Genomic DNA, 111,664 nt, shown 5'->3' with positions numbered 1-111,664 from the left:
CGCCCAGCAGCAGGCCGACGAAAACGGCAATCACCACGGGCTGCAGCAGCATGGCGGAGAAGGTATAGCCTAAACGTAATCGAGCGAACCAGTAATAGAGTCCCATCAGGCTCGCAAAAAGTAATGTGTCCATAGTTTTTACCTGCTTATCAACTGGTTAGAATTTTTTCAGGATGTCGTCCAGTGACTGGGGCTTATCTTCCGGGATCGTCTGGAAGAACACCTGAATTCCGCTATTTTTCAGCTCACCCAGGATGCCGACGTCTTTTTCATCGAGGGTGATGTTCTGAAATACCGCTTTCCGGTTTGGCCCGCCGCCAAGTCCGCCGACCTGAATCGAGGCGACGTCGAAACCCTGCAGCACGGCCTGCTGGATGGCGCTGAGGGAAGGAAACAGCACCAGCACGTTCCCCTCGCCGAGCTGGTTCTCCCGCCAGGCCGCGGTAAAGCTGGCGTTGCTGAAACAGTCGACTTTGATATTCGGCGGCGCCGCCATCAGGTAGATATTTTTCATAAACGGATCGGCGTCGAGCTCGTCGCTGACCACGGCGATACGGTTAGCCTGCGACTGGCCGACCCACTTGGTGACGACCTGGCCGTGAATCAGACGGCTATCGATACGACATAAAACGATTTTTGCCATGATGGGCTCCTTAATGGTTTAACTGGTTCACGTGGGCGACGACGTCGCGACAGCTGCTGCGTCCGGCTTCCACCAGCTCGTTAACGCAGCGGGTCAGCGGCCCCTGTTCGCGTTTATCCAGCGCTTCCAGCAGCAGCGAAGCGTTGAGGCCGCAAATCACGGCGATCGGATAATCGGCGCTCAGGCGGGCGGCGACGTTAGAGGTGGTGCCGCCGATAAAGTCGGTGAGGATCAGCGAGCCTTCCGGCATCGACTTCACCGTCGCCTCAACGCGCTGGTAATACTCGCCGAGGGTATCGACGGGCATCAGGGCGATTTCCGTCACGCCTTCAATTTCGCCCGTGACCATGCGCAGGCTGTTGCAAAGCGGCGTACCCCAGCCGCCGTGCGTCAGCAGCAGAATTTGCGGTAATGGGTGTGCAGGTACAGTAGATGACAAGGTGGCCTCCTGGCGCCGTTTTATAGACGCTATGGATAGAGCAAAGGCCGTGCCAGCATTAGTGTCATCTGCGGGAGATGAGGAGGGCTGGCGGGCCGATGGGCCGCGCCAGCAAAGGGATTAGCTATACAATAATTCGTAGATATAAATATATTCCGCATCCGATAAGCGGATGGCGTAGGCCTCCTCCACCGGGTGGAAGGCGGATTTAATGACACTAAAGGCGTGAGTATCCATATCGGGCTTCATTTCCAGCGCCATCTGTAACGGTTTGCGGTTAATCACGATACGCTCGACCATACAGCAGCAGTGGATCAGGAAGCGTAGTGTCACCTGGCGGCTGGGGGCGATCGCCAGGGTCGCGCGCAGCTGGCTGAGGACGCCCTCCATCTCTTTGAGGATGCGCTGCGGGTTGAGCACCGAAATATGGTTGATGATGCTCTCCATGGTCAGGGCGCTGATAAATCGGGACGCGCTGCGCTCCATCTCCAGCCGCCGCTCGGCGCTGGAGAGATCGGGGGTCAGCAGGCTTAACACCAGCTCCGGGCCCTGCTCGGAAAACAGCTCCTCCAGCGAGATAAACGGAATATCCGGCAGCCCGGGCTGGAAGGTCCCGACAATCCCCGCCAGCCGCTCGTGGGCGCTAATGGCCTGCTGCACGCGCTCCGGGCTGCGCACTTCGTTATAGTCGAGGATCACCATGCGGGTATCCTGCGACATCAGCTCGCCGAAGCTCTCCTCCAGCACCGTTTTGATTTTCTCCGCCGTGCCCATGCCGGTAATGCAGGAGATGACCAGCACCTTGCCGACGTTTTCCTGCTGCGGGGTGCACAGCTGGCTGGGGATGCCTTTTTCCTGCATAAGCGCCGCCAGCCGCGGCAGGTCGCTGGTCTCGTAGCTCAGATCGAGGCCAATCTCCAGCAGGCTGGTCAGGGTGATATCCGGCATCAGCAGGACGTCTATCTGGAATAGCTTGCTGATGGTGCTGCCGAAATGCACCAGCGAGCCGATATCGACGATCAGGATCAGCCGCTGCCAGCGCCGCGCCTGCATCAGTCGGATTAACGCATCCAGGGTGTCGTGCACCGACTGTTCGAACGGCATATCGATGGCGTTGAACAGCTCGCGTTCCAGCACCCGATTGACGTACTGCGCCATGCTGGTGGCGGTGGTGGCGCCGTGGGCGATCAGTATCACCCCGCAGTCGGGGCTGACGCCGATCCGCTGGCGGTAATGGCGGCACTCCTTGAGGAACAGGCACAGCCAGACCACCTCCGTCGCCGGGCACTGGATATTTAGCAGGTCGTTGATTTTCCTGCATAGCTGGGTGGCGTTCTCATACTCATCTTTGCAGCGATCGAGAATCAAACTTGAGGAGTAGAGCTGCGGGATCAGCCCCCGCTGGACGTAGCCGATCAGCGCCAGCAGGTGCTTGCGCAGGGGATTGACCAGATTTTCCGGCAGGGAAAAGCCCAGGATCTGCTCGACATAGCTAATCAGCAGGGCAACGCGCTCTTCAATCTGGTCGCCATAGCGCGGTGAACGCGTGCCGCTGTCGCGGCTGTAGAGACCATATTCGAAAATGGAGCTGAGCTTGTTTTTGAGAATGGCCAGCGTCTCTGCGGGCGGAACGTTACTGTTGCGCAGATTGACGTATTCCCGGGTCAGAAAGCTGTAGAACAGATCGCTCTCTTCGATGCCGCCATCGCCGCCCGCCGGGCTTTTAAGCTGCGGCAGCGTGCGGGCGTCAATACTGAGCAGGGGTTTCCCATTGAACAGCGCGTCGACCAGCATCCGCTGCTCCTGGGTGGGGTTTATGGCGCCGTCCGCCAGCTTGCCATCCAGCAGCAGGACATCGTGCTGCGCCGCCATCCCCGATGCCCAGGCCTGGGCGCATAAAAACTGGATGTCGCTTTTTAGCTGACCGATATTGCCTTCCAGCGGCTTATTCAGCAGCCACAGCAGCAGCGTTTTATCGATGCTTGCCGAGCGCTCGATCTTGCGGCTCTCCCGCTGCAGGAAGCCGATAATCAGTTCGATCTGCTCCTCCAGCGAACGCTGGCGGATGCCGGGAAGATCGATGGCGACCTGAATGCGGCGTTGAAAAGTGCGCAGCAGCGACGAGCTCACCGGTTCGGTGGTGGCGCAGATCAGGCGTACGGTGATGCTTCGCGCCGGGCCGCTGGCGCCCAGCGGGCGATACTCGCCTTTATCCAGCAGCGAGAAGAGCTTCTCCTGGCCTTCATAGGGCAGGCGATGGACTTCGTCGAGCAGCAGGTAGCCGCCGTCGGCCTGTTCAATCAGGCCCGTCTTGCTCTCCGTTGCGCCGGTAAACGCGCCCTGCCGATGGCCAAAGAGATGGGAAGAGAGCAGCTCCGGGTTGTTGGCGTACTCGGCGCAGTTAAAGTACACGAGGGGCGGAGGGCTATCGTCGGTGTGCTCGCAGGCATAGCGGTGCATCAGCTCGGCGAAAAAAGTCTTTCCGACGCCGGAGGGGCCGGTCAGCAGAACGTGCAGCCCCTGCGGATAGAGCACCGCCGCTTTGCCTTTTTCCACCGCATCCCGCAGGCTGCGATCGTGGCCGATTAACAGCGTGAACGGATCGCTGACCGACGGCAGATCTCGGTCGGGCAGCAGGTCGCTAATGGCGCCAATCTCGCGCTCCGACTCAGCCAGCGGCCGATCCAGCAGGGTTTGCGTGGCCTGCAGATGCAGAAAGAATACCGGGCGCCCGCGGGTTTTGATAACCAGCCCGTCGCTCCACAGCTGGTTTAAATCTTTACTAACGGAGTTGCGCGCCAGGCCGAGGTTAAAACCGATTTGCTCCGCGGTGAAGGCGCCGGAGCCAGCGGCCAGGTCGTCCCGGCTGATGGTCTGCGTCAGCCGCTCCAGTTCACGCAGTACTACCTCAATACGTCTCATCTCGTTACCGGATTGCTTAAAGGTGATGCTTGAGAACATACACCATCCTGCCCGATGAGAAAGAGACGGGAAACGAAGTTGCGGGCGACTGACTACAACAAATAGCCGTTTCGGGATAAATCAGCGCATCAGGGACTAAATCAGCCTATTTGAGCGGCGACGCCGGGTTGGCCATACGTCGCCCGCTGCGCTTAATCCACCCGCTGATGGATTGCCAGCCCGCTCTCACCGACCGCCAGCTCCGGGCGCAGCGTCAGGGAGGGGATCAGATAGTCGCCGTGGTTTTGCCGGCGGAAGGGGATTGGCGCGATGCTCGCCAGCGTATCCAGCCGCTGCCCGAGTTCCCGGCACTGCTGCGCAAAGCGCTGCTCGTCCGTTTTCTCGGTGCGGTAGAACACCAGCGGCGGCAGCACCTCGAAGCCGGGATAAAACAGCATCCCGTGCTGGATCGGAAACAGGATATCGTTAATCGGTCCGTTAATGCCGCGCGGGGCGTAGTGCTCCTCCCAGCCGCCGGTGGTGACAATCAGCATCGCCCGTTTGCCCGCCAGGGTGCCTTCGCCGTAGCGGTCGCCCCAGTGGTGGTCGCTGTGCTCCCCGACGCCGTAGGCAAAACCATAGGCGTAAACCCGGTCGATCCAGCCCTTCATAATGGCGGGCATCGAGAACCACCACAGCGGGAACTGGAAAATCACCGTATCCGCCCACCGCAGCTTCTCCTGCTCCGCAACGATATCCGTGCTTTGGGTTCCCTGTTCAAAGGCCTGCTTTGAATCGAGGGTCGAGCGCCAGAACTCGCCGACCGGCGGGGCGCTGCTGTCATCAGCATCAAAGCCCGCTTTCCAGCGCATGGCGTAGAGATCGGAAACCTGCACCTCGTGGCCGGCATCGTGCAGATGCTGGACGGCAAAATCTTTTAGCGTGCCGTTCAGGGAGCGGGGTTCCGGATGGGCGTAAATCAGCAGTACTTTCATGAGAATCACCTCTGAGTCATGGAGAGCTGCAGAGTAGGCGGCTGGCCGCTATAGTAGAAATTAATTACTTAAATCCCAGGTATAGCCGTGATTAATTTACATCGTCTGGATCTCAACCTGCTGCGCACCCTCGACGTGCTGCTGAGCGAGAATAACGTCACCCGAGCGGCGCAGCGGCTGAACCTGTCGCAGCCGTCGGTCAGCATCCAGCTGGCGCGCCTGCGGGAAATTTTTGCCGACCCGCTGCTGCTGCCCGGTCCGCGCGGGATGCTGCCCACCGCCCGCGCCGATGCGCTACGCGGGCCATTGCGTGATGCCCTGCAGGCGCTGGAGCTGGCGGTCGCCCCCGCCGACAGTTTCGACCCGCTGACGGCGGCGCAGACCTGGCGCATAGCGGCGACGGACTATATGGCCTCGGCGATCCTGCTGCCGGCGCTGAATATCCTGCGTCGCGCGTCCCCGTCGAGCCGGCTGGCGGTCTTCGATCTCCAGCCTTCGCGCCTGGTGCAGCAGGCGGAGAGGGACGAGGTCGATCTGTTCTTTCATACCCGCGACGGCGCTCCGCCGGAGCTGCATCAGCGGCTGCTGTTCAGCGAGCGCTACGTGCTGGCGGGCAGAGCGGGGCATCCGGCGCTGCGGGCATCGTTGAGCCTGGCGCAGTTTTGCCAGCTGGATCAGGTTATGGTCTCCCCGGACGGCGGCGGCTTCAGCGCCGCGACCGATATCGCGCTGGCCAACCTTGGGCTTTCTCGGCGGGTTGTCCTCTCGGTGCCACATTTCCTGTTTATGCTGGAAACGCTGCGCAGCAGCGATCTGGTCGCCATGCTGCCGGAGCGGCTGCTGCGCGGGATGAGCGGGCTGACGGTTATCGAGCCGCCGCTGGCGATTGCCGGGTTTGATATGCTGATGCTGTGGCACGAGCGCTGGCACCGCGACCCAGCGCACCGCTGGCTGCGCCAGCAAATTGTGAGTTCACTGGAGGATTGAGCCATGTTAAGCGGATTGAATCACCTGACCCTGGCGGTCAGCAGCCTGGCGCCGAGCGTGGCGTTTTATCAGCAGCTGCTGGGGATGAGGCTGCACGCGCGCTGGGATAGCGGCGCCTATCTCTCCTGCGGCGACCTGTGGCTGTGCCTGTCCCTCGATCCGCAGCGGCGCATTACCCCGCCGGAGGAGAGCGACTACACCCACTACGCGTTTAGCGTCGCCGAAGCCGATTTCGCCGGGTTCAGCGCGCGGCTGGAAACGGCCGGCGTGGCGGTGTGGAAGGTGAACCGCAGCGAAGGGGCGTCATATTATTTCCTCGACCCGGACGGCCACAAGCTGGAGCTGCACGTCGGCAGCCTCGCCCGGCGGCTGGCGGCATGTCGCGAGCAGCCGTATAAGGGGATGGTGTTTTTCGACGAGTGAACAGGGCATAACCTTTACAAATCAGCCCCTGAAAATGTGAGGTTTTTTCCAACATTGATCGTATACTTGCCTGATAATTGTATATACGTTTTTGTATATACAATCGGGATAAATGCTATGCCAATGGAGTTTGAATGGGATGCAAACAAGGCAGCAGGCAATCTAAGAAAACATGGGATTCGGTTCGAGGAGGCGGTACTGGTTTTTGACGATCCGCAGCATCTTTCCCGCCAGGATCGTTATGAAAACGGTGAGCATCGATGGCAAACCATCGGCCTCGTTCATGGAATTATCGTTATTCTTGTGGTGCATTCGGTCCGCTTTGAAAGCGGGGCTGAGGTGATTCGTATCATCAGCGCCCGGAAGGCGGACGGCAAAGAGAGGAGTCGTTATGAGCACAGTTAAATACAAGCGCGACAATCCGGCCGGGCTTAGCGCTCAGCGTGAAGACGAGCTCAGAGCGCTGGCGAACAAAGCGGATGGCGAAATTGATTACAGCGATATCCCCGCTTCAGGTGATGAACGGTGGCCGGACGCAGTGCGCGGTAAATTCTACCGACCGTTGAAAACCCAGGCCTCTGTCCGCATCGACGCTGATGTGATGGAGTGGCTTAAACGCCCTGGAAAAGGCTATCAAACCCGGCTGAACGCGATTTTAAGAGAAGCGATGAACCGCGATCTGGGTGAGAAATAAGCCTCTACCGGCCAGGCCTGTGCGTTCCCGGTGCTTGAGCCTGTCGCGCCTTATCCGGACGAGCAACCCGCGTGCCCCGGTAAGCACGGCGGCGCCGGAGTTAGTTTATGCCCGCAAGGGTAAAATTTTCAGGCATATGCAGCGTTGAGGTATTCAGGCTGGTTCCTGTTTCAAAGGGAACGACCCACAGCCGTAGCGTTTTACTCTCGGAATGGCGGAACTCATACGGATGAATCGGCGGCGCCGTGAAGCCTTTATGGTGCGGGTAGATCAGCAACATATCCCCCTCGCCGCGTAGATGATTTATCCCGTATGCCAGCATCTGGTACAAATCGCTTTGCGCGAGGTTAAGCTTATCTTGCGTGGCATCCACTATTTTCCATTTCATATCGCAAATGACGGCAGAGGCCTCCGGGCCGTTACGCGGGATAAGCCATACATCTGGCCGGAGCTGAAATCTGGGCGTTTCGCCCTGGTGGACAAGATAATGTGACTTTGATTGCGGCTTCACCTGCCAGTGAGCATGGCAACGATAGCGCAGCCAGGCAGTGACAAAGGATTCAAACACTGCCTCCATAGGAAAGAGAAGTGAAATGGCCTGAGCATGCCCCTGCATACAGTGCGGTGAATGACCTTTTAGAATGAGCCTGGCCCACTCCAGCGCCGGAGAATAATGTTGCATGTGGCGATCGAGGTGAATCTGTCGGAAAGCCATATCAATATTGCCGATCCCGGGGATGGGCTCAAATAGCGCTTGTAGACGATTCAATTTCTGCAGCAGCGCGGGGCTACTGGTGTAGCCATACACCTTATCGATCGCGGTTTTTAGCAATCTGTTTTCAAGCCGCTCGACGCGGTATTCATCATATTCGACATAAAAACGATCGCGGCGGACGCTGTTTTTTTTCAGCTGCTCGCTGACCAGGAGTTTTCCCTTCAGCCACGGCAAATTGTTCTGCTGACGAAGATAATCGTGTTTGAGACCTTTGCGGACGATAGCTTCGAGACTGGTCACAAATTGCTGAACGAAGATATCCATTAAGGTCATCTTCGACGTCATGATGCTCGCTGTCGTGGTCTCGATATGACGAAAATTTTGTAATGTCGACAGCATCATCAGCAGTCGAGAACGCGCGTGCGATGCGTTTTCCCGTCTCTTATCCGCCTTTGGCAGAACTTCAATCATTCTCTGCTGGGGGAGTGCGATGACGCCAACATAATTCTTCACCTGGATGACTTTGATGCCGTTCAGGGCGCGTAAGGATAGCAAACGCCGATCCTCACTGTCTTCATCGTTCAGGCAGCGTTGTTCCAACCAATGAAACGCCGATGCGGGTAAAGACACCGAATCGGTTAATTTGCCGCTGTCCTCTTCATTAACCAGGTAGCCGTATTCGAAAATGGAGTACGAAGTGCCCGCCATCAGCGCTGCTCCGCGGCTTTAGCCTGCGGTTGGTAAATCTGCTGGTAAGCCTGCGGGTTATCCCATACCGGGTCATTATCCTTGCATAGCTGATAGCTCACGCCTGCTTCTTCAAGGTCCTCAATTGCCGTCTGGCCAAACAGCGTTGACACGTCGTTCTGATTAGCGACGGAACGGATGAAGCGCAGCGTCTGGTCCGCTTTTTGATTATCGCCAAGGACCAGACGGATTTTCTGCCAGTCGTTGTAGAAATACTCTTCCAGTAACGGGAGAACCTTATTTTTCATTACGCGTTTTAATCTTTTTAGCGCCTCGACGGGATTATCTTTTGCCTGCACCACCGGAATGAAAAAGGCATGCCCTAGCGTATGTTCACTGTCGTAGAGGGCCTGGATACGTGCGTTCAGGGTAATCAGCAGCGCTTTGAGGTCGATACCATGAATATGAGTATCATTCAGCACCGAGGCATCGGGCATCAGCGCTTCAAATTCAAAGCGTCGACGCAGCGCTGTATCCAAAGCGGTTAGAGAACGGTCTGCGGTATTCATGGTGCCAACAATGAAGAGATTGCCAGGAACAGAAAACGGTTTAGCGGAGTAGGGGAGACTTACGCTCAGCGCTTCGGCTTCTCCCGCTCGTTTTGATGTCTCAATCAGCGTAATGAGCTCGCCGAAAATCTTAGAAATATTCCCGCGGTTTATTTCATCAATAATGAGGGCGTAGTTTTGTTTTTTCTTTTCTGTTATTGCCAGCGGCGTGGCGGGAATGTTGAAATGATGAATGAGATAATTAAGAATGCCGCGAACGTAGGAGATGTTGTAAATATTTTCGGTCTCACCATGATATAAGCGACGAATATTCTCGATAGACGCCGGGTAGCCGCTTTCAAGTCGGTCGTTCTTCGATTGTGAAGGAAAGATACGGAAGGTGCTGTTATTGGCGTAGGTCACTTTGAACATACTGCCATTTGTCGTTTTGAGCGTCACGCCATTTTGCTCGGCGCATTGCTCTTTAAGCTTTTCTACGGCTTCGTCCAGCGCGAGCTGCATTCCAGAGTCACCGAAAGAGGCGTCTTCACAGATCTGCTTAAACACGCCCGGTTTAATATCATAGCGTACGCTGCCATCGTCGCTGGTTTCCGCTCTTAATCCTTCAATAAATTCTTCATAACCAAAGCTTTGATGGAATGTGATAAAGCGAATTCGCTTCTCTTCAACCAGCGCGTCGTAGAGTTTTTTGAGCTCTACCCGACGTTCGGTTCTTTCTTTACCATCAAGGCGGGAGAATGCCTGAGGTTCGCAGGCACGTACCGCAATTTCAATGGTCTTGTAGGTTTTACCGGTTCCCGGAGGGCCGTAAAGGATTAAGTTTTTTGGCGGTAAAATATCGATTGGCTCATCATCTTGCTCTGCCGTCGTCGATTCTGTAATACTTGCTTCGATTGCAACATTGCTTTCTTCGGCAATTTCCAGGTTATACAGATGCCAGAGAGACATATTTAACTCAATATCATCCTGCTCATCATGGAGCTGCTGCTGAAGCTCTTTTTTTAGTAACAGGTTTAGCCTGAACCAGGTTGCCGTATCCCAGTTATAGTCTTCCGGGAGTCCGAGACTGAATTTATTGTTGCAGTAATTATAAACCCGGAAGAAAACATCTTCCTTAATGATACTGGTTAGTTGGTCAGGGTAAAATGCGGAAAAGGTGCGGCAAAGAAGCGCACGATAAAACTTCTTCACGATGCCATATTCTTTTAGCTGTTGTAAAAACTGATAGGCACGATCAAAAATTTCCGCTGTACAGCCTGAGGCAATAATTTTTGTTAATTCGCGAAGCTGGTCCTGTGCTTGAGTAAATTCTTCATAAGACATACCACCCTGTTTTAGGCTGGCCACTCTGTTGTCGCGGGTGTACCACAAATCCTGGATGGCCCGGTGGCTAAAATCTGGATTTTCACGCCGCACCCGGGAGGTTATGTCCCGGTATCCAGCCCCCCATTCGGGGTCAAACTCACTATTTTTCTGAGTCAGTGACTTAAAAAATAGTGCCAAAGTCTGCTGATGTGACTCCATTCCGTTCTCCCCGAGTGATATCCGTTTTACAAATGGTTTTTATCATACGAAGCATACCCTTTAGGAAAAAAAGAAAAAGCGCTCGTTGTGTCAGCGGAGGGATATACGAGCTTCAGCCAAAGGAAACCAGGCTTCCCGCTGGCCGCGCTTGTCGCGCCCTATTCGGGCTACCGGCCCGCAGCCCCGGCCAGCGCAGCGCCGACGGGGGACAAGCCAGTTCGCTACGGCGAAGAATTCACTCCATCGCCACCTTCACCGCATCCCCCAGCTTCACCATCACCTCCCGGTGCTTATCGATTGGCGGCAGGGCGCAGTTGATCCTTAAGCAGTTGCGGTATTTCCCTGAGGCTGAAAACAGCGAGCCCGGCGCGACCTGGATTTTCAGCTGGCATAGCTGCTTCGCGACGCAGACCATATCGACGTGCTCGGGGAGCTCGACCCACAGCATATAGCCGCCCTTCGGCCGGGTAACGCAGATGCCGCAGGGGAAGTATTCCCGCAGCCAGCAGGTGTAAATTTCCATATTGCGCTGGTAGATCTGCCTCATCCGCCGCAGGTGGCGGTGGTAGTGGCCTTCGCGAATAAAGTTACAGGCGGCCAGCTGGGTTGAGGGCACGTTGGTCCCACTGGCGGCGTATTTCATCTGCAGCAGGCGATCGTAGTAGCGGCCCGGCGCGATCCAGCCGATGCGCAGGCCCGGCGCGATAGTTTTGGTAAACGAGCTGCAGAGCATCACCCGGCCGTCGATATCCCACGAATGAATGGTGCGCGGGCGCGGGTAGTCGGTGGCCAGCTCGCCGTAAATATCATCTTCGAAAATGACGATATCGTGGCGCTGGGCAAGAGTCAGCACCGCGCGCTTGCGGGCGTCAGGCATGATAAAGCCCTGCGGATTGTTGCAGTTCGGCACCAGGATAACGCCCTTGATCGGCCACTGCTCCAGCGCCAGCTCCAGGGCTTCTACGCTGATCCCGCTGTCCGGATCGGTGGGGATCTCAATGGCCTTGAGCCCCAAACCGCGCAGCAGCTGCATGGTGCCGTAATAGGACGGGGATTCAACGGCGACGATATCGCCGGGCTGGCACACCGAGAGCAGCGCCAGCGATAGCGCGCTGTGGCAGCCGCTGGTGATGATCAGGTCATCGGCGGTAACCACCGAGCCGCCGTCGAGCATCAGGCGGGCGATTTGTTCGCGCAGCTCGCGGCGTCCGGCCAGCTCGTCGTAGTTCAGCACCTCGCTGAGATTATGCTGGATAACCCGGCTCAGCTCGCGCCAGATGGGCTTCAGGCTCGGCTGGGTGACGTCCGGCGAGCCGCCGCCGAAAGGGATAATGCTTTTATCATTGCGCGCGTCGAGCATGGTCAGCACCTGATCCCACTGGGTGATTTCCACCGGGCGCTGGACCGGGCGCGACATCGGCGGTACCGGCGGCTGGGCTTTACGCGGGGCGACAAAGTAGCCGGAGCGCGGCTGGGGGACGATCATCTGCTGCTGTTCAAGCGTCTGATAGGCCTGCTGCACGGTGCTGATGCTCACCCCGTGCTCCTGACTCAGGCTGCGAACCGAAGGCAGCTTCTCCCCGTGGCGATACAGCCCTTGCTCAATACGCTCCGCCAGCAGGCTGGCCAGATGTTGGTAACGCGTCATGCTGTATCCCTTATTGTCGCCATACAGATTGATAAACCAGTACAGATGGGCGGTGAAGATCCCACGCAGATACTGTTTTAGCCAATCTGTATGTTAAAGAAAAGCGTTTTTTGAATCTGTATTGTTTGTCCTCGGATCCGCGAAGATAAAGCCTCTGGCAAGGTGAGGAGGTGGCGTATGGAATTTCATGAAAACCGGGTAAGACAGCCGTTTATTGGGTTTGTCCTGGCGGGCAGAGCGATCAAAAAATGGTGGCTGCGCAGGCAAACGCGGCGGGTTTTGCAGCGAATGAGCGACGAACAGCTGAAAGACGTCGGGCTGCGGCGGGATCAGCTCAATTAAAAAATGCGCTTGTCCCCGGACTGCGGCGCAAACGTGCTGTCCGGGCGACCGGCCTGCTCCCCGCAGGCTGCGAGCCGTATCCGTCCAGTCCAGCAGTCTGCCTGGCCCGGCGTGGGCGAGGAGCTGGCGTCATCCGGGATCGTTACATTCACCGTATTTATCAATTAATGCTTCTTCTCCCCTCGTTTCTTGATACTTACCCTGATAAGTATTATTTTCCTCACAGCGACAAGCCTCGCCACCAGGGCTATTTTGCCTGTCATTTTGAACCAGGGCTGTGCCCGACAAAATACGAAACTATTTTGCACGCCCTTCAGGGCGGCCCGGAGGGTGAGCGCAGGGAGTAACCCCTCACGTACTATCTGTACGTTCCGGTTTCTCCGCGCTGTCCGCGTTCAAACTGCCCGCGCCGATAACGCCTGGTGGGATAGGCGCTAGATGAGGAAAGAAAGATGACCGAAGACGAACTGTTTGCCCGCCGCCCGATGGGGATGCGCATGGCGATGGTGGTCCGCCAGTGGCGCGCGACTATCGATGCCGCTCTCAACGATACCGGTATGACCCAGTCAAGCTGGACGGTGCTGATGCAGCTGTATCAGCTGGGGGACAACGTCTCGGTTAGCGAACTGGCGGAGGTGCAGGGCATTGAACTGCCGCCGCTGATGCGCACCCTCGCACAGCTGGAAAAGCAGGGCTATCTGCTGCGTTCCACATCGCCATATGACAAACGCATACGCCTGCTGACGCTGACGGCGGAAGGCCTGTCGAAACTGGAGGAGCTGAACCGCGTGATTGAAACTTATCAAACCCGCGTCACCCGGACCATCCCGGAAGCAGAGCTCGCCACCTTCAGCGCCACCTTAAATCAAATCGCCTGCAATTTGCGGACAATCCGCGAAGAAGATAACAAGATCTAAAAAACTATGATGACCCCTGAACAAAAATTTGCCCGCTGGGTAAGGGTGAGTATTGCCGCTTTCCTGGCGATCTTCGCCTGGTTTATCGTTGCCGATATCTGGATCCCGCTCACGCCGGACTCCACGGTGATGCGCGTGGTGACGCCGGTATCGCCGCGCGTTTCCGGCTATGTCGCACAGGTCTATGTGCACAACAACAGTCAGGTGAAGAAAGGGGATCTGCTCTACGAGCTGGACCCGACGCCGTTTAGCAATAAAGTGCAGGCGGCGCAAATCGCCTTTGAGCAGGCCAGGCTGAGCAACCAGCAGCTGGACGCGCAGATCGCCGCCGCGCGCGCCAACCTGCGTACCGCGCAGTTCACCGCCCGTAACGACAAAGTTACGCTCGATCGCTATCAGCGCCTGAGCACGATGCAGAACGTCTCGCAGTCGGATCTGGATAAGGTGCGCACCACCTGGCAGACCAGCGAGCAGTCGGTCAGCGCGCTCAACGCCAGCATCCAGAATCTGCTGATCCAGCGCGGCGAACGCGATGATAAGCGCAACGTGACGCTGCAAAAGTACCGCAACGCCCTGGAAGAGGCGCAGCTGAACCTCGCCTGGAGCCGGATCTATGCCGAAACCGACGGCATGGTCAGCAACCTCCAGCTTAGCCCCGGCCTGTATGCCACCGCCGCCACGCCGCTGCTGGCGCTGGTGAGCAACCATACGGATATCGTCGCCGATTTTCGCGAGAAGAGCCTGCGCCATACCGGCGTGAACACCGACGCCGCGGTGGTCTTTGATGCGCTGCCGGGCAAAGTTTACCCGGCGCACGTCACCAGCAGCGACGCCGGGATTTTGGCCGGCCAGGAGCAGGTTAACGGCCAGCTGTCGCAGCCGGAGCAGTCCACGCGCTGGGTGCGTGACGCCCAGCGGATGCGCATTCACGTTGAGCTTGATGAGCCGCTGGATAAACCGCTGCCGACCGGCGCCCGCGCCACGGTACAGCTGTACAACAGCGACGGTCCGTTTGCCCGCACCTTTGCCGGCGTGCAGATCCATCTGGTGAGCCTGCTGCACTATGTCTATTAATACGCTGGCCCGGGTTTTTACGCCGCACGACAATATCGTCTATACGGCGAATGATTTTCGCCAGACGCTGCGCATCGCCGTTGCCGGGACCGTCGCCCTGAGCATTTCGACCTTCTATGACGTGCAGTACGGGGTTTTCTTCGTGGTCTATCCGCTGATGCTGCTGTCGCTGGTGCCGGTGTTTAACCGCCACGTCGCGCGGCAGTTTCTGTTCAGCGCGGCGGTAAACTGCGTGGAAATGGTGCTGATCGTCGGCTATCTGTCGCAGTGGCCGGTGATTATGACGCTGGTGGTCTTCGGCCTCTACGTGATGCGCTTTCGCTTTATGAGTCAGGGGCCGCTGTTTCTGCTGGGCTCGATGGGGGTGGTCTGTCAAAGCACGATGCTCAACTTTATGAGCTATCCCACCAGCAACTGGCATACGCTGATGTTTTCCAATATCGAAGCCTGCGTGATGGCGGTGGCCCTCAGCGCGCTGCTGAACTATCTGATCCCGGACGTTGAGCCGCGCCGGCCGCCGCCGCGGATTGAGAAGGATGCCGCCCGCATTCGCCATGAATCTCTGCTTTCCGGCACCGTCGCGACAATGATTTTCGTAGTTTTCCAGATCTGCGATCTGAGCGATTCCCTGTCAGCGCTGATGGCCGGGATCCTGATCCTCTTCCCGATGCACTACCGCGGCGCGGTGATCAGCTCCATCTGGCGCGTGGTGGGCGTGGTGCTGGCCTGTCTCTACATTCTGGTGGTGCAGCTGCTTATTTATGATTTCAGCAACCATATGGTGCTGATGATGCCGCTGATTGCGCTCGGCCTGGCCTTCAGCGCGCGCCTCCACGTGATGGAGAAAGTGGGGGCCGGCGTGGGCTTCGCCAGCATCACCACCATCGGCATCATGTTTGGTCAGAATCTGCACCCGGATCAGGACCTGATCTTCAGCGATCTGTACCGCATTAGCTCGGTCACTATCTCGCTTATCGTCACCCTGACGCTGGTGTTTCTCGTCCACCGCATTCTGAACTGCTTTGCGCCGACGCGGTTCGTTATTACCGAATAGGATCAGGCCGGGAAGGTGGCGATGCAGCGCCACTCTTCGGCAACGTAGCGATAAATCGCCTCCGTGGCGCCGGGAATAACCCACCGTAGCTCCTCTCCCGGCAGGCAGCTGAGATAGATGCACAGGCCGCAGCCGCCGCGCAGCTGGCGCGGAATATCTTTCACCTGGAAGGCGATCCCCGCCGCCTGCAGGGCCTTGCGGGTACGCACGACGCCCGGCGTCGAGTGAAATAAAAACAGATACTCCGTCATCCGCGACGCCTCTGGCGCAGGCCAATCAGCGCCGCGCCAACCGCGCCGGCAAACTGGGCATCAGGATGGGTGTGTACCGCGATCCCCGCGTGGCCTTCGAGCATGCGCGCAAAGGCCGTGCAGCGGCTGACGCCGCCGGTAAACAGCAGCGGTCCCTGGGCTGAAAGGCGGGCGATAAAGTTGGCGCTGCGACGGGCCATAGCGTTGATCACGCCGGCCAGAATCGCTTCCGGCGCGACGCCCGCCGAGCGCAGGCTAATCACTTCGGATTCGGCAAATACCGTGCACATACTGGTGATCGCATGCGGCTCGACGCCTTCGGTGATGCTATCCAGCTCCCCGACGCTGGCGCCGAGGGTGCGCGAGATAACCTCCAGAAAGCGCCCGGTGCCTGCGGCGCATTTATCGTTCATCAGGAAGTCGGTGAGATTGCCGTCTTCGTCGAGCTGGATGACCTTGCTATCCTGGCCGCCAATATCGATAACCATGCGGGTGGCGGGCGCCAGAAGACGCGCGCCGAGACCGTGGCAGGAGATCTCCGTCACCTGCTTATCGGCAAAATCGACCAGCTGGCGGCCGTAGCCGGTTAAGGTTAAAAATGGCCGCTCGGCAAGGCCGGCGCTGAGGGTTTGCCACGCCTCGTTGATGGCGTCGGCGGGGCGAAAGGGCGTCGGGCAGAGAAAACGTCGCTGGATAACGCCCTCTTTCAGCAGGATGCCTTTCGTGGCGGTGGAGCCGGAATCAATACCTACCGTAAAAGTCACGCGCGCTCCTTACAGCATTTCAATAAAGGCCGCGACGCGGGTGCTGAGCTGGCCGATGTCCGCCGTCGAATAGTCGGTCTCAATCGCGATGTAGGGGAGGTTATGCCGCTGGCGAACGTGGCGCTTGATCGCCATTGATTCAACCGCATAGGTATGACAGGCCTGCAGGATGACATCCACCACGCCGTCGGCCTGATACTCGTCCACCATCTGGCTAAGCAGGGCTAAGCGCTGGTCGTTTGGCGAGATGCACGAGCAGCCGATGGCGAGATACTTATCGGTCAGCGCATCGTAGACGTCGCCCGTCTCCTCCACGCAGCGCTCGGTGGCCTTGGCGCCGGTGCAGTTTTCAAAGCCCACCACCCAGCCGCCGTTCTCTTCAATGGCGCGCACGACTTTTTCCGCCGCGCCGCCAATCGGGCAGCCGGTGATCAGAATGCGCGGACGAGCCGCCAGCCGCTGGCCATCCTGCCACTGCTGGCGCACGCGATCGGCCATCGCGCTGAGCTCGTCGCTTAGCGCGGCTTTATCAAAGCGGAAGGTCGCGCCGTACACCACTTTCAGAATATCGCTGCCGCTAAGGGCGGGAGGATTGAGCTGTCCGACGCGATAGAAGTTGGCCAGCGCCCGCCGCTCGCGGTTCTTGAGGCGAACGGCGTCGCGCAGCGCGGCTTCGCTGATTGTGCGGCCAAAGCGCTCTTCGACCGCCCGCTGCAGGCGCAGGATCTCGGCTTTCCACAGCGCGCGGGAGGCATCGTCGTTGGCGCTGTTCGGCAGCTGCATTACGTGCACCGGCTTGAATTCGGCCATGTACTCATACATTTTCTTTTTGCCGTCGCAGGTGGTTTCACCCACCACCAGGTCGGAAAAATAGAAGTAGGGGCATTTATCCGTTTTGCCAAATCCGTAGCTGCTTTTAATCAGCGGGCAGAGATTACGCGGCAGATCTTTTTCCGCCTCTTCGATGGTTTCATCGGAGGTTGAGCACAGCGAGACGACCACGGCGCCTGCCGCCATCGGGATCTCCTGGGGCATAAAGGTGCAGTAGGTTCCGACCAGGGGGATATTTTGCTCTTTCAGGTCCATCACCGTGAGAAAGCCCTTCTGGCGGGCCTCGGAGAACTGGTCAAAAATGGCGGGTAGATCGGTAATTAGCGACATGGTTTTCCTTCCCCGTACACGGGAGATAATGAAAGAGCCCGCATTATAACCATGTCAATAGTGTGTGTTTATTGATCTCCCGCCGATGCCGACATATTGCGGGGCGCAATCAGAACACTTTCTTCGCGTCCATCTCTTCCTGGATCCGCTCGCTGTAGGCCACGTGGGTGCGAATGGCTTCCTCAATTCCGGCGTTATAAAACAGGGGTCCCAGCTGTTCGGCGATAAAATCCACGAAGAACTCGGCATCAAACTGCTCAAGCTCAAGGTCAAAATTTCTTTCGCAGTAGGTACATAGCTTTTCGCGAAGCTGCTCGCGCTCGCCGGGGCTCAGGTTGATTTCAGCCATTTTTACTCCTTAAAAAGTGCTCTGGATCCGCGGCAAGCTCAGCGGGGGATCCCGCGATCCCACGCCGATAACGGGCCTGGCTCTGCCGCCAGAAAGTCGATAAACGATGCTACCTTAGGATTGCCGTATTTGCCGGGAAAATCGAGCGCATGCGTTTTACTGGCGATTCGTCTCAGGCAGCATTCGCGCTGCCGGCTTTACCCGCATCGGCTAACCGCAGGGCCCCGCCGCAAGCGCGGGGTCGCTTAGCGTAAAAACAGCGACGGGATCTGCGAGAGCAGCCACAGCAGCAGGCCGATGGTACCCCCAACGAGGGTACCGTTAATGCGGATAAACTGCAGATCCTTACCGATATTCAGCTCGATCTGCCGCGACATATCGCGGGAGTCCCAGCTCTTCACCGTATCGCTAATATGACGGGTCAGGAAGGTGGCAAACTCCGGCGCCACCCGGTGCGCCGCCTGCTCCAGATGCTCATTCAGCGACTCGCGAAGGGCGTCATCGTGGAGCAGCGTTTCCCCAAACCACTGCCCGGCCTCGGCGATCCGCTGCTTGATCCGCGAATCGTCGCTATTAACGTCATTTTTAATCCATCCGCGCAGGTCGGCCCACACCTCGCCAAGATAGCGGTTAAACGTCTCGTCGTTTTTCAGATAGGCCTTCATGTTGTCCGCTTTTTCCGCCATCAGCGGATCGGTTTTCAGGCTATCGATCAGCTTCTGCGCCGCGCGATCGAAGGCCTGGCGGATCTGGTGGGTGCGATCCTGGCTCACCTCGTCAAGAAGCGTATTGACCGCATCGGTGACCATTTCGGCGCTGTGCTCGCCCAGCCATTCGGTGGGGAGAATTTTGGCCTTGAGCGGATGCTCGGTCTCCAGCCAGCGGATGATGCCGCGGGCAATAAAGGCGCGGGAACTGTCGCGCCGCAGCAGGGCGATAAGCTGGCTGATAAGAGAATCCAGCAGCTTCTGGTGCCGGTTATCGCGGGTTAATCCTTCGAGCATCATAGCGCTGGTTTGCGTCAGGTCGACCTTGTCGATGGCCTTGTGCACCGCGCGGCGCAGCAGGCGCTGAATGCGCGCATCGTCGGTGAGCTCGAGGAAGCCGCTCATTACCTGCAGCAGATGCTGGCCCACCCGCCGGGCGTTCGCCGGCTGGCTGAACCAGTTGCCGAGCATCAGCGCCGGCTCATAGCGGCGGATCAGCGCCACCAGCGAAGGGGTGTCGAGGAATTTTTCCTGCACGAAATAGCCGAGATTGTCGGCAATTCGGTCCTTATTACGCGGAATAATCGCCGTATGTCGGGAGACAAACGGCAGCGGAATGCGGCGAAACAGCGCCACCACCGCAAACCAGTCCGCCAGCGCGCCGACCATCGCCGCTTCGGAGATAGCCTTCAGCGCGCTGACCCACGGCGTCGGCGGCGGCAGCAGGGTAGCGACAAAAATCGCGGCCGCCACGAGCAGCAGCGACAGGGCCAGCAGTTTGGCCCGTTTTAGTTCAGCAAGTTTTTCCATAGCCTTAAGCATATAACCTGACGGCTAACTCATGCAAAAACTGCCAGATAATCCAGCCGCCAAAGCCCATCAGTACCGCGCCCGCCGCCCGTTCAACCCGCCAGATGACGGCGCCAAGGCGGCGCTGCACCTGCGGCAGGGCGATCAGCGATACCAGCAGTAAATCCCACAGCAGCACGACGCTGGTCATCCACACTCCGCTGGTTATCTGCTGGGCGAGGGTCACCTGCGGGCCAAGCAGGGAGGTCATCAGTGCGAGGTAAAACAGGGCATTTTTGGGGTTAAGCAGCGCCGAGGCCAGCCCCAGCAGCAGCTGTCTGGCAAGCGAAGGGCGGCGGGCTGCCGCCGCTTCCAGGGTGAATGCGCCGGGCCGACTCCGCCACAGCTGGCCGCCGAGCCACAGCAGCCAGGCCGCCCCCAGCAGCGCGATCGCGCTAAACAGCAGCGGGGCGTGGCGCACCATGCTCCAGCCGACGATGGCGACTGCAATATACAGCCCGTTACCCAGCGCGATGCCGATGCACAGGCCGGCGCTACCGCGCAGGCGATAGCAGATGGCGTAGCCCATCAGGAGAAAGAAATCTGGCCCGGGACTGAGCAGGGCAACGAAGTGGGAGAGCGCCAGCGCCGGAAACGCGGCCGGGAAAAGTGAAGTAAGCATGTTCATAGTGACCTCGGAATAAATCTGAGATCACCCTACGCAAGGCTCGGCGCTAATTATTGTCTGATATTGATCGGCCAAGGGCGTACTGGCGCGGCGTGGCGGCGGTGTAGCTGACGAAGGTTTTATGGAAGTGGCTCTGATCGGCAAATCCGGCCTGATAGCCGACGTCGGCTATCTCATCCCCGGCGCGCAGGCGGCGCCTGGCGTACTCGATCCGCGCCATATTGATAAAGCTGGCCGGCGTCAGGCCGGTATCCTGCTTAAAGGTGCGGATCAGGGTCTCTTTGCGCAGCGCAAATTCGTCGGCCAGTGCATCCAGCGAAAGCGGTACCGGCAGGCTTGCGGTCACCCTGTCGAGCAGCCGTTCGCTGCTGTCGTGAAGGCGTTCCGGCGGCATCGGGCATAGCGGCAGCTCCCGCAGCAGCCACGCGATGGCGGCGGGCAGCTCGGCGGTCCGCTGCTGCAGCGTCAGCTGGACGATATGCTGATACTGAAGGAAAAGATCGGCGTCGCGCAGTATCGGCTGCGGCGCGGCAAGCCGCACGGCGCCGGAAAGGGCAGGAAGCTGCGCCCGACACCAGTCAACGTCGAGATAGAGCATGTGGTAGCTGCGCGGCCGTCCGGCAAGGGGATTACAGCTGTGCGGCGCGTCGGGCGGGATCGCTATCAGGTCGCCGGGGCGCAGCAGGTACTCCCGTCCGTTGCAGATGCAGCGCGTTTCGCCCGCAATAATGGCCCCCAGCGAAAGCTGCGGGTGGCTGTGGCGCTTATACGCCCGGCGGCTGTCCCAGGTGCTGCGCAGCTCCAGCCAGGGGAGCGTTGCGTCGCGCCAGAAGGTTTGTGGGATATCGCGCGTGTGGTTCACGAAAGCTCCTGCAGCGAAAGGATTATGGATTTATAGCACGCCCGCTGGCAGCTGTCTCCGGCGGGCGTTTTGCGAGCGGGCAGGCGAAAAAATGTCGTTATTACCGCTGGATAAAAATATCCTCCGTCCCGGCACGCAAAGAGATAAACGGCAGCGTGTAGGCGGGGTGACCGGCAGGTAGAGTCGCTTTAGTACTCCTCCGCGTAGGCCGACTGCAATGGAAAAAAGCCCGACGTCGACGCCGCATGATGCGGTTTTTAAAAAGCTTCTCCGGCATGGGGATACCGCGCGAGATTTTCTGGACATCCACCTGCCGTCCTCGCTACGCCCGCTCTGCGATCTGGAGACGCTGCGGCTGGAATCCGCAAGTTTTATTGAGGAGGACCTGCGTGCCTGCTACTCCGATGTGCTTTGGTCGCTGAAAACCACCGCCGGTGAGGGCTATATTTACGTCGTTATTGAGCACCAAAGTTCGCCGGACGCCCATATGGCCTTCAGGCTGATGCGCTATGCCATTGCGGCGATGCAGCGCCATCTGGATGCCGGCCACAAGCGCCTGCCGCTGGTGGTGCCCATGCTGTTCTATCACGGCATCGCCACGCCTTACCCTTACTCGCTGTGCTGGCTGGATGGCTTTACCCATCCGGCGCATGCCCGCAGGTTATATGCGACCGCTTTTCCGCTGGTGGATATTACGGCGATCCCGGATGACGAAATCGTGCAGCACCGACGCGTAGCGTTGCTGGAGTTCATGCAAAAGCATGTCCGCCAGCGCGATTTGACGAAGCTGGTCGAACAGATAATCGCCATTTTGGTTAAGGAATACACTAATGACAGCCAGCTAAAAACGCTGTTTAATTACCTGGTATATTCCGGCGATGCCCCTCGTTTTGGCAGGTTTATTCGTGAGCTTGCCCGGCGGGCGCCGCAACATCATAAGGAGGAACTGATGACTATTGCGGAAAGACTCCAGGAAGTTGGGCGTAGAAAAGGTAAGATTGAAGGCCGGCTTGCGGGCCAGAGAAGCGAAGGGCTGCGTATTGCCCGTATGATGCTGGCGAACGGCATCGCACTGGAGACGGTGCTGCGCATCACCGGTCTGTCAGAAGAGGAGGTTACCGCCGCGAAGCGTTGATTGTGCCGCGGCATGGCTTTATCAGGCGGCCTGGCCGCGATGATTCATTTCTCTTAATCCCGCTCTGCGCCGGATATCACCTGACGATCTCCGGCCGGAATCCTCCGTAAATACCTAACTTTACCTTTACGGTCAGCTATCTCTACTAACCTTAATGTCCTGAGCAGTATTTATGACTGCATTAATGACGATACTAAGGAGACATACGACATGGCCTATCAGACGGTGAATCCTGCAAATAATCGGCTTATTAAAGAGTACGCCCCGCACAGCGATGCCGACGTGGAGGCGGCGCTGCAGAAAGCGGATGCGCTCTACCACTCCGCATGGTCGAAGGGCGATATTGCCCAGCGCTTACCTATCCTGCACAGGCTGGCGGATCTCATCGATAGCCGGGTTGAGGAGCTGGCGAAAATTGCCAGCCAGGAGATGGGCAAGCTTATCGGCCAAAGCCGCGGTGAGGTGAAGCTCTGCGCGCAGATCGCCCGCTATTACGCCGATAACGCCGAGCGCTTTCTCGCCCCGGTGAAGTATCCCTCTGAGCTCGGCGAGGCGTGGGTTGAACACCATCCGATCGGCGTGCTGATGGCGGTGGAGCCGTGGAACTTCCCCTATTACCAGCTGATGCGCGTGCTGGCGCCGAACCTGGCTGCGGGGAATCCGGTTCTCGCCAAGCACGCCAGCATCGTTCCACACTGCGCGGAAACCTTCGCTCATCTGGTTCGTGAGGCCGGCGCGCCGGAGGGGGCGTGGACTAATCTGTTTATCTCCCAGGATCAGGTGGCGAAGATTATTGCCGACGATCGCGTGCGGGGAGCGGCGCTGACCGGCTCGGAAAAAGCGGGTGGCGTCGTGGCGGCGCAGGCGGCGAAGCACATCAAGAAATCGACCCTCGAGCTGGGCGGTAACGATGTCTTTGTGGTGCTGGATGATGCCAGCCTCGACAAGGCGGTGAAGACTGGCGTACAGGCGCGGCTCAACAATGCCGGTCAGGTTTGTACCGCGGCGAAGCGTTTTATCCTGCATGAAAAAATCGCCGAGCGCTTCCTGAGCCAGTTTACCGAGGCGTTCCGTCAGGTGAAGATCGGCGATCCGCTGGATGAGAGCACCACGCTGGGGCCGCTCTCCTCCAAAGATGCCCTGGAGACGCTGACTAAACAGGTTGATGAGGCGGTGAAGCATGGCGCCAGGCTGCATCTTGGCGGCAAGCCGGCGCAGTGCGAGGGCAACTATTTTGCACCGACCATTCTGACCGGCATCACCCGCGATAATCCGGCGTACTTTGAAGAGTTCTTCGGCCCGGTAGCGCAAATTTATGTGGTGAAGGATGACGATGAGGCGATCCGCCTGGCGAACGATTCGCACTACGGGCTCGGCGGCGCGATATTCAGCCAGGATACCGAGCGGGCGAAGCGAATGGCGTCACGAATTGAGACCGGGATGGTCTATATCAACTGGCTGACCGATACCGCGCCGGAGCTGCCGTTTGGCGGCGTGAAGCGCTCCGGTTTTGGCCGCGAGCTGGCGGATCTGGGGATTCGAGAGTTTGTGAACCAGAAGCTGGTGGTGATCCGCCGGTAAGATTAGGATGCAATAAGAAAAACCTGCCGCCCGGCAGGTTTTTTTGCGCCTGTTGGGAAGATCGGAAGGTAACTCCATCGCCAACACAGGCGCCATCAATCTGTCTCTTTGTTAAGAGTTTTATTGATATTTGATTAATTGATATACATCAACTTAGATCTTATTTAATGCGGGTTGTGTCTTTTTAGAACGATCTATTAAAAGTTATGTGAAACGAAAATTTTTATCCGGAATATAAACGATTAACTGTCAAATTAGTACTGTGTAAATGATGTTTGCAAGTGTGAACTTTTATTGTGTAAGTTGGCGTGATGCAGTTTTGTATCTTAAAAAAGATGCTTGTGGATACATAATAATGGTCGACATCATAATGTGTCATTCTTAAAAAGAATAACTGTGTCTGCTTCAATATATTTTATGGTATGTATCATGATTCAGTTAATATTACAGGTCACTATAGCTGATGAAAGTGGAATGGATGATCTTATGTCATTTGGTCAATGCCAAACTGTGTATGCATTGAAGCGAAAAATGTAACCCTTTAAATAGTCCAGTATTAAATGATGAGTCTGGTGTGGAGGATGATATTTCTATTACTGAGCATGCACGGTAAAAGCAGGCTATCGGGATGGTCAGAACATATTAAAAATATGAGGGAGGTATGATGAAAACCGGAAGTAGTGAAAAAATAGCCGACAGGATTGCGAATATTTTCCTGTCGCCAGATACCATAACGGGACTGATAAATGGCGCTTTAACTGTACCTCTCGATCTTGCATACCTTGCCCGCGGTTTTTTTGATACCGATAATCGATTTGCTTACCAGACACAACGGATCAGAATGGCACAGGCTATTCATAATGACATTCTTAACTATGACCACATAATCAATGCCGTAGAGCTTATCTTCGAAAAATTTAATAAATACCTGACTATTCACCAACAAGATGCCGTGTATCGAGCCGTTGTTTCATCCATTGCAGGCCGATTCCTGGCAGCGAAAATTACCTCTACTATTGCTGGTGCCGTTCTCGCACGCCTTTCATTCGTCAGCGCTAAAAGCGGGACAAGGGCCTCCGGTCAAATAGCTATGCTATTGCTCATTGGTGGGATGAGTGAGCGCTCGATTAGGACTTCTGAAAATCTTGCCAATGAAGCCCCAGAAGTGTACGAGATACTGCGTCCACACGATTACGACCTGATATATTTCCTCATTGAACCTGCCGTCAAACCTTTCGTGGATGCGATTCACATTGCCGTTACCCGCGGACAGCCCGAATTTGAAAAAATAATAAATATGGTTGGAGAGAAACTACATGTCCTTCAATAAGGTATCACGCGGATTGTTAGACATTCTGCTTTTTGCCATCGTAAATACCTGGGACGTTGTCCAGTCAATCATTTTTATCGGTGGCTTTATTGTCTGCATCATGCTGCCTGTGGTGTGGCCGATGAAATTTGTCTATATGGCCGTATGGTTCATTACTGCCTGGGCCATATCAAAGCTCGTCGATCGTTTAGACGAGTATCGTAAAAAAGGTAAAAATATAAATTAAGGATGTCACATGTCAAATCCAGCCTATTTGTGATTTATCGATGAAAATGGCTCTCCAATTGTTGGAGGTTCCATGGTACTCGGGCGTGAAGGTTCAATTGAGATAAAATCGCTCTCTCATCACCTGACTATTCCGACTGACCGCAACACGGGGAAGTTAACCGGTACGCGTATTCACACCCCAATACTGATACAAAAAGAGTTCGACCGCACTACACCTTTGTTGGCTCGGGCTATCTGCAGAGGGATTACGCTCAAGTCGGCCGAGATAAAGATGTATCGTATTAACGAGGCTGGGTTTGAGGTCGAGTATTTCAATATGCTTTTAGAAAATGTAAAGGTAACAGGCTTCACTCCAGGTCTGCATCCGGGAGCTGCATCTGGAACACATCTGGAAAATATTGAAATGCGTTATGAAACCATCCAGTGGCGGTATACGGATGGGAACATCATCTTTAAAGATGGCTGGAACGAGCGAGCCACTGCCTAACGGGATACTGGCTATCATAGACTCGGACTTCCGGGTCTTGTTTGTCTCTTAGAGTTGAACCGGGTATCTCAGTAGGACGCACTTTAGATACAGCATCAACAGCGGGCGGAGCTGGGGATTAGAGTTTGTGAACCAGAAGCTGGTGGTGATCCGCCGGTAAGATTAGGATGCAAAAAGAAAAACCTGCCGCCCGGCAGGTTTTTTTGCGCTTTTATCGGAGTTATTAGAAGGTAACGCCACCGCCAACATAGGCGCCATCAATCAGGGTATGGTTCGGACGGCCGTCTTTACCGTCGACGCTCACGTGGCGGTAGCCCACTTTCAGCGTCACCGGAGTAATCGGGCTCCAGCTCACGCCGCCGTTGGCTTCAACGTAGTTTTTCACGCTGTTGTTCAGTCCTTCCGGTGCGGCATAGCCTTCACCGAATACGTGGATACTGTCGGTCAGCGCAACGTTAACGCCGCCACCGATTGGGAACGCCACGCCGTTATCGCCTTTTTTCGGCCCAAGGTAGATGGCTTTTGCGCCGGCATTGAACATCACCGGACCAACTTCCAGGTTATAACCCGCGCCAACGCCTCCGGTCTGGGTACCGTCGTCGGTATTTTTGAGCCAGTTGCTTTCGGCATAAACACCGGAGGAGGATTTACCCAGTTCCATATTGAGGTTGGTAAAGTTTTTCCCCTGTTCGACGGTAAAGCCCATCGCCATTGCTGAGCCGGAAACGGCGGTCAGAGCAGAAAGGATAAGGATATTGAGCTTTTTCATGGTTTATGCCTCGTCATTAAATTAATCTGAGGACACCCTAACAGGTGATATTTACGACTGCAAATTTGATATGGGTCGAGGCTTTATGCCGGAATTGTTATTAAAACGCTCTTTTGATGTTGTGAATTGGTTACCTTGTCGCAGCGTCAATGATTAACGTTTTGCCGTTTAGGGTAAGTTTAATTTTTTGCCTAAACAGCAATTGAATGGGGCGGGAGATATCGATTGGGGCTGAATTAATTCGCTTTCTAATAATTTCCGAAAATGTTTCTACAGTAACAAGCAAAAACTTAAATTTACATTTTTGTGATTAAAAATGACTCTAATACCTTAAGAGAAACGCTCGAACTGCGCTATGAGGCAATCGTCTGGAAGTACACCGAAGGAAACGTTATCTATCGTGATACATGGAATGAACGATATAGCGCCTGATGCCTTCGCTTTGTCCCTCTTCCACGGGAAGAGGGCTCCTGCGAACCGTTACTTCCGCAATCCGGCAAACGCCGCCCGAATCTCCTCTTCCGGCAGGTTAATGCCGATAAACACCAGCGTGCTGTGCGGCTGGTCGTCGCCCCAGGGTCGGTCCCAGTCGGCGCTGTACAGGCGCTGGACGCCCTGGAACAGCAGGCGGTTAGGCTCGCCGTCAATCCACAGCATCCCCTTGTAGCGCATCAGCTGCTCGGCGAATGAGAGCAGCAGGTTTTCCATCACCCGCGACACCTCGCTGATATCGACCGGGTAGTCCAGCTCCACCACGATCGACGACACGTCGTTTTGCTGGTCGGCAATAAAGTGGAAGCGCGGCTTAGCGCTCACCACCCGCTCCTCCAGCATAAAGCCGCCGGTATTAAACAGCTGGCCCAGATCGATATCGCCGTGGGTGACCGCGTAAATCGGTGCCCGGGCGTTGATGCGCGCCAGCCGTTCGCGCAGCGCCTCGCTGCTGCCCGCGACGTCGGTTTTGGTCAGCAGAATACGGTCGGCGTAGCCCACCTGCGACTGGGCGATGGTGAACTGATTCATCTGCTGGTCGGCGTGGACCGCATCAACCAGCGCAATCACCCCATCCAGCAGGTAGCGTTCACAGAGGATCTCATGGGAGAAAAAGGTCTGAATAATCGGGCCGGGATCGGCCATGCCGGTGCACTCGATCACCAGCCGGTCGAAGGCAATCTCACCGCGATCGCGGCTGTCGAGCAGGTCGAGCAGGGCGTCTTCCAGCTCGTTGGAACGGGTGCAGCAGATGCAGCCGTTGGTCAGGGTTTTGATCTGGGTGGCGCGATCGCCAATCAGCTGGTCATCAACGGAGACTTCACCAAATTCGTTTTCGATCACCGCGATTTTAAAGCCGTGCTGCGCGTTGAGAATATGCCGCAGCAGGGTAGTTTTGCCTGCGCCAAGAAAACCGGTCAGCAGGGTAACTGCAATCGGTGTCATGCGTGCCTCCATTAACAGCAGCGTACGCCGCCTTCGCCGCTCCCGCCGTAGCGCGCTTCCTGGCGCTCGCGGAAGAATTCGTTGTAGGTCATATACGGTTTATCCGGATGGTTGGTCTGCATATGTTCGACGTAATTGTCGTAGTCCGGAATGCCAATCAGCATCTTCGCCGCCTGACCCAGGTACTTTTTAGCCTGACCTAAGTTACCAAACATTGCTCGTTCCAGATATGTGTTGAGCCCGTCGAGCGGGCTATTTTAATGCCGGGTTGCGTCATTTACGGAAAAGCCCCGCCGAAGCGGGGCTGAACGGAGCTGGATTAGTGGTGCGAAGAGGTCTTCACGCCGCCTTCCGGCACCGGCACATACGGGGTCTCTTTGTCGGTACGTACCTTATTGTTACGCACGTTGAGCCACGTTTTGATGCCGTAGAAGATGATGCTGTAGACCACCACCAGGAACAGAATGCTTAAACCGGCGTTGGTGTAGTTGTTCACCACGATATGGTTCATGTTGGCAATCTGCTGCGCGCTAAGCTCGCCGCCGGCGGCAATCTTCTCTTTGTACTGCTGGGCCATAAAGAAGAAGCCTTCCATCTGCGGGTTGGTGCTGAACAGTTTCAGACCCAGCGCCCAGGTGGTGCACAGCAGCAGCCATGCGGCCGGGATCACGGTGACCCAGATGTATTTGGTACGCTGCATTTTGACCAGCACCACGGTGCCAAGAACCAGCGCCACGGCGGCCAGCATCTGGTTAGAGATGCCGAACAGCGGCCACAGGCTCTTCACGCCGCCCAGCGGGTCGACCACGCCCTGATACAGCAGGTAGCCCCACAGGCCTACGCAGCCCGCGGTCCCCACGATACCGGCAACCAGCGAATCGGTTTTCTTCAGGAACGGCACGAAGTTGCCCAGCAGATCCTGGAGCATAAAGCGGCCTGCACGGGTACCGGCATCGAGGGCGGTAAGGATAAACAGCGCCTCAAACAGAATACCGAAGTGGTACCAGAAGCCCATATCCGCCATCGGGATGATTTTGTGGAACACGTGTGCGATACCGACGGCCAGGGTCGGGGCGCCGCCCGCGCGGTTCAGCACCGACGGTTCACCGATATCTTTTGCCGTTTGCAGGATCTGCTCAGGCGAAATCACAAAGCCCCATGAGCTGACGGTAGCCGCCGCATGGACGGTGACTTCTTTCAGCTGCGCGGCAATCATCGCGGCGTTTTCGCCGCCCATCTCATGCAGGTTCGGCATCACGATACCGAGGCCGGCCGGCGGGGTGTTCATCGCAAAATAGAGGCCCGGTTCGATGATAGACGCTGCCACCAGCGCCATGACCGCCACGAAGGACTCCATCAGCATTGCGCCATAGCCGATAAAGCGCGCATCGGTTTCGTTAGCCAGCAGCTTCGGCGTGGTGCCGGAAGCGATCAGCGCATGGAAGCCGGAGACCGCGCCGCAGGCGATGGTGATAAACAGGAACGGGAACAGAGCGCCTTTCCACAGCGGGCCGGTACCGTCGATGTACTGGGTGACCGCCGGCATTTTCAGGTCCGGGTTAAGGATAACGATACCCAGCGCCAGGCCGACGATAACGCCGATTTTCAGGAACGTCGCCAGGTAGTCGCGCGGCGCCAGAATCAGCCATACCGGCAGCAGCGCGGAGATAAACGCGTAGCCGATCAGGGTGAAGGTGATAGTGGTGTCTTTAAAGGTCAGCGCCGGGCCCCAGTACGGGTCGTGGGCAATCACGCCGCCGAAGTAAATAGAAGCCACCAGCAGCACGATACCGATAACCGAAATTTCGCCCACGCGTCCCGGGCGCAGGAAGCGCATGTAGATCCCCATAAACAGCGCGATCGGTACGGTTGAACAGACGGTAAAGACGCCCCACGGGCTTTCCGCCAGCGCCTTCACGACGATCAGCGCCAGCACCGCAAGGATGATTATCATAATCAGGAAGCAGCCGAACAGGGCGATCGACCCCGGAATCGGGCCCATCTCTTCTTTGATCATTTCACCCAGCGATGAACCGTTACGGCGCGAGGAGATAAACAGCACCATAAAGTCCTGCACCGCCCCCGCCAGAACCACGCCGGCCAGCAGCCACAGCGTGCCGGGCAGGTAGCCCATCTGCGCGGCCAGCACCGGGCCGACCAGCGGGCCCGCGCCGGCGATAGCGGCAAAGTGGTGGCCGAACAGCACGTAGCGGTTGGTCGGCACGTAGTTCAGGCCATCGTTGTTAATGACCGCCGGCGTCGCGCGGGTTGGGTCGAGCTTCATCACCTTTTGGGCGATGTACAGGCTGTAGTAGCGGTAGGCCACCAGATAGACCGATACCGATGCGACGACAATCCACAGGGCGCTGACGTGCTCCCCGCGACGCAGGGCGACGACCGAGAGGCAAAATGCCCCGATGATTCCAAGAATCACCCAGGGTATGTGCTTGAATAGTTTTTTAGTATCCATAGTAAAACCTGGCGTTATGAGTTGAATAATTGGCCGAAGCCGTCTGAACGTAATTTTGCGGAGGTATTGAGTCACTATGCTGGGGACGATCTTGCCAGAACTTTGCGCGCGTAAAGTTGGGTAAATCAACGAGTGGTTGTATGGCGGGTTAAGCGGTCACTTGCGGAAGTAAGCGGTTGGGCAGGAAATGAACAGTGGGGTAATATGTGATTGAGATCACAAGAATTTCTCCCCCCTGGCGGCAGGGGGGAGAATGAGCCTGGCTAGACCGCGGCCGCCATCTCCATCATCACCGGATGGAAGCGACGTTTAAAGTAAATCAGCCCGTGGCCTTCCTGGCTGAGGGTGATGTTCTTGATCTCGACCAGATAGACCAGGTGGCTGCCGATGGTCTGCACCTGGCTGATATCGCCTTCGAGACTGGCCAGCGAATCCTTCAGCACCGGCTGCCCCAGCACGCCTTTTTGCCAGCACGAGAGGCTGAAGCGCTCCTCCATCGTCACCCCGGTCATTCCGGCGAAGTGGCGCGCCATCACCTCCTGCTCATGGTTCAGGACGTTAATGCACAGCCTGCCGTTGCCCTGGAATACCGGGTTCATTGCGCTGTTGGCGTTGATACACACCATCACCGACGGCGGGGTATCGGTTACCGAGCACACCGCGGTGGCGGTGATGCCGCAGCGGCCGGCATCGCCTTCGGTGGTGATCACGTTCACCGCAGCCGACAGGCTGGACATGGCATCGCGAAAGCGCAGGCGTTGTTCATCTAATTGCATTGTGACCTCCCGCTGTGAATTACTTCAGCAGCTTATCCAGGATATTGATATCAGAGTTATTGTGCAGATGCGGAACCGTCCAGCCGTGCTGGTCGTACTCAGAAAGGCAGCGATCGACCATCGCCATCATTTTGTCCATGTTGCCGGAGTTCTGCGCCTGGCGCAGACACTGCAGGCGGATTTCATCCTGGCTACCGGAGTAGTTGATTTCATACAGCTCGTGACGGCCGCCGAATTCGCTGCCGATCGCGTCCCACATCAGCTTGAGGATCTTGATGCGTTCGACGTGATCCATGCCGTTCGATCCGCGGACGTATTTCGCCAGATACTGGTCGATCTGCGGATTATTGAGATCGCGCGCGCTGGACGGGAGATAGATCAGGCCGCTGGTGACGTTACGCTCGATGATGTTTTTGATTTTGGCGTAGGCCATCGGCGCCATCACGCGGTAGGTTTGCAGCGCGGCGTGATCCGGCAGGTACGCGCCGTTCACCCACGGCGTCGCCTCGGAGCACATCGAATCGCTCAGCGCCCAGAACATGTTGCGCCAGGCCACTACCTCGCCGAGATCCGCCTGCACGCCGCGGAACTCCAGGGTGCCGGTACACTCCAGCGAGCGCTTGAGCAGGGCGGTGATAAAGTCGAGCTTAACCGCCAGACGCACGCAGGCCTGCAGCGGGTACATGCGGGCGAAGCCGCCCTCCATCGTCCAGCGGCGGCAGCGATCGAAATCGCGATAGATCAGCACGTTTTCCCACGGGATCAGCACTTTATCCATCACCAGGATCGCGTCGTTCTCGTCGAAGCGGCTGGAGAGCGGGTAGTCATACGGCGATCCGGTGGCACCGGCGACCATTTCATAGGAGGCGCGGGAGATAAGCTTCACCCCTTCGGCATCCATCGGGGCCACGAACATCAGCGCGAAGTCCGGGTTTTCCCCCATCACCTGCGCGGAGCCGAAGCCAATCATGTTGTAGTGGGTCAGCGCCGAGTTGGTGGCGACGACTTTCGCCCCGCTGACGATGATCCCGGCGTCGGTCTCTTTTTCCAGCTTGATGTAGACGTCTTTCACCTCATCGGCCGGCTTATGGCGGTCGATCGGCGGGTTGACGATGGCGTGGTTAAAGTACAGGCCGGTTTCCTGAATGCGGGTGTACCAGCTGCGGGCGTTCTGTTCGAACTGGCCGTAAAACGCCGGGTTGGCGCCCAGCGCGCAGCCGAAGGCGGCCTTGTAGTCCGGGGTGCGGCCCATCCAGCCGTAGCTCAGGCGCGACCACTCGGCGATGGCGTCGCGCTGCTGGCGCAGATCGTCGGCACTTTTCGCCACGCGGAAGAACTTATGCGTATAGCCGCCGCTGCCGGTATCGGTATTCCAGCACAGGGAGTCCTGCAGCGCCGGTTTGTGCAGGGCATCGTACAGCTGGCCGACGGAGGCGGCGGCGTTGCGGAACGCCGGGTGGGTGGTGACGTCCTTGACGCGCTCGCCGTAGATATAAATTTCGCGGCCGTCCTGCAGGCTCTTCAGGTACTCTTCCCCGGTTAACGGGCGTTTAGCGTCTGCGCGGAAATCTTCAGGTTTCATCGGGACCTCTTCAGTATTAAGCGGCATATCCCGTCATGCTTCGGGCGGCGCCTTTTCGGCTGCGGCTCGAAGCATTCAGGGTACAAAGGTTAAATTTATGTTTTCTTTTTGTTGTTTAATTGAAGCGGTTTACGTGGGTTCCGTGAAGAGACTTTTAGGTCAACGGCAGGTACTTTTCAGGCGGGATGGCGTTCTGTGATCCGGGTTGGTTTTTTGCTGTTTTGCCGCCGCACGCCGGGGATTGCGGTAGCGGAATCCTCCGGCCGAGCCTCGCCTGCCGGGGCCTGGCGCTTATCGCCCGGGCGCCGCCGGCAGGCAAAGCTCAGGATACCGGTACTTTTTGCGTTCTGAAGGCGCTGGGCGAGCAGCCGACCAGGCGATGAAAAAAACGGGCAAAATAGGCCGGGTCCTTAAACCCCAGCTGCCAGGCGATTTCGTTGACCGCGCTATCGGAGAACAGCAGTAGCCGCTTGGCCTCGCGCAGCTGCCGGTCGAAGATAAGGCGCTTCGGCGGCCGGTTGGCAAAGCGCCGGCAGATGTCGGTCAGTCTTGATTCGGTAATGTGCAGCTCATTGGCGTAATCCGGCACCGTCCAGTGCTGGTGGTAGTGGCCGTCGATGGTCTGGTTAAAGCGCTGGAATAGCTTGAGCTCGCCGCGGATGCCGCTGGCAGCGTGGTCGTCGAGCCTGGCGTTGCGCAACAGCAGGGTGAACACCGCCTGCGCCAGCAGCACCAGCGTATGCTCGCGCCCCGCCAGCTGCGCGGTCGATTCGCGCTCAATCAGCCGCCAGTAGTGGGCCAGCGCCGCGAGCTCGTCCGGCTTATCGGCCAGCGACAGGCACATCCCCGGCAGGCCAAAGGCCTCCCGGGTACCGGGATAGAGCACCTCCAGCAGCGGCCAGATCAGATCCTCCCGCACGGTCAGCACGTGGCCATCGCTCTCGGAGCCGGTGATAAACGCGTGCGGCACCGACGGCGGCGTCAGGACGAACAGCGGCGCCTGCACCGAGTAGCGGTGATCGTCGAGCTGCAGCTCAATCTGGCCGGTATCGAGAAAGTGCATCTGAAAATACTGGTCGTGGCGATGGGCCTGCATGTCGCGGCCAAAAAAGGCCGCCATGCGGGCAAACGACTGGTAGTGCACGTCTTCCGTGCCCAGGCTTTCATCGTACTCTTTATTGATATCGATATTGGCGATCGAACGCTGGGGCATAGCCGCTCCTTAAGGCGTGGCGCGAGGGCGCGAGGCTTTCATCGGAATAGCCCAGATAATCACGGCGCCAATCACCAGCAGGCTGGCGACGAACCACAGGCCGCTGTTAAAGCTGCCGGTCAGATCCTTCAGCCAGCCGATCATAAACGGGCTTAGCGCCGAGCCGATATTGCCGGTGGCGTTGATCACGGCGATCCCGATAGCCCGCGCGCGCAGGCTGATCGACTGGTCCGGCGTGGTCCAGAAAATGGCCATTGCGCTGAACGATCCGGTCGAAGCCATGACGATCCCCAGCATCTGGATCAGGTTGTGATCGGTCGCCGAGGCCAGCAGCCAGCCGGCGGCGGCAAACAGGAACGGCAGGGCGGTATGGTGCCTGCGCTCCTGGCATTTATCCGAGTGTCGGCTCCAGTAAATCATCCCCAGAATGGTGCAGATCTGCGGGATCGCTGCCAGCAGACCGATGGTGATATTGCTGCTTCCCTCGTTAAAGCTTTTGAGGATCTGCGGCGTCCAGATGCTGATCGCGCTGAGCGTATTGGTCAGGCAAAAATAGGCCAGGGTGTACATCAGCACGATCGGCGTGAAGACTTCGCGCCACAGGCTGCGCTGCTGCATCGCGCGGTGGCTGACGGCGCCTTCCGGCTGTACCAGCGTCAGCCGGTCGTTATCCATCATCTCCTGCAGGCACTTTTTGTCCTCCGCGGTCAGCCATTTGGCTTTTGCCGGGGAGTCATCCAGCCAGTACCACACCATGATGCCCAGCAGCACCGACGGGAACCCTTCGAGCAAAAACAGCCACTGCCAGCCGTGGAGATTAAACAGGCCGTCCAGCGACAGAATATAGCCGGATACAATCGAACCGATGGCGGTGGTCACCGGCATGGCAATCATAAACAGGGCGTTGGCGCGGGCGCGGAAAAATGCCGGAAACCAGTAGGTTAAATAGAGCAGGATGCCGGGCAGAAAGCCGGCCTCGGTGATCCCGACCAGCATGCGCAGCACGTACAGGCTATTAGGGCCGGTGGCGAACATCGTGGCGGTGGAGGCGATCCCCCACAGCACCATGATGGTGGCTATCCAGCGGCGGGCGCCGACGATGCTGAGCATGATATTGCTCGGAATACCGAAGATGACGTAGGTGGCGTAGAACAGCGTGGTGGCCAGGCCGAACATGGTGGCGTTGAGCCCCAGATCCTGGCCCATCGTCAGCCCGGCGAAGCCGATATTGATGCGGTCGAGAAATGAAAAGATAAACAGCACGAACAAAAATACGATCAGGCGGCGAAACAGCTTATTGATAACCGACTGCTGCTGCGCCGTCAGCTGCTTGTGCTGATTGGCGGGATCGCGCGTCTCCGGAATGGCTGATGATGTGTCGCTCATGGTCTTTCCTCTAATGGGAATTTTTGTAGGGTCGCGATGTGGCGTTCTTAATAGACGCCGGGCTGGGCTGTCGTTCCGCCGGCGCCAAAGCGCTCGGCTAAGGCTTCGGCGGCGCGGGCGAGCAGGGTGGTGTCGACGCCGACGGCGACAAACAGCGCGCCGAGCTCAAGATAGCGTTTTGCCAGCTGCTCATTGGCCATCAGAATGCCCGGCGCTTTGCCCGCCCGCCGGATTTGCACGATGGCGCTTTCAATTGCCGCCTGCACTTCCGGGTGCTGCGGATTGCCGCCGAAGCCCATATCGGCGCTGAGATCCGCCGGGCCGATAAACACGCCGTCCACCCCCTCAACCTCGAGGATCTGCGGCAGGTTTTTCAGCGCCTCGCGGGTCTCAATCTGCACCAGCACGCACATGGCGTCGTTGGCCTGATGGAGATAATCCGGGATGCGGTTCCAGCGCGAAGCGCGGGCCAGGGCGCTGCCGACGCCGCGAATGCCGGTCGGCGGATAGCGCGTGGCTTTCACCGCCAGCCGCGCTTCGTCGGCGTTTTGCACCATCGGCACCAGCAGGGTTTGCGCCCCGACGTCCAGCAGCTGCTTAATCTGCACCGGGTCGTTCCACGAAGGGCGAACCACCGGCTGGCTGGCGTAGGGCGCCACCGCCTGCAGCTGGGTCAGCACCGTCTGCACGCTGTTCGGCGCGTGTTCGCCGTCAATCAGCAGCCAGTCGAATCCGGCACCGGCCAGCAGCTCGGCGCTGTAGCTGCTGCAGAGTCCCAGCCACAGGCCGATTTGCGGGCGTCCGGCCTGCAGCGCATCTTTAAAGGCATTATTCATCTTCTTCTTTCCCCTAGACAAAGCGGCAGCTAATCGCGCCCATGTTGCCGTAATCGACGTGGAAGGTATCGCCTTTGCGCGCCGCCACCGGACGGGTAAACGAGCCGCTGAGGATAATTTGCCCGGCCTCCAGCTGCACATCGTGCGCCGCCAGCTTGTTCGCCAGCCAGGCAACGCCGTTGGCCGGATGATTCAGCACGCCGGCGGCGACGCCGGTCTCTTCGATGACCCCGTTGCGGTACAGCAGGGCGGAGATCCAGCGCAGATCCAGCTCATCGGGCTTAACCGGCCGGCCTCCGAGGAGCACCCCGGCGTTGGCGGCGTTATCGGAGATAGTGTCGAACACCTTACGCGGGCGCTGGGTTTCGGGATCGACGTTGTGGCAGCGGGCGTCGATCAGCTCCAGCGCCGGGATCACGTAGTCGGTGGCGTTATAGACGTCGAACAGCGTACAGTTCGGGCCGCGTAGCGGTTTGGCCAGCACGAAGGCCAGCTCGACCTCGATGCGTGGAACGATAAAGCGGTCGGTGGGAATATCGCCGCCGTCGTGGAAAAACATATCGTCGAGCAGCGCGCCGTAGTCCGGCTCGCTAATCTGCGAGCTGGCCTGCATCGCCTTCGAGGTCAGGCCGATCTTATGGCCCTTCAGCACCCGGCCTTCGGCAATTTTCAGCTCAACCCACTCGCGCTGGACGGCGTAGGCGTCCTCGATGGTGATCGAGGGATAATCGAGGGAGATGGCGCGGATCTGTTCACGCTGCTTTTCGGCCTGGTTCAGCCGCCGGGCGATCAGGGTGCGGGTCTGTTTATCGAGCATAGGGCTTCCTGTGACATTGCCTGCAAATTTGTACTATCGGGTCTCCCGGACGAGAGCGCCGAGGTCGGGGAGCCCGCGTCCGGATAACGTCAATTATTTAAACAGCGCGTGGACGTTGTTCTGTTTGTAATTCAGGGTTGGGTGCAGCTCCTCAATCTCGAACGACAGCGCCAGGTAGCGGCTCTCCATCAGCGCGGCGAAATGCGCTTTGATCAGGGCAAAGAGCATCTCTCCCGTTTGCTGGCGGCTTTCGAGGCTGCGTCCGCTGCCGATTTTCAGCGTCATATGCACGAAGGCATAATCGTGCCTGCCGTCGGCCATCTGCCAGGTATCCAGCCAGATGGCGCGGCTGCGGATGCCGCCGATCGGGAAAATACCGGTGGCGGCCAGCGCCTGATTAACCTCGGCGAACAGGCCCGGCAGGTCGGCCTGCTCGCGGATGTTGCTGGTACACTCGGCGATAAAATGTGGCATCGCGGACCCCTTACGCCTGAGCCGGCAGCGGGAAGACGGCGTTGACCTGGCCGGTCCCGGAGCTGGCGAACAGGTCGGTGATAAACTCGACCTTGCCGTCATATTTATCCCAGCCGAGGACCCCGAGTAGCATCACCGTATCGTGCATATTGCCTTCGCCGTAGCAGTAGTCGGCGTACTCCGGCAGCATGGTGCAGAACTCTTTGAATTTGCCTTCGCGCCACAGCTTCACCACCCGCTCATCCATCTGATGGTCAAACTCGCGGGTGTAGCTGTTCATCCCCTCTTCGGCGCGCTGGTCGTCGATAAAGCGGTGCGACAGCGATCCGCTGGCGAAGACCGCCACGGTACCGTCATATTTCTCAATCGCCTTAACGATGGCTTCCCCCAGCCTGCGGCTGTCGGCGAAGTCGTGAACGGTGCAAAAAGCGGAGATCGACACCACTTTGAAATGCTTATCGCTGTTCATATAGCGCATCGGCACCAGGGTGCCGTACTCCAGCTTGAGGCTCGGGATGTTGTGCGCCTTGGCGCGCACGCCCAGCTTGACCGCTTCGTCGGCGATCAGTTGGCCCAGCTCCGGGTTGCCGTCGTAGTCGTAGGTCATGTCGCGAATAAAGTGCGGCAGCTCGTTGCTGGTATAGACCCCTTTAAAATGGTCGGCGCAGTTAATGTGGTAGGCGCTGTTCACCAGCCAGTGGGTATCAAAGACGATAATCGTATCGACGCCCATCTCCCGGCACCGTTTACCGATCTCCTTATGACCGTCGATCGCCGACTGGCGGCAGCCGTGGTTTTTCCCCGGCAGCTCGGAGAGATACATTGACGGTACGTGAGTAATCTTGGCGGCTAACGCTAATTTGCCCATCTTGTGCTCCTTATAAACCCCATTTCGGGATCGGATGGTCACCCATGGAAATACAGACGTTTTTCATTTCGGCGAACACTTCGAAGCTGTACTCGCCGCCTTCGCGGCCGGTGCCGGAGGCCTTCACGCCGCCGAACGGCTGGCGCAGGTCGCGGACGTTCTGGGTATTGACGAAGACCATGCCGGCTTCAATACCACGCGCGAGGCGCAGGACCTTGCTGATGTCCTGGGTCCAGATATAGGAGGCGAGGCCGTATTCGATATCGTTGGCGAGGCGCAGACCTTCGGCTTCGTCTTTAAACGGCAGCAGACAGGCCACCGGGCCAAAGATTTCTTCCTGGGCAACCCGCATGCGGTTATCGACGTCCGCCAGCACCGTCGGGCGCAGGAAGTTGCCGCCGCGAAGATGCGCCGGCAGGTCGGTGGGTTTATCCGGGCCGCCGGCCAGCAGCGTGGCGCCTTCTTCGATGCCGAGGCGGATATAGCCGGAGACTTTTTCCCAGTGCTGCTGGCTTATCAGCGCCCCGACCTGGGTGTTGGGATCGGTCGGGTCACCGACGCGCAGGCGGCTGGCGCGTTCGGCGAAGCGCTTGACGAACTCCGGGTAAATGCTCTGCTGAATGAAGATGCGCGAGCCGGCGGTGCAGCGTTCGCCGTTGATGGAGAAGATGGTGAACAGGGCGGCATCCAGCGCGCGCTCGATATCGGCATCTTCAAAAATCAGCACCGGCGATTTGCCGCCCAGCTCCATCGAGTACTTCTTCAGCCCGGCGTTTTTCATGATGTTGCGCCCGGTGGCGGTGCCGCCGGTAAACGAGACCGCGCGCACGTCGTGATGACGCACCAGCGCGTCGCCGGCGTTTGCGCCGTAGCCCTGCACCACGTTCAGCACGCCCGGCGGAATACCGGCTTCCAGCGCCAGCTCGCCGAGGCGGTCGGCGGTGAGTGGCGACAGCTCGGACATCTTCAGCACCGCGGTGTTGCCCAGCGCCAGGCAAGGCGCCACCTTCCAGGTGGCGGTCATAAACGGCACGTTCCACGGCGACACCAGCGCGCAGACGCCGACCGGCTGCACGAGGGTGTAGTTGAGCATCTTGTCATCAACCGGATAGGTCTTGCCGTTCATCTGCTGGCACACTTCGGCGAAGAACTCGAAGTTGTGCGAGGCGCGTGGGATCAGCACGTTTTTGGTCTGGTGGATCGGCAGGCCGGTATCGGCGGTCTCCATCGCCGCGATCTGCGGAACGTTCTGGTCTATCAGATCGCCCAGACGGCGCATCAGGCGCGCGCGCTCCTTCATCGGCAGGTTGGCCCATTTCGGGAACGCCGCTTTGGCCGCCGCGACCGCCTGATTCACCTCGGCTTCACCGCCGGAGGCGACCTCTGCCAGCACTTCGCCGGTGGCCGGGTTGGTGGTGTGAAAATACTCCGCGCTTGCCACGCTTTCGCCGTTGATCCAGTGGTTAATTTTTTTCATGACAGCTTCTCCTCATACGCCTGCTGGCTGATGATACGGTTGACCAGGCGGCCCACGCCCTCGACTTCGACGATCACTTCGTCACCCGGCACCACGTCAGACAGCCCCTTCGGCGTGCCGGTGGCGATCATGTCGCCGGGCTGCAGGGTCATAAACTCGCTCAGGTACGCGATCAGGAACGGGATGCTGAAGATCAGATCGGCGGTGGTGCCCTGCTGGCGCAGCTCGCCGTTGACCCAGGTGCTCAGGGTCAGGTTGTGCGGGTCCGGAACCGTCTCTTTACTGACGATCCACGGGCCGATGGGGGTCAGGGTGTCGCGGCTTTTTACCCGCAGATTCGGCCGGTAGTAGTTCTCGAGATAGTCGCGAATGGCGTAGTCGTTGCAGACGGTATAGCCGGCGACGTAGTCCAGGGCGTCGGCCTCGCTGACCCTGCGCGCGGTTTTGCCAATCACCACCACCAGCTCGGCTTCGTAGTGCATATATTCGACGTTATCCGGACGCACCGACTCCTGGCGGTGGCCGAGGAAGGTGTTCGGTGCTTTGATAAACACCAGCGGCTCTTCCGGCGGCTTGAATTCCAGCTCGCTGGCGTGGTCGGCGTAGTTCAGCCCCAGCGCGAACAGGGTGCCCTCGGCGGGCGGCAGCCAGCGGAATTCACCCTCCTGCAGCCGGGTGCCGTCATCGAGAATGACCTGCTCGCGATCGTCGACCTGCGCGCTGCGTACCTGGCCCTGCCACTCAATACGTGCCTGTTTCATGCCGGCTCTCCTTCTGCGACGACCGGGTTTTCCAGCGCCGGGAAACCCTCGGCGAGAATGCGTACGCGATCGCCGGGGCGCAGCGTGACGCGGGCGTGCGGAGTGCCTATCAGAATGGCATCGCCGGGGTTGAGGGTAGCGAACTCGCTCAGGGCGCTCAGCAGCTCGGCGGCGCCGCGCTGCAGGTCGGCGGTGTTCCAGCTATCCGCTTCGCGGCCGTTGATTTCGGTGATAATGGTCAGGTTATCGACGCTCCGTAGCGGGACGAGGTCGCCCAGCGGGCAGAAACCGTCGCGACATTTCGCCTTGATCGCCGGGCGGTAAAAGCTCTCTTCCGGCAGGCTGACGTCGTTGGCCAGCGCGTAGCCGGCGATGCAGGAGGCGGCCTCTTCGACGGAGACGCCGCGGGCGGTTTTACCGACGATCAGCGCCACGGTGGCGCCGCTGTGCACGGTTTCGCCCTGCGGGTGAGGGATTGCGTCGCCGCTGCCGATAACGGTATTGCGCGGTTTGATAAACCAGACCGCAGTTTGCGGCGGCGTTTTGTACGGGGCCTGTTGGAACGCTTCGCGCCAGGCGTCGAGCTGGCTGCCGTGGTTAAGCGCAACGGCGAAGATGGTACCTTTCATTCACCACTCCTCTGGTACTGATTTCTGAAGCTTAAGGGATTTCATTAATATGTTAATGATTACCTTTTATTCCTTGCGGACGGGTTTGGCAAACAGAAGTGAATGTTTTGTGATCTGATTAACAATAAATTTACACGTATAAATTTTAATTGTTTATAATCATATTATTATCGATATTTTATGAAAGGGCTGGTACTTTTCAGCAGCAGAAACCGGTTGCGCCATCGGCAAATAAGCGCTAATTATTAACTTGTTAATAGATTCTGAAATGTGATGTAGAGGGTATGTGATGCATGATTCGTTAACCATTGCGCTGTTGCAGGCGCGGGAAGCGGCGATGGGCCATTTCCGGCCGATCGTCAAACGCCATAATCTCACCGAGCAGCAGTGGCGTATTGTGCGCATCCTTGCCGAAAGCCCGTCGATGGATTTCCACGATCTCGCCTTCCGCGCCTGCATTCTGCGCCCGAGCCTGACCGGTATTTTGACCCGCATGGAGCGCGACGGCCTGGTGCTGCGCTTAAAGCCGGTCAGCGATCAGCGCAAGCTGTACGTTTCGCTGACGGCGGAAGGGACAAAGCTGTATCAAAGCGCCCAGGCCCAGGTTGAAGAGGCCTATCGGCTGATCGAAGAAGAGTTTACCAGCGAAAAAATGCGCCAGCTGACCGCGCTGCTGGAGGAGTTTATCGCGCTCGGCAACCGTAACGGCGCCGTGCGCGACGATCGGCAGGAGGAGTAGCTCAGCGCTCGCCGCTCTCCTGCGCGAGGGCGATAAGCGTCTCCGCCCGGGCGGGGGAGAGCGGTTCGCGCGGGGCCACCAGCGGCCAGCCGTACAGCCAGCGGGCGGTCGTGGCGCAGGTTTTCCCCTGGCAGGCGCCCATTCCGCAGCGCTGTGCCAGCTTTGCCTGCTGCCAGCCCTCGGCGTTCGCCACCTCGCCGCAGCGGACGTCCTCGCAGCGGCACAGCAGGCTCTCCGGCGTGGCGAGGGTTTTCAGGCTTTCCGGCAGGATAAACGCCCGCCTGACGGCGTCGGCAAAGTCCTGCCAGCGCGCGCGACGGGCAAACAGGGCCTGCGCCCGGTCGCCGGCATCCGCCACCGCAAAGCCGGCAATCTCTCCTTCGGCCAGCGCCAGCTCGCTGCCGCCGAAGCCGGTGCACTCTCCGGCGGCATACACGTCCGCGACGCTGGTTTGCTGCCAGCAATCCACCTTCACCGCCTCGTCCGCCACGGCGCAGCCGAAAAATAGAGCGCTCTCGAGGCTCGGCACCAGTCCGTAGCCAATCGCCAGCCGATCGCACGCCAGGGTGCGTTCAACGCCGCGCCGGCTGAGCGTTACCGCCTCAAGGCGCGTTTTGCCGTGGGCGCGAATAATCCGGCTGTCGCTCAGGTAGCGCCGCGGGGCGAGGCTGGCGAGCTGACGCAGCTTTTCCGGCCAGCGCCACAGCCGGCTGCCAAAGCGCACCAGGGCGGAGAGCGGCGCCTGCTCGACAATCTGCACTATTTCGCCGCCGCTTTTTTTCACCGTGTCGGCCACCGCCAGCAGCAGCGGACCGCTGCCGGCCACCACGACCCGCTCGCCGCCTTTCAGCGCCAGGCCGTGCTTGATTTGCGCCTGCAGGCCGCCCGCCGCCGTTACGCCGGGCAGCGTCCAGCCGGGAAACGGCAGCGAGAGCTCGCGCGCCCCGCAGCACAGAATCAGCTTCTGCCACTCCACGATCCCGCAGGCCTCGGCGGTTTCAAACATCACGCTGCGGGCGGTCGGTCGGGCGATGAGGCGCGCGCCGCTGAGCAGGGTGATGTTTTCAGCCGCGGCGACGGCTTCGCGATAGCGGCGCGCGAGGGGAGGGAGTTCGACCTGCGGTCCATCGCGCCAGATCTGGCCTCCGGGGCGCGGATTATCATCAAGCACGATCGTTCGCTTACCGCAGGAGGCGGCGGCCAGCGCGGCGGCGAGGCCGGCGGGGCCCGCCCCGAGGATCAGTACCTCACAGCGTAGCGTTTGCATGGCGGCTCCTTTCAATGTTCATTCCCGGCAGGCACAGCGTCTGGCAGGCCAGCACCCGACGGCCGTTGGCGGTCACCCGGCACTCCTGGCAGACGCCCATGCCGCAAAATGGCGCGCGCGGATCGCCGCCGACGGCGATCCGCGTCGTGGGGTCGGCGGTGAGCGCCAGCGCGGCGGCGATGCTGATACCCGCCGGCACCTCGAGGCTGGCGCCTTCAATGATTATCTGGATCGTGGGCATCAGGCGATGGCCTCCTGTTTTTGCAGGCGAGCGGGCAGCCAGGCGTCGGGAGCCAGCGGCCCGCGCTCGCCCATCAGCTGGGCGCAGAGGAGCTCCGCGCTGGCGGGGGCGGTGGTCACGCCGAGCCCCTCGTGGCCCAGCGCCAGCCACAGGCCGCGGCGCGAGGGGTGAGGGCCTATCAGCGGATTGCCGTCCTGCGACGCGGCGCGAAATCCGCTCCAGCAGCGGATGATATTCAGCCCGCCGAGGGTCGGTAGAAACTGCCGCGCGCGGTCCAGCATTTGCGCCAGCAGGGGTAAATCCAGCGGGCGATCGATGGTATCAAACTGGCGGGAAGAGCCGATCAGCAGCTGCCCGGTGGGGCGCGGCTGGACGTTAAAGGCCACGGAGGTGCCGCTGCCGTGGGCGCTGGCGCCGTAGCCGAGCTCGACCAGCTGATGCCGGAGCAGGGGGCCGTAGCGATCGGTAATTGCCAGCTGGCCCTTTTTCGCCCGCAGCCAGCTCTCTCCCAGCAGCGTGTTGGCATCAAGGCCGCAGGCGACCACGATGGCCGGCGCCTGCAGCCGCCTGCCGCTGGTCAGGGTCACCGTCGGCTCCTCCAGCGTTTGGGCGGCTTCCCGCAGGTGGGTCAGCCCGGCGCCCGCGTCGGCGATAAACCAGCGGGCGGCGTTAGGGGCGTAGATAATCCCGTCGCCGGGAACCCACAGCCCGCCCGGCAGGCCGGCGCGCAGCAGGGGCTCGCGCTGCGCCAGCTGCTCCGCGCTCTGCATCCGCGTGGTGACCTGATGCTCCGCCATCCGCCGCTGCTTTTCCCGGGCAATCTCCAGCTCCTGGGTCGTTTCCGCCAGCCACAGGGTGCCGCAGCCGCGCCAGGCGCAGCTCTCCGGCATGCGCGGCGTGATTGCGCGCCAGCGTTCGAGCGACCAGGCGGAGAGGGCCAGCTCGGCGGGGTTATCGTCCATGCATACCAGATGGCCCATTCCGGCGGCGGTTGCTCCCGGCTGGCCGTCGTCGATCAGGGTGACCTTTTGCCCGCGCTTTGCCAGCTGCCAGGCGCAGGCGGCGCCGACGATCCCCGCGCCGATGACGATGACGTCGCTGCCGCTCACGGCACGATCCCCCAGCAGAAGGGATCCTCAGGATTGAGGATCAGGCGGCTATCGGCGCATACCCAGGCTTCGCCGCGAATGGTCGGGATAATGCCGGCGGCCTCGCGCGCGTAGCTGGCGGTAAAGCGGCTGCCGATGATGCTGGCCTGCTGCCAGATCTCGCCGGGCCGCAGCTTGCCGTCTTCCGCCAGGCAGGCCAGCTTGGCGCTGGTTCCAGTCCCGCACGGCGAGCGATCCCAGGCCTTGCCGGGGCACAGCACGAAGCTGCGGCTGTCGGCGGTCTCATCGTCGGCAAACAGCTCAACGTGGTCGATCTCGCCGCCGTTATCGCCGCGGATCCCGGCAGCAGCCAGCCCTTCGCGTACCGCCCAGGCGTATTCGGTGAGCTGGGGGATCTGAGCGGGCTCAATGCTGAAGGGGTGATCGCTGATGAGAAAGAACCAGTTGCCGCCCCAGGCGATGTCGCCGGTTACTGTGCCGAAGGCGGTTTCCACGCCGATCCCCTTTTTCCAGCGCCGGGCCGGGACGTTCTCCACCGACACGCTGCCGTCTTCGTACAGCGTCGCGCTCACGTCGCCGACCGGGGTCTCAATCAGATGCCTGCCGGGCTGAATGCGGCCCAGCCACGCCAGCGAGGCGATAAGCCCGATTGTGCCGTGGCCACACATATTGAGGAAGCCGGCGTTGTTGAAGAAGATCACCCCGGCGGTGGCGGCCGGCGAAACCGGCTCGCACAGCAGCGCGCCTACCAGCACGTCGTTGCCGCGCGGCTCGAGGATAATCGCCTGACGCCAGCGGTCGAATTCAGCGGCAAAGCGTTCGCGACGTTCCGCCATGCTGCCCCGGCCGAGATCCGGAAAACCCTCGACGATCAGGCGGGTCGGCTCGCCGCCGGTATGTGAATCAATGGCCCTCAGTTCAGCGGGTTGGCGTGGCGCGGTCATGAATCTCTCCGGAGGTTAATAAGATGTTTCACAATGCTGGCGCAAGACGACGCCTGCGGCTTGAGCGCTTTCGCCAGGCGAAATGACGAAATCAGCACAGTCGGCGGTGAGGTTATTATTTGAAATTCATATTTATTTCTTATTAATCATTCCATTAACGATGTGGTAAACCGAAAGTCGCCATTACGCCAGCCGGCAATTGAGCGGAAAATTTAAACCGCAGCCAGGATCGCAAAACGCGGTGCTGCCGCTTGATGTGTTAATAAAAGGTGAATAAATATCCTCCCGTCACCCGCCATGAGGAAGCGTTATGTTGTGTGTTACTGAGGCAGATCCGGCGCGCGAGCCGGTGGATGAAACGAGCCTGGCCGTGGACGAGCTGAGCCAGATTTGTGAAGGGCTGGCGCGCCAGCGTCCGGAGAATATGCCGGCGCTGCTCAACGCGCTGGCGCTGATTGCCCCCCTGCTGAACGCCATTCCCAACGTCGTCTTTTTTATTAAAGACCACCAGGCGCGCTATCTGCTGGCCAACCTGACGCTGGCTCGCCGCTGCGGGTTTAAAACCGTCTCGATGCTGCTGGGCAAAACCTCGGCCGACGTCTTTCCCTCGGCGCTCGGCCAGGGCTACACCGAGCAGGATCTGCGGGTTCTGCGCGAAGGGGTGATGCTGCGCGACCAGCTGGAGATGCACCTCTACAACGGCCGCGAACGCGGCTGGTGCCTGACGCAGAAGCTGGCACTGCGCGATATCCACGGGCAGGTGATCGGGATGGCCGGGATCTCGCACGATCTGCAGGAGGCCCACGCCCGCCATCCGGCGTGGCAGCGGCTGGCGATCGTCGACGATCATATTCGGCGCCACTATCATCGGCCGATCCCGATGGATGAGCTGACCGGGCTCAGCGGCATGTCGGTGGCGCAGATCGAACGCTACTGTAAGCGGATCTTTCACCTCACGCCGCGGCAGATGATCCATAAGGTCCGGCTCGAAAAAGCCACCGAGCTGCTGGCGGGAGATACGCCGATTACCGATATTGCGCTGCAGTGCGGCTATACCGATCACAGCGCCTTCAGCCGCCAGTTTAAGGCGATGACCGGCTCGACTCCCCGCGATTTCCGCATAACCCTGGCGGGCTAACCGCCGGCTCACGCTTTTGGCGACTGTGCTAATTTCGTCATCGTATTGGCAGAAAACCCACAAGCCGCCGGGACCATGACGCGTCAATCTGTCAGTGAATATTCACCAATCATTCACTTTGACTTAACAAAATGACGACAAGGAACCGAGCATGAGCAAAAAAGCGATTCACTGGAGCGGCGTATTTCCGGCAGTCAGCACGCAGTTTCGTGGTGACTATTCTCTCGATTTAGACGCCACCCACGCGGTGATGAAAAACCTGGTGAAAGATGGCGTTTCCGGGCTGGTGGTGTGCGGCAGCGTCGGGGAAAACACCTCCCTGAGCACCCAGGAAAAGCTGCAAATCATTGAAGTGGCGAAGGATGCGGCGGGGGGCAAAATCCCGGTTATCGCCGGCGTCGCTGAATTCACCACCGCCTTCGCCCAGAAGATGGCGCAAGAGGCGGAGCGCGTGGGCGTCGACGGAATTATGGTCATGCCCGCGCTGGTCTACTCGTCAAAGCCGCATGAAACCGCCGCCCATTTCCGCAGCGTCGCCACCGCCACCGACCTGCCGATAATGGTCTACAACAACCCGCCGATTTACAAAAACGACGTCACGCCGGAGATCCTCGCGACCCTAACCGACTGCGACAACATCGTCTGCTTTAAGGATTCATCGGGCGATACCCGCCGCTTCACCGACCTGCGCAATACCGTGGGCGATCGCTTCGTGCTGTTTGCCGGCCTCGATGACGTGGTGGTTGAGAGCATTGCCGTCGGCGCCGAGGGGTGGATTTCGGGGATGTCGAACGCCTTCCCGCGCGAAGGCGAGACGCTGTTCCGCCTGGCTATCCAGAAACGCTATGACGAAGCGATGGCGCTCTACCGCTGGTTTATGCCGCTGCTGCACCTCGACGCGCGTCCCGATCTGGTGCAGTGCATCAAGCTCTGCGAAGAGCTGCTGGGCCGCGGGAGCGAAGTGACCCGTCCGCCGCGCCTGGCGCTGGAAGGTGAGACCCGCCGGCAGGTGATCGCGATAGTCGAGCAGGCCATGGCGACGCGCCCGGCGCTGCCGGACGTGGGCCTGTAGGCCGGGGAGCGATGATGAGCGAAAAACAGATAACGGCGGGGCAACAGTTTATCGCCGGCCGCCGCGTAGCCAGCGGTGAAGCGACGCTGCTAAGCCTGCGGGCGGCGGATGGCGCGGCCACCGGCCACCGCTTCTACCCGGCCTCCCGCGAGGAGGCGGCGCAGGCGGCGCAGGCGGCACAGCAGGCGTTCAGCGCCTTTTCTCAGACTTCGCCCGAGCTGCGGGCGCGTTTCCTGCGGCGTATTGCCGACGAGCTGGACGCTCTCGGGGAGGATTTTTTTGCGATTGCCCACGAAGAGACGGCGCTGCCGCCGGCGCGCCTGCAGGGCGAGCGGGCGCGCACCAGCGGCCAGCTGCGGATGTTTGCCGACCTGATGGCTCGCGGCGATCTGTTCGGGGCGCGCATCGATACTGCCCTGGCGGAGCGCAAGCCGGCCCCGCGGCCCGACCTGCGCCAGTACCAGACCGCGCTCGGCCCGGTGGCGGTCTTCGGCGCCAGCAACTTCCCGCTGGCGTTTTCCACCGCCGGCGGCGACACCGCCTCGGCGCTGGCGGCCGGCTGTCCGGTGGTGGTCAAAGCGCATCCCGGACATATGGCGACCGCCGAGCAGACGGCGCAGGCGGTGGTCCGCGCGGTAGAAGCGTGCGGCCTGCCCGGCGGCGTGTTTAACCTGATTTTTGGCACCGATATCGGCGCGGAGCTGGTGAGCCATCCGGCGATTCAGGCGGTGGGCTTTACCGGCTCGCTGGAGGGCGGACGCGCGCTCTACCAGCGGGTGCAGCAGCGCCCCCAGCCGATTCCGATGTTTGCCGAAATGTCGGCCATCAATCCGCTGATTATTCTGCCGCAGGCGCTGGCCTCCCGTGCGCCGCTGCTGGCACAGGAGCTGGTGGCATCCTTTACCCTTGGCGGCGGCCAGTTTTGTACCCGTCCCGGCCTGATCCTCGTGCTCAGGAGTGCGGACAGCGAGCGCTTCCGGGCGGCCCTCTGCGAGCAGGTGCGCGCCGCCGCCGCGCAGGTGCTGCTGAATGTGCCGACGCGCGAGCACTATCACGCGGGCGTTGCGGCGCTCGACGCCTGTCCCGGCGTGCAGCGTCTGGCCTCCGGCCAGGCCGCAGAGGGCGCGCAGGCGCAGGCCCTGCTGTATCAGGCGACGGCGGAGCAGGTGATGGCCGCCGACTCTCTGCTCCAGCGCGAAGTCTTTGGCCCGCTGTCGGTGCTGGTGGAAGCGGCCGATGAGGCCCAGCTGCAGGCTCTGCTGCAGGGCCTGCAGGGGCAGCTCACCGCCACGCTGCACGCGGAGGCTGACGATCGTCCGCTGGCGTCGCGCCTGCTGCCGTTGCTTAGCGAAAAGGCGGGACGGGTGCTGTTCAACGGCTATCCCACCGGGGTCGAGGTGTGCGATGCGATGGTCCACGGCGGGCCCTGGCCGGCCACCACCGACGCGCGCGGTACCTCGGTCGGCACCCGGGCGATTGAGCGCTTTCTGCGCCCGATTTGCCTGCAGAACGCGCCCGCCGCGCTGCTGCCGCCGGCCCTGCAGGATGCGAACCCTTTAAACCTGCTGCGCCTGGTGAACGGGCAGTGGACCCGGGAAGCGATTTCCCCACTCTGATTGATGAAAGGGCAACACCATGACCATTCATACTACGCATAGCAGTCAAACCCGCGTTGCTGAGTCGGGTAAGTTTAAAAAGCAGCTGACCTTAACCGACCTGACGTTTATTGGCCTGGGGGCGATTTTTGGCTCCGGCTGGCTGTTCGCCGCCAGCCACGTGGCGTCGATTGCCGGACCGGCGGGGATCGCCTCCTGGGCGATCGGCGGGTTTGCGGTGCTGCTGCTGGGGATAGTCTACTGCGAGCTGGGGGCGGCGCTGCCGCGCGCCGGCGGGATTATCCGCTATCCTGTATTTTCCCACGGCGAGCTGATGGGCTATCTGCTGGGATTTATTACCCTTATCGCCTTTTCCAGCCTGATCTCTATCGAGATTGTCGCCGCGCGCCAGTACGCCGCGGCGTGGTTCCCGATGCTGACCCAGCCGGGCTCCAGCTCGCCGACGCTGCTGGGCTGGGTCGTGCAGTTCCTGCTGCTGTGCTTTTTCTTCGGCCTCAACTACTACAGCGTCAAAACCTTCGCCCGCTCGAATAACGCGATCAGCGTGCTGAAGTTTCTGGTACCGCTGCTGGTGGTCATCACCCTGTTCGCCTTCTTCAAACCGGAAAACCTGCATACTCAGGGATTTGCGCCGTTCGGCATGTCGGGAGTGGAGGCGGCAATCAGCGCCGGCGGCATTATTTTTGCCTATCTCGGGCTGACGCCGATTATCTCGGTGGCCAGCGAGGTGCAAAACCCCCAGCGCACGATCCCGGTGGCGCTGATCCTCTCGGTGGTGCTGTCGACGATTATCTACGTGCTGTTGCAGGTGGCGTTTCTCGGCAGCATCCCGACCGATATGCTGAGCGGCGGCTGGGCCGAGGTCAGCAAGCAGTTCTCGCTGCCGTATCGCGATATCGCCATCACCCTCGGCATGGGCTGGCTGGCGTTTATGGTGATTAGCGATGCGATTGTTTCCCCGAGCGGAACCGGCAATATCTATATGAACGCCACGCCGCGGGTAATTTACGGCTGGGCGAAAAGCGGGACCTTTTTTAAGGCCTTTACCCATATCGATAAAGAGTCCGGCATCCCGCGTCCGGCGCTGTGGCTGACCTTCGGCCTCTCTATTTTCTGGACCCTGCCGTTCCCGTCATGGGAGCAGTTAATTAGCGTGGTGTCGGCGGCGCTGGTGCTGAGCTACGCTATCGCCCCGGTGACCGCCGCCGGCCTGCGCCGCAACGCCCCGGATATGCCGCGTCCGTTCCGCGTGCGCGCGTTCTCTGTTATTGGCCCGGTGTCGTTTATGGTTTCGGCGCTGATCGTCTACTGGTCCGGCTGGACGACCCTCTCCTGGCTGCTGGGGCTGCAAATCGTGATGTTTGCGGTGTACGTGCTGTGCAAAAGCAAGGTGCCGGTTCATGCGGTGAGCTTCGCGCAGCAGGTGAAATCCTCGCTGTGGCTGATTGTCTTCTACGCCCTGATTATGCTCTGCTCGTGGCTGGGGAGCTTTGGCGGCACTAACGCCTTACCTCATCCCTGGGATACGATAATAGTGGCGGCGATGTCGCTGGGTATTTATTACTGGGGCGCGCGCAGCTGCCTTCCTCAGGCTAACTTTAATGGCGATGAAGAAGAGTAGAACAACGGCAAAGGAGAAGAGTATGGAGACGGTAACGCTGACGTTGCCAGAGGCTGAGGCGCTTTCCCGCGAGGTGCTCAGCGATAATGGCTTCAGCGAGAGCCACGCGGCGGCCGTGGCGCGTAACGTGACCGCCGGGGAGCGCGACGGCTGCGCTTCCCACGGCCTGTGGCGACTGCTGGGGATCGTCGACACCCTGCGCAAGGGGAAGGTTTCGCCCGACGCCGAGCCGCAGATTGACGACCGCGCGCCGGCGGTGGTGCGGGCGGACGCCAACGGCGCCTTTTCGCTGCTGGCCTTTGAGCGCGCGCTGCCGCTGCTGTGCGCTAAGGCGCGCCACAGCGGTATTGCCGCGCTGGCGATTAACCGCTGCGTGCACTTCTCGGCCCTGTTTGCCGACGTTGAGCCGCTCACCGAGGCGGGGCTGGTGGGGCTGGCCTGCACGCCGGGCCACGCGTGGGTCGCGCCGGCGGGCGGCAGCCGGCCGCTTTTTGGCACCAACCCTATCGCCTTTGGCTGGCCGCGCGGCGACAGGCCGCCGTTTATTTTTGATATGGCAACCAGCGTGGCGGCGCGCGGTGAGATCCAGCTGCATCAGCGCGCCGGGAAACCTTTACCGGAAGGCTGGGGAATCGACGCCGAAGGAGAACCCACCACCGATGCCGCCGCCGTTCTCGACGGGGCGATGCTGACCTTTGGCGGCCATAAGGGATCGGCGCTGGCGGCGATGGTGGAGCTGATCGCCGGGCCGCTGATCGGCGATATGACCAGCGCGGAGTCGCTGGCGTGGGATAAGGGCGCGGGCGGGCTACCGTACGGCGGCGAGCTGATCCTGGCGCTCGATCCGCAGCGCTTTCTCGGGCCGCAGGCGGACGAGCACCTGGCGCGGGCGGAGACGCTGTTTGACGCCATGCGCTCGCAGGGCGCCCGGCTTCCCGGCGAGCGCCGCTTCGAGCGTCGTCAGGTCAGCGAACGCCAGGGGGTGACGATCGGGCGTTCGCTGTACGAGGAGATTGTCGCCCTGCGGCGTTAGGCGATTTATCCGGCGATCCGGCGCTTAGCTGCGCCGGGCGCGGGCCGTCTCCGGGCTGAATCAGAACAGGGTATCCAGCTCTTCCAGCAGGTTGTAGTCGTCGTCGACCAGCAGCAGCGCCTTCCATTTGTCGAAGGTCAGACACGGATGCGAGGTGCCGAAGACCAGGATATCGCCAACCTGCACGTCGCTGCCCGGCGCCAGGCGCAGCATGCAGTGCTGATCCATGATCCCGACGCTGACGATCTCCTCCGCGCGCAGCGCCAGCGGCTCGCCGTCGCGATAGTGGGCGATAGGCTGCGGCAGTCCGGCATCGAAAGCGCAGTCGCGCTTGCCGAAGTTAACCACCGCGCGATCCGCTTCCGGAACCGACTGCACCATCGCCATCAGCTCGAGGGCTGAGGTCAGATCGCCGGCCAGATCGCAGGCGATCGGATCCCGGGCGATCAGCGCCTGCTGAGCGTCATCGTAGATCCCCCTGTCGTGCGTGATGTAGCAGCCGGGGCGGATCGCAATCCGGCAGCGCGCCGGCTTTTTGGCCGCCAGCCAGATGTTGCACACCACGTCATACCACACGGTGCCCGCGCCGGTGAGGATAAACTCGCCGTTAACAAGCGGCTCCATCCGGCAGGCGAGGTCGGCGGCCTGGCGCAGCAGCGCTTCAACCTGCGGCTGCGGATCGTCCCCGTGCAGCACCCCTTCATACAGCTCCAGCCCGCGCAGCGTCAGGCCCGGCAGCTCCGCCGCGGCCTGCGCCAGCGCCAGCGCGTCCTCTACGCTGCGGCAGCCGCAGCGCCCGCCGGGTACCCCAAGCTCAATCAGCACGTCCAGGGTTTGCCGGCGTTCGGCAAAAAAGGCCGACAGCGCGCGGGCGTTAGCGAGGCTATCGATGCAGCAGATGAAATCGACGCTGCGGTAGTGGGCTTTCAGCTGCGAAACGGCCTGCATGTTGGCCTTGCCGACCAGCTGATTAACCATCAACACGCGCTGAACGCCGCTGGCCATCGCCGCGGCGGCCTGCCAGGCGCTGCCGACCCCGATGCCCCAGGCGCCGGCCCGCTGCTGGGCCTGAAAAATCCACGGCGTCATCGTCGTTTTGCCGTGCGGCGCCAGCGAGACGCCGCGGGCGTCGGCGTAGCGCTGCATCCAGGCGATATTGTTTTCCAGCGCGCTTTTTTTCAGCAGCGCGGCGGGCAGGCAGACCTCTTCCGCCAGCAGGTTTGCCGGCGATGTCATCGGCGCTGATTTATGCGGGACAAGCGTTGTGTGGTGGTATTTCATAACACTATCCTTTCGGGTTTTACGTTCGGATTTGTAATGGGTATCACTTACAACTGTTTGATAAATATTATTTTAATACTTAATCATTATTCGTTGTGAATAAAAGTATCACAAAACGATCTGGGTTTTGCGTAGTTTTCCACTGTTTTTACGCCGTGTAAATGGTTAACTTGTCGGCATAGTCGAAAGGGAGTAATTGCTATGAAGGTTGACTGGCTTTTTAAGAACGTCATGGTCATTGACGGCAGCGGCGGGCCGCAGTATCGCGGCGACGTGGCGGTGAAGGGCGATCGTATTGTGGCTATCGCTCCGGCGCTGCAGGTGGCGGCAGAGCGCGAAATCGAAGGCCAGGGGCGCGTGCTGGCGCCCGGCTTTATCGATGTGCATACCCATGACGATATCAACGTCATCCGGATGCCGGAATATCTGCCCAAGCTCAGCCAGGGCGTGACGACGGTGATCGTCGGCAACTGCGGGATCAGCGCGGCAATGGCGACCATGCGCGGCGCGGTGCCCGATCCGATGAACCTGCTGGGCGAGCAGGAGCACTTTATCTATCCCACCGTGCAGGCCTATGCCCACGCGGTGGAAGCGGCCCGGCCGTCGCTCAACGTCGGCACGCTGATTGGCCATACCGCGCTGCGTAATAACCATATGGACGATCTGTTCCGCCCGGCGACACAGACGGAGATTGCCGGAATGCGCGTCCAGCTGCGCGATGCGCTACGCCAGGGGGCGCTGGGCCTGAGCACCGGCCTGGCCTACGCCAGCGCGTTCCACTCCACCACCGAAGAGGTGATGGCGCTGGCGGAAGAGCTGGCGGCGGAGAAGGGGATCTACACCACCCATCTGCGGTCTGAGTTTGAGCCTATCCTCGAGGCTCTCGACGAAGCGTTTCGCATCGGCCGTCACGGCAACGTTCCGGTGGTGGTGTCTCATCACAAGTGCGCCGGGGCGAAGAACTGGGGGCGCACGCGCGAGACGCTGGCCTTCTTCGACGAGATGCGCCAGCGCCAGGAGATCGCCTGCGACTGCTATCCCTATTCCGCCAGCTCCTCGACGCTGGATATGAAGCAGGTGACCGATGAATTCGACATCGTGATCACCTGGTCCGAGTCCCGGCCGGAGCAGGCGGGAAAAACCCTCCGGCAGATCGCCGACGAGTGGCAGGTGAGCCTGCACGACGCTGCGGCGCAGCTGATGCCGGCGGGCGCTATCTACTACAACATGGACGAACAGGACGTGCGGCGGGTGATGCGCTATCCGGTGACCATGATCGGCTCCGACGGCCTGCCGAACGATCCGATGCCGCATCCGCGGCTGTGGGGCGCTTTCCCGCGGGTGCTGGGGCACTACAGCCGCGACGAGCAGCTTTTCCCGCTGACCACCGCCATTCATAAAATGACCGGGCTGTCGGCGGCGCGTTTCCAGCTGCCGGAACGTGGGCTGGTGAAAATCGGCTACTTTGCCGATCTGGTACTGTTTGACCCACAGACGGTGCGCGACGTGGCCAGCTTCTCCGATCCCAAGCAGCCGGCGGACGGCATTGAGGCGGTGATGGTGAACGGCGTCATGAGCTACGGCAGCGATAAAAAAATTACCGGGCGAGCGGGGCGTTTCCTGCGCCGCCGGATGGACTAAGGAGTTGAATATGAGCATTAAACGTTACGGCGTGGAAGGTGGAACCGGCACCGGCGGGCAGCATCTGCCGTTTGCCCGCGCGGTGGAAGCGGGCGGCTGGCTGTATGTCTCCGGCCAGACGCCGATGAAAAACGGCGAAGTGGTGGAGGGCGGCATTGTCGATCAGTCCCGGCTGGCGATTCAGAACTGCGTCGATATCATGAATGAAGCGGACTATACCCTTGCCGACGTGGTGCACGTGAAGGTGATCCTCACCGACTCGCGCTATTTCCAGTCTTTCAACAAAGTGTTCCGCGAGTTCTTTGGCGATAATCCGCCGGCGCGGATCTGCTGTGTGGCCGATCTGGTGGTGGACTGCAAAGTTGAAGTGGATGTGACCTGCTATAACGCTGCCCGCGTGTAAATAATAGCTCCCCGCCGCTGGCCGGGGAGCAGCCCATAACAATGTGAGAGTAGCGCCAGGCCGAATACATCGGCCGGCGCGACCAGGATTGCTTTGCCTTTTTTCGGCATCGTTACTATTAACTCATAATATTCAGCGGTACGAATATTATTTATTACGCCTGGATGTGAGCAATGAATAATATGTCATTCCTGATTTGGTTTTCCGTTTATGCCTGCGCGATGATCGCCTTAGGCTGGTACGTTTCGCGCAAGCAAAAGAACGGCGACGACTTTCTGCTGGGCGGGCGCTCCCTGCCGATGTTCCTGACGCTGGGGTCGACGGTCGGCACCATGGTCGGCACCGGCTCCAGCGTCGGCGCCGTGGGCTTTGGCTACAGCAACGGCTGGGCGGGGATGCTGTACGGCCTCGGCGGCGCGGTCGGCATTTTGCTGGTGGCGTGGCTCTTTGCCCCGGTGCGCAAATTTCGCTTTATGACCATGAGCGAAGAGATGTCGTATTACACCGGCGGCAGCAAAATTATTAAAAACCTGGTGGCGATCCTTATTTTTATTGCCTCGATCGGCTGGCTCGGCGCCCATATATTGGGCGGCGGTCTGTACCTCGCGTGGGCCAGCGGAATTGATATCAACGTCGCTAAAGTTATTATTGCGCTGGCCTTTGTGGTTTACGTCGGCATCGGCGGCTACTCGGCGGTGGTGTGGATCGACACCATTCAATCGATTGTCCTGTTCGTCGGCTTTATTTTAATGGCGATCCTCGCGGTCCATCACGTCGGCGGCTGGAGCCATATTCAGCAGGCGGTTGACCCGGCGGCCCAGAGCCTGTTTGCCGTCGATAAGCTCGGCGTGCTTCCCGCGCTCTCTCTGGCGGTGGTGATTGGCGTGGGGGTTCTGGCAACGCCGTCCTACCGCCAGCGTATTTACTCGGCAAAAACCGTCTCCTCCGTGCGCCAGTCGTTCACCATCACCGGCCTGCTCTATCTCGGCTTTTCGTTCCTGCCGGCGATTATCGGCATGGCGGTGTGGACGATGAACGCCAATCTCGAAAACAGCGGCTTTGCCTTCCTGTTTGCCACCCAGGTCCTGCCGCCGGTGCTGGCGATGGCGATTCTGATCGCCGGGATGTCGGCCAACATGTCTTCCGGCAGCTCTGACGCCATTGCCGCCGTCTCGATTATGCTACGCGACCTTTACACCCTGGTGACCGGCCATATGCCCGCGCCGGAGAGGGCGATTCGCCTGTCGCGGATGTTCCTCGTGCTGGTTATCGCCCTGGCGCTGGTGTTCGCCCTGACCTCCAACGACATCATTAGCTACATCACCAAAATGATCTCGATGATTATGTCCGGGATGTTTATCTGCACCATGCTCGGCCGCTTCTGGACGCGCTTTAACTGGCAGGGAGCGGTCGCCGCGCTGGCCGGCGGTGCCGGCGCATCGGTCGCCGTGCTGATGGACAGCGACTGGCTGGCGTTCTGGGGCAACCCGTGTATTCCGTCGGTGCTCACCAGCCTGGTGGCTTCGGTGATCGTCACGCTGCTGACGCCGGCGAGCAGCATGAGCCGTGAAGAGGCGCTGGAGATGATTACCCGCGAGCGGGAAAGCACCCCGGCGGCACCGCCGCTGGCCATCGGCAAACGCAATACGTCGCAGGGCTAAGGAGGCGCAGATGCAGGACTATATTGCCGTCGACTGGGGTTCCACCCAGCTGCGCGGCTGGCTGATACGCGACGGGGAGTGCGTTGAAACGAAACAGCTGCCGTTGGGGATCTCCCGGCTTAACGGGCAGGTGCCGGCGGAGATATTCCGCCAGCACCTGGCGCCCTGGCGCGGCGATCGGGCGCTGCCGGTGGTGATGGCCGGGATGATCGGCAGCGACGCCGGCTGGTACCCGGTGCCGTATCTGGCCTGCCCCGTCGCCATCGACGCGCCGGGCCGCCAGCTGTTCAGCGTCGCTGAAAACGTGTGGATTGTGCCCGGTCTCAAGGTCGAACAGGCCGGGGACTACGGCGTGATGCGCGGTGAAGAGACCCAGCTGCTGGGCGCCGGGCAAATCGCCCCCGCCGATTGCTACATCATGCCGGGCACCCACAGTAAGTGGGTGCGGGTAGAGCGCGGAGTCGTGCAGCATTTCTCCACCGCCATGACCGGCGAGCTGCATCATCTGCTGCTGAGCCAGTCGCTGATTGGCAGGCAGCTTCCCGAGCAGCGGCCGGACGACGCCGCTTTTGAGCTGGGGCTGGAAAAAGGCATGGCCTCGCCGCTGGCGGGCGAGCTGTTTACCGCCCGTGCCGCCCGGCTGCTGGGGGCACTGGCGCCGGCTTCGGTCAGCGACTATCTCTCCGGGCTGCTGATTGGTGCCGAGGTGGCGGCCTTTGGCGATCGCTACCGCAGCGCCGCCGTCACCCTGGTGGGCGATCCGGCGCTGACTGCCCGCTACCAGCGGGCAATGTCGGCGCAAGGTCGGGTCGTGCAGAGCTGCAGCGGCGATGAGGCATTTTTGAGCGGTATGGCGAGGATAATAGATGAACGCAGTTAAGCTGATCGCGATTTTGCGCGGTATTGGCCCCGCAGAGGCGGCGGAACACGTTGAGACGCTGATTGGCGCCGGTTTTCGCTATATTGAAATCCCGCTGAATTCACCGGACTGGCGGCAGAGTATTCCGCAGACGGTAGGCCGCTTTGCCGACCGGGCGGTGATTGGTGCGGGGACGGTACTTAACGTCGAACAGGTGGATTTTCTTGCCGCGGCGGGGGCGAAGCTGGTAGTGACGCCCAATACCCAGCCGGCGGTGATCCGCCGGGCGGTGGCGCAGGGGATGCTGGTCTGCGCCGGGTGCGCTACCGCGACCGAGGCGTTTAACGCCCTGGACGCCGGCGCGCAGTGGCTGAAAATCTTTCCCTCCTCCGCGTTCGGCCCGGACTATATTCGGGCGCTGAAGGCGGTGCTGCCCCCGGAGGTGCCGGTGCTGGCGGTGGGGGGCGTGACGCCGGATAACCTCGCCGCCTGGGTGCGGGCCGGGTGCGCCGGCGCGGGGCTGGGGAGCGATCTCTACCGCGCCGGGCAGTCACCGGCGCGCACCCGCGAGCAGGCGGATCGCTTTATTGCCGCCGGCCGGGAGCTAGTCGCCTAGCGGCTGGCGGTCGACGCCGCCGCGGTGGCTGTCGAGCGCCAGCTTGATGCGCCGCAGGCGGTCTTTGGCCTGCGGCTTGTTGGCCATCGCCAGCTCGGTGGCCAGCACGTCGACCATCGCCAGCATGGCGTAGCGCGAGGTGCTGGGTTTGAAAATATAGTCGTTTTCTCGCACCAGCAGCGGCAGCAGCAGATCCGCCTGCTCCGCCAGCGGCGTACCCGCCGGAGCGATGGCAATCACCTTCGCCCCGTACTGTCTGGCGATTGCCGCGCTTTCAATAATCTCTTTGGTATAGCCCCCCAGCGACAGCACGATGACCACGTCCTTCGGCGTCACCGCCGAGCTCATCATGCGCACCAGCAGGCCGTCGTTCTGGCTGACGACCGGCAGGCCGAGGCGAAACAGGCGATACTGGATCTCCTGCGCGCAGATGGTCGAGCCGCCGCCCATGCCGAGCGCCAGTATTTGCCGGGCATCGCTAAGCCAGGAGACGGCGCGCTTCAGCGCGTTAATATCCAGCGCCCGGCGGTTGGTCTCCAGGACGCCAATAATTGACTCGTAGATCCCCTGTACGCCCTCAAGGTCCGGGACATCCAGGATAAAGCGCTGCCCGACCGCCAGCGACTGCGCGAGCTTCATTTTCAGCTCGCGGACGTCCTTGCACCCCAGCGCCCGCGCAAAGCGGGTGACGGAGGCCTGGCTGGTGCTGGTCAGGCGGGCAATTTCGGCAATCGGCAGCTCGGCCGCGGCGGCGACGTCGTCGAGAATAAACTGGGCAATCCGCTTTTCGGTAACGGTCAGCTCGAGAAAGCGATCGGTGATGCAGGAGATGATATCGATCGAGTAGGCCATACGGGTATCAGTCGCTAAATGTGTAATGATACTTTGTACCATATTCAGGGTGGAAAAAGCAGCGCCGGAGCGGCAATGTGGGCTACAGCGCCAGGCGCATGGTGCAGCGGGTCTCCGGCAGCAGGCCGTGGCTTGTTTCCCGCTCCCTTTTAGCCGCCAGCCCGGACGGCAGGTGCTGCTCATCGAGCATGCAGAATCCCAGGCGGGTGTAGAACGGGGCGTTCCACGGAACTTCGCGGAAGGTGGTAAGCGTCAGCGCCGGATAGCCCATGCTGCGGGCGGTGTCGGCGACCCGCGTCAGCATCATCCGGCCAATGCCGCGCCCCTGCCACTGCTGATGGACGGCGATCTCCACGATAAACAGCGCATCATCGAGCGGCTCGCTCAGCAGAAAGCCAACGGGCTCGCCGCCGCCGATGGCCAGCAGGCTGTGGTCCGTTTCGAGATACTGATAATGCTCCCGGGCGCTGATGACCGTGCTGTCTGCCAGCCAGGCGAGAGCGGGGATCTGACGAAAAGCCTGCGCCGCCGATCGCTCGATAGCGGGCAGCCGGGGAATATCGCTCTCCCCGGTCAGGCGCAATGTCACTTCGGCAGTTATAGTGTTAGTTTTCATCGCTTCAGCATAGCACTTTTGGGAGAAACGTATGGAGTTGACCGCCGTCCCCGCCACCTGCTTTAGCAGCGAACAGCTGACGACGATCCTCAGCGACTGCTTCGAAGATTATCTGGTACCCGTTGCGCTGTCGGTAGAGGTGTTTGTGCAGCGCTTCAGCTCTGAAGGGCTGAGCCTGCTGGATTCTTGCGTCTGGCTGGAGGGCGACACGCCGGCGGCAATCGCCATTATCACCCGTCGCGGCGATGCGGCCAGGCTGGCGGCGTTTGCCGTGCGGCCGGCCTGGCGGGGAAAAGGAACCGGCCGCTCGCTGATGGTATCGCTGATGGCCTCACTACAGGCCCAGGGCGTGCGGCGGATGTGGCTGGAGGTGATTCGCGATAATCATGCCGCGGTCGCGCTGTATCAATCGCTGGGCTTTCGCGTTCGTCACGGGCTTTGCGGCTATCTGAGCTCGCGGCCGGAGGGCGAGAGCGCGCCGGTGCTGGAGCAGTGCGATGTGCTGGCGCTGACGCGCAGGGCGGGGGCGGAAATTAACGGCCGGCTGCCGTGGCTGATGGACCCAGTGACCTTCAATACGCTGCCGTGCCGCGCGTTGACGCTTAATCAGCAGGCGTTCGCGGTGCTGGCGACGCTCACCGCGAAGCCGCAGCTCCAGCTGCTGTGGGTCGAACCTGCCGCCCGCAGCCGCGGCCTGGCGCGCGAGCTGCTTATTGCCCTTGCCCGGCAGTTCCCCGGTCTTGGCACCTCGGTCAGCGTTCCGCAGTCGTTTACGCCGCTGTTCAGCGCGGCGGGGTATGCGGCCCTGGCGCTGCAGCAGTATGAAATGAGCGTGGAGTTCCCCGCCGCGGCTTCTGCCGGGCGGTAAGATAGGGGATCGGGCGGTTTTGCGTCGCGGCGTCCGGCCCTCAAAGAGCCGGACGAGCGGGTTTAGCCTTCGCGTTTGACGATTTTTATATCCACCATGCCAATTCCCAGCTGGCGCGGCGCGTGGCCGAGAATATTGCCTTCGTTGGTGGACTGCGGGTCCGGCGGAACGATAATCAGCGTATCGCTGCGCGACGGGTTGTCGAAATGCAGCGTGGTGGTGGATACGTCGTTGGCCAGCGTTAGCGTCTGTTCGCTATCCCCAACGCGAACCGGGATCGGCTTATTGGCGTTGGGCCCGTAAGCCTTGGCGGTGATCACCAGATCGAATTTCTCCGGCAGCGGGTTCTTAAACTCGATTTTGACTTCGCTACCCAGCTGCGCGTTGGACCAGCGGCCCCACGATTCCGGCCGGGAGATGCCGCTAAACTGCTTTACCTCCTCCGGCGCGCCGGCGACGTTAAACACGAAGCTATCGGCCTTGTAGCGAATATCGTTATCGACAATTTTCAGCGTGTCGACGTTGCCTTTGTAGCGCTCCATATCGATAAGGGTATCTTTAAACGCCGTTTTCCCCTGCCACTGGGCCTTATCGACGCGCTGGACGGTCTGCTCGCCGCCGAGCTGGCCCTGCGATACGCACCAGTCGGTAGAGAGCGCCAGCTCGCTGGACCACAGCTGGCCCATCTTGTAGCAGCGGTCGATCCAGACAAAGTTATCGCGCGGGGCAAAATCGGCCAGCTGGTAGCGCAGCGGCGCGGAGTATTCGCTCTCCGGCAGCGGCTCGACGCGTTTATCGGAGACCCGCAGCAGCAGCGGCAGACGGAAGTGGCTGCCGGAGAAGGAGACCATGCTCTTCTGCGCGTCGACGGTGAAGTTTTTCATCTCTTTCGGGAAGTTCCACAGGCGGATGACGTCAGGCTTCCAGGCCAGCACCTTATCTTTCATATTGAGGAAGATGCCGGAAAGCGACTGCCCGGAGAGGCTGCTGCGGCCGAGGCCGATGTAGTTATCGCCGCCGAGGATATCCAGCACCGTGGCGCCGTTGTCCATAGTATTACGCTTCACCGCCAGCGTATCCTGCTGCGGCTGGTCGCCGCGCAGCACAAAGAACAGGTTGCTGCGATCCTGCTTGTTCAGGTATTCCCAAGCGGTGTTTTTCATCGCCAGGTGATCGGAAGAGACCACGATCACCGTGTTTTTGAAATAGGGCGAGGCTTTGATCTTCTCGATAAGCGCCGCGATATGTTCCTGGCTGCAGCTTACCGCGCTAAAAGAGAGGTTCTTTTTACCGCCCATTTCATAGCTTTTTCGCTGGCAGGTGCGGGAAATAAAGCCGTCAGGATGGTGGGTATCCACCGTCAGCGCAAAGAGCGAGAAGCGTTTACCGGACTGCGAAAGCTGTTCGAATTTTTTCCAGGTTTCATCCAGCACGGTATCGTCGTAGAAGCCCCAGTCGTTGCGATAGGCGGGGTCGGCAACGGTGGTTTTCAGCTCTTCAGCGCCGTACAGATGATCGAAGCCGTGGGACTTCAGGAACACGTCTTTCCCGGCGAAACGCAGGTTGGCGCCCTGCACAAAATAGTTTTCGTAGCCGGAGTTTTTCAGAATGTCGCCGAGGCAGATATTCTGCGGGAAGAAGCTGGATACCGAGGCCGAGGCGTTGCCTTCAAACGGCGCAAATAGCGGAATACCGCACTGCGAGGCGACCATCCCGGCGATAGTGTAGTCGGTACCCGGCAGCTGCACGGTGTTGCTGAAATCGAGGCCTTCGCTTTTCAGTTTGCCGAGCTCGGGCGTCAGGTTGGGAAACGCCTCGTTATCAAAATAGGTGCGCTCAAGGCTTTCGCCGTAGATATAGACCAGGTTGAGCTGGGGGTTAGCGATGCTTTTCGACGGCTCTTTATAGTAGGCGACAAAATCCGGATCGCCGTCGCGGGACTGGGATTTCACCAGCTCGCTAATCTGGCGGAACGCCGGGCTGGCGTCAACGGAGGCCAGCGCGAGAACCAGCGCCAGCAGGCTATAGCCGAAGTGGTGAGGATGATGACGGCGTCGACGGAGTATCCAGCCCAGGGCGCTGAAAACGCTCACCAGCGCCACGACAATCCCGGCGCCGGGAAGGATATATTTGCCGACGCCCGCGCCGGTCAGGCTGTTGGTCAGGGTATAAAGCACCGCGTCATTAATGCCGTCGCCGGTGAAATAATCGCTGGCGTAGAGGGTGATGTTGAGGACCACAAACAGGCCCAGCACCGTTAGCGTAGCGGCAAACCACCAGGTATTGCGACCGGCCTTCAAGGCATAAATCACCACCGAGGTGAGAAACAGGGCGATGGATAACAACTCTGACACAGCTTACCCTCATTAGCGCCAGCTGACCGCTAGCCGAATAGATCACTTTCCACGATATACTGTAATGGCAGCGCCATATTGCTGCAATTGTAGAGTCATGAAACTGTGCTGTGGTTCAGAATTGGTTTATAAATCGGTATTTTTGAGCGACGTCTCATCCTTCCCGACGGGGGAAAATGAGACCATCAATGTTAAAAAATGGGGCTGCGGCCGCGTTGGCCAGGCAAAGGCGCCAAACGCGGCATCTGGGGAGAGGATCAGGAGAGGAATTTCGCGCCCTGTTTGAGAACCAGATCGCAGGCCTGCGTTTTGACTTTTTCCGCCAGCGGGCTGCTGCCGAGGGTGCTCAGGTTAAGCTGCTGGCCGTTATTGCTGTTCAGCAGACCCTGTAAACCTTCAAGATAGCCGGTGTCCTCTTTCTGTTTTTCCGGAGTGCCGAGGCCGAGCTTATCCAGCACCTGGTTTTTGACGTTTTCGGTGTTGGTCACCGAGGAGAGCTTCTGCTTCGCGCAGTACGACATAATGCCGGCGGCATTATTCATGCTGCTGGCGGTCAGCGACTGGCTCCCGCCGTTCAGCAGGCCGGTCAGCGAGGACATCGACAGCGCGCCGCTTTGCTGCGAGCCGCTTTGGCTGCTGAGCTCGCTGGCGGCGCTGGAGAGAGAGTCCTGCCACGAGGCAGCCTGCGCGCCGGTGACAAGAAATGCTGCGGCAGCGATGCTGCAGCGGAACAGGGATTTAGCAGATTTCATAAACGGTACTCTTCGTCGTTATATAAGAATTTCTCGAGTATAACGCCGCCTGAGATCGGAAATGTCTTAATACTCTTTGCCGGTAACCCGGTGACGATAGCTTTCCCAGTTGAAAATCACCCACAGGCTGTTGCCGAGGCGCATGCGGTCCATCACGCGCTCGCCGAGCAGTTTGTTCATCTCATCCATATTGCTGTTGGTTAACATCCCGGTCGGGCGCTTTGATGAGGAGCGGCGATCGACGATCTGATTGATGATCACCTTTTCATAGCGCGATTCGGTTTGCATGCCGATCTCATCGATCACCAGCAGATCGACCCGGCTGAGATCGTTCAGCAGCTGCTCCTCGCTGATCTCCCGGTTGCCGAAGGTATCCTTCATTGCCGACATGATGTCGGCGACGGTAATGATCAGCACCGATTTACCGCGCAGCAGCAGCTCGTTACAAATGGCGGCCGCAAGGTGGTTTTTACCGGTGCCGGGCTTGCCGGAAAAGATAAAGCTGGCGATGTTGCCGTCGAACTCTTCAACGTACTGGCGCGCTCTGGAGAGCGCGTTCATCTGGCCTTCGCACTCTACCCGGTAGTTCTCAAACGAGCAGTTCTGGTGCAGCGGGCGGATGCCGGAGCGGTTAAACGTCCGCTGCATTTTCATCGCCCGGTTCTCCCGCTCGAGGGCTTCAGAACGCAGCTTGCCCTGCTCTTTCTGCCACGCCAGCAGCTCTTCGCCGGTTTTAAACGCCGGTTCGATATGAGCAGGCATCATTTTTTGCAGGCGCTTCATCAGCTCGCCAACGTTTTTCATGCTCATCCTCGGAACCCTCGTGGAATATGGTTATCCGGCTCGCTGACCGTATTCACATCACGACGCGGCTGGCCGCCGTTGCCGGCACGACCGATTTGCACGCTACGCGCCAGCTTCTGCTGCCACTGCACGTGATGAAAGACTTTGCCTTCCGCCTGCCAGTAGGCAACGAATGCCGCCAGCTCTTCCGGCGTCACCGGCTGGCTGAGGGCGATCCCCCACAGCGCCGCGAGGCGCTGAAAATCGGCGTCCGGCTGCCAGTCGGCGTACATGGCGAATTTGCCCATAGGGATCGCGGCCGGCGCGGCGGTCGGCTCGTCAAAGAACTGCGTATCAAGCGCGATATCGCTGCCGGGGCGTGCCAGCTTACTCTCCAGCTCAAGCAGCTGGGCCAGACGTTCCGGCGTCAGCGCGTAGAAGGCGGGAGCATTGTTGGCAAAAACGGCAACGGCACCGCCGGCCGATTTTGCGAGAATGGCCGCAGGATCCTGAATGAAATCATCCAGGCCGCTAAAATCGGTAGTTAAAATTCGCGAAGACATAACACTATCTCAACTCTGAACAACGATAGAGAGGGGGAATAGCACACATAGTAGCACAGCGCCCGGCCGGGATGGAGCGGCTGACCCATCCCGGCGGCGCGGCTTGCTATACCCGCGGACGCTTGCGGTACAGCCACAGGCCTGGAATAGAAAGGCCGATAGAGAGCGCACCCACGATAGACGATGCCTTTAAAAAGTTGCTTAACAGCATAATCATCATCTCTTCAGAATAACCAAAATGACTGATTTTGACCGCCGAGATCATCGCCGTATAGGCGGATATGCCGGGGAACATCGGGATCACCGCGGCAACGGTAAAGATCTTCGGGTGGGCCAGGTACCAGCGCGACCACTGAATGCCGATACAGCCAATCAGCAGGGCGGCAAGGAAGGTGGCCCACTCGATGTTAAAGCCCGCCGTCATCATCACCATTCGTGAACCGTGGCCAATGGCGCCCAGCAGCGCGCACCAGCGCAGCGCCCGCTGCGGGACGTTAAAGACCATCGCGAAGCCAACGGCAGGGATGGCCGCCAGCGCCATGTCCTGAGCCAGCGCAAACAGATATGTGATTATGCCCATCCGCGCAGCCCCCACATGGTCATCGCCATCACCACGCCAATGCAGGTAGCAAGGGTCAGCAGGCTGGCGAGCGCCCAGCGCGCAAGGCCGGTGTTGATATGTCCTTTGAACATATCCGCCACGGCGTTGATCAGCGGAAAGCCGGGCACCAGCAGCAGCACGCTGGCGGCCATCGCGACGGTGGACGTGCTGGCAAACGTCGGCAAGCGTAGCATCAGCCCGGAGATAGTGGTGGCAACAAAGGCGGTAATGCAAAAGTTAATCTGCGGATGCATCGAGCGGTGGGTCAGCAGCTGGCGGATATACATGGCGATAGTGCTGGCGCAGAAGGTGACCAGCGCCCCGTCCCAGCCGCCGTTGTTTAATTTGCAGAAGCACGCGCAGGAGAGCCCGACCATCAGCACCAGCAGCCAGCGCGGGTAGCGCAGCGGTTTTATCTGGGTGAAGCGCTTTTCCACATCTTTATAATCCAGCAGCTTATGCTCGGCAAGGATCACAATATGCTGCACTTCGGTCACCACGTGCATATTAATACCGCGATCGATATTCTTGCGCGTCGAGGTCAGGCATTCGCCGTCTTTGATGGTGGTGAGGACAATCGCATTCGATGAAATGGCGCTCTCGACGCTGTCCATGCCTAACGCCCGCCCCAGGCGAGTAGAAAGCTCCTCAACCAGCGCGCTCTCCGCCCCGTGTTGCAGTAAGAAAAGACCACACTGAATGCACAATCGCGTAATTGTGCGCTGAACTGTCCGATCTGCTTGCATAAATACCTGCCGTCAGTAACGCCCGATGCCGTAGTGTCCGTCGCTACTTTAACCTGAACTCTCGCTTTGCCTGAGGGGGTCGGGATCAAACAATGTGCAAAAAGCCGCCTCCCGGCGGCATGGATAAATTTTGAACCGCACCACACTTTGCTAAAACTGTTGAAAAGTGCAGTTTTTGCCGCCGTTATTGCCTTCTTTTTGCCGCCTGACTTATCAAAAATGCACATGAGAACTTTTAATAAACAAAAAACAAACAAATAATTAACCATTCGAGAGCGAGACACTCTTATGAAAACTCAGGTCGCGATAATCGGTGCCGGCCCCTCCGGGCTGCTGCTGGGGCAGCTGTTGCATAATGCGGGGATTCGAACCCTTATCCTCGAAAGGCAGACGCCTGAATATGTCCTCGGGCGGATCCGGGCAGGTATCCTCGAAAGCGGGACCGTCGATCTGCTTCGTGAAGCAGGCGTGGCGCAGCGGATGGACGCGGAAGGGCTGGTGCATCACGGGGTTGAGTTTTTGTTTGAGGGGCAGCGCGTTCCGCTCGACCTGACGGCGCTCAGCGGCGGGAAAAGCGTGATGGTGTACGGCCAGACCGAGGTGACCCGGGATTTAATGGCGGCCCGCGCCGACTGCGGGGCGCCGATCGTTTACGGCGTCAGCGACGTGGTGATTCACGATGCGAAAAGCGATCGGCCGGCCATCACCTTCGTCAGCGGCGGGGAAACGCACCGGCTGAGCTGCGATTTCATCGCCGGCTGCGATGGCTTTCACGGCGTGTCGCGGCAAAGCATTCCGCGTGAGCTTCTTAAAGAGTATGAAAGCGTCTGGCCGTTTGGCTGGCTGGGGATGCTGGCCGATACGCCGCCGGTGAATCCCGAGCTGATTTATGCCCATCATCAACGCGGATTTGTTCTCTGTAGTCAGCGCTCACTCACTCGTAGCCGCTACTATTTACAGGTACCGCTCAGCGATAAGGTGGAGCAGTGGTCGGACGAACGCTTCTGGGAAGAGCTGAAGAACCGCCTGCCGGACGAGCTCTCTACAAAGTTAGTGACTGGTCACTCACTTGAGAAGAGCATCGCGCCTTTGCGCAGCTACGTGGTGGAGCCGATGCAGTACGGCAGGCTTTTCCTCGTCGGGGATGCGGCGCATATCGTGCCGCCAACCGGGGCGAAAGGGCTGAATCTCGCCGCCTCAGACGTCAACTATTTGTGGCGGATCCTGCGCGAATACTATCACCACGGTCGTGACGACCTGCTGGCCAGCTACTCGCGTTTTGCGCTGGATCGCGTGTGGAAAGGCGAGCGATTCAGCTGGTTTATGACCCGCCTGCTGCATGATTTCCCGCAGCAGAGCGAGTTTGATAAAAAAATGCAGGCGGCCGATCGCCGCTATTATTTTGGCTCACGTGCCGGGCTGACCACCATTGCGGAAAACTACGTCGGTCTGCCAATGGAGCGCGTGGCGTAGCGTTGAAAAGGGCAGGAGTCGCGATGCAGACAGCGAATAGCGTTCCCGTGTTTAAGCTGTATGGGGAAGAACGAGACTGGCCGACGCCGGATCTCCTGCACTGCGAGTCTATTTTGCAGCGCAGCAGCCTGTACGAATGGCATATCCGCATGCATCAGCACGCCGAGCTGGTACAGCTGCTGTATCTCCATAAGGGAAGCGCTGAGATCGAGATTGAGGGCGTGACCACCGTGATGACGGAAGCCTGCATCCAGGTGGTACCGGCGCTGTGCGTTCACGGTTTTCGCTTTTCACCGGGCACCCAGGGATTCGTGCTCTCGCTGGCGCTGCCGCTGCTCAGCCGTTTTGAAAACCAGTTTGGCCGCCAGCTTGATGTGCTTAGCCAGCCGCAGTGCGTGCCGGTCAGGCGCTCCCGAGGCCACGTTCGGGCGCTGTTTACGGCGCTGCGCGAGGAGTACTGTGAAGATCTTGATGCGCGCGAAATGATGCTCCATTCGCTGCTCGGCGCGCTGCTGGTGTGGCTGAACCGACGCTGCCTCCCGGCTCCGGTAGCGGCAGACAGAGCGGAGAGGAAACGCAGCGCCATGCGTCACTTTTCTCGTCTGATTGAGAGCCACTATCGCGAACATCTCCCGCTGGCAGAGTACGCCAGGCGGGTGGGTATATCGGCGACGCACCTTAATTATTTGTGCCGTGAATTTCATGGCCGCAGCGCGCTGGAGGTGTTGCACCATCGGCTGATGCTTGAAGCGCGGCGTAATCTGCAGTATACCGGGATGACGATATCTCAACTATCTGATTATTTAGGATTTTCCGATTCAACCTACTTCTCTCGTTTTTTCCGACGCTACAGCGGCGTGTCGCCAAAGGCCTTCAGAAATAGCATCAAATGAAATAGCGTTATTCTGCTCCGTAATAAATTACCTTTCCTAACTTTGATTTTAAATTTTTCTAACTTATTGAGCGTTATTGCCTGTGTTAGCGTTGATGGTTGGCAAGGTCAGGCTCAATTCCTCGCCAGACTAATAAAGATCTATCTGGCACAGTAATATAACGGCCGCCAAATTATTCATCTTTATTGTTAAAGGCGCGAGTCTTCGATGGGAAGCGGAGGGTTTATGTTACCGGGACAGGGTAAATACGGCATTATTATCAGTAAAATACCGGTTATGCAGCGTGGGCTGAAGGCAATTGCCGGGGAGCACCTTCCCGAATACGCCTTCGGCGTTTGCGGCTCTCCGGAGGAGCTGACTCTGCTTCAGCTACGGCAGGCGGTGCTGGTTATCGCTGATTTATCAGGTGAAAGCCATCAGCTCCGCGAGGTGTGCGGGGAGTATCACTCATTGATGACCCAATATAGCGATATTCATTGGGTCTATATGGTTGGCCATGCCTGCGATCTCCAGGCCATGGAGATATTAGTCTGTGCGCAAAGCACCCTCGTTTCCAGCCACGAGTCCGTAAAACATCTGCTTGAGGTTATTCACGCGGACGGCACGACGCGGGAGAGAATCAGCCAGACGCTCTTATCCGCCGCGTCAGGAAATAGTGAAGAAAATTGGCCAACGGCAATTTTTCTGACGCTTTCTGAGCGTAAGGTTTTACGTTTGCTGGCGAAAGGCTGGGGAATTAACCAAATTGCCGCGCTGTTGAAAAAGAGCAATAAAACGATTAGCGCGCAGAAAAATAGCGCTATGCGCCGCCTCTCTTTGCGCAGCAATGCGCAGATGTACGCCTGGATTAATAGCGCTCAGGGAATGAAGGAGCTGAATATCTACGCCGCTTTTGGAGAACAAAAGCAATGGAAAAAAACACCTCACCTCGATATATCGCTGTTGTAGAAAAATGTATGCTGACCGAGCTGGCGCTGCGCCATATATTAACCGGCGCGGGAGCAGGTAATTATATTGTGCGGTTTTTTAAAGATACCCAATCGCTGCGCCGGACGCTGCAGTCGACAAAAGCTATCGCCGTTATTTTTTCACTTTTCAGCAATCGCCTCTTCCGCATGGAGAGCCTGCTTTTTCTTCATGAAATCGCCTGTTCCAGTCCTGAAATACGGCGCATCGTTTTAGCGCATGATAGCGCTGAAGCGCGTTTAGTCTGCCAGCTGACGCCCTCCATGCTGCACGGCGTACTGAATAAATCGATCTGCCGCCTGCGCTTGCAGGAGCAGCTTATTCAGCTGATTAACCCGACGCTGCAGGCGGACGAGGCGCTGATTAACCCAGGGCCGGGCCTCGGCAGCCAAATTCTGAGCCCAACGGAACAGCATATTCTTCGCTATATGACCTACGGCTATTCGTTGCCAGAAATAGCGGCCCGGCTGGATCGTAATATCAAAACTATCCGCGCCCATAAGTTCAACGCCATGACCAAGCTCGGCGTCAGCTCAGATCTCGGCCTGCTGAGCGCGGCCGATATCCTGATGCATTTATCGGCTTTTGACGAGGATGCGGCAGAGGAGTGTCTCGAGTAACCCTCCGCCCGTTTTTACAGGCAAACGTCAACCCAGGTCGCGCCGGTGAGCTGGGCCATTCGGTCAGGAGAAATGCGCACCGCGCTGTGGATGGCGCCGGCCGCGGGCAGGACTTCCTGATACTGCTTCAGCGAAATATCGCAATAGACCGTCAGCGGGTTTTCCAGGCCGAAAGGGCATACGCCGCCAACGGGATGCCCGGTTAGCGTGACGACCTCATCGCTGCTCAACATGCGGGCCTTCGCCCCAAATGCGTCCTTCAGCTTTTTATTATCCAGACGCACGTCGCCGCGAGAGACGACGAGTATCACCCGGTCTTTCACCTTTAACGACAGGGTCCTGGCGATTTGTCCCGGCTCAACGTGATGCGCGGCGGCGGCGAGGGCCACGGTGGCAGTACTTTGCGTGAGCTCGATGATTTCGATATCGGGGGCGTGTTCGGCAAAAAACTGCCGTACGGACTGCAGACTCATTAGGATCTCCTGATTAATGCCCGTTTTAATCTGGCATAAGCCTCGCGGAGTGTAAATATTGCCGGCTGATAATCGAGAATTTTTCCAATTTCTGGATCTTCTTCACAATCACCGCAACCGGTTACTGTAACCGGTTGCGGTTATGGTCGCTCAGATGAATACTGAATGGGTAACTTCCCTGCGTCACTTATAACAAAGAGCCGTGTATGAATCGTACTGACTTGAGCAGTATAGCTGGGCGAATGGCTAATGTGCTTTTTCGCTCACAGAACATGTTTCATCACAACGGCAGGATAATCGTTGTTGGGCCTGTTTCTATAGCCTGTCAGGAGGGCTGCTATGTCTGCTAACCATGCTGCGTTTAATCTGATATTCCGCTTTGTAGAAAATTATATTAGCCCTGTAGCCGGGCGAATCTCGTCGCAGCGCCACGTGATGGCTATTCGTGACGGCTTTATCTCGGCCATGCCGTTTATGATCGTCGGCTCATTTCTGCTGGTGTTTGCCTATCCGCCGTTTTCCCCGGATACCACCTGGGGCTTCGCGCGCGCCTGGCTGGATTTGGCTAAAGAGTTTGAAGGACGAATTCTGACGCCGTTCGATATGACGATGGGCATTATGTCTATCTACATCTGCGCGGCGATTTCTTATAACCTCGGCAAGCATTACGTAAAATCTCACCAGCTCGATCCCTTTATGTGCAGCATGCTGTCAATTATGGCATTCCTGCTGGTAGCAGCACCGAAAACGAGCGGCACTTTACCGGTGGATAGCCTCGGCGGAACGGGGATCTTTACCGCGATCCTGGTCGCGATCTATTGCGTCGAGATGATGCGCTTTCTGAAGGCGCATAACATCGGGATCCGCCTGCCGGATCAGGTTCCACCGATGATCAAAAACTCGTTTGACCTGCTGATCCCGGTGCTGGTGGTGGTGCTGACGCTCTATCCGCTCAGCCTGTTTATTCAGCATCAGTTTGACATGCTTATTCCGCAGGCCATTATGTCCGTCTTTAAGCCGCTGGTGTCCGCCGCGGATTCACTGCCGGCAATTTTACTGGCGGTACTGATCGGTCATCTGCTGTGGTTTGCAGGGATCCACGGAGCGGCAATCGTCTCCGGCATGCTGCAGATGTTCTGGCTGACCAACCTGGGTATGAACCAGCAGGCTCTGGCACAGGGTGCGCCGTTACCGCACATCTTTATGGAGGCGTTCTGGACGTTCTTCATTGTGATAGGTGGCTCTGGTGCCACCATGGGACTGGTTATCTGCTATCTGCGCAGCCGCTCGGCCCATCTGCGGTCTATTGGCCGTCTGAGCGTGGTACCGAGCCTGTTTAACATTAACGAACCGGTTATTTTCGGCACGCCAATCGTCATGAACCCGGTATTCTTTATTCCGTTCCTGCTGTCGCCGATGGTGAACGCCGTGCTCGCCTGGGCGGCAATGAAGCTGGATCTGATCGGCCGGGTTATTTCGGTTGTCCCCTGGACTGCGCCGGCGCCGATTGGCGCAGCATGGGCGCTGGGCTGGGATTTCCGCGCGGCGATCCTGGTGATTCTTCTGGCCTGCGTTTCAGCCATCATCTATTTCCCGTTCTTTAAGGTATACGAGAAACAGCTGTTAGAGCAGGAGGCGGAAGAGGCCCAGCGCGTGGCGGAAGAGAGCCAGCAAACGGCATAAAAGCAGGCGGGCGGCGCTAAGGCCGCCCGCGTGAAAAAGGGGATTATTTTAGCGTACAGTCTCCGCACTGCTGGACGTCCGGCAAGCGGTAGCGCTGGCAGCAGGTACGCCGTACCAGCGCGCCTTCACGGATAACGACCGTACGCCATAGCGGGTTATCCCGGCCATCGGCAAACTGCTTTTCAAAGAAGCAGTGCTGGCGCAGAACCGCCACGCGCTCCTCTCCCAGCAGCGTCTTCATCTCACCCAGATACCAGTTAATCAAATAGCCGGTATTGCTCCAGATAAGCTTCGCGTTGATATCTCCGGTCGCTTCCAGCGCCTGAATGACCGGCTGCAGGGCGTCATTGACCAGCGTTTCTATCCGCGACTGCGGCGACTGCCCGCTACCGGCGGTGGCGGAGTGGACGTCGATCCAAAAGCAGGCCGCCCGGCCGGTTTCATGGAACTCGACGCGGAAATGCTCCGGCGCCAGGCTGATGGTTTGCTCTTCGCTTAACACGGCCAGCATCAGCGGCGGCACCAGCAGGCCGATATACCATTGCGCCCACAGTGAGAGCAGCGGTTTTTGCTCCCGCGGCAGCGTTGGCTGATTGCGATAGATATGATCGGAGTAGGTGGCCAGCAGGGAGCTCAGGGTAACCGGTGAGGACCACTCTGCAAGCGTCAGCGCGCAGGACGGGGCCTCTTCATCCAGACGGAGAAAGTCCAGCAGATGCGGGCGCAAGGCGGTGATTTTTTCCCGTATGGCATCCGCCAGCGCACGCTCAGCCGGCTGAAACGGGGCCTGCCAGATAATGTCGTTGCTGAATGGAATTGAACGGTAAGCCATCAGATCGCCAGATACAAATCTAAATGATAATGATTGCTGATACTAGTTGCTTGCGTAAAAGATGGCAAGATCTTTGTCCGCGCGGCGCTTCCCTGGCGGCGCGGAGGTGGGGTCAGCTGGCGAGGATAATATTACGGCCCAGGTTTTTGGCTTCATAGAGCGCGCTGTCGGCTCGCTTCAGGGCGCCGTCGATATCGGCGTCGATGAGCGGCGTCAACCCGATGCTGATGGTAACGTTGGTGGCGACGCTTTCATTAAACATATGGGCGATTTTCAGATCGTAGACCCGCTGGCGGATCCGTTCTGCTGCCTGCTGAGCGGTTTCCGCCGTGCTGTTGGTCAGCAGCACCATGAACTCCTCCCCGCCAAAACGGGCCACAATATCCCGTGAACGAACGGCGTTACGGATCGCGGCAGAGACCTGAATCAGCGCCTGGTCGCCCATCATGTGCCCGTAGTGATCGTTGTAGGCTTTAAAGTGATCGATATCCAGCAGCAGCACATGATGGCTATTCCCATCCAGGGCCAGGAGGGTATCCAGCCGGTTTTGCAAACCGCGGCGATTGTACAGTCCGGTAAGCGGGTCGAGCATGCTCAGGTCGTTCAGCGTATTACGCTCCTTCAGCAGCTTATCCATGAGCCCCTGGGTAAAGGTATCGCTGCGTTTCTGAATCAGGTTTTGCATCGTGATGCCGACAATGGGCAGCACGAAGCAGTAGAGCATGCGCAGCCACTGCTCGCCTTCCGCAAGGATTAGGCAGGCGACAAAAGTGGGGAAGGAGTGCAGGGTAAAGGCAATGATATTATTGGAAAAAGCGATTGCGCCAATAAACAGGACGCTTAACAGGGCGATCACCAGAAAGTTAAAATGCGGCGGTGGCATCATTGATGATTTTTCGCAAACGTGCCAGGCCCACAGAAGGCCAAATATCAGAGAAATAAAGGAAATATTTATTCTGCGCTGGGCGAATCTCCAGTGCCATAGCAATAAAACGGTGCTACCGGCGAAGATCAGGGCGCAGGGCAGGGTAAAGCTCACGATAGCAAAGAGTGGGCTAACCAGGGATAAGAATGCTGAAATCAAATTAAGGACTAAAAAAAGCCGTAAGGAATACTGATATTTTTTTTCGTAATGAGCTCGCCAGGATTGTGCAGTCATATGGGGGATATCATTATTAGTCGTTAAATTTCAAAATGATGGCTGCCAAAAATGAACAATAAAAAGCAATGCGCAATATAAGGTTTTTGCGAAATAATCAAATGTTTTAATATATAAGCGTTTCGCGCTTAATTTATCACCTTCATGAATGTATGTCATTACCGCAAACGTAAAGAATAAAGTATCCGCTCTGGTTAACATGACAAATGATAAAAGCTATCATATGATATTGGTTATCATTATCGTTATGAGAGGTGAAAAGATGTTGCAGCGGACTTTAGGCAGCGGATGGGGCATGCTGCTTCCGGGCGCAGTCATTGCTGCTCTTGGATTTGCTGATTTGTCGCTGGATGCCTGGCGCGGGTTGGTAACCCTGGGACTGCTGATGTCTGCCGTGATGATCTGGCACCGACAGCTGCGTCATTTTGTATTGCTGCCGTCATGCGTGGCGTTGGTCAGCGGGATTATGCTGATGACGTTGAATTTAAGGCTGATGGGGTAATTCAGAGGGAGAGTAAGAATATTGGTGCGAGGGGGGGGACTCGAACCCCCACATCCTAAGGACACTAACACCTGAAGCTAGCGCGTCTACCAATTCCGCCACCTTCGCACAGTATTCTTAATTTCGATATCGCCTCGTTGGTGCGAGGGGGGGGACTCGAACCCCCACATCCTAAGGACACTAACACCTGAAGCTAGCGCGTCTACCAATTCCGCCACCTTCGCACAGTGCGAGCGATATCTACGTGGATGATGGTGCGAGGGGGGGGACTCGAACCCCCACATCCTAAGGACACTAACACCTGAAGCTAGCGCGTCTACCAATTCCGCCACCTTCGCATACCATCGACACTATGAAAGTATCGTTACCACGGAGGCGCATTCTAGTGGTTTTCAGCTATTCGTCAATAGTTAATTGTGCTGGCGGAATTGATTGTTGCAAAAAGGCGCGGCGGGAGGCGGTAAAAGGCCGGCGACGCGTGGTTACGTCGCCGGACGGTAGCGAGGCGCTATTTCTTCGCCTGGCGGGTCATCACGGTGCGGTAGACCTTAAAGCGGCCGGTCTGCGCGAGAACTTCGTGGAAGCCGAAGATTTCGTCAAGCACGTCCGGATAAGGCAGGAAGGCGTTAGCGACAATGCGCAGCTCGCCGCCGCTGCCGAGGTGGCGTACCGCCCCGCGAATCAGGGTTTGCGCCGCTTCCTGGCTGGTCTGCAGGCCGTCATGGAACGGCGGGTTGGAAATGATCATGTCAAACCGGCCGTTAACTTTGGAGAACACGTTGCTGGCGAAGACTTCACCTTCAATGCCGTTGGCGGCGAGGGTGGCGCGGCTGGCCTCTACCGCCGGCGCGCTGACGTCACAGAGGGTTAAGCGGACCTTCGGCGAATGGCTTGCCAGTACGGTCGCCAGCACGCCCGCGCCGCAGCCGACGTCGAGCACTTTGCCCTTGGTATGCGGCGTCAGCGTTGAGAGCAGCAACTGGCTACCGACGTCCAGCCCGTCGCGGCTGAATACGCCCGGCAGGGTTTTAATCGTCAGGTTATCGAGCGGATATTCGCCCCAGTACTGCTCAGGGTCGAAGGTCGGCTGTTTTTCCAGGCGACCGTGATACAGCCCACAGCGGCGGGCGCTGTCAACTTTGGTCAGCGGCGCGTAGTCGGCCAGCATCGGCTCGGCGCTGCGCACGCCGCTGCGGTTTTCACCGACCACGAAAATATCGATACCGGTCGGCAGCAGCGACAGCAGGTTCATCAGCTGGAACTGGGCTTCCGGCTTGTTCTTCGGCCAGTAGTAAATCAGCGTATCGCAATCGGCGACGTCGCTGGCCTGCGCCACCAGGCCAAAGCTGGCGCTCTCGCCCATCTGGCGGCTCAGCACCTGCCAGTGGTGAAACTGCTGGGTGTGAACGCGGCTGGCAGCGGTGTCCAGACGTGCGGGCAGGTCATCCTGCAGGTCACCGGCAAACAGAACGCGGGCGGACTCGAAATCATCACTGTGGCGCAGCAAGACTTCACTTGCCGGGGTAAAAGCAGACATGAAACACTCCTTCATTAAGACTGGCGCCGATTATACACGTTATCCTTAGCGCTGCCTCTTTGTTGGCTGTCCCTGCGAGCGTCGCCGTATTCCGCCGCCGACAGGGCGGAGTTTGTTGGCGCAAATACGACGGATTTGCTATATTGCGCGCTTGATTAACAGGAGTGTTTCGCTATGACATCCCGACGAGACTGGCAATTACAGCAGCTGGGCATTACCCAGTGGTCGCTGCGTCGCCCCGGGGCGTTGCAGGGCGAAATCGCTATCTCACTGGCCGGGCATATTCGTCTGGTGATGGTGGCGGAAAATCCGCCGTCGCTCAGCGAACCGCTAATCGGCGACGTTCTACGCGCGCTGGCGCTGACGCCGGATCAGGTGCTGCAGCTGACGCCAGACCGCGTGGCGATGCTGCCGCAGAACGGCCGCTGTAACAGCTGGCGGCTAGGCACGGACGCACCGTTGCTGCTGGCGGGCGCACAGGTAACCTCGCCCGCTTTTGATGAACTTCAGACCAGCGCGCCTGCCCGTATGGCGCTCTGGCAACAAATCTGCGCACATGAACACGATTTCTACCCTCAACACGGCTGATTTGCCCCGAGCCTGGCAAATAGAAACCCGCGCCCACGCTTTTCCGTGGAGCGAGCAAACCTTCGCCAGCAATCAGGGAGAACGCTACCTGAATCTCCGGCTGGCGGTCGATGGTGAAATGGCGGCCTTTGCCATTACGCAAATTGTGCTGGACGAGGCGACGCTGTTTAACATCGCCGTCGATCCGTCCTTCCAGCGGCGCGGCCTGGGTCGCGAGCTGCTGGAACGGGTGATTGATGAGGTTGAAAAACGCGGCGTTGCCACGCTGTGGCTGGAGGTTCGCGCGTCTAACGCTGCGGCCATTGCGCTGTATGAAAGCTTAGGCTTTAACGAGGCGACCATCCGCCGCAACTACTACCCTACGGCCGACGGTCGTGAGGATGCAATCATTATGGCTCTACCGCTAAGCATGTAAGACAAGGTGATACGATGAAGTGGGACTGGATTTTCTTTGATGCCGATGAAACGCTGTTTACGTTTGACTCCTTCACCGGTTTACAGCGGATGTTCCTCGACTATAGCGTGACGTTTACCGCTGAAGATTTTCAGGACTATCAGGCCGTGAATAAACCGCTGTGGGTGGATTATCAAAACGGCGCTATCACCTCGCTTCAGCTGCAGCACCAGCGTTTTGATAGCTGGGCCAGCCGCCTGAGCGTGCCGCCGGGCGAGCTTAACGATGCGTTCATGAACGCGATGGCCGAGATTTGTTCGCCGCTTCCTGGGGCGGTATCGCTGCTGAATGCGCTGCAGGGCAAGGTGAAGATGGGGATTATTACCAACGGCTTCACCTCGCTGCAGCAGATCCGTCTGGAACGAACCGGTTTGCGCGATCACTTTGATTTATTGATTATTTCTGAACAAGTCGGCGTCGCAAAACCGGATGCGCGGATCTTTGACTACGCCCTGGCACAGGCGGGCGTTGCGGATCGTTCCCGCGTGCTGATGGTGGGGGACACCGTGGAGTCTGATATCCGCGGCGGCGTCAACGCCGGCCTCGCGACCTGCTGGCTCAACGCCCATCAGCGCGAGCTGCCTGAGGATCTCCGCCCGGACTGGACGGTAACCTCGTTAAGCGAACTGGAGCAGCTCCTGTGTAAACACTGATTGCCTCCCCCCCGTTGATGGGTAAAATAGCCGCAATTTTTCGTATTTAACATGCGTGGCCGGTTGCCGCGTTTACTAAGAAGATTCAATTATGACGTTGTCTCCTTATCTGCAGGAGGTGGCCAAGCGCCGCACTTTTGCCATTATTTCTCACCCGGATGCCGGTAAAACTACCATCACCGAAAAGGTGCTGCTGTTCGGACAGGCGATTCAAACCGCCGGTACCGTTAAAGGCCGCGGTTCCAACCAGCACGCCAAATCGGACTGGATGGAGATGGAAAAGCAGCGCGGTATCTCTATTACCACGTCGGTGATGCAGTTCCCGTATCACGGTAGCCTGGTTAACCTGCTGGATACCCCGGGCCACGAAGACTTCTCTGAAGATACCTATCGTACGCTGACGGCGGTGGACTGCTGCCTGATGGTTATCGATGCGGCCAAAGGCGTCGAAGATCGTACCCGTAAGCTGATGGAAGTAACCCGTCTGCGCGACACGCCGATCCTGACGTTTATGAACAAGCTCGATCGCGATATTCGCGATCCGATGGAGCTGCTGGACGAAGTTGAAAACGAGCTGCGCATCGCCTGCGCGCCGATCACCTGGCCGATTGGCTGCGGGAAGCTGTTTAAGGGCGTGTACCATCTCTATAAAGATGAAACGTATCTCTATCAGACCGGCAAAGGCCACACTATTCAGGAAGTCCGCATTATTAAGGGCCTGAATAACCCGGATCTCGACAGCGCGGTCGGTGAAGACCTCGCGCAGCAGCTGCGCGATGAGCTGGAGCTGGTGCAGGGTGCCTCCAACGAGTTTGATAAAGAGCTGTTCCTGGCTGGGGAAATCACCCCGGTCTTCTTCGGGACGGCTTTAGGTAACTTTGGCGTCGATCATATGCTGGATGGCCTGGTGGATTGGGCGCCCGCACCGATGCCGCGCAAGACCGATACGCGCGAAGTCCGCGCGGAAGAAGAGAAGTTCACCGGCTTTGTGTTTAAAATTCAGGCCAACATGGATCCGAAACACCGCGACCGCGTGGCCTTTATGCGCGTGGTTTCCGGGCAGTATGAAAAGGGTATGAAGCTGCGTCAGGTGCGTATTGGCAAAGACGTGGTGATTTCCGACGCGCTAACCTTTATGGCCGGCGATCGCTCGCACGTTGAAGAAGCCTACCCTGGCGATATTATCGGCTTACATAACCACGGCACCATTCAGATTGGCGATACCTTCACCCAGGGCGAGATGATGAAGTTCACCGGCATTCCGAACTTCGCGCCGGAGCTGTTCCGTCGTATTCGTCTGAAGGATCCGCTGAAGCAGAAACAGCTGCTCAAAGGGCTGGTTCAGCTCTCTGAAGAGGGCGCGGTACAGGTCTTCCGTCCGATCGCTAATAACGATCTGATCGTCGGGGCCGTCGGGGTGCTGCAGTTTGACGTGGTGGTTGCGCGCCTGAAGAGCGAATATAACGTGGAAGCGATTTACGAATCGGTCAACGTGGCGACCGCTCGCTGGGTCGAATCGACCGACGTGAAGAAATTCGAAGAGTTTAAGCGTAAAAACGAAATTCAGCTGGCTCTCGATGGCGGCGATAATTTGACCTATATTGCCCCGACGATGGTGAACCTTAACCTGACTCAGGAGCGTTACCCTGAAGTGATGTTCCGCAAAACGCGCGAGCACTAATCCTTTCTGGAGCGCGGCCTGAGCCGCGCTCTGCTCGATTTCCCTGCCGTTCCCACCGCTAAAGAAAGTTCTTAATTTTTTCCGTTCTCCCGTTTTTTTATGCATATTTCCCTCCTTCCTTACGACCTTCTACTATATTTAATAAGCAATTTTCAAAATGCTGGCTTAATAAACTACTTATTTTGCTTTACCGATATAGAAATAACGAGGAGATCACCATGACAAGACGAAAGAATACCAGCAAGCTGCTGGCGCTCTTCTTGGGCTCGGCTATGATCAGCGCCTCGGCATATGCGGACAACTCAACGACGGACAGCGCAAAGTCCGTTGCCAACAGCGCCGGGCAGGCTGTCGATAGCTCGATGAATAAAGTCGGCGACTTTATGGACGACAGCACCATTACTGCCAGAGTTAAGGCGGCGCTGATCGATGATAAAAGCATCCGCAGCACGGATATCTCGGTGAAAACTGAGAACAAAGCGGTCACCCTGAGCGGCTCGGTAGAGAGCACCGAGCAGAAAGAGCAGGCGGTCAAAATAGCGAAGGAGGTTAAAGGCGTCTCGACGGTCAACGACAAGCTGAGCGTCGCCAACGAGCAGCCTGCAAGCCTGAAGGGCTACGCTGGCGATACGGCGATTACCAGCGAAATCAAAGCTAAGCTGCTGGCCGACGATATTGTCCCTTCGCGGAAGGTGACGGTTGAAACCAGCGCTGGCACCGTGCGTCTGTCCGGGACGGTGGCATCTCGTCAGCAGGCAGAACGCGCCGTTGAAATAGCCAAAGCCGTCACCGGCGTAAAAACCGTGAAAAATGACCTCAGCGTCCAATAACACCGTTCAATAAATAAATTTTTTCGGCGACTGCCGTTTAATAGAGCACGACAGGGTTGGTGCCTGCGCGACCTGAGCGCGTAGAAAAGCGACCGTTATCCACTATGGTAAGGAGAGCATTATGTTTCGATGGGGCATTATTTTTCTGGTCATCGCCTTAATTGCCGCCGCTTTAGGATTCGGTAGCCTGGCGGGTACGGCAGCCTGGGCGGCAAAAATTGTCTTTGTCGTCGGTATTATTCTGTTCCTGGTCAGCCTGTTTACCGGGCGCCGGCGCCCGTAGATGCTAAGGCCAGAACGGCAGTAAGCGTATTGATGAAATAGTGTTTTACATAAAGCCAGTCTATATGACTGGCTTTTGCTGTATCAGGGGGTTAAAAATTGCGTTACCTTGAGGCGATAGAATAAGCAAACAGGAAGACAGAGTGGGGCATCGAATTCCCGTCACGCTTGGCAACATTGCGCCATTATCGGTTAAACCTTTTCACCCAGGCAAGCTTGGCCTGGTGTGTGAGGGGGGAGGACAACGGGGGATTTTTACCGCCGGGGTGCTGGATGAGTTCATGCGCGCCGGATTTAACCCTTTTGACATTATGCTCGGCACCTCTGCCGGGGCGCAAAATCTCTCCGCCTATATGTGCAACCAGCAGGGCTACGCGCGCAAGGTGATCACGCGTTACACTACCTCCCGCGAGTTTTTTGACCCGATGCGCTTCGTGCGCGGCGGGAATCTTATCGACCTCGACTGGCTGGTAGGAACCACGGCGCAAAAAATGCCTCTGGCGATGAGCTACGCCGAAGATCGGTTTGCGCAGGGCAAAGAGCTGTGGATGTGCGCCTGCCGCGGCGATGACTATACCCCTAACTACTTTTCCCCGACGCAGTCCACCTGGCTCGATCAGATCCGCGCCTCCAGCGCGATCCCCGGATTTTATCGCAGCGGCGTGATGCTTGACGGTATCAGCTATCTCGACGGCGGCGTCAGCGACGCGATCCCGGTGCAGGAGGCGGCAAAACGCGGCGCGCAGACGATTGTGGTGATCCGCACGGTTCCGTCGCAGATGTACTATACCCCGCAGTGGTTTAAACGTATGGAGCGCTGGCTCGGCGAAAGCAGCCTGCAGCCGTTTGTCAATCTGGTCCAGCACCATGAGGCCACCTACCGCGCCACCCAGCAGTTTATTGATAAGCCGCCGGATAAGCTGCGGATCCTCGAAATCTACCCGCAGAAGCCGTTAAAAAGCATGGCCCTGGGGAGCCGGCTGCCGGCGCTGCTGGAGGATTATAAAACCGGCCGTCAGTGCGGCCGCTATTTCCTGGCAACGGTGGGCAAGCTGCTGGCCGACCGCCCGCCGCTGCTGCGGCATATGCCGCGTCTCGCGGTGCCCGCGCCGGTGGTGGTGCCGCCGGCTTCCGTGGCCAACGATGCGCACCAGGCAACCCTGATTGACGCCGCGCAGGCCAACGATGCCAGCTTCGATAATGAGGATCTGGCGTAATGCGGCAGTTTATCGATACCCACTGTCATTTCGATTTCCCGCCGTTTGCCGATGATGAAACGGACAGCATCGCCCGGGCCGCGCGTGAAGGTGTGATGCGGATTATTGTTCCCGCCACCGAGGCGGACAATTTTCCCCGCGTGCTGGCCCTGGCTGCACAGCATGATGCGCTGTATGCCGCGCTGGGCCTGCATCCGATAGTGATTGAGCGTCATGACGAGAGCAGCCTTCAGCGCCTTGAGGCGTGCCTGCAGCAGCGCAGCGCGAAGGTGGTAGCGATTGGGGAAATTGGCCTCGATCTCTATCGTGAGGACCCGCAGTTCGATCGCCAGCAGGCGGTTCTTGAGGCGCAGCTGCGGCTGGCAAAACGCTATGATTTGCCGGTTATCCTTCATTCGCGACGCACCCACGATAAGCTGGCGATGCTGCTGAAAAAGCACGCTCTGGCGCGTACCGGGGTGGTGCATGGCTTTGCCGGCAGCCTGCAGCAGGCGGAGCGTTTCGTGCAGTCAGGATACAAAATTGGCGTTGGCGGAACCATTACCTATCCCCGCGCCAGCAAAACGCGTGAGGTCATGTCGCGTCTGCCGCTGTCGGCGCTGCTGCTGGAAACGGACGCTCCGGATATGCCGCTAAACGGCTTTCAGGGAGAGCCAAACCGCCCGGAGCAGGCGGCTCGGGTCTTTGCCACTCTGTGCGAGCTGCGCCAGGAGCCGGCGGATGCTATCGCCGAGGCTCTCCTGAGCAACACCGAAGCGTTGTTCGGCAGGCTATAACACCTCGCTTAACAAGCGAAACCCGCCCTCTGGGCCGTGGCGGCGGCAAAACTCACGCTACGGCTCCCTTGTTTGTGAAAATTCCATCATTCCCTGATGTTGATTAAAATCGTTATTTTTCAATCTACAATCGCATAAACTCTCTTTCTTTAGCACAATACGTGCGCGCTGGTGTCGAGTTTTACGTCGCCTGTATGTTATAATAATAACATTGTCGCGCGATGAGGAATTCTGATTATGCTTAAAGAAAACTTGTCGCTGAGACGGTGAGTATGGATATTTTATGCGATTTACATCTCATTATGGTTATGCAAGTTAGTAATTAGTTTTCATTAACTGTGATGGATGTCGAAGTGTAGCGGCGAGGTGATGTTACAATAGTAACAGACTCGCAAGGTGACAAACTATTGAACCGGCAATACGCCGTCGGAGTATGAAATGACTGATTTATCTGCAAGCAGCCTGCGCGCATTGAAACTGATGGACCTGACCACCCTGAATGACGACGACACCAATGAGAAGGTGATTGCGCTGTGTCATCAGGCAAAAACGCCGGTCGGTAACACGGCCGCTATCTGCATCTACCCACGCTTTATTCCGATTGCTCGTAAAACCTTGAATGAGCAGGGCACGCCGGATATCCATATCGCCACGGTGACCAACTTCCCGCACGGTAATGACGATATCGATATCGCCCTGGCGGAAACCCGAGCCGCGATCGCCTACGGCGCCGATGAAGTTGACGTGGTATTCCCGTACCGGGCGCTGATTGCCGGCAACGAGCAGGTTGGATTCGACCTGGTTAAAGCCTGTAAAGAGGCCTGCGCGGCGTCTAACGTTCTGCTCAAAGTGATTATCGAAACCGGCGAGCTGAAAGAAGAAGCGCTGATCCGCAAAGCCTCCGAAATTTCCATCAAAGCGGGCGCGGATTTCATCAAGACCTCTACCGGTAAAGTGCCGGTAAACGCCACGCCGGAAAGCGCGCGCATCATGCTGGAAGTTATCCGCGATATGGGCGTACAGGAAACCGTAGGCTTTAAGCCAGCGGGCGGCGTGCGCAGCGCGGAAGACGCGCAGCAGTTCCTGGCGATTGCCGATGAGCTGTTCGGCGCAGAGTGGGCTGACTCGCGTCACTATCGTTTTGGCGCGTCAAGCCTGCTGGCTAGCCTGCTGAAAGCGCTGGGCCACGGCGACGGTAAGAGTGCCAGCAGCTACTAAGACGTAACGGTGACATAACCGTATCCCGGACGAAGCGCGCCAGCGCCGAGGCCGGGAGATCCCCGGCGCCGCAACGTGCGGCCGGGCTTCAGGATTTTAGCACGGGCGCAGATAACGCCGCCCGTCGTGTTTGACCTTATTCCTCAGGGGGTTACCTTGTTTCTCGCACAAGAAATTATTCGTAAAAAACGTGATGGTCACGCGCTGAGCGATGATGAAATCCGCTTTTTCATCAACGGGATCCGCGATAATACCGTCTCCGAAGGGCAGATAGCTGCCCTGGCGATGACCATTTTTTTCCACGATATGACTATGCCAGAACGCGTTTCGCTGACGATGGCGATGCGGGATTCAGGAACCGTACTGAACTGGAAAAGCCTCAATCTTAACGGGCCGATCGTGGATAAGCACTCCACCGGCGGCGTGGGCGACGTCACGTCGCTGATGCTTGGCCCGATGGTCGCCGCCTGCGGCGGCTACGTGCCGATGATCTCCGGTCGTGGACTGGGGCATACCGGCGGAACGCTCGACAAGCTGGAAGCGATCCCCGGTTTTGATATTTTCCCGGACGACGGCCGTTTCCGCGACATCATTAAGGATGTCGGCGTGGCTATCATCGGACAGACCAGCTCGCTGGCGCCTGCCGACAAGCGCTTCTACGCCACCCGCGATATTACCGCGACGGTGGACTCGATTCCGCTGATCACCGCCTCTATTCTGGCGAAAAAGCTGGCTGAAGGCCTGGATGCGCTGGTGATGGACGTGAAGGTGGGCAGCGGCGCCTTTATGCCGACCTACGAACTCTCTGCGGCGCTGGCCGAAGCGATCGTTGGCGTCTCCAACGGCGCGGGCGTGCGCACCACCGCGCTGCTGACCGATATGAATCAGGTGCTGGCCTCCAGCGCCGGTAACGCCGTCGAAGTCCGCGAAGCGGTGCGGTTCCTGACCGGCGAATACCGCAATCCGCGTCTGTTTGACGTGACCATGGCGCTGTGCGTCGAAATGCTGATTTCCGGCAAGCTGGCCCAGGACGACGCCGACGCGCGGGCGAAGCTGCAGGCGGTGCTGGATAACGGTAAAGCGGCCGAGGTCTTTGGCCGAATGGTGGCTGCGCAGAAAGGCCCGAACGATTTCGTTGAAAACTATGATAAATATCTGCCGACCGCGATGCTGAGCAAGGCGGTTTATGCCGATGGCGAAGGGTTTGTCGCTGAAATGGACACCCGCGCGCTGGGCATGGCGGTGGTGTCGATGGGCGGCGGTCGTCGCCAGGCATCCGACCCGATTGACTACAGCGTCGGCTTTACCGATATGGCCCGCCTTGGCGATAGCGTTGACGGGCAGCGGCCGCTGGCGGTGATTCATGCGAAAGATGAATCCAGCTGGCAGGAGGCCGCCAAAGCCGTGAAGGCGGCAATAAAACTGGACGATACCGCACCGAAAGAAACGCCGACGGTCTATCGTCGCATTACTGAATAGCTGTATACTGATCTGATCGCTTTTTTGCAGCGCAAAAGGTACGGAGAATAATATGAAACGTGCATTTATTATGGTGCTGGACTCCTTCGGCATCGGTGCGACTGAAGATGCTGCTCGCTTTGGCGACGTTGGCGCAGATACCCTCGGACACATTGCGCAAGCCTGTGCCAAAGGGGAAGCCGACATCGGCCGCAAAGGCCCGCTGAATTTACCAAACCTGACCCGTCTCGGTCTGGTAAAAGCGCATGAAGGTTCTACGGGTTCCATCGCGGCTGGAATGGATGGAAATGCGGAAGTTGTCGGCGCCTATGCGTGGGCGCACGAACTCTCTTCCGGTAAAGATACGCCGTCAGGCCACTGGGAAATCGCCGGCGTGCCGGTGCTGTTCGACTGGGGCTACTTCCCGGAACACGAGAACAGCTTCCCGCAGGAGCTGCTGGACAAGCTGGTTAAGCGCGCAAACCTGCCGGGCTACCTCGGCAACTGCCACTCTTCCGGTACCGTCATTCTGGATCAGCTCGGCGAAGAGCATATGAAAACCGGCAAGCCGATTTTCTACACCTCCGCTGACTCGGTGTTCCAGATTGCCTGTCACGAAGAGACCTACGGTCTCGATAAGCTGTATGAGCTGTGCGAAATCGCGCGCGAAGAGCTGACCGAAGGCGGCTACAACATCGGCCGCGTGATTGCGCGTCCGTTTATCGGCGACAAGGCGGGCAACTTCCAGCGCACCGGTAACCGTCATGACCTCGCCGTTGAGCCGCCTGCCGCCACCGTGCTGCAGAAGCTGGTGGATGAGAAAGACGGCCACGTGGTGTCGGTGGGTAAAATTGCCGATATCTACGCGAACTGCGGGATCACCAAAAAAGTGAAGGCGACCGGCCTGGACGCGCTGTTTGACGCGACCATCAAAGAGATGAAAGAAGCGGGCGACAAGACAATCGTCTTCACCAACTTCGTCGATTTCGACTCTTCATGGGGCCACCGTCGCGATATCGCCGGCTACGCCGCGGGTCTGGAGCTGTTCGACCGCCGTCTGCCTGAGCTGATGGCGCTGGTCGGGGAAGATGACGTTCTGATCCTGACCGCCGATCACGGCTGTGACCCAAGCTGGCAGGGCACCGACCATACCCGGGAACATATTCCGGTACTGGTTTACGGTCCGAAGGTTAAACCCGGTTCGCTTGGCCACCGCGAAACCTTCGCGGATATCGGCCAAACGCTGGCGAGCTACTTCGGCACTTCCGCGATGGACTACGGCAAAGCTATGTTCTGATGGATTTGGGCGGGAACTTCCCGCCCTTCATGCATTTAAATATAAAAGGATAAAACGATGGCAACTCCACATATTAACGCCGAGATGGGTGATTTCGCTGACGTCGTGCTGATGCCGGGCGACCCGCTGCGCGCGAAGCACATTGCGGAAACTTTCCTTGAAGACGTGCGCGAAGTGAACAACGTGCGCGGCATGCTGGGCTTCACCGGGACCTACAAAGGCCGCAAAATCTCCGTTATGGGCCACGGTATGGGTATCCCATCCTGCTCCATCTATACCAAAGAGCTGATCACCGATTTCGGCGTGAAGAAAATCATTCGCGTCGGTTCCTGCGGCGCGGTACGCGCTGACGTGAAGCTGCGCGACGTGGTTATCGGTATGGGCGCCTGCACCGATTCCAAAGTGAACCGCCTGCGTTTTAAAGACCATGACTTTGCCGCTATCGCCGACTTTGGCATGGTGCGCAACGCCGTTGATGCCGCGAAAGCGCTGGGCGTTGACGCGCGCGTTGGTAACATCTTCTCCGCCGATCTGTTCTATACGCCGGACCCGTCGATGTTTGACGTGATGGAAAAATACGGCATTCTGGGCGTGGAAATGGAAGCGGCCGGTATCTACGGCGTGGCGGCGGAGTTCGGTGCAAAAGCGCTGACTATCTGCACCGTCTCTGACCATATCCGTACGCACGAGCAGACCACCGCTGCCGAGCGTCAGACCACCTTCAACGATATGATCAAAATCGCGCTGGAATCCGTTCTGCTGGGCGATCAAGAGTAAGATGAGCGGCTCTCCCCCCGATGCGGGGAGGGCCGCAGTTTCCGGCTAAGGCACGAACGCCGCTGCCGGATAGGCCGCCTCCTGCCATTACCGTACCGCACCCGCTATCCATGCGGACAGCTCGCCTAGCTCCTGTTCCTGCTCGGGGAAATCGACCCGTAGCGCCTCGCATGCCTGCTGCAGCGCCTCGGCGCGATACGCACAGCCCTGCAGCCGCGCGGCCAGCGCTTCCAGCGGCGCCGGGTTCAGGCTGTCGGTAAACACCTGCGTGCGGGTGATATGCCCCTTCTCGACGTCGAAATGCAGCTCGACGCCTCCCCAGCGAAAGCGCTCATCCAGCAGGTGAGAGAAGGCCGGCGCCTGGCCAAAATTCCACTCCCAGCTGCTCTGACGGGCGAAGGTTTCGGCAAAGTTCGGCAGATCGGGGGTTTTATCCGGCGAAATGACTTCGGCTTCCACCCGCTCGCCGTAATGTTTGAAAAAAGCCTCTTCAATGGCGGCGCAAACCTGACGGTGCGTAATGCCAGGCAGCAGCTCCACCAGATTGGCAACCCGGCCGCGTACCGAGGTTATCCCCTTGGCCTGCAGCTTTTTTTGGTCCGGATTGAGGTAGTTGGCGAGACGGCTTAAATCGGCGTTCAGCAGCAGCGTGCCGTGGTGAAAACCGCGATCCATGGTTTCACGGTAGGCGGAGCCGGAGACCTTGCGGTCGCCTTCGGCGGTTTTCACCACCAGATCGTTGCGCCCGGAGGCTTCCGCCGCGACGCCCAGCGCGTTAAGCGCCTCGAGGACGATACGCGTGGAGACGGTTTTATCGTACTCGGGCTTGCCCGCCATAAAGGTAAAGCAGGTGTTGCCCAGATCGTGAAAAACGGCGCCACCGCCGCTGCTGCGGCGGGCCAGACGCACGTTATCCTCCTCCATCCGGCGGGTGTTGCACTCTTTCCACGGGTTTTGCGCCCGGCCAATCACCACCGTATCGGCGTTGCGCCACAGGAACAGCACCCGCTGGGTTGCCGGCATCTGGCGGAAAATAGACTCCTCAACCGCGAGGTTGAACCACGGATCGTAGGAGTCGGAAAGCAGCAGGCGTAGAGTCGACATTGGCGATTTCCTTATTCATCTTTATCTTCATCCTGTACCGGCTTATTAGCGGTAAGCAGGAATGGCGACTGCTGCCAGCGGGTGCGTTTACCCTGCAGCAGGGTGCGGGTCAGCACGACGCCGATAGCCAGCGATAGCAGCAGCATCAGGCGGAGAATATTGGTGGTATTATCCACCTGTTTCGCCTCGGTCGCTAACGTATGGGTATCCAGCGTCAGGCGCAGGTAGCCAAGCGGACCGTTTTTGCCCTGAATAGGTTCGACGATTTGCTGATTAAAGTAGCCGCCGGCCTTTTTGCCGTCGAGGGCGAGCCTGTCGCGGACGTTGACGCCTTCGCCGGAGCGCGCCACCAGGTCGCCCTGGTCGTCATAGACGCCGGCATCAAGGATGCGGCTGCGTTGCGTAAGCTGCTCCAGCAGCTGGCCGATGCGCTTCTCATCGGGCGTTTCGCTGCGCATCAGCGGCGCAAGATTTAGCGAAACCTGCTGGGCGAGCGTGCGGGCCAGTTCTTCCAGCTGCGGGTTACGCTGCTTTTGACTGTTCTGGCTGAACCACGAGGCTCCCTGCATCAGGGCGACAAGAAGCGCCAGACAGATCAGAACGATGACGGCGCGATGCAGTCGGAATTTCAGTTTTGCGCGTACCATATTCCACCTTTAATATTTGCAGCTTAATGTTGCCAGAAGCGCTGGTTACAAGGTAGCCTCATGCGTTATTTTCCTCGCCTGAATGAAGAAACCTGGAGCCGTAATGCCAAACAGTTTGACCTGGTGCGATCTGCCCGAAGATGTTTCCCTGTGGCCTGGATTACCGCTTTCGCTGAGCGGTGATGAGGTCATGCCGCTGGATTATCATGCCGGACGCAGCGGCTGGCTGCTCTACGGCCGGGGGCTTGATAAGCGCCGTTTAACCGACTGGCAGCGTGAGCTGGGCGCGGCGCTGGTTATCGTCGCCTCCTGGGTCGTTGAAGACTATCAGGTTATTCGTCTGGCCGGCTCTCTGACCCTGCGCGCGACCCGACTGGCGCATGAAGCCGGGCTGGACGTCGCGCCGCTGGGTAAAATCCCGCACCTGCGCTCGCCGGGGCTGCTGGTGATGGATATGGACTCCACCGCCATTCAGATTGAGTGTATCGATGAAATTGCGAAGCTCGCGGGAACCGGCGAGCTGGTATCGGAAGTGACCGAACGCGCGATGCGCGGCGAGCTGGACTTTACCGCCAGCCTGCGCCAGCGGGTGGCGACGCTGAAAGATGCCGATGCCAATATTTTGCTGCAGGTGCGTGACGCGCTGCCGCTGATGCCGGGGCTGACTCAGCTGGTGCTGAAGCTGGAAGCGCTGGGCTGGAAGGTGGCTATCGCCTCCGGCGGCTTCACGTTCTTTGCGGAATACCTGCGCGACAAGCTGCATCTTGACGCCGTGTTCGCTAATGAGCTGGAAATCATGGACGGCAGGCTAACCGGCAACGTGGTTGGTGATATCGTCGATGCTAAATACAAAGCCGCGACGCTGCGCAAGCTGGCGGAAAAATATGAAATTCCGCCGGCGCAAACCGTGGCGATCGGCGACGGCGCCAACGATCTGCCGATGATCAAGGCCGCGGGCCTCGGTATCGCCTATCATGCGAAACCGAAAGTGAACGAGCTGGCGGAAGTAACGATCCGCCACGCTGACCTGATGGGGGTATTTTGTATTCTCTCGGGCAGCATGAACCAAAAGTAAGAGGTTAACGTGGCGAAAGCTCCAAAACGCGCATTTGTCTGTAATGAATGTGGTGCGGATTACCCCCGCTGGCAGGGGCAGTGCAGCGCCTGCCATGCCTGGAATACCATCACCGAGGTGCGTATTGCCGCTTCGCCGCAGGTGGCGAGAAACGAGCGTCTGACGGGCTACGCCGGTAATGCCGGCGCGTCGAAGGTACAGAAACTTTCGGAGATCAGCCTTGAGGCGCTGCCGCGCTTTTCCACCGGCTTTAAAGAGTTTGACCGCGTGCTTGGCGGCGGCGTGGTGCCGGGGAGCGCGATTCTGATTGGCGGCAGCCCGGGTGCGGGGAAATCGACGCTGCTGCTCCAGACGCTGTGCCGGCTGGCGGAAGGAATGAAAACCCTGTACGTCACCGGGGAAGAGTCGCTGCAGCAGGTGGCGATGCGCGCGCATCGTCTGGGGCTGCCGACGGCCAATCTCAACATGCTCTCCGAAACCAGCATTGAGCAAATTTGCCAGATCGCCGACGAAGAAAAGCCGCAGCTGATGGTTATCGACTCGATCCAGGTGATGCATATGGCCGACGTGCAGTCCTCGCCGGGCAGCGTGGCCCAGGTGCGTGAGACCGCCGCCTACCTGACGCGGTTTGCCAAAACCCGCGACGTGGCGATTATTATGGTGGGTCACGTCACCAAAGACGGCTCGCTGGCCGGGCCGAAGGTGCTCGAACACTGTATTGACTGCTCGGTACTACTGGATGGCGACGCCGATTCCCGCTTTCGCACCCTGCGCAGCCATAAAAACCGCTTCGGCGCGGTGAATGAGCTGGGGGTCTTCGCGATGACCGAGCAGGGGCTGCGCGAAATCAGCAACCCTTCGGCTATTTTCCTCAGCCGCGGCGATGAGGTCACTTCCGGTAGCTCGGTGATGGTGGTCTGGGAAGGCACCCGTCCGCTGCTGGTGGAGATTCAGGCGCTGGTCGATCACTCCATGATGTCCAACCCGCGCCGGGTGGCCGTGGGGCTGGAGCAGAACCGGCTGGCGATACTGCTGGCGGTGCTGCACCGTCACGGCGGCCTGCAGATGTCCGACCAGGACGTCTTCGTCAACGTCGTTGGCGGGGTGAAGGTTGCGGAAACCAGCGCGGACCTGGCGCTGCTGCTGGCGATGGTGTCGAGCCTGCGGGATCGTCCGCTGCCGCACGATCTGGTGGTGTTTGGCGAAGTGGGGCTCTCCGGCGAGATCCGCCCGGTGCCCAGTGGCCAGGAGCGCATCTCCGAGGCGGCCAAGCACGGGTTCCGCCGCGCCATCGTCCCGGCCGCCAACGTGCCGAAAAAAGTACCGGAAGGGATGCAAATCTTTGGCGTGAAAAAGCTTGCGGATGCGCTAAGCGTTTTTGACGACTTATAATTAAATATCCGTCGTCTTTCCGGCGGCAGGTGTGTTGGCGGCGTTCGCTTGCCGCCATCAGAAACCCACAGGATATTTTTTCAGTATTGCTCAAGCAGGAGGCTCTTGTGTCATCGTTCGACTATCTCAAAACCGCGATTAAGCAAAAAGGCTGCACGCTACAGCAGGTGGCTGAAGCCAGCGGGATGACCAAAGGCTATCTGAGCCAGCTGCTGAATGCGAAAATTAAAAGCCCGAGCGCGCAGAAGCTGGAAGCTCTGCACCGCTTTCTCGGCCTTGAGTTCCCGCGTCGGCAGAAAAGCGTCGGCGTGGTGTTTGGTAAGTTTTACCCGCTGCATACCGGCCATATCTATTTGATCCAGCGCGCCTGCAGCCAGGTCGACGAGCTGCATATCATCATGGGCTATGACGATACCCGCGACCGCCAGCTGTTTGAAGAGAGCGCCATGTCGCAGCAGCCGACGGTGCCCGACCGTCTGCGCTGGCTGCTGCAAACGTTCAAGTATCAGAAAAACATCCGCATTCACGCCTTTAATGAAGAGGGGATGGAGCCTTATCCGCACGGCTGGGACGTCTGGAGCCGAGGGATCCGCGCCTTTATGGACGAGAAGGGCATTCAGCCAAACTGGATCTATTCCTCAGAAGAGTCCGACGCGCCGCAGTATCTGGAGCAGCTGGGGATCGAAACGGTACTGATCGATCCTAAGCGAACCTTTATGAACATCAGCGGCGGGCAGATTCGCGAAAACCCGTTCCGCTACTGGGAATATATTCCCACCGAAGTGAAGCCGTTCTTCGTGCGCACGGTGGCGATCCTCGGCGGCGAATCGAGCGGTAAATCGACGCTGGTCAATAAGCTGGCCAACATCTTCAATACCACCAGCGCCTGGGAGTACGGTCGGGACTACGTCTTCTCGCATCTGGGCGGCGACGAGATGGCGCTGCAGTATTCTGACTATGATAAAATTGCGCTCGGACACGCTCAGTACATTGATTTTGCTGTGAAATATGCCAATAAAGTGGCGTTCATCGATACCGATTTTGTCAGTACCCAGGCGTTCTGTCTGAAGTACGAAGGCCGCGAGCATCCCTTCGTCCAGGCGCTGATCGACGAGTACCGTTTTGACCTGGTTATCCTGCTGGAGAACAACACGCCGTGGGTGGCCGACGGTTTACGCAGTCTGGGAAGCTCGGTGGATCGTACGGAGTTCCAGACCCTGCTGGTGTCGTTGCTGAAAGAGAACGAAATAAACTTCGTACACGTGAAAGAGGCGGACTACGATACGCGCTTTCTGCGCTGCGTTGAGCTGGTGAAGCAGCTGATGGGCGAGCCGGGCTAACGGGCGCGATGGCCGCATTATGCGGCGGCGATGAACAGAAAAACGGGTGGCCTGGGCCACCCGTTTTTTATTACCTGTTCTTATTACTTGGCAATACGTTTGTACTTGATGCGCTTCGGCTCCAGCGCATCGGCGCCGAGGGTGCGCTTCTTGTACTCTTCGTATTCGGTAAAGTTACCTTCGAAGAACTCCACCTTACCTTCATCCTGGTAATCCAGAATGTGGGTCGCGACGCGGTCAAGGAACCAGCGGTCGTGCGAGATAACCATCGCGCAGCCCGGGAACTCCAGCAGGGCGTTTTCTAACGCGCGCAGGGTTTCGATATCCAGGTCGTTGGTTGGTTCATCGAGCAGCAGAACGTTACCGCCAACCTGCAGCAGCTTGGCGAGGTGCAGACGACCGCGCTCACCGCCGGACAGCTCGCCGACGCGTTTGCCCTGATCGACGCCCTTGAAGTTAAAGCGGCCAACGTAGGCGCGGCTCGGCATCTCGGTGTTGCCGATCTTCATGATATCCAGCCCGCCGGAGACCTCTTCCCACACGGTTTTGCTGTTATCCATCGCGTCACGGAACTGATCGACGGAGGCCAGCTTGACGGTATCACCCAGGGTGATAGAACCGGCGTCAGGCTGCTCCTGACCGGACATCATGCGGAACAGGGTGGATTTACCCGCGCCGTTTGGCCCGATGATCCCGACGATGGCCCCTTTCGGTACCGAGAAGTTCAGGTCGTCAATCAGCAGGCGATCGCCGTAGGATTTACGCAGGTTGGTGACCTCAACGACTTTATCCCCCAGACGTGCTCCAGGCGGAATAAACAGTTCGTTAGTTTCGTTACGTTTCTGGTATTCAACGCTGTTGAGCTCTTCGAAGCGCGCCAGACGGGCTTTGCCCTTAGACTGACGGCCTTTGGCGCCCTGGCGGACCCACTCCAGCTCTTTCTCAATGGACTTGCGGCGCGCCGCTTCCTGAGAGGCTTCCTGGGCCAGACGCTGATCTTTCTGCTCCAGCCAGGAGGAGTAGTTGCCTTCCCACGGAATGCCTTCACCGCGGTCGAGCTCGAGGATCCAGCCGGCGACGTTATCAAGGAAGTAACGGTCGTGGGTAATGGCCACAACGGTGCCTTCGAAGTCGTGCAGGAAGCGTTCCAGCCAGGCCACGGATTCGGCATCCAGGTGGTTGGTTGGTTCGTCGAGCAGCAGCATGTCCGGTTTTTCAAGCAGCAGGCGGCACAGCGCCACGCGGCGGCGCTCACCACCGGAGAGGTTGGCGATTTTGGCATCCCAGTCAGGCAGGCGCAGGGCGTCGGCCGCACGCTCGAGCTGCACGTTCAGGTTATGGCCGTCGTGCGCCTGGATTATCTCCTCGAACTTGCCCTGCTGTGCGGCGAGCTTATCGAAGTCGGCGTCCGGCTCGGCGTACTTAGCGTACACCTCATCGAGGCCTTTCAGGGCGTTAACCACTTCGGCAACCGCCTCTTCCACGGACTCGCGAACGGTCTGCTCCGGGTTGAGCTTCGGCTCCTGCGGCAGGTAGCCAATCTTAAGGCCCGGCTGCGGGCGGGCTTCGCCTTCGATATCGGTATCGATACCGGCCATAATGCGCAGCAGGGTGGACTTACCGGCGCCGTTCAGGCCGAGAACGCCGATCTTCGCGCCAGGGAAGAAGCTCAGGGAGATATTTTTCAAAATATGACGTTTCGGCGGAACCACTTTGCCGACACGATGCATGGTATAAACGAATTGAGCCACGTTGGACTTCGCCTCTTTTATATACTCTTCATCCTTCAGGCTGCATTAGCGAGAATGATTTTGAGTAGGGTAGTGAATAGTTTTCAAAGGCGAAGTGTAGCCTTTTTCGCGCTTTAATCCCAGAGAGGCGATGGGATTCACAGAAGAGTAAAAAAATGTTCAGGACGTGGCGCGTTTGGCGTTGTCTGGTTAGCATATCTAAAGCGATACCGGAATATTTTAAAAGCGGCACGATGCTGCTCTGATGGACTTAAATAGGGGAATAGCTTGTGGAAAAGGCCAAAACTACGGCATGGCGTCTTCTGGCTGCCGGCGTAAGCCTGCTGACGCTTAGCCAGCTGGCGCATGCGGATTCACTGGATGAACAGCGCAGCCGCTACGCCCAAATTAAGCAGGCGTGGGATAGCCGGCAGATGTCGGTCGTCGACGAGCTGATGCCCACGCTGTCGACCTATCCGTTATACCCGTACCTCCAGTACCGGCAGATAACCGATGACCTGATGAACCAGCCGGCGCTGGTGGTGAAGAATTTTATTGAGGCTAACCCCACGCTTCCGCCCGCGCGCTCCCTGAAATCCCGCTTCGTCAACGAGCTGGCCCGCCGCAGCGACTGGCAAGGGCTGCTGGCGTTTAGCCCCGATAAGCCCGCCAGCACCGAGGCGCAGTGTAACTATTACTATGCGAAGCTGAGCGTGGGTCAGGCGCAGGAGGCCTGGGACGGCGCAAAAACGCTGTGGCTTACCGGTAAAAGCCAGCCCAACGCGTGCGATGCGCTGTTTAGCGCCTGGCGCGCTTCCGGCCAGCAGGACCCGCTGGCCTGGCTCGAACGCATCCGCCTGGCGATGAAGGCGGGCAACACCAGCCTGGTGCGATCGCTGGCGCAGCAGATGCCGCCTGAGTATCAGACCATCTCTTCCGCGATCGTGGCGCTGGCTAACGATCCGAATACCGTGATGAATTTTGCCCGCACCACCGGAGCCACCGATTTCACCCGCCAGATGGCGGCGGTGGCCTTTGAGAGCGTGGCGCGCCAGGACGTTGAAAACGCCCGGCTGATGATCCCATCGCTGGTCCAGGCGCAGCAGCTCAATGACGATCAAACCCAGGCGCTGCGCGATATCGTGGCCTGGCGCCTGATGGGCACCGACGTGACCGACGAGCAGGCGGTCTGGCGCGATGACGCCATTATGCGCTCGCAGTCCACGCCGCTGGTGGAGCGCCGCGTGCGCATGGCGCTGGGGACCGGCGATCGCCACGGCCTGAACACCTGGCTGTCGCGCCTGCCGATGGAGGCCAAAGAGAAAGACGAGTGGCGCTACTGGCAGGCGGATTTGCTGCTGGAGCGCGGGCGTGATGATGAAGCGAAAGCCATCCTCCGTTCGCTGATGCAGCAGCGCGGTTTCTACCCGATGATTGCCGCCCAGCGGCTGGGCGAAGAGTTCACCTTCCGTATCGATAAGGCGCCCGCCACCCTCGATTCGGCGCTGACCTCGGGGCCGGAAATGGCCAGGGTGCGCGAGCTGATGTACTGGAATATGGATAACACCGCGCGCAGCGAGTGGGCCAACCTGGTGACCAGCCGAACCAAAGATCAGCAGGCGCAGCTGGCGCGCTATGCCTTCAACCAGCACTGGTGGGATCTGAGCGTTCAGGCAACGATCGCCGGAAAGCTGTGGGATCAGCTGGAAGAGCGCTTCCCGCTGGCCTGGAACGATCTTTTCTCCCGCTATATCAGCGGCAAGGATATTACGCAAAGCTACGCTATGGCGATTGCCCGTCAGGAGAGCGCCTGGAACCCGAAGGTCCGCTCGCCGGTTGGCGCCAGCGGACTGATGCAGATTATGCCGGGCACCGCTACCCATACGGTTGGGATGTTTAATATTGCCGGCTACGGCGGCCCGTCGCAGCTGCTGGATCCGGAAACCAACATCAATATTGGCACCAGCTATCTGCAGTACGTTTATCAGCAGTTCGGCAATAACCGCATTTACGCATCCGCCGCCTACAACGCCGGGCCTGGACGGGTGCGCACCTGGCGAAGCAATAGCGCCGGGCGGATCGACGCGGTGGCGTTTATCGAGAGCATTCCGTTCTCGGAAACGCGCGGCTACGTGAAGAACGTGCTCTCCTATGACGCCTACTATCGCTACTTCATGGGTGAGAAAGCGGGAATGCTCAGCGATGCGGAGTGGCAGCAGCGTTACTAGCGCCGACGGCCTGCGGGCGGCATAGCATTTTGCTATGCCGCCCGAAATCCATAGAGTATTAACCGGAGTATGCTATGCTTTGTACTCGTTAATGAGTACACACGCTCGGCGGCTCGAGCCGTCGGCCTTAACATGGCGGCGCAACATGACCCAACAATCCCCTTATTCAGCGGCGGTGGCCGAACAACGTCATCAGGAGTGGCTTCGTTTCGTGGCCCTGCTTCAGCAGGCGTACGCCGACGATCTGCACCTGCCGCTGCTGCAGCTGATGCTGACGCCCGATGAGCGCGAGGCGCTGGGCACCCGCGTGCGGATTATTGAAGAGCTGCTGCGCGGAGAGATGAGCCAGCGCGAGCTGAAAAGCGAGCTCGGCGCCGGGATTGCCACCATTACCCGCGGCTCAAATAGCCTGAAATCGGCGCCCCCCGAGCTGCGACAGTGGCTGGAGCAGGCGCTGCTGAACGTTAACGATAAATAGCGTTATGAAACGGGCTAAGCGCCAGCACTACCGCCTGATGATAAACGCTGCTGCGCGTCAGCTTACCGGCGGTAAAAATGCCGATAGCTCCCTCTTTACGGCCAATTTCATCGATGCCGGTATGCTGTGACATCACCGGTCCTAAGGCTTCGCCGGCGCGGACCTGTTCGAGGATCGCCGCCGGCAGCGGCAGCGTGGCCGAGCGCGCTTCGCCGCGCTGCAGGCTATTTTCGATAACGACCCAGCTAAACGTACTGCCGTCGTCGATCCCGGCCTCAATGGCGACCCAGAAATCGGCATCCGGGCGCGCGGCCCGCGCGTTTTCGACCCGATTTCGTGCGCCAGCGCGCGTTTCGTCGTTGCCAAACGGCTGTTCCGGCACGCCGCTCTCGACGGAGACGGACTCAATGTGGCAGGATCCTTCGCCGAAGATCTCGTTAAAAGCCTGCAGAATTGCCTGAATTTTGGCGGGATTAGTGGTAGCTGAGACAACATGGTGCATAATCAAACAACTCAGAATAAATTAACGTCATCGCAGTATACTCCAAATCGTTTTCGCTGCAGGCCACCGGCCCGTCAGCCGAAATTGTGAAGAGCACAGAACGGATAAAAAGCATGTTACAGGTACACCTTGTTCGCCACGGTGAAACGCAGTGGAACGCCGAGCGACGTATTCAGGGCCAGTCCGACAGTCCGCTAACCGCCCACGGTGAGCGCCAGGCCTGGCAGGTTGGCGAACGCGCCAGAACGCTGAACATTACGCATATTATTGCCAGCGATTTAGGCCGTACGCGGCGAACAGCAGAAATTATCGCGGAAGCCTGCGGCTGCAGCATCGTCCTCGACTCACGCCTGCGCGAGCTGGATATGGGGGTTCTTGAGAAACGCCATATCGATTCGCTGAGCGCGGAGGAGGAGGGCTGGCGTCGTCGGCTGGTTAACGGCACCCCGGACGGACGTATTCCGCAAGGCGAGTCGATGCAGGAGCTCAGCCAGCGTATGCACGCGGCGCTGACCTCCTGTCTGGAGCTGCCTGAGGGGAGTCGGCCGCTGCTGGTGAGTCACGGCATGGCGTTGGGCTGTCTGGTGAGCACGATTCTTGGCCTGCCCGCGCACGCCGAACGTCGGCTGCGCCTGCGTAACTGTTCCATTTCGCGCGTTGACTATCAGCAAAGCCCGTGGCTGGCTTCAGGCTGGGTGGTGGAGACCGCGGGGGATATTTCGCATCTTGATGCCCCCGCGATGGACGAACTGCAGCGCTAGCGGCGGATCGGGATCAGGTACTCGCAGCGCAGCTGAATCGGCGTATCCTGATCCCGGCTTTCATCCTCAGGGAAGAAGCGTTCGATATCCAGGCCCTTGCGGCGGGTGAGGTTCAGCATCGGCATACAGGTGCCGTACACCGTCAGGATAAACTCCTGCAGCCCGGACCCCAATCCTTCATAGGTGAACATCACGTACTCACCGCCTTCCAGAGCGATCGGATGCGAATTGTGCAGGTGACCGTTGGCCATCTCCGGCGTCACGGCGGTGGTATAGAAGACCTCCTGCTCGTCATCTTTCTCAAGACTTGGACGCGGTTCATGCAGGCCGTAGAGCGTGGGCGGAATCGACGGCGAGTTGCCGAGGAAGTCTCGCCAGAACTGCACGCGCATCTGGTTACGGAAGTCAGAGATCTCCTCCAGCTTACAGGTATAGCTCTGGGTCACGCCAATCAGCGGCGTATTGCTCAGGGTGATAAACTCATGCTGCGGCATGGTGAATTCGCCCAGACGCAGCGGAGGACGCATACCGTAAGCGCTCCAGTCAGGGGAGCGGCGGTAGAGCGCAGGCGTCAGGGAGAACTGCTTTTTAAACGCCCGGGTAAAGGTTTGCTGAGAGTCGAAGCGGTACTGTAGCGCAATGTCGAGGATCGGACGCGCGGTCAGGCGTAGAGCCACCGCCGATTTTGATAAACGGCGCGCGCGGATATAGGCACCTATGGCATGGCCGGTTACGTCTTTGAACATTCTTTGCAAATGCCACTTGGAATAACCCGCCTTCGCTGCCACATTGTCCAACGACAGCGGCTGATCCAGGTGACCTTCCAGCCAGCTAAGGAGATCGCGAATAATCCCTGCTTGATCCATAAAATGTCCTCATCCTTAAACTTAGGTGCCTGCTACTTAAGGTAGCGGATAATAGCATTTTTTGATGTTTTAGCATTCAGTGTTTTTTTTGCTTTTAAATGCGATTTGTCAGCGAATCTCTCCGCTATTTTTGTAAAGCTGTGATCTATAAACCTTTTCCATTGAGCAGATAATCATCGCTCGGGGAAATTCTAAAAAATGGTAACAATATGAAATACAAGAAGTTAATGATCGGACTGCTTTTATTAGCCGGCGGCCAGGCGGCTCAGGCGGAACAGATTGGCTCGGTAGATACCGTCTTCAAATTCTTCGGCCCGGACCATAAGATCGTCGTTGAAGCCTTTGACGATCCGGACGTGCAGAACGTGACCTGCTATATCAGCCGGGCGAAAACCGGCGGCATTAAGGGCGGTCTGGGACTGGCTGAAGACACCTCTGACGCGGCGATCTCCTGCCAGCAGGTTGGGCCGATTGAAGTGACCGATAAGATCAAAAACGGCAAGTCGCAGGGAGACGTTGTGTTCCAGAAACGTACTTCGCTGGTGTTTAAAAAGCTGCAGGTTGTCCGTTTTTACGATAGCAAGCGTAACGCCCTGATCTACATGAGCTATTCCGATAAGGTCGTTGACGGATCGCCGAAGAATGCGATCAGCGCCGTGCCGATCATGCCGTGGAATAAATAACAGGGAACGACGATGCAGCAGCCGCAGATCTGGTTGGTGGAGGATGAGCAGAGTATTGCCGACACGCTGGTCTACATGCTCCAGCAGGAAGGCTTTGTGGTGAGCGTTTTTGCGCGTGGGCTGCCCGCGCTCGATGCCGCCCGCCACCGGATGCCGGACCTGGCCATTCTGGACGTGGGCCTGCCCGACATCAGCGGCTTTGAGCTGTGCCGTCAGCTGCTGGGCCGCTATCCGACGCTCCCGGTCCTGTTTCTCACCGCCCGTAGCGAAGAGGTGGATAAGCTGCTGGGCCTTGAAATAGGCGCCGATGACTACATCGCGAAGCCCTTCTCGCCGCGCGAAGTGTGCGCCCGGGTGCGCACCGTTCTGCGGCGGGTGCAAAAGTTTGCGGCCTCTGGCGCAGTGCTGCAGGTGGGCGAATTTCAGCTCAACGAGGCCGCGGCACGGGTCACCTGGTGCGGCCAGCCGTTAACCCTGACGCGCTATGAATTCATGCTGCTAAAAACGCTCCTGCGCTCGCCGGGGCGGGTCTTTTCCCGCCAGCAGCTGATGGACGCGGTGTGGGGGGATGCGCATGAAAGCTTCGACCGCACCGTTGATACCCATATCAAAACCCTGCGCGCCAAGCTGCGCGAGGTCAATCCTCACCTCTCACCGGTTAATACGCATCGCGGCATGGGATATAGCCTGGGAGGCGCCTGATGCGCATCGGCATGCGGCTGCTGCTGGGCTACTTTCTGATTGTCGCGATTGCGGCATGGTTCGTGCTTTTCATTTTCGTCCAGGAAATCAAACCCGGGGTACGTCGGGCGACGGAAGGTACGCTGATTGATACCGCCACGCTGCTGGCGGAGCTGGCGCGAGAAGATCTGCTTTCCACTCAGCCGCAGCAGGGGCGCCTGGCAAGGGCGTTTCAGACGCTGCATCAGCGGCCGATCGAGGCGAATATCGCGGGCATCAGCAAAACGCGTAACGAGTATCGCGTCTACCTGACCGATGAGAAGGGCAAGGTGGTATTCGATTCGGCGGGAGAAGCGGTGGGGCAGGACTATTCCCGCTGGAATGACGTGTGGCTGACCCTGCACGGCCAGTACGGCGCGCGCAGCACCCTGGCCGACCCTAACGACGCGGGCAGTTCGGTGATGTACGTCGCCGCGCCGGTCACCGATGGCGGCCGTATTATTGGGGTGCTGAGCGTCAGTAAACCCAACCAGGCGATGGCGCCGGTGATTAAGCGCAGCGAACGGCGAATGCTGTGGGCCAGCGGGGCGCTGCTGGGGATCGCGCTGCTGATAGGCTCGCTGATGGTCTGGTGGATCAACTTCTCGATCGGCAAGCTGGTGCGCTACGCTGATTCGGTGACGGCCGACCGGCCGCTTCCGCTGCCGGACGTTGGCAGCAGCGAGCTGCGCAAGCTGGCGCTGGCGCTGGAAAGCATGCGCGTCAAGCTGGAGGGTAAGAATACCATTGAAAACTACGTTCACGCCCTGACGCATGAGCTGAAAAGCCCGCTGGCCGCTATTCGAGGCGCCGCAGAGATCCTGCGTGAAGGCCCCCCGCCGGAGGTCGCCGCGCGTTTTACCGGCAATATCCTGACGCAGAATGCGCGGATGCAGTCGCTGGTTGAGAAGCTGTTACGCCAGGCGAGGCTGGAGAACCGACTGGAGATCGCCCTTGAGCCGCTCGCAATTGATAGCCTTTTCCGTCGCTTAGCCGAGGAGCGCGAGGCGGTACTGGCGGTAAAGAAAATCCGCTTACGCTGGCAGGAGAGTGGCCTGACGGCGGAGGCCGACGGCGAGCTGCTGGCGCAGGCCCTGGGCAATCTGCTGGATAACGCCATCGATTTTACCCCTGCGCAAGGGGAGATCGTCATGAGCGCAGAGCAGCAGCAGGCGGGCCTGGCGCTGACCATCAGCGATAGCGGCAGCGGCATCCCGGATTATGCGCTTGGACGCATCTTCGAACGTTTCTATTCGCTGCCGCGTGAAAACGGCCATAAAAGCAGCGGCCTTGGGCTGGCTTTTGTCCGCGAAGTGGCGCGGCTGCATCAGGGCGATATTCAGCTCAGCAATCGCCCGCAGGGCGGAGTGCGCGCCGTGCTGATACTTCACCGTCCCTTCACATAGCTTCAAACTCCCCCCACATAGCCCGGCTAAGGTGAGCGCTTCACTGAGGAGGACGCTATGTTGAAATCACCGCTATTCTGGAAAATGAGCACCCTGCTGGGGTGCATCCTGTTGTTATCTATCCCCCTGATGATGGTCCGACAGCTGATTGTCGAGCGGGCGGACTATCGTAGCGACGTTGTTGATGCGCTGGAGAAAAGCACCAGCGGCGCGCAAAAGCTGACCGGGCCGCTGATCGCAATCCCGGTCACCGAGACGTTGACCCGTCTTGAGGATAAAAAAGAGGTCGAGTATCAGCAGACCTGGGTGCACTACTGGCTACCGGAATCGCTGGCGATAAGCGGCAAGCAGAACGTGGAATCCCGACAGATAGGCATTTATGAGGGCCAAATCTGGCACAACACGCTTGGGATCAGGGCGCAGTTCGATACCTCCCGCCTGGCTGAACTCCAAAAAGATAATATTACGCTGGGCAGACCCTTCGTGGTGGTCGGCGTTAGCGATGCGCGCGGAATTGGCGCTATTGAAGCGCCGGAGATAGGCGGCGCGACGCTGCCCGTGGAGCCTGGGCTGGGCCTCAGCGGCAGCGGAGAGGGGATTCATATGCCGCTACCGCCGCTGTCGGCGCAGCAGAAAACGCTGGACCTTGCGTTCACTCTCAACCTGAACGGAATGGGGAGCTTCTCGGTGGTGCCCGTTGGGCGCAATAGCGAGCTGCAGCTGGCAAGCAACTGGGCGCACCCCGGTTTTCTTGGCGATTTTCTTCCCGTTAGCCGCGAGGTCAGCGCCTCCGGCTATAGCGCCCGCTGGCAAAGCAGCTGGTTTGCCAACAACATGGCGAAGTTCTTCGTTGACGATCGGGAGGTTGAGTGGCGGGAGCTGCCGGCCTTCAACGTCAACGTCACTACGCCAGCCGATCAATATCAGCTGACCGATCGGGCGACTAAATATGCCATTCTTTTGATTGCGCTAACCTTTATGGCTTTCTTTGTCTTCGAAAGTTTAACGATGTACCGCCTGCATCCGCTGCAGTATCTGCTGGTTGGCCTGTCGCTGGTGATGTTCTATCTGGTATTACTGGCGCTCTCGGAACACATTGGCTTTACGCCATCATGGATTGCCGCCAGCGTCATCGGCGCGCTGATCAACGCCGTGTATCTGCACGCCGTGCTGAAAGGATGGCGCAACAGCCTGCTCTTCGTCTGCGCGCTATTATTGCTGGATAGCGTTATGTGGATGCTGCTGCGTTCGGAAGATAGCGCGCTGCTGCTCGGGACCGGCGTGCTGCTGCTGGCGCTAAGCGCGCTGATGCTGCTGACTCGCCACGTTGACTGGTATGCGCTATCGTCTCAGAAGCCAAAAAAGGCGGAGCAGCCCGGCGGTGAGGGCGACGATACGTTCAGGATCTGGAAATAAAAAAACGGCGCCTTGAGCGCCGTTTTACGTTGTTGCTGCGGGAATAGTTAATTATTCCTGCAGATCGCCACAGAAGCGGTAACCTTCACCGTGAATGGTAGCGATGATTTCCGGCGTATCCGGAGTAGATTCAAAGTGCTTACGAATGCGACGGATGGTCACGTCTACGGTACGGTCGTGCGGCTTAAGCTCACGGCCGGTCATTTTCTTCAGCAGTTCAGCGCGTGACTGGATTTTGCCCGGGTTTTCGCAGAAGTGCAGCATTGCGCGGAATTCACTGCGCGGCAGCTTGTACTGCTCACCGTTCGGGCTGACCAGAGAACGGCTGTTGATATCCAGCTCCCAGCCGTTGAACTTGTAGCTTTCTACGCTGCGACGCTCTTCGCTTACGGTACCCAGATTCATGGTACGGGAGAGCAGGTTGCGCGCGCGAATAGTCAGTTCACGGGGGTTGAATGGCTTGGTGATATAGTCATCTGCGCCAATTTCGAGGCCCAAAATCTTATCAACTTCATTATCGCGGCCGGTAAGGAACATCAGCGCGACGTCCGCCTGTTCGCGCAGTTCACGCGCCAGCAGGAGACCATTTTTACCCGGCAGGTTAATATCCATGATTACCAGGTTGATATCATTTTCAGACAGGATCTGATGCATTTCCGCGCCATCGGTCGCTTCGAACACATCATAACCTTCTGCTTCGAAAATACTTTTTAACGTGTTGCGTGTTACCAACTCGTCTTCAACGATAAGAATGTGCGGGGTCTGCATGTTTGCTACCTAAATTGCCAACTAAATCGAAACAGGAAGTACCAAAGTCCCTGACCTGCCTGGTACATGTCGCAAATTAACATGTCCGGCGTAACATGACTAAAGTACGTAATTGCGTTCTTGATGCACTTTCCATCAACGTCAACAACATCATTAGCTTGGTCGTGGGTACTTTCCCTCTGGACCCGACGGTGTCAAAAACGGCTGTCATCCTAACCATTTTAACAGCAATATAACAGGCTAAGAGAGGCTGAACACCCAATAAAACTACGCTTCGTTGACATATATCAAGTTCAATTGTAGCACGTTAACAGTCTTGTGAAATCATCGTATTGAAATGCTATTTGTAGTTACAAATCTTACACAGCTCAAATGGTTGCGTGGGGAAACTGATAAATATGCTGAATCCAACGCCTGAAACGGTATCCGGAGCGAAATATCATTGGCAAACATATGGATAAAAGCGTTCTGTTAACATACCTCGTGTCGCGGCTGGTTGGAAATAGTTTAGTTTTTTTTATGGGTGTTCGAACGCAATTTTAGTGATATTTGTTGCAAATTTGTAAATTTTCACCGCGTAAAATGAGGGATAACTTTCATTTTCGCCCCCTGAGAGAGTAGAAGAGAACCACAATGCGCGTATCTATTGTATTAGTATCCCCGGCTCGGGCAGAGAACGTTGGCGCGGCCGCGCGAGCGATGAAAACGATGGGCTTTAGCGATCTGCGGATCGTCGAAAGCGATGCCCATTTGCAGCCTGCCGCGCGCTGGGTCGCCCATGGATCCGGAGATATTCTCGATAATATAAACACTTATTCAACGCTGGAGCAGGCGCTGCACGATGTCGATTTTACGGTCGCCACCACGGCCCGCAGCCGGGCGCGCTTCCACTACTACGCCACCCCGCAGCAGCTCCTGCCGCTGATGGAGGAAAAGGCGCAGTGGATGAACCACGCGGCGCTGGTGTTTGGTCGGGAAGATTCCGGCCTGACCAACGAGGAGCTGGCCCTTGCCGACGTGTTGACCGGCGTGCCGATGGTCGCCGACTATCCGTCGCTCAACCTCGGCCAGTCGGTGATGGTTTACTGCTATCAGCTGACTTCCCTGGTTCAGCAGGCGTCTGCCGTTTACGCGAGCGTTGATGAAAACCAGCTGCAGGCGCTGCGTTTGCGAACCCTCGATCTGTTGACCCGGCTTGGCGTTGCTGAAGACGTCAAACTCACCGATTGGCTACAGCAGCGGATTGGACTTTTGCAGCAGCGGGATACGGCAATGCTCCATCGTTTGCTGCACGATATTGAAAAAAACCTCCCGGAGTAAAGTTCTGTCATAAGTTTTATGTATGGTTTTTTCTGCTGATTGATGGCGTGAGACTGCGTGAACAGGGATGAATGACCGGTGCATTCTGGCGCATTGGCCAGGTGCGTAAAAACCGGCGAAAAACAGAAATTCATTGACTTAAGCCGGCAGATACTTTAACCAATATAGGCACAGGACACAGACAGATAAAAATTACAGAGTACACAACATCCATGAAACGCATCGGCATGATTACAACGATTATCACCACCACTATTACCACAGGTAACGGTGCGGGCTGACGCGTACAGGAAACACAGAAAAAAGCCCGCACCTGAACAGTGCGGGCTTTTTTTTCGACAAAAAATCTAGGGGTAACAACCATGCGCGTGTTGAAGTTCGGCGGTACATCAGTGGCAAATGCAGAACGTTTTCTGCGTGTTGCCGATATTCTGGAGAGCAATGCCAGGCAGGGGCAGGTAGCGACCGTACTGTCTGCCCCGGCGAAAATTACCAACCATCTGGTCGCGATGATTGAAAAAACCATCGGCGGCCAGGATGCGCTCACCAATATCGCTGACGCTGAACGCATTTTTGCTGAACTGCTGCAGGGTCTCGCCGATGCTCAGCCGGGCTTTGCGCTGGCGCAGCTGAAAACCTTCGTCGAGCAGGAGTTTTCCCAGATAAAGCACGTGCTGCACGGCATCAGCCTGCTTGGCCAGTGCCCGGATAGCGTTAACGCTGCGCTGATTTGCCGCGGAGAGAAGCTCTCCATCGCGATCATGGCCGGCCTTCTTGAAGCGCGTGGCTATAAGGTCAGCGTGATTAACCCCGTTGAAAAACTGCTGGCCGTGGGCCACTACCTCGAATCCACCGTCGATATTGCCGAATCAACCCGCCGTATTGCCGCCAGCCAGATCCCAGCGGACCATATGGTGCTGATGGCCGGTTTTACTGCCGGCAACGAAAAGGGCGAGCTGGTGGTTCTCGGCCGTAACGGCTCCGACTATTCTGCCGCCGTACTCGCCGCCTGCCTGCGCGCCGACTGCTGTGAAATCTGGACCGACGTCGACGGCGTTTACACCTGCGATCCGCGCCAGGTACCTGACGCCCGCCTGCTGAAGTCGATGTCCTATCAGGAAGCGATGGAGCTCTCCTACTTCGGCGCCAAGGTTCTGCACCCGCGCACCATTGCGCCTATCGCTCAGTTCCAGATCCCCTGTCTGATTAAAAATACCGGCAATCCGCAGGCGCCGGGTACGCTTATCGGCGCCAGCCTTGATGAAGACGGCCTGCCGGTTAAGGGGATCTCCAACCTCAATAATATGGCGATGTTCAACGTCTCCGGTCCGGGGATGAAGGGGATGGTCGGCATGGCCGCCCGCGTTTTCGCCACCATGTCCCGCGCCGGTATTTCGGTGGTCCTGATCACCCAGTCCTCTTCTGAGTACAGCATCAGCTTCTGCGTGCCGCAAAGCGACTGCGCCCGGGCAAAACGGGTGATGGAGGAGGAGTTCTATCTGGAGCTGAAAGAGGGGCAGCTGGAGCCGCTGTCGATCATGGATCGCCTGGCGATCATTTCCGTCGTCGGCGACGGTATGCGCACCCTGCGCGGTATTTCGGCCAAGTTCTTCGCGGCGCTGGCGCGCGCCAATATCAATATCGTGGCGATTGCCCAGGGCTCTTCCGAACGCTCTATCTCCGTAGTGGTCAGCAATGACGACGCCACTACCGGGGTACGCGTCACCCACCAGATGCTGTTCAATACCGACCAGGTCATTGAGGTGTTCGTTATCGGCGTCGGCGGCGTTGGCGGCGCGCTGATCGAGCAAATCAAGCGTCAGCAGGGCTGGCTGAAGAACAAGCATATCGACCTGCGCGTGTGCGGTGTCGCCAATTCCCAGGCCCTGCTGACCAACGTCCACGGTCTGAATCTGGAAAACTGGCGCGCTGAGCTGGCCGAAGCGAAAGAGTCGCTTAACCTGGGCCGCCTGATCCGCCTGGTGAAAGAGTATCACCTGCTCAACCCGGTGATCGTTGACTGTACCTCCAGCCAGGCGGTCGCCGATCAGTACGCCGATTTCCTGCGCGAAGGTTTCCACGTGGTGACGCCGAACAAAAAGGCCAACACCTCATCGCTGGATTACTACCATCAGCTGCGCCACGCGGCGAGCAGCTCCCGACGCAAATTCCTCTACGACACCAACGTCGGCGCCGGCCTGCCGGTTATCGAGAACCTGCAGAACCTGCTCAACGCCGGTGACGAACTGCTGCACTTCTCCGGCATCCTCTCCGGTTCGCTGTCCTTTATCTTCGGCAAGCTGGACGAGGGGATGACGCTCTCCGCGGCGACGACGCTGGCGCGGGATATGGGCTATACCGAACCGGATCCGCGCGACGATCTTTCCGGCGTCGATGTTGCCCGCAAGCTGCTGATCCTGGCCCGTGAGACCGGACGTGAGCTGGAGCTGTCGGACATTATCGTTGAGTCGGCTCTGCCTGAAGCGTTTGATGCCAGCGGCGACGTCGAGAGCTTTATGGCACGTCTGCCAGCGCTGGATAACGAATTTGCTTCCCGGGTGGCGAAAGCGCGCGATGAAGGTAAAGTCTTGCGTTACGTCGGTAATATCGAAGAGGATGGAACCTGCCGCGTGAAAATCGCCGCGGTGGACGGGAACGATCCGCTGTTTAAAGTCAAAAACGGTGAGAACGCGCTGGCCTTTTACAGCCACTATTATCAGCCGCTGCCGCTGGTGCTGCGCGGCTATGGCGCGGGTAACGATGTGACGGCTGCCGGCGTATTTGCCGACCTGCTGCGTACCCTGTCATGGAAGTTAGGAGTTTAAGATGGTCAAAGTATATGCCCCGGCTTCCAGTGCCAATATGAGCGTCGGGTTTGATGTCCTGGGCGCGGCGGTGACGCCGGTTGACGGTACGCTGCTGGGGGACAACGTCTCGGTTGAGGCGGCCGCAAGCTTCAGCCTGCAAAACGTGGGTCGCTTTGCCAGCAAGCTGCCGGCGGCGGCGCAGGAGAATATCGTTTATCAATGCTGGGAGCGTTTTTGCGAAGAGATTGGCAGAAAGGTTCCGGTGGCGATGGTGCTGGAAAAAAATATGCCGATTGGCTCCGGCCTCGGCTCCAGCGCCTGTTCAGTAGTAGCGGCGCTGGTGGCGATGAATGAATTCTGCGGCAAGCCGCTGAACGAAACCCGGATGCTGGCGCTGATGGGCGAGATGGAAGGGCGCATCTCCGGCAGTATCCACTACGACAACGTCGCCCCGTGCTATCTGGGCGGCATGCAGCTGATGATCGAAGAGAACGACATCATCAGCCAGCAGGTGCCCGGCTTTGACGAATGGCTGTGGGTGCTGGCGTACCCTGGAATTAAAGTTTCGACGGCGGAAGCGCGCGCCATCCTGCCGGCCCAGTATCGGCGGCAGGATTGTATTGCGCACGGCCGCCATCTGGCGGGCTTTATTCACGCCTGCTATACCCGCCAGCCGCAGCTGGCAGCGAAATTGATGAAAGATGTGATTGCCGAACCCTATCGCACCAAACTGCTGCCGGGCTTCAGCGAAGCGCGGCAGGCGGCGATGGAGATCGGCGCGCAGGCCTGTGGGATCTCCGGCTCTGGCCCGACGCTGTTTGCGCTGTGCGATAAGCCGGAAACCGCGCAGCGCGTCGCCGACTGGCTGGGGACGCATTATCTGCAGAATCACGAAGGCTTTGTTCATATTTGCCGGCTGGACACGGCGGGCGCACGAGTAGTGGGATAACCAATGAAACTCTATAACTTAAAAGATCATAACGAACAGGTCAGCTTTGCGCAGGCCGTCACGCAGGGGCTTGGCAAGCATCAGGGGCTGTTCTTCCCGCACGATCTGCCGGAATTTAGCCTGACCGAAATCGATGAGATGCTGGCGCTGGATTTTGTCACCCGCAGCGCTAAGATCCTGTCGGCATTTATTGCCGATGAGATCCCGCAGGCGGTCCTGCAGGAGCGTATCGGCGCGGCCTTCACCTTCCCGGCTCCGGTCAGCAAGGTGCAGGATGACGTCGGCTGCCTCGAGCTGTTCCATGGCCCGACGCTGGCGTTTAAAGACTTCGGCGGCCGCTTTATGGCCCAGATGCTGACCCATATCGCGGGCGACAAGCCGGTAACTATCCTGACGGCGACCTCTGGCGATACCGGCGCGGCGGTGGCCCACGCGTTCTACGGTCTGCCAAACGTGAAGGTGGTGATTCTCTATCCGCGCGGCAAGATTAGCCCGCTGCAGGAGAAGCTGTTCTGCACCCTGGGCGGCAACATTGAAACCGTGGCTATCGACGGCGACTTCGACGCCTGCCAGGCGCTGGTTAAGCAGGCCTTCGACGACGAAGAGCTGAAAGCGGCGCTGGGCCTGAACTCCGCCAACTCGATTAACATCAGCCGTCTGCTGGCGCAGATTTGCTACTACTTTGAAGCGGTCGCGCAGCTGTCTCAGGAAGCGCGTAATCAGCTGGTGATTTCGGTGCCAAGCGGCAACTTCGGCGACCTCACCGCCGGCCTGCTGGCGAAGTCTTTGGGCCTGCCGGTTAAGCGCTTTATCGCCGCCACCAACGCCAACGATACCGTTCCTCGCTTCCTGCAGGACGGCAACTGGGCGCCGAAGGTCACTCAGGCGACGCTGTCCAACGCGATGGACGTCAGTCAGCCAAACAACTGGCCGCGCGTGGAAGAGCTGTTCCGCCGTAAAACCTGGCGTCTGAACGAGCTGGGATACGCGACCGTGGACGACGAGACGACCAAAGAGGCGATGCGCGAGCTGAAAGCCATCGGCTACACCTCGGAGCCGCATGCGGCTATCGCCTGGCGCGCGCTGCGCGACCAGCTGCAGCCGGGCGAATACGGCCTGTTCCTCGGTACCGCGCATCCGGCGAAGTTCAAGGAGAGCGTTGAAGAGATCCTGCAGGAGACGCTGCCGCTGCCGAAAGAGCTGGCGGACCGCGCTGACCTGCCGCTGCTGTCGCATAACCTGCCTGCGGACTATGCGGCGCTGCGCGAGCTGATGATGGCGAAAGCGT

The 111,664-nt window shown here is 58.8% G+C and carries 112 protein-coding genes, 3 tRNA genes, 3 pseudogenes and 1 other annotated feature (2 of these 119 cut by a window edge); of the genes and pseudogenes, 60 read left to right on the top strand and 58 right to left on the bottom strand.

Annotation, left to right across the window (positions count from 1 at the left end; translation table 11 throughout):
- The 5 genes from EDF75_RS21090 to EDF75_RS21070 form a co-directional block, all read right to left on the bottom strand.
- On the bottom strand, positions 1–133 hold the 5' end (the start) of the coding sequence (locus EDF75_RS21090; RefSeq protein WP_133600784.1) for a PTS mannose/fructose/sorbose/N-acetylgalactosamine transporter subunit IIC. The gene continues 617 nt to the left of window position 1, outside the view; only the first 133 of its 750 coding nucleotides appear in the window; it begins with the start codon at positions 131–133; the stop codon falls past the left edge of the window.
- A 24-nt stretch (positions 134–157) separates the two neighbouring features.
- On the bottom strand, positions 158–643 hold the full coding sequence (locus EDF75_RS21085) for a PTS sugar transporter subunit IIB (protein ID WP_099842683.1): 486 nt from the start codon (positions 641–643) through the stop codon (positions 158–160).
- A gap of 10 nt (positions 644–653) precedes the next feature.
- Positions 654–1,082 carry a PTS sugar transporter subunit IIA gene (locus EDF75_RS21080; protein ID WP_133600783.1) on the bottom strand — a complete coding sequence of 143 codons (429 nt, stop codon included), beginning with the start codon at positions 1,080–1,082 and terminating at the stop codon, positions 654–656.
- Between the two features lie 120 nt (positions 1,083–1,202).
- On the bottom strand, positions 1,203–4,004 hold the full coding sequence (gene dagR, locus EDF75_RS21075) for a transcriptional regulator DagR (protein WP_166646224.1): 2,802 nt from the start codon (positions 4,002–4,004) through the stop codon (positions 1,203–1,205).
- 191 nt (positions 4,005–4,195) lie between these two features.
- Positions 4,196–4,978 carry an NAD(P)H-dependent oxidoreductase gene (locus EDF75_RS21070; RefSeq protein WP_133600781.1) on the bottom strand — a complete coding sequence of 261 codons (783 nt, stop codon included), beginning with the start codon at positions 4,976–4,978 and terminating at the stop codon, positions 4,196–4,198.
- A gap of 87 nt (positions 4,979–5,065) precedes the next feature.
- Between EDF75_RS21070 and EDF75_RS21065 the strand changes: the two genes are divergently transcribed.
- From EDF75_RS21065 to EDF75_RS21050, 4 genes are all read left to right on the top strand, one after another.
- Positions 5,066–5,965, top strand: coding sequence for a LysR family transcriptional regulator (locus EDF75_RS21065; protein ID WP_133600780.1), 900 nt, complete (start codon positions 5,066–5,068; stop codon positions 5,963–5,965).
- Positions 5,966–5,968: 3 nt separating this feature from the next.
- Positions 5,969–6,388 carry a FosA family fosfomycin resistance glutathione transferase gene (locus EDF75_RS21060; protein WP_133600779.1) on the top strand — a complete coding sequence of 140 codons (420 nt, stop codon included), beginning with the start codon at positions 5,969–5,971 and terminating at the stop codon, positions 6,386–6,388.
- 117 nt (positions 6,389–6,505) lie between these two features.
- Complete coding sequence (locus EDF75_RS21055) at positions 6,506–6,793, top strand: BrnT family toxin (RefSeq protein WP_133600778.1); 288 nt, start codon at positions 6,506–6,508, stop codon at positions 6,791–6,793.
- Positions 6,780–7,082 carry a BrnA antitoxin family protein gene (locus EDF75_RS21050; RefSeq protein ID WP_133600777.1) on the top strand — a complete coding sequence of 101 codons (303 nt, stop codon included), beginning with the start codon at positions 6,780–6,782 and terminating at the stop codon, positions 7,080–7,082. The genes EDF75_RS21055 and EDF75_RS21050 overlap by 14 nt, the downstream gene beginning before the upstream one ends.
- A gap of 100 nt (positions 7,083–7,182) precedes the next feature.
- Here EDF75_RS21050 and EDF75_RS21045 read toward each other — a convergent pair whose 3' ends face one another.
- From EDF75_RS21045 to EDF75_RS21035, 3 genes are all read right to left on the bottom strand, one after another.
- Positions 7,183–8,508 (bottom strand): McrC family protein, encoded by a 1,326-nt coding sequence (locus EDF75_RS21045; protein ID WP_374756752.1) that lies wholly within the window; start codon positions 8,506–8,508, stop codon positions 7,183–7,185.
- Positions 8,505–10,577: an McrB family protein gene (locus EDF75_RS21040; RefSeq protein ID WP_133600775.1), complete on the bottom strand. Its 2,073-nt coding sequence runs from the start codon at positions 10,575–10,577 to the stop codon at positions 8,505–8,507. The genes EDF75_RS21045 and EDF75_RS21040 overlap by 4 nt, the downstream gene beginning before the upstream one ends.
- 235 nt (positions 10,578–10,812) lie before the next feature.
- Positions 10,813–12,225, bottom strand: a complete 1,413-nt coding sequence (locus tag EDF75_RS21035; RefSeq protein WP_045860214.1) for an aminotransferase-like domain-containing protein — start codon at positions 12,223–12,225, stop codon at positions 10,813–10,815.
- A 177-nt stretch (positions 12,226–12,402) separates the two neighbouring features.
- Between EDF75_RS21035 and EDF75_RS21030 the strand changes: the two genes are divergently transcribed.
- The 4 genes from EDF75_RS21030 (at position 12,403) to EDF75_RS21015 (ending at position 15,612) form a co-directional block, all read left to right on the top strand.
- Positions 12,403–12,567: a DUF1127 domain-containing protein gene (locus EDF75_RS21030; protein WP_071844881.1), complete on the top strand. Its 165-nt coding sequence runs from the start codon at positions 12,403–12,405 to the stop codon at positions 12,565–12,567.
- A 452-nt stretch (positions 12,568–13,019) separates the two neighbouring features.
- Positions 13,020–13,484, top strand: a complete 465-nt coding sequence (locus tag EDF75_RS21025) for a MarR family winged helix-turn-helix transcriptional regulator (RefSeq protein ID WP_133600774.1) — start codon at positions 13,020–13,022, stop codon at positions 13,482–13,484.
- Between the two features lie 6 nt (positions 13,485–13,490).
- Positions 13,491–14,558, top strand: coding sequence for an HlyD family secretion protein (locus tag EDF75_RS21020; RefSeq protein WP_133600773.1), 1,068 nt, complete (start codon positions 13,491–13,493; stop codon positions 14,556–14,558).
- Positions 14,548–15,612: a DUF2955 domain-containing protein gene (locus EDF75_RS21015; protein WP_133600772.1), complete on the top strand. Its 1,065-nt coding sequence runs from the start codon at positions 14,548–14,550 to the stop codon at positions 15,610–15,612. The genes EDF75_RS21020 and EDF75_RS21015 overlap by 11 nt, the downstream gene beginning before the upstream one ends.
- Positions 15,613–15,614: 2 nt before the next feature.
- Here EDF75_RS21015 and EDF75_RS21010 read toward each other — a convergent pair whose 3' ends face one another.
- From EDF75_RS21010 to EDF75_RS20975, 8 genes and pseudogenes are all read right to left on the bottom strand, one after another.
- The gene (locus EDF75_RS21010; RefSeq protein WP_133600771.1) at positions 15,615–15,863 is read right to left on the bottom strand and encodes a putative Se/S carrier protein; all 249 of its coding nucleotides are present in this window, start codon (positions 15,861–15,863) and stop codon (positions 15,615–15,617) included.
- The gene (yjiL, locus tag EDF75_RS21005) at positions 15,860–16,627 is read right to left on the bottom strand and encodes a putative 2-hydroxyacyl-CoA dehydratase activator YjiL (RefSeq protein WP_133600770.1); all 768 of its coding nucleotides are present in this window, start codon (positions 16,625–16,627) and stop codon (positions 15,860–15,862) included. Before yjiL ends, EDF75_RS21010 begins: the two co-directional genes overlap by 4 nt.
- Before the next feature lie 9 nt (positions 16,628–16,636).
- Entirely contained in the window at positions 16,637–17,788 is a 1,152-nt protein-coding gene (locus EDF75_RS21000) for a double-cubane-cluster-containing anaerobic reductase (protein WP_133600769.1), read from the bottom strand.
- A gap of 109 nt (positions 17,789–17,897) precedes the next feature.
- Positions 17,898–18,137 carry a DUF2164 domain-containing protein gene (locus tag EDF75_RS20995; RefSeq protein ID WP_041143893.1) on the bottom strand — a complete coding sequence of 80 codons (240 nt, stop codon included), beginning with the start codon at positions 18,135–18,137 and terminating at the stop codon, positions 17,898–17,900.
- Positions 18,138–18,175: 38 nt separating this feature from the next.
- Positions 18,176–18,304, bottom strand: a pseudogene (locus EDF75_RS27665) (LysR family transcriptional regulator); the annotation flags it as partial.
- Positions 18,305–18,382: 78 nt separating this feature from the next.
- Entirely contained in the window at positions 18,383–19,666 is a 1,284-nt protein-coding gene (locus EDF75_RS20985) for a DUF445 domain-containing protein (RefSeq protein WP_133600768.1), read from the bottom strand.
- Positions 19,659–20,321, bottom strand: coding sequence for a LysE family translocator (locus tag EDF75_RS20980; RefSeq protein ID WP_133600767.1), 663 nt, complete (start codon positions 20,319–20,321; stop codon positions 19,659–19,661). Before EDF75_RS20980 ends, EDF75_RS20985 begins: the two co-directional genes overlap by 8 nt.
- A gap of 46 nt (positions 20,322–20,367) precedes the next feature.
- Complete coding sequence (locus EDF75_RS20975) at positions 20,368–21,183, bottom strand: AraC family transcriptional regulator (protein ID WP_133600766.1); 816 nt, start codon at positions 21,181–21,183, stop codon at positions 20,368–20,370.
- Between the two features lie 217 nt (positions 21,184–21,400).
- Between EDF75_RS20975 and EDF75_RS20970 the strand changes: the two genes are divergently transcribed.
- From EDF75_RS20970 to EDF75_RS20950, 5 genes are all read left to right on the top strand, one after another.
- A complete protein-coding gene (locus EDF75_RS20970) occupies positions 21,401–22,318 on the top strand; it encodes an Rpn family recombination-promoting nuclease/putative transposase (protein WP_133600765.1) in 918 nt (305 codons plus the stop codon).
- 210 nt (positions 22,319–22,528) lie between these two features.
- The gene (locus EDF75_RS20965) at positions 22,529–23,899 is read left to right on the top strand and encodes an NAD-dependent succinate-semialdehyde dehydrogenase (protein WP_123710226.1); all 1,371 of its coding nucleotides are present in this window, start codon (positions 22,529–22,531) and stop codon (positions 23,897–23,899) included.
- A 664-nt stretch (positions 23,900–24,563) separates the two neighbouring features.
- Positions 24,564–25,229: a hypothetical protein gene (locus EDF75_RS20960; RefSeq protein ID WP_166646223.1), complete on the top strand. Its 666-nt coding sequence runs from the start codon at positions 24,564–24,566 to the stop codon at positions 25,227–25,229.
- Positions 25,216–25,455, top strand: coding sequence for a hypothetical protein (locus EDF75_RS20955; RefSeq protein ID WP_133600763.1), 240 nt, complete (start codon positions 25,216–25,218; stop codon positions 25,453–25,455). Before EDF75_RS20960 ends, EDF75_RS20955 begins: the two co-directional genes overlap by 14 nt.
- 36 nt (positions 25,456–25,491) lie before the next feature.
- Positions 25,492–25,944, top strand: a complete 453-nt coding sequence (locus tag EDF75_RS20950) for an Hcp family type VI secretion system effector (protein WP_243733547.1) — start codon at positions 25,492–25,494, stop codon at positions 25,942–25,944.
- A gap of 223 nt (positions 25,945–26,167) precedes the next feature.
- Here the strand turns inward: EDF75_RS20950 and EDF75_RS20945 are convergent, their stop codons facing one another.
- The gene (locus tag EDF75_RS20945; RefSeq protein ID WP_045860186.1) at positions 26,168–26,713 is read right to left on the bottom strand and encodes a YfaZ family outer membrane protein; all 546 of its coding nucleotides are present in this window, start codon (positions 26,711–26,713) and stop codon (positions 26,168–26,170) included.
- Positions 26,714–27,034: 321 nt separating this feature from the next.
- Here EDF75_RS20945 and EDF75_RS27395 point away from each other — a divergent pair.
- Positions 27,035–27,145 (top strand): annotated as a pseudogene (locus EDF75_RS27395) (type VI secretion system tube protein Hcp); the annotation flags it as partial.
- Positions 27,146–27,193: 48 nt separating this feature from the next.
- Here EDF75_RS27395 and yjiA read toward each other — a convergent pair.
- From yjiA to EDF75_RS20870, 14 genes are all read right to left on the bottom strand, one after another.
- Positions 27,194–28,150 (bottom strand): GTPase, encoded by a 957-nt coding sequence (gene yjiA, locus EDF75_RS20935; RefSeq protein WP_133600762.1) that lies wholly within the window; start codon positions 28,148–28,150, stop codon positions 27,194–27,196.
- A gap of 11 nt (positions 28,151–28,161) precedes the next feature.
- Entirely contained in the window at positions 28,162–28,365 is a 204-nt protein-coding gene (locus EDF75_RS20930; protein ID WP_095104015.1) for a YbdD/YjiX family protein, read from the bottom strand.
- Positions 28,366–28,469: 104 nt separating this feature from the next.
- Positions 28,470–30,620 carry a carbon starvation CstA family protein gene (locus tag EDF75_RS20925; RefSeq protein WP_095104013.1) on the bottom strand — a complete coding sequence of 717 codons (2,151 nt, stop codon included), beginning with the start codon at positions 30,618–30,620 and terminating at the stop codon, positions 28,470–28,472.
- 263 nt (positions 30,621–30,883) lie between these two features.
- Complete coding sequence (locus EDF75_RS20920) at positions 30,884–31,396, bottom strand: 4-hydroxyphenylacetate 3-monooxygenase reductase subunit (RefSeq protein WP_041143905.1); 513 nt, start codon at positions 31,394–31,396, stop codon at positions 30,884–30,886.
- 19 nt (positions 31,397–31,415) lie between these two features.
- On the bottom strand, positions 31,416–32,978 hold the full coding sequence (gene hpaB, locus EDF75_RS20915; protein WP_133600761.1) for a 4-hydroxyphenylacetate 3-monooxygenase, oxygenase component: 1,563 nt from the start codon (positions 32,976–32,978) through the stop codon (positions 31,416–31,418).
- Positions 32,979–33,300: 322 nt separating this feature from the next.
- Positions 33,301–34,191 (bottom strand): 4-hydroxyphenylacetate catabolism regulatory protein HpaA, encoded by an 891-nt coding sequence (hpaA, locus tag EDF75_RS20910; protein ID WP_045860170.1) that lies wholly within the window; start codon positions 34,189–34,191, stop codon positions 33,301–33,303.
- A gap of 9 nt (positions 34,192–34,200) precedes the next feature.
- A complete protein-coding gene (gene hpaX, locus EDF75_RS20905; RefSeq protein ID WP_133600760.1) occupies positions 34,201–35,577 on the bottom strand; it encodes a 4-hydroxyphenylacetate permease in 1,377 nt (458 codons plus the stop codon).
- 47 nt (positions 35,578–35,624) lie between these two features.
- Entirely contained in the window at positions 35,625–36,413 is a 789-nt protein-coding gene (gene hpaI / locus EDF75_RS20900) for a 4-hydroxy-2-oxoheptanedioate aldolase (protein ID WP_133600759.1), read from the bottom strand.
- 13 nt (positions 36,414–36,426) lie between these two features.
- The gene (hpaH, locus tag EDF75_RS20895) at positions 36,427–37,230 is read right to left on the bottom strand and encodes a 2-oxo-hept-4-ene-1,7-dioate hydratase (protein WP_133600758.1); all 804 of its coding nucleotides are present in this window, start codon (positions 37,228–37,230) and stop codon (positions 36,427–36,429) included.
- A 93-nt stretch (positions 37,231–37,323) separates the two neighbouring features.
- Positions 37,324–37,704 (bottom strand): 5-carboxymethyl-2-hydroxymuconate Delta-isomerase, encoded by a 381-nt coding sequence (locus tag EDF75_RS20890; protein ID WP_133600757.1) that lies wholly within the window; start codon positions 37,702–37,704, stop codon positions 37,324–37,326.
- 10 nt (positions 37,705–37,714) lie between these two features.
- A complete protein-coding gene (gene hpaD, locus EDF75_RS20885) occupies positions 37,715–38,572 on the bottom strand; it encodes a 3,4-dihydroxyphenylacetate 2,3-dioxygenase (RefSeq protein ID WP_123710214.1) in 858 nt (285 codons plus the stop codon).
- 10 nt (positions 38,573–38,582) lie between these two features.
- Positions 38,583–40,049, bottom strand: coding sequence for a 5-carboxymethyl-2-hydroxymuconate semialdehyde dehydrogenase (gene hpaE / locus EDF75_RS20880; RefSeq protein ID WP_095103997.1), 1,467 nt, complete (start codon positions 40,047–40,049; stop codon positions 38,583–38,585).
- Positions 40,046–40,810, bottom strand: a complete 765-nt coding sequence (locus EDF75_RS20875) for a fumarylacetoacetate hydrolase family protein (RefSeq protein ID WP_133600756.1) — start codon at positions 40,808–40,810, stop codon at positions 40,046–40,048. Before EDF75_RS20875 ends, hpaE begins: the two co-directional genes overlap by 4 nt.
- Positions 40,807–41,439, bottom strand: a complete 633-nt coding sequence (locus EDF75_RS20870; protein ID WP_133600755.1) for a fumarylacetoacetate hydrolase family protein — start codon at positions 41,437–41,439, stop codon at positions 40,807–40,809. The genes EDF75_RS20875 and EDF75_RS20870 overlap by 4 nt, the downstream gene beginning before the upstream one ends.
- Positions 41,440–41,728: 289 nt before the next feature.
- Between EDF75_RS20870 and hpaR the strand changes: the two genes are divergently transcribed.
- Positions 41,729–42,178, top strand: coding sequence for a homoprotocatechuate degradation operon regulator HpaR (gene hpaR / locus EDF75_RS20865; RefSeq protein WP_133600754.1), 450 nt, complete (start codon positions 41,729–41,731; stop codon positions 42,176–42,178).
- A 1-nt stretch (position 42,179) separates the two neighbouring features.
- Here hpaR and EDF75_RS20860 read toward each other — a convergent pair whose 3' ends face one another.
- Genes EDF75_RS20860 through EDF75_RS20845 form a run of 4 tightly spaced genes read right to left on the bottom strand, consistent with a single transcriptional unit; the run spans position 42,180 to position 45,739 of the window.
- Entirely contained in the window at positions 42,180–43,445 is a 1,266-nt protein-coding gene (locus tag EDF75_RS20860; RefSeq protein ID WP_133600753.1) for an FAD-dependent oxidoreductase, read from the bottom strand.
- The gene (locus tag EDF75_RS20855; RefSeq protein ID WP_045860148.1) at positions 43,426–43,686 is read right to left on the bottom strand and encodes a (2Fe-2S)-binding protein; all 261 of its coding nucleotides are present in this window, start codon (positions 43,684–43,686) and stop codon (positions 43,426–43,428) included. Before EDF75_RS20855 ends, EDF75_RS20860 begins: the two co-directional genes overlap by 20 nt.
- Positions 43,686–44,795, bottom strand: a complete 1,110-nt coding sequence (locus EDF75_RS20850) for an NAD(P)/FAD-dependent oxidoreductase (RefSeq protein WP_133600752.1) — start codon at positions 44,793–44,795, stop codon at positions 43,686–43,688. The genes EDF75_RS20855 and EDF75_RS20850 overlap by 1 nt, the downstream gene beginning before the upstream one ends.
- A complete protein-coding gene (locus EDF75_RS20845; RefSeq protein ID WP_133600751.1) occupies positions 44,792–45,739 on the bottom strand; it encodes a 4-hydroxyproline epimerase in 948 nt (315 codons plus the stop codon). The genes EDF75_RS20850 and EDF75_RS20845 overlap by 4 nt, the downstream gene beginning before the upstream one ends.
- A 310-nt stretch (positions 45,740–46,049) precedes the next feature.
- Between EDF75_RS20845 and EDF75_RS20840 the strand changes: the two genes are divergently transcribed.
- From EDF75_RS20840 to EDF75_RS20820, 5 genes are all read left to right on the top strand, one after another.
- Positions 46,050–46,877: an AraC family transcriptional regulator gene (locus EDF75_RS20840; RefSeq protein WP_133600750.1), complete on the top strand. Its 828-nt coding sequence runs from the start codon at positions 46,050–46,052 to the stop codon at positions 46,875–46,877.
- Positions 46,878–47,028: 151 nt separating this feature from the next.
- Positions 47,029–47,949 (top strand): dihydrodipicolinate synthase family protein, encoded by a 921-nt coding sequence (locus tag EDF75_RS20835; protein WP_045860139.1) that lies wholly within the window; start codon positions 47,029–47,031, stop codon positions 47,947–47,949.
- Positions 47,950–47,963: 14 nt separating this feature from the next.
- Positions 47,964–49,565 (top strand): aldehyde dehydrogenase (NADP(+)), encoded by a 1,602-nt coding sequence (locus EDF75_RS20830; RefSeq protein WP_133600749.1) that lies wholly within the window; start codon positions 47,964–47,966, stop codon positions 49,563–49,565.
- Positions 49,566–49,584: 19 nt separating this feature from the next.
- A complete protein-coding gene (locus EDF75_RS20825; protein ID WP_132513430.1) occupies positions 49,585–51,186 on the top strand; it encodes an APC family permease in 1,602 nt (533 codons plus the stop codon).
- Between the two features lie 22 nt (positions 51,187–51,208).
- Entirely contained in the window at positions 51,209–52,219 is a 1,011-nt protein-coding gene (locus EDF75_RS20820) for an Ldh family oxidoreductase (RefSeq protein WP_133600748.1), read from the top strand.
- A 60-nt stretch (positions 52,220–52,279) separates the two neighbouring features.
- Here EDF75_RS20820 and EDF75_RS20815 read toward each other — a convergent pair whose 3' ends face one another.
- Both EDF75_RS20815 and EDF75_RS27135 read right to left on the bottom strand, forming a co-directional pair.
- A complete protein-coding gene (locus EDF75_RS20815; RefSeq protein ID WP_133600747.1) occupies positions 52,280–53,500 on the bottom strand; it encodes an amino acid deaminase in 1,221 nt (406 codons plus the stop codon).
- Positions 53,501–53,579: 79 nt separating this feature from the next.
- A pseudogene (locus EDF75_RS27135) lies at positions 53,580–53,733 on the bottom strand (hypothetical protein).
- Between EDF75_RS27135 and EDF75_RS20810 the strand changes: the two are divergent.
- The 5 genes from EDF75_RS20810 (at position 53,702) to EDF75_RS20790 (ending at position 58,680) form a co-directional block, all read left to right on the top strand.
- Positions 53,702–55,141: an N-acyl-D-amino-acid deacylase family protein gene (locus EDF75_RS20810; RefSeq protein WP_133600746.1), complete on the top strand. Its 1,440-nt coding sequence runs from the start codon at positions 53,702–53,704 to the stop codon at positions 55,139–55,141. The pseudogene EDF75_RS27135 and the gene EDF75_RS20810 sit on opposite strands and share 32 nt — an antisense overlap.
- A 10-nt stretch (positions 55,142–55,151) precedes the next feature.
- On the top strand, positions 55,152–55,544 hold the full coding sequence (locus tag EDF75_RS20805; protein WP_045860126.1) for a RidA family protein: 393 nt from the start codon (positions 55,152–55,154) through the stop codon (positions 55,542–55,544).
- A gap of 173 nt (positions 55,545–55,717) precedes the next feature.
- Positions 55,718–57,205 carry a sodium:solute symporter family protein gene (locus EDF75_RS20800; RefSeq protein ID WP_133600745.1) on the top strand — a complete coding sequence of 496 codons (1,488 nt, stop codon included), beginning with the start codon at positions 55,718–55,720 and terminating at the stop codon, positions 57,203–57,205.
- A gap of 10 nt (positions 57,206–57,215) precedes the next feature.
- Complete coding sequence (locus EDF75_RS20795; protein WP_133600744.1) at positions 57,216–58,085, top strand: 2-dehydro-3-deoxygalactonokinase; 870 nt, start codon at positions 57,216–57,218, stop codon at positions 58,083–58,085.
- A complete protein-coding gene (locus tag EDF75_RS20790; protein WP_133600743.1) occupies positions 58,072–58,680 on the top strand; it encodes a 2-dehydro-3-deoxy-6-phosphogalactonate aldolase in 609 nt (202 codons plus the stop codon). The genes EDF75_RS20795 and EDF75_RS20790 overlap by 14 nt, the downstream gene beginning before the upstream one ends.
- Here EDF75_RS20790 and EDF75_RS20785 read toward each other — a convergent pair.
- Both EDF75_RS20785 and EDF75_RS20780 read right to left on the bottom strand, forming a co-directional pair.
- Positions 58,669–59,532 (bottom strand): MurR/RpiR family transcriptional regulator, encoded by an 864-nt coding sequence (locus EDF75_RS20785; protein WP_045860118.1) that lies wholly within the window; start codon positions 59,530–59,532, stop codon positions 58,669–58,671. The genes EDF75_RS20790 and EDF75_RS20785 overlap by 12 nt on opposite strands.
- A gap of 82 nt (positions 59,533–59,614) precedes the next feature.
- The gene (locus tag EDF75_RS20780) at positions 59,615–60,148 is read right to left on the bottom strand and encodes a GNAT family N-acetyltransferase (protein ID WP_133600742.1); all 534 of its coding nucleotides are present in this window, start codon (positions 60,146–60,148) and stop codon (positions 59,615–59,617) included.
- 31 nt (positions 60,149–60,179) lie between these two features.
- Between EDF75_RS20780 and EDF75_RS20775 the strand changes: the two genes are divergently transcribed.
- On the top strand, positions 60,180–61,016 hold the full coding sequence (locus EDF75_RS20775) for a GNAT family N-acetyltransferase (RefSeq protein ID WP_133600741.1): 837 nt from the start codon (positions 60,180–60,182) through the stop codon (positions 61,014–61,016).
- A gap of 62 nt (positions 61,017–61,078) precedes the next feature.
- On the opposite strand, the gene opgB is transcribed toward EDF75_RS20775, so the two are convergent.
- From opgB to EDF75_RS20745, 6 genes are all read right to left on the bottom strand, one after another.
- Positions 61,079–63,370, bottom strand: coding sequence for a phosphatidylglycerol--membrane-oligosaccharide glycerophosphotransferase (gene opgB / locus EDF75_RS20770; protein WP_133600740.1), 2,292 nt, complete (start codon positions 63,368–63,370; stop codon positions 61,079–61,081).
- A 257-nt stretch (positions 63,371–63,627) separates the two neighbouring features.
- On the bottom strand, positions 63,628–64,122 hold the full coding sequence (locus EDF75_RS20765) for a YjjA family protein (protein ID WP_133600739.1): 495 nt from the start codon (positions 64,120–64,122) through the stop codon (positions 63,628–63,630).
- A 66-nt stretch (positions 64,123–64,188) separates the two neighbouring features.
- On the bottom strand, positions 64,189–64,926 hold the full coding sequence (dnaC, locus tag EDF75_RS20760) for a DNA replication protein DnaC (protein WP_133600738.1): 738 nt from the start codon (positions 64,924–64,926) through the stop codon (positions 64,189–64,191).
- Between the two features lie 2 nt (positions 64,927–64,928).
- Positions 64,929–65,468, bottom strand: coding sequence for a primosomal protein DnaT (gene dnaT / locus EDF75_RS20755; protein ID WP_133600737.1), 540 nt, complete (start codon positions 65,466–65,468; stop codon positions 64,929–64,931).
- 106 nt (positions 65,469–65,574) lie between these two features.
- Entirely contained in the window at positions 65,575–66,048 is a 474-nt protein-coding gene (locus EDF75_RS20750) for a threonine/serine exporter (protein WP_041143930.1), read from the bottom strand.
- Complete coding sequence (locus tag EDF75_RS20745) at positions 66,039–66,815, bottom strand: threonine/serine exporter family protein (RefSeq protein ID WP_132513406.1); 777 nt, start codon at positions 66,813–66,815, stop codon at positions 66,039–66,041. The genes EDF75_RS20750 and EDF75_RS20745 overlap by 10 nt, the downstream gene beginning before the upstream one ends.
- A 288-nt stretch (positions 66,816–67,103) precedes the next feature.
- On the opposite strand from EDF75_RS20745, the gene pobA reads away from it, so the two are divergent.
- From pobA to bglJ, 4 genes are all read left to right on the top strand, one after another.
- On the top strand, positions 67,104–68,288 hold the full coding sequence (pobA, locus tag EDF75_RS20735; protein WP_133600736.1) for a 4-hydroxybenzoate 3-monooxygenase: 1,185 nt from the start codon (positions 67,104–67,106) through the stop codon (positions 68,286–68,288).
- Between the two features lie 23 nt (positions 68,289–68,311).
- The gene (locus tag EDF75_RS20730; protein WP_133600735.1) at positions 68,312–69,181 is read left to right on the top strand and encodes a helix-turn-helix domain-containing protein; all 870 of its coding nucleotides are present in this window, start codon (positions 68,312–68,314) and stop codon (positions 69,179–69,181) included.
- 225 nt (positions 69,182–69,406) lie between these two features.
- Complete coding sequence (locus tag EDF75_RS20725; RefSeq protein WP_133600734.1) at positions 69,407–70,129, top strand: helix-turn-helix domain-containing protein; 723 nt, start codon at positions 69,407–69,409, stop codon at positions 70,127–70,129.
- Positions 70,090–70,767: a DNA-binding transcriptional activator BglJ gene (gene bglJ, locus EDF75_RS20720; protein ID WP_133600733.1), complete on the top strand. Its 678-nt coding sequence runs from the start codon at positions 70,090–70,092 to the stop codon at positions 70,765–70,767. The genes EDF75_RS20725 and bglJ overlap by 40 nt, the downstream gene beginning before the upstream one ends.
- 14 nt (positions 70,768–70,781) lie before the next feature.
- Here bglJ and EDF75_RS20715 read toward each other — a convergent pair whose 3' ends face one another.
- The gene (locus EDF75_RS20715) at positions 70,782–71,240 is read right to left on the bottom strand and encodes a YbaK/EbsC family protein (RefSeq protein WP_041143935.1); all 459 of its coding nucleotides are present in this window, start codon (positions 71,238–71,240) and stop codon (positions 70,782–70,784) included.
- 339 nt (positions 71,241–71,579) lie between these two features.
- Here EDF75_RS20715 and EDF75_RS20710 point away from each other — a divergent pair, with 339 nt between their 5' ends.
- Entirely contained in the window at positions 71,580–72,923 is a 1,344-nt protein-coding gene (locus tag EDF75_RS20710; RefSeq protein WP_041143936.1) for a PTS sugar transporter subunit IIC, read from the top strand.
- Positions 72,924–72,966: 43 nt separating this feature from the next.
- On the opposite strand, the gene fhuF is transcribed toward EDF75_RS20710, so the two are convergent.
- Together fhuF and EDF75_RS20700 are read right to left on the bottom strand one after the other, a co-directional pair.
- Positions 72,967–73,755, bottom strand: a complete 789-nt coding sequence (fhuF, locus tag EDF75_RS20705) for a siderophore-iron reductase FhuF (protein WP_133600732.1) — start codon at positions 73,753–73,755, stop codon at positions 72,967–72,969.
- A 112-nt stretch (positions 73,756–73,867) separates the two neighbouring features.
- Complete coding sequence (locus EDF75_RS20700) at positions 73,868–74,914, bottom strand: GGDEF domain-containing protein (RefSeq protein ID WP_133600731.1); 1,047 nt, start codon at positions 74,912–74,914, stop codon at positions 73,868–73,870.
- A 262-nt stretch (positions 74,915–75,176) separates the two neighbouring features.
- Between EDF75_RS20700 and EDF75_RS20695 the strand changes: the two genes are divergently transcribed.
- Positions 75,177–75,416 (top strand): DUF1435 domain-containing protein, encoded by a 240-nt coding sequence (locus EDF75_RS20695; RefSeq protein ID WP_045860323.1) that lies wholly within the window; start codon positions 75,177–75,179, stop codon positions 75,414–75,416.
- Positions 75,417–75,438: 22 nt separating this feature from the next.
- Here EDF75_RS20695 and EDF75_RS20690 read toward each other — a convergent pair.
- From EDF75_RS20690 to rsmC, 4 genes are all read right to left on the bottom strand, one after another.
- Positions 75,439–75,524 (bottom strand) — tRNA-Leu (locus EDF75_RS20690).
- Positions 75,525–75,554: 30 nt separating this feature from the next.
- Positions 75,555–75,640: transfer RNA gene (locus EDF75_RS20685), tRNA-Leu, on the bottom strand.
- A gap of 28 nt (positions 75,641–75,668) precedes the next feature.
- Positions 75,669–75,754 (bottom strand) — tRNA-Leu (locus EDF75_RS20680).
- A gap of 170 nt (positions 75,755–75,924) precedes the next feature.
- Positions 75,925–76,953 carry a 16S rRNA (guanine(1207)-N(2))-methyltransferase RsmC gene (gene rsmC, locus EDF75_RS20675; protein ID WP_133600730.1) on the bottom strand — a complete coding sequence of 343 codons (1,029 nt, stop codon included), beginning with the start codon at positions 76,951–76,953 and terminating at the stop codon, positions 75,925–75,927.
- Positions 76,954–77,127: 174 nt separating this feature from the next.
- Here rsmC and EDF75_RS20670 point away from each other — a divergent pair, with 174 nt between their 5' ends.
- The 12 genes from EDF75_RS20670 to deoD all read left to right on the top strand — a co-directional run bounded on the left by EDF75_RS20670 (position 77,128) and on the right by deoD (position 88,184).
- Positions 77,128–77,541 carry a DNA polymerase III subunit psi gene (locus EDF75_RS20670; protein ID WP_041143940.1) on the top strand — a complete coding sequence of 138 codons (414 nt, stop codon included), beginning with the start codon at positions 77,128–77,130 and terminating at the stop codon, positions 77,539–77,541.
- Positions 77,510–77,956, top strand: coding sequence for a ribosomal protein S18-alanine N-acetyltransferase (rimI, locus tag EDF75_RS20665; protein ID WP_133600729.1), 447 nt, complete (start codon positions 77,510–77,512; stop codon positions 77,954–77,956). The genes EDF75_RS20670 and rimI overlap by 32 nt, the downstream gene beginning before the upstream one ends.
- A 14-nt stretch (positions 77,957–77,970) precedes the next feature.
- A complete protein-coding gene (gene yjjG / locus EDF75_RS20660) occupies positions 77,971–78,648 on the top strand; it encodes a pyrimidine 5'-nucleotidase (protein ID WP_133600728.1) in 678 nt (225 codons plus the stop codon).
- A 91-nt stretch (positions 78,649–78,739) separates the two neighbouring features.
- The gene (gene prfC, locus EDF75_RS20655; RefSeq protein ID WP_041143943.1) at positions 78,740–80,329 is read left to right on the top strand and encodes a peptide chain release factor 3; all 1,590 of its coding nucleotides are present in this window, start codon (positions 78,740–78,742) and stop codon (positions 80,327–80,329) included.
- Between the two features lie 218 nt (positions 80,330–80,547).
- Positions 80,548–81,159, top strand: coding sequence for a molecular chaperone OsmY (gene osmY, locus EDF75_RS20650; protein ID WP_133600727.1), 612 nt, complete (start codon positions 80,548–80,550; stop codon positions 81,157–81,159).
- 121 nt (positions 81,160–81,280) lie between these two features.
- Positions 81,281–81,442 (top strand): DUF1328 domain-containing protein, encoded by a 162-nt coding sequence (locus EDF75_RS20645; RefSeq protein WP_004857650.1) that lies wholly within the window; start codon positions 81,281–81,283, stop codon positions 81,440–81,442.
- A gap of 142 nt (positions 81,443–81,584) precedes the next feature.
- Entirely contained in the window at positions 81,585–82,658 is a 1,074-nt protein-coding gene (locus tag EDF75_RS20640) for a patatin-like phospholipase family protein (RefSeq protein ID WP_133600726.1), read from the top strand.
- Entirely contained in the window at positions 82,658–83,434 is a 777-nt protein-coding gene (locus tag EDF75_RS20635; protein ID WP_133600725.1) for a TatD family hydrolase, read from the top strand. Before EDF75_RS20640 ends, EDF75_RS20635 begins: the two co-directional genes overlap by 1 nt.
- 438 nt (positions 83,435–83,872) lie before the next feature.
- Positions 83,873–84,652, top strand: a complete 780-nt coding sequence (deoC, locus tag EDF75_RS20630) for a deoxyribose-phosphate aldolase (protein ID WP_133600724.1) — start codon at positions 83,873–83,875, stop codon at positions 84,650–84,652.
- A 156-nt stretch (positions 84,653–84,808) separates the two neighbouring features.
- Positions 84,809–86,131, top strand: coding sequence for a thymidine phosphorylase (deoA, locus tag EDF75_RS20625; protein ID WP_133600723.1), 1,323 nt, complete (start codon positions 84,809–84,811; stop codon positions 86,129–86,131).
- Positions 86,132–86,183: 52 nt separating this feature from the next.
- The gene (gene deoB, locus EDF75_RS20620) at positions 86,184–87,407 is read left to right on the top strand and encodes a phosphopentomutase (RefSeq protein WP_133600722.1); all 1,224 of its coding nucleotides are present in this window, start codon (positions 86,184–86,186) and stop codon (positions 87,405–87,407) included.
- Positions 87,408–87,464: 57 nt separating this feature from the next.
- Positions 87,465–88,184, top strand: a complete 720-nt coding sequence (gene deoD, locus EDF75_RS20615) for a purine-nucleoside phosphorylase (protein ID WP_041143950.1) — start codon at positions 87,465–87,467, stop codon at positions 88,182–88,184.
- An 87-nt stretch (positions 88,185–88,271) separates the two neighbouring features.
- Here deoD and lplA read toward each other — a convergent pair whose 3' ends face one another.
- Together lplA and EDF75_RS20605 are read right to left on the bottom strand one after the other, a co-directional pair.
- Positions 88,272–89,288, bottom strand: a complete 1,017-nt coding sequence (gene lplA, locus EDF75_RS20610; protein ID WP_133600721.1) for a lipoate--protein ligase LplA — start codon at positions 89,286–89,288, stop codon at positions 88,272–88,274.
- An 11-nt stretch (positions 89,289–89,299) separates the two neighbouring features.
- Positions 89,300–89,935 carry a YtjB family periplasmic protein gene (locus tag EDF75_RS20605; protein ID WP_133600720.1) on the bottom strand — a complete coding sequence of 212 codons (636 nt, stop codon included), beginning with the start codon at positions 89,933–89,935 and terminating at the stop codon, positions 89,300–89,302.
- Between the two features lie 103 nt (positions 89,936–90,038).
- Between EDF75_RS20605 and serB the strand changes: the two genes are divergently transcribed.
- The 3 genes from serB (at position 90,039) to nadR (ending at position 93,742) form a co-directional block, all read left to right on the top strand.
- On the top strand, positions 90,039–91,010 hold the full coding sequence (gene serB / locus EDF75_RS20595; RefSeq protein WP_133600719.1) for a phosphoserine phosphatase: 972 nt from the start codon (positions 90,039–90,041) through the stop codon (positions 91,008–91,010).
- A gap of 9 nt (positions 91,011–91,019) precedes the next feature.
- Positions 91,020–92,402 carry a DNA repair protein RadA gene (radA, locus tag EDF75_RS20590; protein WP_133600718.1) on the top strand — a complete coding sequence of 461 codons (1,383 nt, stop codon included), beginning with the start codon at positions 91,020–91,022 and terminating at the stop codon, positions 92,400–92,402.
- Between the two features lie 107 nt (positions 92,403–92,509).
- Positions 92,510–93,742, top strand: a complete 1,233-nt coding sequence (gene nadR, locus EDF75_RS20585; RefSeq protein WP_095103923.1) for a multifunctional transcriptional regulator/nicotinamide-nucleotide adenylyltransferase/ribosylnicotinamide kinase NadR — start codon at positions 92,510–92,512, stop codon at positions 93,740–93,742.
- Between the two features lie 83 nt (positions 93,743–93,825).
- Here nadR and ettA read toward each other — a convergent pair whose 3' ends face one another.
- Entirely contained in the window at positions 93,826–95,493 is a 1,668-nt protein-coding gene (gene ettA, locus EDF75_RS20580) for an energy-dependent translational throttle protein EttA (protein ID WP_041143956.1), read from the bottom strand.
- A 269-nt stretch (positions 95,494–95,762) separates the two neighbouring features.
- Here ettA and sltY point away from each other — a divergent pair, with 269 nt between their 5' ends.
- Positions 95,763–97,700, top strand: coding sequence for a murein transglycosylase (sltY, locus tag EDF75_RS20575; protein ID WP_133600717.1), 1,938 nt, complete (start codon positions 95,763–95,765; stop codon positions 97,698–97,700).
- A 145-nt stretch (positions 97,701–97,845) separates the two neighbouring features.
- Positions 97,846–98,178: a trp operon repressor gene (gene trpR, locus EDF75_RS20570; protein ID WP_041143958.1), complete on the top strand. Its 333-nt coding sequence runs from the start codon at positions 97,846–97,848 to the stop codon at positions 98,176–98,178.
- Here trpR and yjjX read toward each other — a convergent pair.
- Positions 98,165–98,680, bottom strand: coding sequence for an inosine/xanthosine triphosphatase (gene yjjX, locus EDF75_RS20565; protein ID WP_133600716.1), 516 nt, complete (start codon positions 98,678–98,680; stop codon positions 98,165–98,167). The two genes, trpR and yjjX, sit on opposite strands and share 14 nt — an antisense overlap.
- A gap of 113 nt (positions 98,681–98,793) precedes the next feature.
- On the opposite strand from yjjX, the gene gpmB reads away from it, so the two are divergent.
- Positions 98,794–99,441: a 2,3-diphosphoglycerate-dependent phosphoglycerate mutase GpmB gene (gpmB, locus tag EDF75_RS20560; RefSeq protein ID WP_128879110.1), complete on the top strand. Its 648-nt coding sequence runs from the start codon at positions 98,794–98,796 to the stop codon at positions 99,439–99,441.
- Here gpmB and robA read toward each other — a convergent pair.
- Entirely contained in the window at positions 99,438–100,307 is an 870-nt protein-coding gene (gene robA / locus EDF75_RS20555) for an MDR efflux pump AcrAB transcriptional activator RobA (protein WP_133600715.1), read from the bottom strand. The two genes, gpmB and robA, sit on opposite strands and share 4 nt — an antisense overlap.
- 209 nt (positions 100,308–100,516) lie before the next feature.
- On the opposite strand from robA, the gene creA reads away from it, so the two are divergent.
- From creA to creD, 4 genes are read left to right on the top strand one after another with little or no spacing between them, the layout of a single operon-like run.
- Complete coding sequence (creA, locus tag EDF75_RS20550) at positions 100,517–100,990, top strand: protein CreA (protein ID WP_041143962.1); 474 nt, start codon at positions 100,517–100,519, stop codon at positions 100,988–100,990.
- Between the two features lie 12 nt (positions 100,991–101,002).
- Positions 101,003–101,692 carry a two-component system response regulator CreB gene (gene creB, locus EDF75_RS20545; protein WP_133600714.1) on the top strand — a complete coding sequence of 230 codons (690 nt, stop codon included), beginning with the start codon at positions 101,003–101,005 and terminating at the stop codon, positions 101,690–101,692.
- Entirely contained in the window at positions 101,692–103,116 is a 1,425-nt protein-coding gene (gene creC, locus EDF75_RS20540; protein ID WP_133600713.1) for a two-component system sensor histidine kinase CreC, read from the top strand. The genes creB and creC overlap by 1 nt, the downstream gene beginning before the upstream one ends.
- A gap of 57 nt (positions 103,117–103,173) precedes the next feature.
- Positions 103,174–104,532 carry a cell envelope integrity protein CreD gene (gene creD / locus EDF75_RS20535; RefSeq protein ID WP_166646221.1) on the top strand — a complete coding sequence of 453 codons (1,359 nt, stop codon included), beginning with the start codon at positions 103,174–103,176 and terminating at the stop codon, positions 104,530–104,532.
- A 51-nt stretch (positions 104,533–104,583) separates the two neighbouring features.
- Here creD and arcA read toward each other — a convergent pair whose 3' ends face one another.
- The gene (arcA, locus tag EDF75_RS20530) at positions 104,584–105,300 is read right to left on the bottom strand and encodes a two-component system response regulator ArcA (protein WP_002887843.1); all 717 of its coding nucleotides are present in this window, start codon (positions 105,298–105,300) and stop codon (positions 104,584–104,586) included.
- Between the two features lie 95 nt (positions 105,301–105,395).
- Between arcA and yjjY the strand changes: the two genes are divergently transcribed.
- From yjjY to thrC, 6 genes are all read left to right on the top strand, one after another.
- Entirely contained in the window at positions 105,396–105,536 is a 141-nt protein-coding gene (yjjY, locus tag EDF75_RS20525; protein ID WP_049268126.1) for a YjjY family protein, read from the top strand.
- A 397-nt stretch (positions 105,537–105,933) separates the two neighbouring features.
- Positions 105,934–106,620: a tRNA/rRNA methyltransferase gene (locus tag EDF75_RS20520; RefSeq protein ID WP_133600712.1), complete on the top strand. Its 687-nt coding sequence runs from the start codon at positions 105,934–105,936 to the stop codon at positions 106,618–106,620.
- 212 nt (positions 106,621–106,832) lie between these two features.
- Positions 106,833–106,901, top strand: coding sequence for a thr operon leader peptide (thrL, locus tag EDF75_RS20515; protein ID WP_071845000.1), 69 nt, complete (start codon positions 106,833–106,835; stop codon positions 106,899–106,901).
- Positions 106,840–106,957, top strand: a sequence feature (Thr leader region). (Overlaps the previous gene by 62 nt.)
- Positions 106,958–106,982: 25 nt before the next feature.
- Entirely contained in the window at positions 106,983–109,445 is a 2,463-nt protein-coding gene (gene thrA / locus EDF75_RS20510) for a bifunctional aspartate kinase/homoserine dehydrogenase I (protein WP_133600711.1), read from the top strand.
- Position 109,446: 1 nt separating this feature from the next.
- Positions 109,447–110,376: a homoserine kinase gene (gene thrB, locus EDF75_RS20505; protein ID WP_041143968.1), complete on the top strand. Its 930-nt coding sequence runs from the start codon at positions 109,447–109,449 to the stop codon at positions 110,374–110,376.
- A gap of 3 nt (positions 110,377–110,379) precedes the next feature.
- On the top strand, positions 110,380–111,664 hold the 5' portion of the coding sequence (gene thrC, locus EDF75_RS20500; RefSeq protein WP_133600710.1) for a threonine synthase. 2 nt of this gene lie beyond the right edge of the window; only the first 1,285 of its 1,287 coding nucleotides appear in the window; its start codon is at positions 110,380–110,382; its stop codon straddles the right edge of the window (only 1 of its three bases is visible, at position 111,664).

This window comes from Klebsiella sp. BIGb0149 (assembly GCF_004362605.1).
GTDB lineage: Bacteria > Pseudomonadota > Gammaproteobacteria > Enterobacterales > Enterobacteriaceae > Klebsiella > Klebsiella terrigena.
The sequence above is the reverse complement of the archived record's forward strand: the minus strand, read 5'-3'. Positions and strand labels throughout refer to the sequence as shown.

Bases quoted from the DNA above. Each gene is read 5' to 3' on its own strand.
- EDF75_RS21085 (WP_099842683.1), bottom strand. From the start codon at position 643: ATGGCAAAAATCGTTTTATGTCGTATCGATAGCCGTCTGATTCACGGC.
- dagR (WP_166646224.1), bottom strand. From the start codon at position 4,004: ATGAGACGTATTGAGGTAGTACTGCGTGAACTGGAGCGGCTGACGCAG.
- EDF75_RS21070 (WP_133600781.1), bottom strand. From the start codon at position 4,978: ATGAAAGTACTGCTGATTTACGCCCATCCGGAACCCCGCTCCCTGAAC.
- EDF75_RS21060 (WP_133600779.1), top strand. From the start codon at position 5,969: ATGTTAAGCGGATTGAATCACCTGACCCTGGCGGTCAGCAGCCTGGCG.
- EDF75_RS21055 (WP_133600778.1), top strand. From the start codon at position 6,506: ATGCCAATGGAGTTTGAATGGGATGCAAACAAGGCAGCAGGCAATCTA.
- EDF75_RS21050 (WP_133600777.1), top strand. From the start codon at position 6,780: ATGAGCACAGTTAAATACAAGCGCGACAATCCGGCCGGGCTTAGCGCT.
- EDF75_RS21040 (WP_133600775.1), bottom strand. From the start codon at position 10,577: ATGGAGTCACATCAGCAGACTTTGGCACTATTTTTTAAGTCACTGACT.
- EDF75_RS21035 (WP_045860214.1), bottom strand. From the start codon at position 12,225: ATGACGCGTTACCAACATCTGGCCAGCCTGCTGGCGGAGCGTATTGAG.
- EDF75_RS21030 (WP_071844881.1), top strand. From the start codon at position 12,403: ATGGAATTTCATGAAAACCGGGTAAGACAGCCGTTTATTGGGTTTGTC.
- EDF75_RS21025 (WP_133600774.1), top strand. From the start codon at position 13,020: ATGACCGAAGACGAACTGTTTGCCCGCCGCCCGATGGGGATGCGCATG.
- EDF75_RS21020 (WP_133600773.1), top strand. From the start codon at position 13,491: ATGATGACCCCTGAACAAAAATTTGCCCGCTGGGTAAGGGTGAGTATT.
- EDF75_RS21015 (WP_133600772.1), top strand. From the start codon at position 14,548: ATGTCTATTAATACGCTGGCCCGGGTTTTTACGCCGCACGACAATATC.
- EDF75_RS21010 (WP_133600771.1), bottom strand. From the start codon at position 15,863: ATGACGGAGTATCTGTTTTTATTTCACTCGACGCCGGGCGTCGTGCGT.
- EDF75_RS21000 (WP_133600769.1), bottom strand. From the start codon at position 17,788: ATGTCGCTAATTACCGATCTACCCGCCATTTTTGACCAGTTCTCCGAG.
- EDF75_RS20995 (WP_041143893.1), bottom strand. From the start codon at position 18,137: ATGGCTGAAATCAACCTGAGCCCCGGCGAGCGCGAGCAGCTTCGCGAA.
- EDF75_RS20985 (WP_133600768.1), bottom strand. From the start codon at position 19,666: ATGCTTAAGGCTATGGAAAAACTTGCTGAACTAAAACGGGCCAAACTG.
- EDF75_RS20980 (WP_133600767.1), bottom strand. From the start codon at position 20,321: ATGAACATGCTTACTTCACTTTTCCCGGCCGCGTTTCCGGCGCTGGCG.
- EDF75_RS20970 (WP_133600765.1), top strand. From the start codon at position 21,401: ATGGAAAAAAGCCCGACGTCGACGCCGCATGATGCGGTTTTTAAAAAG.
- EDF75_RS20965 (WP_123710226.1), top strand. From the start codon at position 22,529: ATGGCCTATCAGACGGTGAATCCTGCAAATAATCGGCTTATTAAAGAG.
- EDF75_RS20960 (WP_166646223.1), top strand. From the start codon at position 24,564: ATGAAAACCGGAAGTAGTGAAAAAATAGCCGACAGGATTGCGAATATT.
- EDF75_RS20955 (WP_133600763.1), top strand. From the start codon at position 25,216: ATGTCCTTCAATAAGGTATCACGCGGATTGTTAGACATTCTGCTTTTT.
- EDF75_RS20945 (WP_045860186.1), bottom strand. From the start codon at position 26,713: ATGAAAAAGCTCAATATCCTTATCCTTTCTGCTCTGACCGCCGTTTCC.
- yjiA (WP_133600762.1), bottom strand. From the start codon at position 28,150: ATGACACCGATTGCAGTTACCCTGCTGACCGGTTTTCTTGGCGCAGGC.
- EDF75_RS20930 (WP_095104015.1), bottom strand. From the start codon at position 28,365: ATGTTTGGTAACTTAGGTCAGGCTAAAAAGTACCTGGGTCAGGCGGCG.
- EDF75_RS20925 (WP_095104013.1), bottom strand. From the start codon at position 30,620: ATGGATACTAAAAAACTATTCAAGCACATACCCTGGGTGATTCTTGGA.
- EDF75_RS20920 (WP_041143905.1), bottom strand. From the start codon at position 31,396: ATGCAATTAGATGAACAACGCCTGCGCTTTCGCGATGCCATGTCCAGC.
- hpaB (WP_133600761.1), bottom strand. From the start codon at position 32,978: ATGAAACCTGAAGATTTCCGCGCAGACGCTAAACGCCCGTTAACCGGG.
- hpaA (WP_045860170.1), bottom strand. From the start codon at position 34,191: ATGCCCCAGCGTTCGATCGCCAATATCGATATCAATAAAGAGTACGAT.
- hpaX (WP_133600760.1), bottom strand. From the start codon at position 35,577: ATGAGCGACACATCATCAGCCATTCCGGAGACGCGCGATCCCGCCAAT.
- hpaI (WP_133600759.1), bottom strand. From the start codon at position 36,413: ATGAATAATGCCTTTAAAGATGCGCTGCAGGCCGGACGCCCGCAAATC.
- hpaH (WP_133600758.1), bottom strand. From the start codon at position 37,230: ATGCTCGATAAACAGACCCGCACCCTGATCGCCCGGCGGCTGAACCAG.
- EDF75_RS20890 (WP_133600757.1), bottom strand. From the start codon at position 37,704: ATGCCACATTTTATCGCCGAGTGTACCAGCAACATCCGCGAGCAGGCC.
- hpaD (WP_123710214.1), bottom strand. From the start codon at position 38,572: ATGGGCAAATTAGCGTTAGCCGCCAAGATTACTCACGTACCGTCAATG.
- hpaE (WP_095103997.1), bottom strand. From the start codon at position 40,049: ATGAAAAAAATTAACCACTGGATCAACGGCGAAAGCGTGGCAAGCGCG.
- EDF75_RS20875 (WP_133600756.1), bottom strand. From the start codon at position 40,810: ATGAAACAGGCACGTATTGAGTGGCAGGGCCAGGTACGCAGCGCGCAG.
- EDF75_RS20870 (WP_133600755.1), bottom strand. From the start codon at position 41,439: ATGAAAGGTACCATCTTCGCCGTTGCGCTTAACCACGGCAGCCAGCTC.
- hpaR (WP_133600754.1), top strand. From the start codon at position 41,729: ATGCATGATTCGTTAACCATTGCGCTGTTGCAGGCGCGGGAAGCGGCG.
- EDF75_RS20860 (WP_133600753.1), bottom strand. From the start codon at position 43,445: ATGCAAACGCTACGCTGTGAGGTACTGATCCTCGGGGCGGGCCCCGCC.
- EDF75_RS20855 (WP_045860148.1), bottom strand. From the start codon at position 43,686: ATGCCCACGATCCAGATAATCATTGAAGGCGCCAGCCTCGAGGTGCCG.
- EDF75_RS20845 (WP_133600751.1), bottom strand. From the start codon at position 45,739: ATGACCGCGCCACGCCAACCCGCTGAACTGAGGGCCATTGATTCACAT.
- EDF75_RS20840 (WP_133600750.1), top strand. From the start codon at position 46,050: ATGTTGTGTGTTACTGAGGCAGATCCGGCGCGCGAGCCGGTGGATGAA.
- EDF75_RS20835 (WP_045860139.1), top strand. From the start codon at position 47,029: ATGAGCAAAAAAGCGATTCACTGGAGCGGCGTATTTCCGGCAGTCAGC.
- EDF75_RS20830 (WP_133600749.1), top strand. From the start codon at position 47,964: ATGAGCGAAAAACAGATAACGGCGGGGCAACAGTTTATCGCCGGCCGC.
- EDF75_RS20825 (WP_132513430.1), top strand. From the start codon at position 49,585: ATGACCATTCATACTACGCATAGCAGTCAAACCCGCGTTGCTGAGTCG.
- EDF75_RS20820 (WP_133600748.1), top strand. From the start codon at position 51,209: ATGGAGACGGTAACGCTGACGTTGCCAGAGGCTGAGGCGCTTTCCCGC.
- EDF75_RS20815 (WP_133600747.1), bottom strand. From the start codon at position 53,500: ATGAAATACCACCACACAACGCTTGTCCCGCATAAATCAGCGCCGATG.
- EDF75_RS20810 (WP_133600746.1), top strand. From the start codon at position 53,702: ATGAAGGTTGACTGGCTTTTTAAGAACGTCATGGTCATTGACGGCAGC.
- EDF75_RS20805 (WP_045860126.1), top strand. From the start codon at position 55,152: ATGAGCATTAAACGTTACGGCGTGGAAGGTGGAACCGGCACCGGCGGG.
- EDF75_RS20800 (WP_133600745.1), top strand. From the start codon at position 55,718: ATGAATAATATGTCATTCCTGATTTGGTTTTCCGTTTATGCCTGCGCG.
- EDF75_RS20795 (WP_133600744.1), top strand. From the start codon at position 57,216: ATGCAGGACTATATTGCCGTCGACTGGGGTTCCACCCAGCTGCGCGGC.
- EDF75_RS20790 (WP_133600743.1), top strand. From the start codon at position 58,072: ATGAACGCAGTTAAGCTGATCGCGATTTTGCGCGGTATTGGCCCCGCA.
- EDF75_RS20785 (WP_045860118.1), bottom strand. From the start codon at position 59,532: ATGGCCTACTCGATCGATATCATCTCCTGCATCACCGATCGCTTTCTC.
- EDF75_RS20780 (WP_133600742.1), bottom strand. From the start codon at position 60,148: ATGAAAACTAACACTATAACTGCCGAAGTGACATTGCGCCTGACCGGG.
- EDF75_RS20775 (WP_133600741.1), top strand. From the start codon at position 60,180: ATGGAGTTGACCGCCGTCCCCGCCACCTGCTTTAGCAGCGAACAGCTG.
- EDF75_RS20765 (WP_133600739.1), bottom strand. From the start codon at position 64,122: ATGAAATCTGCTAAATCCCTGTTCCGCTGCAGCATCGCTGCCGCAGCA.
- dnaC (WP_133600738.1), bottom strand. From the start codon at position 64,926: ATGAAAAACGTTGGCGAGCTGATGAAGCGCCTGCAAAAAATGATGCCT.
- dnaT (WP_133600737.1), bottom strand. From the start codon at position 65,468: ATGTCTTCGCGAATTTTAACTACCGATTTTAGCGGCCTGGATGATTTC.
- EDF75_RS20750 (WP_041143930.1), bottom strand. From the start codon at position 66,048: ATGGGCATAATCACATATCTGTTTGCGCTGGCTCAGGACATGGCGCTG.
- EDF75_RS20745 (WP_132513406.1), bottom strand. From the start codon at position 66,815: ATGCAAGCAGATCGGACAGTTCAGCGCACAATTACGCGATTGTGCATT.
- pobA (WP_133600736.1), top strand. From the start codon at position 67,104: ATGAAAACTCAGGTCGCGATAATCGGTGCCGGCCCCTCCGGGCTGCTG.
- EDF75_RS20730 (WP_133600735.1), top strand. From the start codon at position 68,312: ATGCAGACAGCGAATAGCGTTCCCGTGTTTAAGCTGTATGGGGAAGAA.
- EDF75_RS20725 (WP_133600734.1), top strand. From the start codon at position 69,407: ATGTTACCGGGACAGGGTAAATACGGCATTATTATCAGTAAAATACCG.
- bglJ (WP_133600733.1), top strand. From the start codon at position 70,090: ATGGAAAAAAACACCTCACCTCGATATATCGCTGTTGTAGAAAAATGT.
- EDF75_RS20715 (WP_041143935.1), bottom strand. From the start codon at position 71,240: ATGAGTCTGCAGTCCGTACGGCAGTTTTTTGCCGAACACGCCCCCGAT.
- EDF75_RS20710 (WP_041143936.1), top strand. From the start codon at position 71,580: ATGTCTGCTAACCATGCTGCGTTTAATCTGATATTCCGCTTTGTAGAA.
- fhuF (WP_133600732.1), bottom strand. From the start codon at position 73,755: ATGGCTTACCGTTCAATTCCATTCAGCAACGACATTATCTGGCAGGCC.
- EDF75_RS20700 (WP_133600731.1), bottom strand. From the start codon at position 74,914: ATGACTGCACAATCCTGGCGAGCTCATTACGAAAAAAAATATCAGTAT.
- EDF75_RS20695 (WP_045860323.1), top strand. From the start codon at position 75,177: ATGTTGCAGCGGACTTTAGGCAGCGGATGGGGCATGCTGCTTCCGGGC.
- rsmC (WP_133600730.1), bottom strand. From the start codon at position 76,953: ATGTCTGCTTTTACCCCGGCAAGTGAAGTCTTGCTGCGCCACAGTGAT.
- EDF75_RS20670 (WP_041143940.1), top strand. From the start codon at position 77,128: ATGACATCCCGACGAGACTGGCAATTACAGCAGCTGGGCATTACCCAG.
- rimI (WP_133600729.1), top strand. From the start codon at position 77,510: ATGAACACGATTTCTACCCTCAACACGGCTGATTTGCCCCGAGCCTGG.
- yjjG (WP_133600728.1), top strand. From the start codon at position 77,971: ATGAAGTGGGACTGGATTTTCTTTGATGCCGATGAAACGCTGTTTACG.
- prfC (WP_041143943.1), top strand. From the start codon at position 78,740: ATGACGTTGTCTCCTTATCTGCAGGAGGTGGCCAAGCGCCGCACTTTT.
- osmY (WP_133600727.1), top strand. From the start codon at position 80,548: ATGACAAGACGAAAGAATACCAGCAAGCTGCTGGCGCTCTTCTTGGGC.
- EDF75_RS20645 (WP_004857650.1), top strand. From the start codon at position 81,281: ATGTTTCGATGGGGCATTATTTTTCTGGTCATCGCCTTAATTGCCGCC.
- EDF75_RS20635 (WP_133600725.1), top strand. From the start codon at position 82,658: ATGCGGCAGTTTATCGATACCCACTGTCATTTCGATTTCCCGCCGTTT.
- deoC (WP_133600724.1), top strand. From the start codon at position 83,873: ATGACTGATTTATCTGCAAGCAGCCTGCGCGCATTGAAACTGATGGAC.
- deoB (WP_133600722.1), top strand. From the start codon at position 86,184: ATGAAACGTGCATTTATTATGGTGCTGGACTCCTTCGGCATCGGTGCG.
- deoD (WP_041143950.1), top strand. From the start codon at position 87,465: ATGGCAACTCCACATATTAACGCCGAGATGGGTGATTTCGCTGACGTC.
- lplA (WP_133600721.1), bottom strand. From the start codon at position 89,288: ATGTCGACTCTACGCCTGCTGCTTTCCGACTCCTACGATCCGTGGTTC.
- EDF75_RS20605 (WP_133600720.1), bottom strand. From the start codon at position 89,935: ATGGTACGCGCAAAACTGAAATTCCGACTGCATCGCGCCGTCATCGTT.
- serB (WP_133600719.1), top strand. From the start codon at position 90,039: ATGCCAAACAGTTTGACCTGGTGCGATCTGCCCGAAGATGTTTCCCTG.
- trpR (WP_041143958.1), top strand. From the start codon at position 97,846: ATGACCCAACAATCCCCTTATTCAGCGGCGGTGGCCGAACAACGTCAT.
- yjjX (WP_133600716.1), bottom strand. From the start codon at position 98,680: ATGCACCATGTTGTCTCAGCTACCACTAATCCCGCCAAAATTCAGGCA.
- gpmB (WP_128879110.1), top strand. From the start codon at position 98,794: ATGTTACAGGTACACCTTGTTCGCCACGGTGAAACGCAGTGGAACGCC.
- robA (WP_133600715.1), bottom strand. From the start codon at position 100,307: ATGGATCAAGCAGGGATTATTCGCGATCTCCTTAGCTGGCTGGAAGGT.
- creA (WP_041143962.1), top strand. From the start codon at position 100,517: ATGAAATACAAGAAGTTAATGATCGGACTGCTTTTATTAGCCGGCGGC.
- creB (WP_133600714.1), top strand. From the start codon at position 101,003: ATGCAGCAGCCGCAGATCTGGTTGGTGGAGGATGAGCAGAGTATTGCC.
- creC (WP_133600713.1), top strand. From the start codon at position 101,692: ATGCGCATCGGCATGCGGCTGCTGCTGGGCTACTTTCTGATTGTCGCG.
- creD (WP_166646221.1), top strand. From the start codon at position 103,174: ATGTTGAAATCACCGCTATTCTGGAAAATGAGCACCCTGCTGGGGTGC.
- arcA (WP_002887843.1), bottom strand. From the start codon at position 105,300: ATGCAGACCCCGCACATTCTTATCGTTGAAGACGAGTTGGTAACACGC.
- yjjY (WP_049268126.1), top strand. From the start codon at position 105,396: ATGACTAAAGTACGTAATTGCGTTCTTGATGCACTTTCCATCAACGTC.
- EDF75_RS20520 (WP_133600712.1), top strand. From the start codon at position 105,934: ATGCGCGTATCTATTGTATTAGTATCCCCGGCTCGGGCAGAGAACGTT.
- thrA (WP_133600711.1), top strand. From the start codon at position 106,983: ATGCGCGTGTTGAAGTTCGGCGGTACATCAGTGGCAAATGCAGAACGT.
- thrB (WP_041143968.1), top strand. From the start codon at position 109,447: ATGGTCAAAGTATATGCCCCGGCTTCCAGTGCCAATATGAGCGTCGGG.